The organism is Cryobacterium algoricola, from assembly GCF_004402485.1.
Lineage (GTDB): Bacteria > Actinomycetota > Actinomycetes > Actinomycetales > Microbacteriaceae > Cryobacterium > Cryobacterium algoricola.
In genome coordinates this window covers 1-113700 of record NZ_SOFG01000009.1, presented here as the reverse complement: position 1 = coordinate 113700, position 113700 = coordinate 1, and the positions used below count along the sequence as shown (strand labels likewise).

Annotated in this window: 103 protein-coding genes; 27 read left to right on the top strand and 76 right to left on the bottom strand. The window is 69.0% G+C overall.

The window, feature by feature from the left end:
* Positions 1-97: 97 nt before the first annotated feature.
* The 10 genes from E3O44_RS05800 to hrcA all read right to left on the bottom strand — a co-directional run bounded on the left by E3O44_RS05800 (position 98) and on the right by hrcA (position 11304).
* Positions 98-2671 (bottom strand): bifunctional lysylphosphatidylglycerol flippase/synthetase MprF, encoded by a 2574-nt coding sequence (locus E3O44_RS05800; protein ID WP_134533437.1) that lies wholly within the window; start codon positions 2669-2671, stop codon positions 98-100.
* A gap of 5 nt (positions 2672-2676) precedes the next feature.
* Positions 2677-3951, bottom strand: coding sequence for an alpha/beta hydrolase (locus E3O44_RS05795; protein WP_134533436.1), 1275 nt, complete (start codon positions 3949-3951; stop codon positions 2677-2679).
* Positions 3952-4120: 169 nt separating this feature from the next.
* Complete coding sequence (era, locus tag E3O44_RS05790) at positions 4121-5023, bottom strand: GTPase Era (protein ID WP_134533434.1); 903 nt, start codon at positions 5021-5023, stop codon at positions 4121-4123.
* Entirely contained in the window at positions 5007-6335 is a 1329-nt protein-coding gene (locus tag E3O44_RS05785; RefSeq protein ID WP_134533432.1) for a hemolysin family protein, read from the bottom strand. Before E3O44_RS05785 ends, era begins: the two co-directional genes overlap by 17 nt.
* Positions 6332-6799, bottom strand: coding sequence for an rRNA maturation RNase YbeY (gene ybeY, locus E3O44_RS05780; RefSeq protein WP_134533430.1), 468 nt, complete (start codon positions 6797-6799; stop codon positions 6332-6334). Before ybeY ends, E3O44_RS05785 begins: the two co-directional genes overlap by 4 nt.
* A complete protein-coding gene (locus tag E3O44_RS05775; RefSeq protein WP_134533735.1) occupies positions 6796-7812 on the bottom strand; it encodes a PhoH family protein in 1017 nt (338 codons plus the stop codon). Before E3O44_RS05775 ends, ybeY begins: the two co-directional genes overlap by 4 nt.
* 109 nt (positions 7813-7921) lie before the next feature.
* Positions 7922-8311 (bottom strand): HIT domain-containing protein, encoded by a 390-nt coding sequence (locus E3O44_RS05770; protein WP_134533428.1) that lies wholly within the window; start codon positions 8309-8311, stop codon positions 7922-7924.
* 50 nt (positions 8312-8361) lie between these two features.
* The gene (locus E3O44_RS05765) at positions 8362-9105 is read right to left on the bottom strand and encodes a 16S rRNA (uracil(1498)-N(3))-methyltransferase (protein ID WP_134533426.1); all 744 of its coding nucleotides are present in this window, start codon (positions 9103-9105) and stop codon (positions 8362-8364) included.
* A gap of 4 nt (positions 9106-9109) precedes the next feature.
* Entirely contained in the window at positions 9110-10228 is a 1119-nt protein-coding gene (gene dnaJ, locus E3O44_RS05760) for a molecular chaperone DnaJ (protein WP_134533424.1), read from the bottom strand.
* 62 nt (positions 10229-10290) lie between these two features.
* The gene (gene hrcA / locus E3O44_RS05755) at positions 10291-11304 is read right to left on the bottom strand and encodes a heat-inducible transcriptional repressor HrcA (protein ID WP_134533422.1); all 1014 of its coding nucleotides are present in this window, start codon (positions 11302-11304) and stop codon (positions 10291-10293) included.
* A 166-nt stretch (positions 11305-11470) separates the two neighbouring features.
* Here hrcA and E3O44_RS05750 point away from each other — a divergent pair, with 166 nt between their 5' ends.
* Both E3O44_RS05750 and E3O44_RS05745 read left to right on the top strand, forming a co-directional pair.
* Positions 11471-11899, top strand: coding sequence for a DUF4870 domain-containing protein (locus tag E3O44_RS05750; RefSeq protein WP_134533420.1), 429 nt, complete (start codon positions 11471-11473; stop codon positions 11897-11899).
* Between the two features lie 78 nt (positions 11900-11977).
* On the top strand, positions 11978-12349 hold the full coding sequence (locus E3O44_RS05745; RefSeq protein WP_241976093.1) for a DUF4870 domain-containing protein: 372 nt from the start codon (positions 11978-11980) through the stop codon (positions 12347-12349).
* Between the two features lie 11 nt (positions 12350-12360).
* On the opposite strand, the gene hemW is transcribed toward E3O44_RS05745, so the two are convergent.
* The 3 genes from hemW to lepA are packed head-to-tail and all read right to left on the bottom strand — an operon-like array spanning position 12361 to position 16095.
* A complete protein-coding gene (hemW, locus tag E3O44_RS05740; protein WP_134533418.1) occupies positions 12361-13587 on the bottom strand; it encodes a radical SAM family heme chaperone HemW in 1227 nt (408 codons plus the stop codon).
* A 2-nt stretch (positions 13588-13589) separates the two neighbouring features.
* Complete coding sequence (locus E3O44_RS05735) at positions 13590-14237, bottom strand: DUF1990 family protein (protein ID WP_134533416.1); 648 nt, start codon at positions 14235-14237, stop codon at positions 13590-13592.
* A gap of 4 nt (positions 14238-14241) precedes the next feature.
* Positions 14242-16095 carry a translation elongation factor 4 gene (lepA, locus tag E3O44_RS05730; protein WP_134533414.1) on the bottom strand — a complete coding sequence of 618 codons (1854 nt, stop codon included), beginning with the start codon at positions 16093-16095 and terminating at the stop codon, positions 14242-14244.
* A gap of 118 nt (positions 16096-16213) precedes the next feature.
* Here lepA and E3O44_RS05725 point away from each other — a divergent pair, with 118 nt between their 5' ends.
* Entirely contained in the window at positions 16214-16924 is a 711-nt protein-coding gene (locus tag E3O44_RS05725) for an alpha/beta fold hydrolase (protein ID WP_134533412.1), read from the top strand.
* A 185-nt stretch (positions 16925-17109) separates the two neighbouring features.
* Complete coding sequence (gene rpsT / locus E3O44_RS05720) at positions 17110-17373, top strand: 30S ribosomal protein S20 (RefSeq protein WP_134533410.1); 264 nt, start codon at positions 17110-17112, stop codon at positions 17371-17373.
* A gap of 78 nt (positions 17374-17451) precedes the next feature.
* Here the strand turns inward: rpsT and E3O44_RS05715 are convergent, their stop codons facing one another.
* The 6 genes from E3O44_RS05715 to E3O44_RS05690 form a co-directional block, all read right to left on the bottom strand.
* On the bottom strand, positions 17452-18279 hold the full coding sequence (locus E3O44_RS05715; protein ID WP_134533408.1) for an ABC transporter permease: 828 nt from the start codon (positions 18277-18279) through the stop codon (positions 17452-17454).
* Positions 18276-19268, bottom strand: a complete 993-nt coding sequence (locus E3O44_RS05710) for an ABC transporter ATP-binding protein (RefSeq protein ID WP_134533406.1) — start codon at positions 19266-19268, stop codon at positions 18276-18278. Before E3O44_RS05710 ends, E3O44_RS05715 begins: the two co-directional genes overlap by 4 nt.
* 120 nt (positions 19269-19388) lie before the next feature.
* Entirely contained in the window at positions 19389-20234 is an 846-nt protein-coding gene (locus tag E3O44_RS05705) for a DUF4097 family beta strand repeat-containing protein (RefSeq protein ID WP_134533404.1), read from the bottom strand.
* Positions 20235-20362: 128 nt separating this feature from the next.
* The gene (locus E3O44_RS05700; protein ID WP_134533402.1) at positions 20363-20851 is read right to left on the bottom strand and encodes a histidine kinase; all 489 of its coding nucleotides are present in this window, start codon (positions 20849-20851) and stop codon (positions 20363-20365) included.
* Between the two features lie 108 nt (positions 20852-20959).
* Positions 20960-21997 (bottom strand): DNA polymerase III subunit delta, encoded by a 1038-nt coding sequence (gene holA, locus E3O44_RS05695; protein WP_134533400.1) that lies wholly within the window; start codon positions 21995-21997, stop codon positions 20960-20962.
* Between the two features lie 96 nt (positions 21998-22093).
* Positions 22094-23503 carry an aminotransferase-like domain-containing protein gene (locus E3O44_RS05690; RefSeq protein ID WP_134533398.1) on the bottom strand — a complete coding sequence of 470 codons (1410 nt, stop codon included), beginning with the start codon at positions 23501-23503 and terminating at the stop codon, positions 22094-22096.
* Here E3O44_RS05690 and E3O44_RS05685 point away from each other — a divergent pair.
* Together E3O44_RS05685 and E3O44_RS05680 are read left to right on the top strand one after the other, a co-directional pair.
* Positions 23502-24431: a DMT family transporter gene (locus tag E3O44_RS05685; protein WP_134533397.1), complete on the top strand. Its 930-nt coding sequence runs from the start codon at positions 23502-23504 to the stop codon at positions 24429-24431. The two genes, E3O44_RS05690 and E3O44_RS05685, sit on opposite strands and share 2 nt — an antisense overlap.
* Positions 24432-24453: 22 nt before the next feature.
* Entirely contained in the window at positions 24454-25359 is a 906-nt protein-coding gene (locus tag E3O44_RS05680) for a dihydrodipicolinate synthase family protein (protein ID WP_241976089.1), read from the top strand.
* 110 nt (positions 25360-25469) lie between these two features.
* Here E3O44_RS05680 and E3O44_RS05675 read toward each other — a convergent pair whose 3' ends face one another.
* The 5 genes from E3O44_RS05675 to E3O44_RS05655 form a co-directional block, all read right to left on the bottom strand.
* Positions 25470-25772: a hypothetical protein gene (locus E3O44_RS05675; protein ID WP_134533395.1), complete on the bottom strand. Its 303-nt coding sequence runs from the start codon at positions 25770-25772 to the stop codon at positions 25470-25472.
* Between the two features lie 532 nt (positions 25773-26304).
* Entirely contained in the window at positions 26305-29034 is a 2730-nt protein-coding gene (locus tag E3O44_RS05670; RefSeq protein ID WP_134533393.1) for a ComEC/Rec2 family competence protein, read from the bottom strand.
* A 129-nt stretch (positions 29035-29163) separates the two neighbouring features.
* A complete protein-coding gene (locus tag E3O44_RS05665) occupies positions 29164-30099 on the bottom strand; it encodes a helix-hairpin-helix domain-containing protein (RefSeq protein ID WP_134533391.1) in 936 nt (311 codons plus the stop codon).
* 185 nt (positions 30100-30284) lie between these two features.
* Positions 30285-32879: a leucine--tRNA ligase gene (leuS, locus tag E3O44_RS05660; RefSeq protein WP_134533389.1), complete on the bottom strand. Its 2595-nt coding sequence runs from the start codon at positions 32877-32879 to the stop codon at positions 30285-30287.
* 59 nt (positions 32880-32938) lie between these two features.
* The gene (locus E3O44_RS05655; RefSeq protein WP_134533387.1) at positions 32939-34648 is read right to left on the bottom strand and encodes an anthranilate synthase component I family protein; all 1710 of its coding nucleotides are present in this window, start codon (positions 34646-34648) and stop codon (positions 32939-32941) included.
* An 819-nt stretch (positions 34649-35467) separates the two neighbouring features.
* Here E3O44_RS05655 and E3O44_RS05645 point away from each other — a divergent pair.
* Positions 35468-36349, top strand: coding sequence for an HNH endonuclease signature motif containing protein (locus tag E3O44_RS05645; protein ID WP_166792555.1), 882 nt, complete (start codon positions 35468-35470; stop codon positions 36347-36349).
* Positions 36350-36516: 167 nt separating this feature from the next.
* On the opposite strand, the gene cydC is transcribed toward E3O44_RS05645, so the two are convergent.
* From cydC to E3O44_RS05625, 4 genes are all read right to left on the bottom strand, one after another.
* Positions 36517-38238 carry a thiol reductant ABC exporter subunit CydC gene (gene cydC, locus E3O44_RS05640; RefSeq protein ID WP_134533384.1) on the bottom strand — a complete coding sequence of 574 codons (1722 nt, stop codon included), beginning with the start codon at positions 38236-38238 and terminating at the stop codon, positions 36517-36519.
* On the bottom strand, positions 38231-39976 hold the full coding sequence (gene cydD / locus E3O44_RS05635) for a thiol reductant ABC exporter subunit CydD (protein WP_134533382.1): 1746 nt from the start codon (positions 39974-39976) through the stop codon (positions 38231-38233). Before cydD ends, cydC begins: the two co-directional genes overlap by 8 nt.
* A gap of 119 nt (positions 39977-40095) precedes the next feature.
* The gene (gene cydB, locus E3O44_RS05630) at positions 40096-41100 is read right to left on the bottom strand and encodes a cytochrome d ubiquinol oxidase subunit II (RefSeq protein ID WP_134533380.1); all 1005 of its coding nucleotides are present in this window, start codon (positions 41098-41100) and stop codon (positions 40096-40098) included.
* Between the two features lie 9 nt (positions 41101-41109).
* Entirely contained in the window at positions 41110-42522 is a 1413-nt protein-coding gene (locus E3O44_RS05625) for a cytochrome ubiquinol oxidase subunit I (protein WP_134533378.1), read from the bottom strand.
* 97 nt (positions 42523-42619) lie between these two features.
* Between E3O44_RS05625 and E3O44_RS05620 the strand changes: the two genes are divergently transcribed.
* A complete protein-coding gene (locus E3O44_RS05620) occupies positions 42620-43006 on the top strand; it encodes a BlaI/MecI/CopY family transcriptional regulator (protein ID WP_134533376.1) in 387 nt (128 codons plus the stop codon).
* Positions 43007-43034: 28 nt separating this feature from the next.
* Positions 43035-44024 carry a M56 family metallopeptidase gene (locus E3O44_RS05615; RefSeq protein WP_134533374.1) on the top strand — a complete coding sequence of 330 codons (990 nt, stop codon included), beginning with the start codon at positions 43035-43037 and terminating at the stop codon, positions 44022-44024.
* Between the two features lie 81 nt (positions 44025-44105).
* Here the strand turns inward: E3O44_RS05615 and E3O44_RS05610 are convergent, their stop codons facing one another.
* The 5 genes from E3O44_RS05610 to E3O44_RS05590 form a co-directional block, all read right to left on the bottom strand.
* Positions 44106-45032, bottom strand: a complete 927-nt coding sequence (locus E3O44_RS05610; protein ID WP_134533372.1) for an ABC transporter substrate-binding protein — start codon at positions 45030-45032, stop codon at positions 44106-44108.
* A 2-nt stretch (positions 45033-45034) separates the two neighbouring features.
* Positions 45035-45772, bottom strand: coding sequence for an ABC transporter permease (locus E3O44_RS05605; RefSeq protein WP_134533370.1), 738 nt, complete (start codon positions 45770-45772; stop codon positions 45035-45037).
* On the bottom strand, positions 45769-46467 hold the full coding sequence (locus E3O44_RS05600; protein ID WP_134533368.1) for an ABC transporter permease: 699 nt from the start codon (positions 46465-46467) through the stop codon (positions 45769-45771). Before E3O44_RS05600 ends, E3O44_RS05605 begins: the two co-directional genes overlap by 4 nt.
* Positions 46464-47381, bottom strand: coding sequence for an ABC transporter ATP-binding protein (locus E3O44_RS05595; protein ID WP_134533366.1), 918 nt, complete (start codon positions 47379-47381; stop codon positions 46464-46466). Before E3O44_RS05595 ends, E3O44_RS05600 begins: the two co-directional genes overlap by 4 nt.
* A gap of 86 nt (positions 47382-47467) precedes the next feature.
* A complete protein-coding gene (locus tag E3O44_RS05590) occupies positions 47468-48175 on the bottom strand; it encodes a TetR/AcrR family transcriptional regulator (RefSeq protein WP_134533364.1) in 708 nt (235 codons plus the stop codon).
* A 162-nt stretch (positions 48176-48337) separates the two neighbouring features.
* Here E3O44_RS05590 and E3O44_RS05585 point away from each other — a divergent pair, with 162 nt between their 5' ends.
* Positions 48338-49384 carry an App1 family protein gene (locus E3O44_RS05585; protein ID WP_134533362.1) on the top strand — a complete coding sequence of 349 codons (1047 nt, stop codon included), beginning with the start codon at positions 48338-48340 and terminating at the stop codon, positions 49382-49384.
* Between the two features lie 68 nt (positions 49385-49452).
* On the opposite strand, the gene E3O44_RS05580 is transcribed toward E3O44_RS05585, so the two are convergent.
* The 4 genes from E3O44_RS05580 to hisD all read right to left on the bottom strand — a co-directional run bounded on the left by E3O44_RS05580 (position 49453) and on the right by hisD (position 52962).
* Positions 49453-49842: a hypothetical protein gene (locus E3O44_RS05580; RefSeq protein ID WP_134533360.1), complete on the bottom strand. Its 390-nt coding sequence runs from the start codon at positions 49840-49842 to the stop codon at positions 49453-49455.
* A gap of 176 nt (positions 49843-50018) precedes the next feature.
* Positions 50019-51047, bottom strand: a complete 1029-nt coding sequence (locus E3O44_RS05575; protein ID WP_134533358.1) for a quinone-dependent dihydroorotate dehydrogenase — start codon at positions 51045-51047, stop codon at positions 50019-50021.
* 3 nt (positions 51048-51050) lie between these two features.
* Positions 51051-51569 carry a transcriptional regulator NrdR gene (nrdR, locus tag E3O44_RS05570; protein ID WP_134533356.1) on the bottom strand — a complete coding sequence of 173 codons (519 nt, stop codon included), beginning with the start codon at positions 51567-51569 and terminating at the stop codon, positions 51051-51053.
* 88 nt (positions 51570-51657) lie between these two features.
* Positions 51658-52962, bottom strand: coding sequence for a histidinol dehydrogenase (gene hisD / locus E3O44_RS05565; RefSeq protein WP_134533354.1), 1305 nt, complete (start codon positions 52960-52962; stop codon positions 51658-51660).
* 73 nt (positions 52963-53035) lie between these two features.
* Between hisD and E3O44_RS05560 the strand changes: the two genes are divergently transcribed.
* Entirely contained in the window at positions 53036-53590 is a 555-nt protein-coding gene (locus tag E3O44_RS05560) for a flavin reductase family protein (protein WP_241976088.1), read from the top strand.
* Positions 53591-53616: 26 nt separating this feature from the next.
* Here the strand turns inward: E3O44_RS05560 and E3O44_RS05555 are convergent, their stop codons facing one another.
* The 22 genes from E3O44_RS05555 to E3O44_RS05450 form a co-directional block, all read right to left on the bottom strand.
* Complete coding sequence (locus tag E3O44_RS05555) at positions 53617-54513, bottom strand: lysophospholipid acyltransferase family protein (RefSeq protein WP_134533352.1); 897 nt, start codon at positions 54511-54513, stop codon at positions 53617-53619.
* A 47-nt stretch (positions 54514-54560) separates the two neighbouring features.
* The gene (gene dnaE, locus E3O44_RS05550; protein ID WP_134533727.1) at positions 54561-58028 is read right to left on the bottom strand and encodes a DNA polymerase III subunit alpha; all 3468 of its coding nucleotides are present in this window, start codon (positions 58026-58028) and stop codon (positions 54561-54563) included.
* A gap of 107 nt (positions 58029-58135) precedes the next feature.
* Positions 58136-59056, bottom strand: a complete 921-nt coding sequence (locus E3O44_RS05545) for an RluA family pseudouridine synthase (protein ID WP_134533350.1) — start codon at positions 59054-59056, stop codon at positions 58136-58138.
* Positions 59057-59063: 7 nt separating this feature from the next.
* Positions 59064-59702 (bottom strand): signal peptidase II, encoded by a 639-nt coding sequence (gene lspA, locus E3O44_RS05540; RefSeq protein ID WP_241976087.1) that lies wholly within the window; start codon positions 59700-59702, stop codon positions 59064-59066.
* Positions 59692-60318, bottom strand: a complete 627-nt coding sequence (locus E3O44_RS05535; RefSeq protein WP_134533348.1) for a DivIVA domain-containing protein — start codon at positions 60316-60318, stop codon at positions 59692-59694. The genes lspA and E3O44_RS05535 overlap by 11 nt, the downstream gene beginning before the upstream one ends.
* 134 nt (positions 60319-60452) lie before the next feature.
* Entirely contained in the window at positions 60453-60752 is a 300-nt protein-coding gene (locus E3O44_RS05530; RefSeq protein ID WP_134533346.1) for a YggT family protein, read from the bottom strand.
* Between the two features lie 8 nt (positions 60753-60760).
* Positions 60761-61297, bottom strand: a complete 537-nt coding sequence (locus tag E3O44_RS05525) for a cell division protein SepF (RefSeq protein ID WP_134533344.1) — start codon at positions 61295-61297, stop codon at positions 60761-60763.
* A 35-nt stretch (positions 61298-61332) separates the two neighbouring features.
* A complete protein-coding gene (locus E3O44_RS05520) occupies positions 61333-62025 on the bottom strand; it encodes a YggS family pyridoxal phosphate-dependent enzyme (RefSeq protein WP_241976086.1) in 693 nt (230 codons plus the stop codon).
* A gap of 6 nt (positions 62026-62031) precedes the next feature.
* Entirely contained in the window at positions 62032-63210 is a 1179-nt protein-coding gene (gene ftsZ / locus E3O44_RS05515) for a cell division protein FtsZ (RefSeq protein ID WP_134533342.1), read from the bottom strand.
* A gap of 158 nt (positions 63211-63368) precedes the next feature.
* Complete coding sequence (locus E3O44_RS05510) at positions 63369-64553, bottom strand: cell division protein FtsQ/DivIB (RefSeq protein WP_134533340.1); 1185 nt, start codon at positions 64551-64553, stop codon at positions 63369-63371.
* 9 nt (positions 64554-64562) lie between these two features.
* Positions 64563-65969, bottom strand: a complete 1407-nt coding sequence (gene murC / locus E3O44_RS05505) for a UDP-N-acetylmuramate--L-alanine ligase (RefSeq protein WP_134533338.1) — start codon at positions 65967-65969, stop codon at positions 64563-64565.
* Between the two features lie 76 nt (positions 65970-66045).
* A complete protein-coding gene (locus E3O44_RS05500; protein WP_134533336.1) occupies positions 66046-67161 on the bottom strand; it encodes a UDP-N-acetylglucosamine--N-acetylmuramyl-(pentapeptide) pyrophosphoryl-undecaprenol N-acetylglucosamine transferase in 1116 nt (371 codons plus the stop codon).
* Positions 67158-68441 (bottom strand): putative lipid II flippase FtsW, encoded by a 1284-nt coding sequence (gene ftsW, locus E3O44_RS05495; RefSeq protein WP_134533334.1) that lies wholly within the window; start codon positions 68439-68441, stop codon positions 67158-67160. Before ftsW ends, E3O44_RS05500 begins: the two co-directional genes overlap by 4 nt.
* Positions 68410-69954 (bottom strand): UDP-N-acetylmuramoyl-L-alanine--D-glutamate ligase, encoded by a 1545-nt coding sequence (gene murD, locus E3O44_RS05490; RefSeq protein ID WP_134533721.1) that lies wholly within the window; start codon positions 69952-69954, stop codon positions 68410-68412. The genes ftsW and murD overlap by 32 nt, the downstream gene beginning before the upstream one ends.
* The gene (mraY, locus tag E3O44_RS05485) at positions 69954-71045 is read right to left on the bottom strand and encodes a phospho-N-acetylmuramoyl-pentapeptide-transferase (protein WP_134533332.1); all 1092 of its coding nucleotides are present in this window, start codon (positions 71043-71045) and stop codon (positions 69954-69956) included. The genes murD and mraY overlap by 1 nt, the downstream gene beginning before the upstream one ends.
* Entirely contained in the window at positions 71042-72505 is a 1464-nt protein-coding gene (locus E3O44_RS05480; protein ID WP_134533330.1) for a UDP-N-acetylmuramoyl-tripeptide--D-alanyl-D-alanine ligase, read from the bottom strand. The genes mraY and E3O44_RS05480 overlap by 4 nt, the downstream gene beginning before the upstream one ends.
* The gene (locus E3O44_RS05475) at positions 72506-74050 is read right to left on the bottom strand and encodes a Mur ligase family protein (protein ID WP_134533328.1); all 1545 of its coding nucleotides are present in this window, start codon (positions 74048-74050) and stop codon (positions 72506-72508) included.
* A 13-nt stretch (positions 74051-74063) separates the two neighbouring features.
* A complete protein-coding gene (locus E3O44_RS05470; RefSeq protein WP_241976085.1) occupies positions 74064-75851 on the bottom strand; it encodes a peptidoglycan D,D-transpeptidase FtsI family protein in 1788 nt (595 codons plus the stop codon).
* A 65-nt stretch (positions 75852-75916) separates the two neighbouring features.
* A complete protein-coding gene (gene ftsL, locus E3O44_RS05465) occupies positions 75917-76576 on the bottom strand; it encodes a cell division protein FtsL (protein WP_134533326.1) in 660 nt (219 codons plus the stop codon).
* The gene (gene rsmH / locus E3O44_RS05460) at positions 76573-77526 is read right to left on the bottom strand and encodes a 16S rRNA (cytosine(1402)-N(4))-methyltransferase RsmH (RefSeq protein WP_134533718.1); all 954 of its coding nucleotides are present in this window, start codon (positions 77524-77526) and stop codon (positions 76573-76575) included. Before rsmH ends, ftsL begins: the two co-directional genes overlap by 4 nt.
* Positions 77527-77624: 98 nt before the next feature.
* Positions 77625-78056 carry a division/cell wall cluster transcriptional repressor MraZ gene (mraZ, locus tag E3O44_RS05455; RefSeq protein WP_134446101.1) on the bottom strand — a complete coding sequence of 144 codons (432 nt, stop codon included), beginning with the start codon at positions 78054-78056 and terminating at the stop codon, positions 77625-77627.
* A 250-nt stretch (positions 78057-78306) separates the two neighbouring features.
* The gene (locus E3O44_RS05450) at positions 78307-78717 is read right to left on the bottom strand and encodes a DUF3040 domain-containing protein (RefSeq protein WP_134533324.1); all 411 of its coding nucleotides are present in this window, start codon (positions 78715-78717) and stop codon (positions 78307-78309) included.
* Between the two features lie 70 nt (positions 78718-78787).
* Between E3O44_RS05450 and E3O44_RS05445 the strand changes: the two genes are divergently transcribed.
* Positions 78788-79876: a polyprenyl synthetase family protein gene (locus tag E3O44_RS05445; protein WP_134533322.1), complete on the top strand. Its 1089-nt coding sequence runs from the start codon at positions 78788-78790 to the stop codon at positions 79874-79876.
* An 18-nt stretch (positions 79877-79894) separates the two neighbouring features.
* Here the strand turns inward: E3O44_RS05445 and E3O44_RS05440 are convergent, their stop codons facing one another.
* The gene (locus E3O44_RS05440) at positions 79895-80236 is read right to left on the bottom strand and encodes an Rv2175c family DNA-binding protein (RefSeq protein WP_134533320.1); all 342 of its coding nucleotides are present in this window, start codon (positions 80234-80236) and stop codon (positions 79895-79897) included.
* 237 nt (positions 80237-80473) lie between these two features.
* Between E3O44_RS05440 and E3O44_RS05435 the strand changes: the two genes are divergently transcribed.
* Together E3O44_RS05435 and pknB are read left to right on the top strand one after the other, a co-directional pair.
* On the top strand, positions 80474-81784 hold the full coding sequence (locus tag E3O44_RS05435; protein ID WP_134533318.1) for a muramidase family protein: 1311 nt from the start codon (positions 80474-80476) through the stop codon (positions 81782-81784).
* A gap of 60 nt (positions 81785-81844) precedes the next feature.
* A complete protein-coding gene (pknB, locus tag E3O44_RS05430; protein WP_134533316.1) occupies positions 81845-83794 on the top strand; it encodes a Stk1 family PASTA domain-containing Ser/Thr kinase in 1950 nt (649 codons plus the stop codon).
* 701 nt (positions 83795-84495) lie between these two features.
* Here pknB and E3O44_RS05425 read toward each other — a convergent pair.
* The 3 genes from E3O44_RS05425 to E3O44_RS05415 form a co-directional block, all read right to left on the bottom strand.
* A complete protein-coding gene (locus E3O44_RS05425; RefSeq protein ID WP_420897912.1) occupies positions 84496-85866 on the bottom strand; it encodes a class II 3-deoxy-7-phosphoheptulonate synthase in 1371 nt (456 codons plus the stop codon).
* An 86-nt stretch (positions 85867-85952) separates the two neighbouring features.
* A complete protein-coding gene (locus E3O44_RS05420; RefSeq protein ID WP_134446107.1) occupies positions 85953-86642 on the bottom strand; it encodes a lysophospholipid acyltransferase family protein in 690 nt (229 codons plus the stop codon).
* A gap of 29 nt (positions 86643-86671) precedes the next feature.
* On the bottom strand, positions 86672-87619 hold the full coding sequence (locus E3O44_RS05415; protein ID WP_134533314.1) for an ROK family glucokinase: 948 nt from the start codon (positions 87617-87619) through the stop codon (positions 86672-86674).
* 168 nt (positions 87620-87787) lie between these two features.
* Here E3O44_RS05415 and E3O44_RS05410 point away from each other — a divergent pair, with 168 nt between their 5' ends.
* On the top strand, positions 87788-89623 hold the full coding sequence (locus tag E3O44_RS05410) for an AMP-dependent synthetase/ligase (RefSeq protein ID WP_134533312.1): 1836 nt from the start codon (positions 87788-87790) through the stop codon (positions 89621-89623).
* 7 nt (positions 89624-89630) lie between these two features.
* On the opposite strand, the gene def is transcribed toward E3O44_RS05410, so the two are convergent.
* From def to E3O44_RS05395, 3 genes are all read right to left on the bottom strand, one after another.
* Positions 89631-90122, bottom strand: a complete 492-nt coding sequence (gene def, locus E3O44_RS05405; RefSeq protein ID WP_134533310.1) for a peptide deformylase — start codon at positions 90120-90122, stop codon at positions 89631-89633.
* A gap of 51 nt (positions 90123-90173) precedes the next feature.
* The gene (locus tag E3O44_RS05400) at positions 90174-91538 is read right to left on the bottom strand and encodes a MinD/ParA family ATP-binding protein (protein ID WP_241976084.1); all 1365 of its coding nucleotides are present in this window, start codon (positions 91536-91538) and stop codon (positions 90174-90176) included.
* 89 nt (positions 91539-91627) lie between these two features.
* The gene (locus tag E3O44_RS05395; RefSeq protein ID WP_134533308.1) at positions 91628-95032 is read right to left on the bottom strand and encodes a pyruvate carboxylase; all 3405 of its coding nucleotides are present in this window, start codon (positions 95030-95032) and stop codon (positions 91628-91630) included.
* Between the two features lie 77 nt (positions 95033-95109).
* Between E3O44_RS05395 and E3O44_RS05390 the strand changes: the two genes are divergently transcribed.
* Positions 95110-95916: a ParA family protein gene (locus tag E3O44_RS05390; protein WP_134533306.1), complete on the top strand. Its 807-nt coding sequence runs from the start codon at positions 95110-95112 to the stop codon at positions 95914-95916.
* A 136-nt stretch (positions 95917-96052) separates the two neighbouring features.
* On the opposite strand, the gene E3O44_RS05385 is transcribed toward E3O44_RS05390, so the two are convergent.
* The 5 genes from E3O44_RS05385 to ku form a co-directional block, all read right to left on the bottom strand.
* A complete protein-coding gene (locus tag E3O44_RS05385) occupies positions 96053-96604 on the bottom strand; it encodes a MerR family transcriptional regulator (protein WP_134533305.1) in 552 nt (183 codons plus the stop codon).
* 172 nt (positions 96605-96776) lie between these two features.
* A complete protein-coding gene (gene ftsR, locus E3O44_RS05380) occupies positions 96777-97475 on the bottom strand; it encodes a transcriptional regulator FtsR (protein ID WP_134533303.1) in 699 nt (232 codons plus the stop codon).
* Positions 97475-97888, bottom strand: a complete 414-nt coding sequence (locus E3O44_RS05375; RefSeq protein ID WP_134533712.1) for an FHA domain-containing protein — start codon at positions 97886-97888, stop codon at positions 97475-97477. The genes ftsR and E3O44_RS05375 overlap by 1 nt, the downstream gene beginning before the upstream one ends.
* 86 nt (positions 97889-97974) lie before the next feature.
* On the bottom strand, positions 97975-98592 hold the full coding sequence (locus E3O44_RS05370) for a CDP-alcohol phosphatidyltransferase family protein (protein ID WP_134533301.1): 618 nt from the start codon (positions 98590-98592) through the stop codon (positions 97975-97977).
* 28 nt (positions 98593-98620) lie between these two features.
* A complete protein-coding gene (gene ku, locus E3O44_RS05365; RefSeq protein WP_134533299.1) occupies positions 98621-99484 on the bottom strand; it encodes a non-homologous end joining protein Ku in 864 nt (287 codons plus the stop codon).
* Between the two features lie 115 nt (positions 99485-99599).
* On the opposite strand from ku, the gene E3O44_RS05360 reads away from it, so the two are divergent.
* Positions 99600-102242 (top strand): ATP-dependent DNA ligase, encoded by a 2643-nt coding sequence (locus tag E3O44_RS05360; protein ID WP_134533297.1) that lies wholly within the window; start codon positions 99600-99602, stop codon positions 102240-102242.
* A gap of 64 nt (positions 102243-102306) precedes the next feature.
* On the opposite strand, the gene E3O44_RS05355 is transcribed toward E3O44_RS05360, so the two are convergent.
* Positions 102307-102843 carry a hypothetical protein gene (locus E3O44_RS05355; RefSeq protein WP_134533295.1) on the bottom strand — a complete coding sequence of 179 codons (537 nt, stop codon included), beginning with the start codon at positions 102841-102843 and terminating at the stop codon, positions 102307-102309.
* 83 nt (positions 102844-102926) lie between these two features.
* Here E3O44_RS05355 and E3O44_RS05350 point away from each other — a divergent pair, with 83 nt between their 5' ends.
* Positions 102927-103790, top strand: a complete 864-nt coding sequence (locus tag E3O44_RS05350; protein ID WP_134533293.1) for a DUF1295 domain-containing protein — start codon at positions 102927-102929, stop codon at positions 103788-103790.
* Positions 103790-104257 (top strand): nitroreductase/quinone reductase family protein, encoded by a 468-nt coding sequence (locus E3O44_RS05345; RefSeq protein ID WP_198415875.1) that lies wholly within the window; start codon positions 103790-103792, stop codon positions 104255-104257. The genes E3O44_RS05350 and E3O44_RS05345 overlap by 1 nt, the downstream gene beginning before the upstream one ends.
* A gap of 10 nt (positions 104258-104267) precedes the next feature.
* Here E3O44_RS05345 and E3O44_RS05340 read toward each other — a convergent pair whose 3' ends face one another.
* The 3 genes from E3O44_RS05340 to E3O44_RS05330 all read right to left on the bottom strand — a co-directional run bounded on the left by E3O44_RS05340 (position 104268) and on the right by E3O44_RS05330 (position 106131).
* Positions 104268-104882: an NUDIX domain-containing protein gene (locus E3O44_RS05340; protein WP_241976077.1), complete on the bottom strand. Its 615-nt coding sequence runs from the start codon at positions 104880-104882 to the stop codon at positions 104268-104270.
* 79 nt (positions 104883-104961) lie between these two features.
* Positions 104962-105489, bottom strand: a complete 528-nt coding sequence (locus E3O44_RS05335; RefSeq protein ID WP_134533291.1) for an adenine phosphoribosyltransferase — start codon at positions 105487-105489, stop codon at positions 104962-104964.
* Positions 105490-105498: 9 nt separating this feature from the next.
* Entirely contained in the window at positions 105499-106131 is a 633-nt protein-coding gene (locus tag E3O44_RS05330) for a MarR family winged helix-turn-helix transcriptional regulator (protein WP_134533289.1), read from the bottom strand.
* An 80-nt stretch (positions 106132-106211) separates the two neighbouring features.
* On the opposite strand from E3O44_RS05330, the gene idi reads away from it, so the two are divergent.
* Genes idi through E3O44_RS05290 form a run of 8 tightly spaced genes read left to right on the top strand, consistent with a single transcriptional unit; the run spans position 106212 to position 112743 of the window.
* A complete protein-coding gene (gene idi / locus E3O44_RS05325) occupies positions 106212-106748 on the top strand; it encodes an isopentenyl-diphosphate Delta-isomerase (RefSeq protein WP_134533287.1) in 537 nt (178 codons plus the stop codon).
* Positions 106741-107787 carry a polyprenyl synthetase family protein gene (locus tag E3O44_RS05320; RefSeq protein WP_134533286.1) on the top strand — a complete coding sequence of 349 codons (1047 nt, stop codon included), beginning with the start codon at positions 106741-106743 and terminating at the stop codon, positions 107785-107787. Before idi ends, E3O44_RS05320 begins: the two co-directional genes overlap by 8 nt.
* Positions 107784-108833, top strand: a complete 1050-nt coding sequence (locus tag E3O44_RS05315) for a phytoene/squalene synthase family protein (protein ID WP_134533284.1) — start codon at positions 107784-107786, stop codon at positions 108831-108833. The genes E3O44_RS05320 and E3O44_RS05315 overlap by 4 nt, the downstream gene beginning before the upstream one ends.
* Positions 108830-110572 carry a phytoene desaturase family protein gene (crtI, locus tag E3O44_RS05310; RefSeq protein WP_134533282.1) on the top strand — a complete coding sequence of 581 codons (1743 nt, stop codon included), beginning with the start codon at positions 108830-108832 and terminating at the stop codon, positions 110570-110572. Before E3O44_RS05315 ends, crtI begins: the two co-directional genes overlap by 4 nt.
* Positions 110569-110892, top strand: a complete 324-nt coding sequence (locus E3O44_RS05305; RefSeq protein WP_134533280.1) for a lycopene cyclase domain-containing protein — start codon at positions 110569-110571, stop codon at positions 110890-110892. The genes crtI and E3O44_RS05305 overlap by 4 nt, the downstream gene beginning before the upstream one ends.
* A complete protein-coding gene (locus E3O44_RS19835; protein ID WP_134533279.1) occupies positions 110889-111392 on the top strand; it encodes a lycopene cyclase domain-containing protein in 504 nt (167 codons plus the stop codon). Before E3O44_RS05305 ends, E3O44_RS19835 begins: the two co-directional genes overlap by 4 nt.
* Entirely contained in the window at positions 111389-112282 is an 894-nt protein-coding gene (locus E3O44_RS05295) for a prenyltransferase (RefSeq protein WP_134533277.1), read from the top strand. The genes E3O44_RS19835 and E3O44_RS05295 overlap by 4 nt, the downstream gene beginning before the upstream one ends.
* 53 nt (positions 112283-112335) lie before the next feature.
* Entirely contained in the window at positions 112336-112743 is a 408-nt protein-coding gene (locus E3O44_RS05290; RefSeq protein WP_134533275.1) for an RNA-binding S4 domain-containing protein, read from the top strand.
* Positions 112744-112784: 41 nt separating this feature from the next.
* Here E3O44_RS05290 and E3O44_RS19140 read toward each other — a convergent pair.
* Positions 112785-113700: phytoene desaturase family protein (locus E3O44_RS19140; RefSeq protein WP_166792553.1), on the bottom strand; the 916-nt coding region annotated here is incomplete at its 5' end.

The window sequence follows — 113700 nt, the reverse complement described above, 5'->3', positions numbered from 1 at the left end:
GGGTCAGGGTCTCCCCGAGAACGTCATCCCGGAGAACACCCGAAATCCTCCGTGCGATGTACTCGCGCAGGATCGGATCGGATCTATTCCGATCGGGTCAGGCGAGTCCCCTGGCGAAGGCGAGGGCTTCCCGCACGGAGAGTGCCGGCAGATAGGCCCGTGCGAGTGCGAGTCCGATCGCGGGGAGGGCGACCGGGTCCGGGTAGGCCATGAAGAGCGGATGGAATTCCGGCTGGAACTTCCGTTTGAAGGCGAGGAGCGAGCGGAACCCGTAGACGGGCTCGAGGCTGCGCCCGAGGAAGTCGATGAACCGGGACGCAAGGCTCGACGCCCGGTTCTCTCCGTCGCCGGAACCGGTCTGGGCCAGCGGGGCTGCTGAGAGGCTCAGGAATTCGATCTCCGGCTCCTCGCTCATCCGCTGGGCGGTCTGCGCGATCAGGAACTCCATCACACCGTTCATGCTGTCCGGGCGCCGCCGCATGAAATCGAGCGTCCAGCCGATCACCCGTCCGTCCCGGTAGCTCGGGAGCCAGCTGGTCACGGCGTGAACGACACCGCTCCCGTCAATGGCCAGCATGAGCCGGACCGCCGGGTCGCGGAGCTCGTCGAGGCCGCCGAGGGTGAAGCCCAGCTCGGGGAGTTCCTTCTCCTGCACCCAGAGCTCGGAAATCTCGGAGATCTGCACGCTCTCGAGCACCGGAAGCGCCCGGTAGCTGGTCCATTCCGCGCGCACGCCCGCGCGTTCCGCCCGGTTGATCGACGAGCGGATGTCCTGCCACTTCTTCCCCGTCGTGTCCCAGGTCCGGGGCCTCAGGATGGTCTCTTCGCCGATGCCCATGGTCTGCCAGCCCATCCGGGCGAAGGTCGCCTGCCAGCTGCCGTGCAGGCTGTAGAAGACCGGGATCCAGCCATGGTCGTCGCACATGATCGCGAAGTCGGCGATCGCCCGGGCGGCATCCTCGACGGGGCCGATCGGCTCCGTCGTGGTGATGGCCACGCCGGTCTCCACGCGGTACGCGATCGCGGTGGAGCCCGATGCGTTGAACCAGAGCGAGTTCCCCTCCCACGTGGTCATGTACGCGAGGGAACCGCCGCCTCCCGTGCTGAGGAGAGCCCGCAGCCGCGCAGCATCGTCGCTCCGGCCGCCGGCGACGGTGCTGCGCATGCACTGGATCGCACCGATGATGACGATCACCCAGAACACCGGTCCGACCCACTGGTAAAGCATCGTCGATGCCCAGTCGGTCGGCAGGAACGACAGCCGTTCGAGGCGCAGGAATCCGACGGGAATGAACCGCTCCGGGACATCGCTGACGAGGTCGACCAGGGTCACGGCGGGGGTGAACCGGTCGCTGAGGGCGAGTCCGCCGATGACGTACGCGCTCGCGAGGGCCAGGAACGAGAACACGGTCGTCAGGAAGAAGCGGCGGAGCCTGCCCGGTCTGCTGCGCACGGGAAAGCGCCGCAGGTTGACGGCGATGAGCACTGCGGTCGCGAGCGGTACCAGCACGGACACGACGAGCACGACGGCAACCTCGAAGTACTGGAAGGACCGCCAGTGCCAGACGTACGGCTGGCCGGAGATCGGCAGGAGGCCGTAGTACCAGGCGCCCAGAACGGCCATGCCGGTGTTCACGACGATCGCGAGCCAGGCCGCGAAGCGTCTCCCCCGCAGGATCCCGAACGCGGCCACGAGCAGGGTGAGCAGCGGCAGCAGCGAGACGAGCACCGGGCCGACGCCGGCGACACGCTCCAGGGTCAGCGCGTGCACGCACTGCCGGGTGATGTTGCCGAGGAGACACCGGTCGACGACGTCGGTGACGGAGGGCACGTCCTGGGTGAGCAGGAGCCCGAGCGGCGCGAGCAGGCCGAACCGGGTTCCGGAAAAGATCGTGATCACCGGGCCGACGGCGAGGATCCCGAGTACGGAGGCAAGCAGTGTCCGCGTCTCACGATGTGAACTCCGGCGCCAGGTCAGGTCGATCCGCCGGGGATGGAAGACGGCCCCGAGCGCGAGACCCGCGAGGGCCCCGAGAAGGCGGTAGAAGTCGGAGGGCTGGCCGGAGTAGAGCACGAGCACGAGGGCGACCACGAGGGTGAACACCCGGATGCGTCTGCGCCAGAGCGGACCGGCGAAGCTGCTCGCCGCCATGATCGTGCCGAAGATCGGCGTGAACGGGTCGAGAGCCCAGAGCTCGCTGACGCCCCGTGACCACATCTCGCCGCTCGCGACTCCCGCGTCCTGGAGCAGGAGACCGACCCCGGTGCCGAGGATCGCCGTGGCCAGGAAGGCGATGACCGTGCGGACACTGCCGAGGAGGTGCTCCGCATAGCCGAGGACCACGAGGGTCGTGAGGAGCGCGAGCAGAAGCTCCGCGAGGTTGTCCACGAGGAACACACTCGTGACCGGAGACCACCAGTGCCCGCCGTCGATGACCGACTCGTACCCGGTGCCGAACCAGAGCCTGACCCACCGGGGCGGACCCTGGAGGATGCCCGTCGTGAGTGCGAGGACGAGCAGGATGAGTGCGTAGCCCAGGGATACCGGCTGCTTCTTCAGCCGCCGCCAGACGAGCAGGGCGGTCGCGGCGAAACCGGCTCCGGCGCGGGCGAGCCACCCGGTCCGGACCGATCCGTCCGAGGCACGGGAGCCGTCGGTGGATGTCGGCATCGCGTTCACGGGGTCACCGCGAGTCCGGTTCGGGCGGCGAGGAGGGGCAGGGCGGTCGTCCAGGCGAATTGCACGGTGTGCCAGTCGTGTGCCGTCCCTGGCGAGACGATCAGTTGGGTGTCCGCGCCGGCAGCGGTGGCCGCAGCGTCGAGGGTGTTCGCCCAGGCCAGGAAACGCGCGTCGCCTGCCCCGACCGCGAAGATGATCTTCAGGTTCGAGTACGGTGCGTGTGCGGCGAGGATCGCGGCCGGTGCGGCGGCGGCGTACGCAGCCGCGTTTCCGGCGAATCCGGTCTGGATCGTGTGGGCCGCATCGCCGTTCCGCGGCACGAGCTCCCCGGAGATGTCGAGAATGGTGCCGAAGAGCTCCGGATGCGCGGCGCCGAGCTGGATCGAGCAGGTGCCGCCCTGGGAGAAGCCGGCGATGGCCCATCCGGCCGGGCTCTCGGCGACCGAGAATGTGGACCGGATCCAGGCGGGGACGTCGACCGTGAGGTACGTGGCGCTGTTGCCGAGTGCAGAATCGACGCACATCGGGTTGCGGTCGGCGGCTCCGAGCTGGTCGGGGACGACGACGATGGGTGTCTGGCCGGAGTGAGTGGCGGCGTACGCGTCGAGGATCGCGTCGAGTTTTCCCGCGGTGAAGACGTCGGCCGGTGTTCCCGGCTGGCCGGAGAGCATCACGACGACGGGGAGCACGGGAGGATGCGCGATGCGGGCTGCGGCGGGCAGGTACACGATGGCGGGGCGCGCGTCGAATCCGGACACGGTGGCGGGAATCGTGACGGTGCCGATGCTGCCCGCGGTCTCGCCCACGACGCTCGTCGGCACCGCAGTCCCGTCGAGTGCGCCGTAGAGCGGAAGGCCGAGTGCCGCCCGCACCGTGGTGTACTGCCCGAAGTCGGCGTTGATGCCTGCGGCTGCGGCGAGGAGGCAGAGCGGGATCGCGGCGATCGCGACACCGCGCCGCCAGCCGTTGCCAGTGCCGGTGCCGGTGCCGATCACGGTGTTGATCGCGAGGCCGATTCCGGCGAAGACGACCACGACCCACCCTCGGGTCACCATCGATAACGACACTCCGAACAGGTCCCAGACATCGCTCGTCAGCCAGGCGATGACCCAGCCGAGAAGTGCCCCTGCTGCGAGGCTCGCGGCCGCGCGGAACAAGGCGGTTCCGCTGTACCGGCGGGCGAGCACGAGGACGAGGGCCAGGCCGGCGAGTACGTACAGCACCACCACGACGGGTCCAGCGACGATGCTGGTGTCAAGCAGTGCAGCCATCTCGGTTTCCTCCCTCCCTACCCTCACACTCCGTGGTGCCGCCCGCCCGCCAAAGCACCGCCTTCTGAGCAATGGCTCAGGGAAGGCGGCCGGCAGGCCTGCCCGTCCCAGCAAAGAGTCAGGGCCGGACACCCAGGCAGGGCCGGCACGGCGTCACGGCGGCCGAAGCCTAGAAGCCCAGGCGGCCGAGCTGCTTCGGGTCGCGCTGCCATTCCTTGGCGACCTTGACCCGTAGCGAGAGGAAGACCCTCTTGCCGACCAGGGGTTCGATCTGCTTGCGCGCCCGTACCCCGACGTCCTTGAGCCGGCTGCCCGACTTGCCGATGATGATGCCCTTCTGGCTGTCCCGTTCGACGAAGAGGTTGGCGTAGACCTCGACGAGTTCCTGGTCGTCCCGCTCGATGATGTCGTCGATCGTGACGGCGATCGAGTGCGGGAGTTCGTCGGTGACGCCCTCGAGCGCCGCCTCACGGATGTACTCGGAAATGCGCGATTCGAGACTCTCGTCCGTGACGGCATCCGCCGGATAGAGCGGGGCGTCGGAGAGCGGCAGGAGGCGCAGGAGTTCTGCGGCGAGGATGTCGAGCTGGATGCGGCTCGTGGACGAGATCGGCACGATCGCTTCCCAGTCCCGGAGCGCGGACACCGCGAGGAGCTGGTTCGCGACGCTCGTCTTCGAGGAGAGGTCGATCTTCGTCACGATCGCGACCTTGCGGGCGCGGGGGAAGTTGTCGAGCTGCTCGTTGATGAAGCGGTCCCCCGGGCCGATCGGCTCGTTGGCCGGGATGCACAGGCCGACGACGTCGACGCCGGCGAGGGTGGACTGGACGAGGCTGTTGAGCCGCTCGCCGAGCAGGGTCCGCGGCTTGTGGATGCCGGGGGTGTCGACGAGGATCAGCTGGCCGTCCTTCTGGTGCACGATCCCGCGGATGGCCCGCCGGGTGGTCTGCGGCTTGGAGGAGGTGATGGCGACCTTCTCACCGACGAGCGCATTCGTGAGGGTCGACTTGCCGACGTTGGGCCGACCGACGAACGATACGAACCCCGCCCGGAAATCATTTTCTGTGGTCATGACCGTTTACTCCCTCATCGTCCGTCACTCCGAGGAATGCGGCCTGCGCCTCGATCAGCGCTTCGTCTCGTTGGACCAGCACAGTGCTGATCCGTTTGCGGCGGCCCTCCGTGCGTTCCGCGGTGAGGACCAACCCGCTCGTGCGTGCGACCGACCCGGCAACGGGCAGTCGCCCGAGGGCCTTCGCCAGCAGTCCGCCGACCGAATCGACCTCGTCATCGTCGAGTTCGAGGTCGAACAGTTCGCCGAGTTCGTCGACCGGGAGCCGGGCGCTGACCCGGAACCGGCCGTGGCCGAGGTCTTCGACCTCGACGACGTCACGGTCGTACTCGTCGGAAATGTCTCCGACGAGTTCTTCGATCAGGTCTTCAAGCGTGACCAGGCCCGCTATGCCACCATACTCGTCGACGACCATGGCGAGGTGGTTCGACTCGAGCTGCATCTGCCGGAGCAGCTCGTCGACCTTCTTGGATTCGGGGACGAACACCGCGGGCCGCGCGAGGTCGCCGACGGTGAGACTCTCGATATTCGGCGGTCGTTCGTACACGACGCGGGCGACGTCGCGCAGGTAGACGATGCCCGTGACGTCGTCGACTTCGCCGTCGATCACGGGGACCCGGGAGAAGCCCTTGCTCAGGAACAGCCCCATGGCTTCGCCGAGCGGCGCGCCGGCCTCGATCGTCACCATGTCCGTGCGCGGGATCATCACCTCGCGCACGACGGTGTCGTTGAACTCGAAGATCGAGTGGATGAGTTCCCGGTCGTCCTCTTCGAGCACGTCGAGCTCGGTTGCCTCGTCGACCATGCTGAGCAGCTGGTCCTCAGAGGTGAAGGTGGCGAGCCGGGTGCGCCCGGGGGTGACCCGGTTGCCGAGTGCGACGAGCGCGTTCGCGATCGGGCCGAGCAGCACGCGCAGGAAGTGCACGAGCGGCGCCGTTCCGGTGAGCAACCCGACGGGATGCGCCCGCCCGACGCTGCGCGGGCTGGCGCCGACGAGGACGAAGGAGACCGCCGTCATCAGGGCCGCCGAGAGCACGAGAGCGAGCCAGAGTTGTTCGATGGTCGTCGCGAAGACGAGGGTCACGAGCACCGCGGAGGTCGTCTCGGCGATGATTCGCATGAAGCTGATCGCATTGAGGTGGGCGCCGGTGTCCGCGGAGATCGCGCGGAGAGACCGTTTCGCCCGGTGGGTCTCGGCGAGTTCGTTGATGTCGACGCGGGAGAGGGCGAGGACGGCGGAATCGACGGCGGCCATCAGGCCGCCGAAGGCGACCAGGACGATGGCCGCCACGAGGAACCACCCGATACTCATCGGGTTCGGCGGCGTTCCTGCATGGCGAAGCCGATCAGGATGTCGCGCTGGATGCCGAACATCTCCTTCTCCTCGTCGGGTTCGGCGTGGTCGAAGCCGAGGAGGTGCAGGATCCCGTGCGCGGTCAGAAGGAGGAGCTCGTCGAGCGTCGAATGGCCGGCCGTCTCGGCCTGGCCCTGGGCGACCTGCGGGCAGAGCACGATATCGCCGAGGAGGCCCGCCGGTGTTTCCGCGTCTTCGGTACCGGGGCGGAGTTCGTCCATCGGGAAGCTCAGGACGTCCGTCGGCCCCGGCTCGTCCATCCACTGCACGTGCAGCTGCTCCATCGCGCCCTCATCGACGAGGAGGATCGCGAGGTCGGCGTCCGCGTGCACGTGCATGGTGTCGAGGGCGAAGGCAGCGAGGCGCTGAAGCGCAACCTCGTCGACCGGGATGTTGGATTCGTTGTTGATTTCAATGCTCATGAGGGTCTCCGTTTCGGAAAGCGGTCGCGGATGCCGCCGGGGCGTTCTGGGCCGCGCTTGACGAATTCGTGGGCCTGTTCGCTTTCGATGCGCTGCGCCTGCCGGAGCGCGTCGTATTCGGTCCAAGCGTCGACGATCCTGCCGACGAGGGAATGGCGCACGACATCCGCGCTCGTGAGGCGCACGAAGCGGATGTCGTCGACCGTGTCGAGCACGCGGGTCACGAGTCGCAGGCCGCTCGAACCCGCCGGCAGGTCGATCTGGGTGACGTCACCGGTGACGACCATCTTCGATCCGAAGCCGAGCCGGGTGAGGAACATCTTCATCTGTTCCGGCGTGGTGTTCTGCGCCTCGTCGAGGACGACGAAGGAGTTGTTCAGGGTGCGGCCGCGCATGTACGCGAGCGGGGCGACCTCGATCGTGCCCGCCGCGAGCAGTTTGGGCAGGAGCTCCGGCTCCATCATCTCGCCGAGCGCGTCGTAGAGCGGGCGGAGGTAGGGGTCGATCTTGTCGGTCAGGGTGCCGGGCAGGAAGCCGAGCCGCTCCCCCGCTTCGACGGCCGGGCGGGTGAGGATGATCCGCTCGACCTCCTTGCGCTGCAGCGCCTGCACGGCCTTCGCCATGGCGAGGTAGGTCTTTCCGGTTCCGGCCGGGCCGATCCCGAACACGATCGTGTCGGTGTCGATGGCGTCGACGTATTCCTTCTGGCCGACCGTCTTCGCACGGATGCTCTTGCCTCGTGAGGTCAGGATCGGCGGGCCGAGCCGAACGGAGGGGCTCGAGGTGCTGTCCTCACCGAGCATCCGGGCGCTCGACACGACCTCGGCCGGCGCGAGGTCACGGCCCTCGCGGATCATCACGAGCAGTTCTTCGATCAGGCGGCGCGCGGCGGCGACCTGCGTCGTCTCACCGGAGAGCGTCATCTCGTTGCCGCGGACGTGCACGCTGACCAAGGGGTGTTCCTTCTCGATCGCGCCGAGCAGCCGGTCCTGGGCGCCGAGGAGGCGCACCATGGCGACCCCGTCGATGAGGATCCGGGTCTCGACCGTCGCCTCAGCCGGGAGCGCGCCGGAGGGCAGGGACGGTACGGACTCCTCTGACGGCACGGACTTCCCTGACAGCTCAGACGGAACCAAGTGTTCCCTCCCCGAGCGACCCGGCCGCTGCGTCCCCCGAAGGTTTCAGGGCGAGCACGTGCGCGTGGACGTGGAACACGGTCTGGCCGGCCGCGGCGCCGGTGTTGAAGACCAGCCGGAACTGGCCGTCGGAGAGCTCGGTGGCGACCCGTCCAGCAACCGCGACGAGTTCGGCGAGGAGCCCGGGGTCGCCGGCCGCGAGTTCGACGACGTTGCGGTACTCCTCCGTCTTCGTCGTGACGACGATGTGGACGGGGGCCTGCGGGTTGATGTCCGCGAATGCGATGATGCGGTCGGTCTCCGCGACGATGGTCGCGGGGATTTCGCGCGCGACGATGCGGCTGAAGACGGAGGGTTCTGCGCCGGATGCTGACATGGTTCTATCTTAAGCGGCAGGTCGCCCGGCCGGGGGTCACCACCGGCCGGTCACCACCGGTCGAGGGCGGCGTTGAGCACGGCGAGGGCGGCGGGCCCTGCCGTCGAGGTGCGCAGCACGGTGTCGCCGAGGCGCACCCGGACGGCGCCTGCGGCTTCGAGCAGCTCGAGTTCCGAGGCGGCGATGCCGCCCTCCGGACCGACGACGAGCACGATGTCCCGCGCAGCACCGGCGAGGTCGCCCAACCGGGTCAGCCGGATTTCGGCGGTGGGCTCGAGGAGCAGCATCCGGGTGTCCCGCGCCAGCACGGCGAGTTGTTTCGTGCTCGTGAGTTCGCCGACCTCGGGCAGCCAGGGCCGGATCGACTGCTTGGACGCCTCGCGCACGATGGCGCGCCAGCGATCCCGGCCCTTGGCCACCTTGGGGCCCTCCCAGCGCGTCACCGATCGAGAGGCGGCCCACGGAACGACACCGTCGACACCGAGTTCGGTCGCGGCCTGAACGGCCATCTCGTCGCGGTCGCCCTTGGCGAGTGCCTGCACGAGGCGGATGCGCGGGCTCGGCCTCTCCGCGGTGCGCACGCCGTCGATCCGCAGGGCCAGCCGGCCGGGTTCCGCCTCCTCGACGGTCGCCTCCAGGAGCAGGCCCGACCCGTTCCCGGCGAGCAGGTGCTCCCCCGGCCGGACCCGGCTCACCGTGACCGCATGCCGTGCCTCCGCGCCGGTGATGGTCGCGAGGCCCCCGACGGCGCAGTCCTCCGCGCGGAGGGTCTCGTCGATGAAGAAGTGCGCCATCCGGTTAGACGCGGAACCGGTCGCGGAGCTTGGCGAAGAGTCCCTGCTGCACCGCACTGAGCGCGGGAGCAGGGGACTTGTGCCGCGCGGCGAACTGTTCGATCAGTTCCCGCTCCTTGTGGTCGAGCTTGGTCGGCGTCACGACGTGGATCCCGACCTTGAGATCGCCGCGTCCGTTGCCGCGGAGGCGCGAGACACCGCGGTCCTTGACCGTGATGACCTCTGCACCCTGCACACCGGCACGGATCTCGACGGTGATGTCCCCGTCGAGGGCCTTGACGGTCGTGGTCGTGCCGAGGATCGCATCCGTCATCGGCACGTCGAGCGTGCAGAGCAGGTCGTCACCGTCTCGGCTGAAGACGTCGTGGTGCCGCACCTTCATCTCGAGGTAGAGGTCGCCGTTGGGGCCGCCCGCCGGTCCGGCCTCTCCGCTGCCGGGCATCTGCAGGCGCAGGCCGGTGTCGACGCCGGCGGGGATGTCCACCGGAACGGTGCGCCGGGCGCGAACGCGGCCCTGACCCTGGCAGGTCACGCACGGGGTCGCGATGATCGTGCCGAAACCGCGGCAGGTGCCGCACGGGCTCGAGGTCATGACGTTGCCGAGCAGGGAACGCACGGCCCGCTGGATGTTGCCGGTGCCGTGGCAGATGTCGCAGGTCACAGGCGCGGTCCCCGGCTGGCAGCAGGTTCCGCTGCACGTCGCGCAGACGATGGCCGTGTCGACCTCGAGGTCGCGGTGGGTTCCGAAGATGATCTCGTCGAGGTCGAGTTCGACCCGGATCAGGGCGTCCTGCCCCCGTTCCCGGCGGGATCTCGGTCCGCGGCTGCCGCCACCGCCGCCGCCTCCGAAGAAGGTCTCGAAGATGTCGCCGAAGTTGCCGAAGTTGCCGTCGAAGCCGGCGTTTCCCCCCGTGCGGCCATTGCCGCCGTGGTCGTAGTTATCGCGCTGCTTCGGGTCGCTCAGCACGTCGTAGGCGTGCGTGACGTGCTTGAACCGCTCCGACGCGTCTGCGCCGGGGTTCACGTCGGGGTGGAGCTGCCGAGCCAGACGGCGGTACGCCTTCTTGATCTCATCGGTGGTGGCATCGCGGGCGACGCCGAGTACTTCGTAATGGTCAGCCAAAGCTGGCTCTCCTCGGTCTGTTTTCGTGTGTCTGCGGCGTGGGGCTGGTCGAAGAATCTCGACTATTCGAGCAGGCGGGACAGGTAGCGGGCGACGGCACGGACGGCCGCCATGTTGTTCGAGTAGTCCATCCGGGTCGGGCCGAGCACGCCGAGGCGGGCAAGGTCTCCACCCTGCGAGCTGTAGCCGCTGGTCAGGACGCTCGTCTCGGAGAGGCCGAACGGCGCGTTCTCCCGGCCGATGCTGACGGACACACCGTGCTGGTCTGTGGCCATCTCGCCGAAGAGGCGCAGCAGGACGACCTGCTCCTCGATGGCCTCGAGCACCGGGTAGATGCTCCCGGTGAAGTCTTCCTCCGTGCGGACGAGATTCGCGGCGCCGGCCATCACGAGCCGCTCCTGCCGGTTCGCACCGACCTGGTCGCGCAGGGTCAGCGTGACCAGGGAGACGAGGTCAGGTTGTTCGCCGGCCAGGTCAGCGGCATCCGTGAGCGCGGTCGCGGCTGCGCTCATGGTGAGGCCCACCACGGCGGCGTTGAGGCGGGCGCGGAGGCGCACGAGCAGCTGTTCCTCGAGCGGCCGGGGCAGCTCGATCACGCGCTGCTCGACCCGTCCGGCATCCGTGATCAGAACGGACAGGAGCCGGGTCTCGGAGAGCGGCACGAGCTCGATGTGGCGCACCTTCGCGCGGGACAGCGAGGGGTACTGCACGAGGGCGACCTGGTGGGTGAGCTGGGAGAGGAGCCGGACACTCCGCGCGAGGACCTCGTCGAGGTCGGCGGACTGCCCGAGGAAGGTCTCGATTGCCTGGCGCTGCGCCGCGGACAGCGGCCGCAGGTCGGCGAGGTGATCGACGAAGAGCCGGTACCCCTTGTCGGTCGGGATGCGCCCCGAGGAGGTGTGCGGGGCGACGATGAGCTCCTCCTCCTCGAGAAGGGCCATGTCGTTGCGGATGGTTGCCGCAGACACCCCGAAGGAATGCCGGTCAACGATGGTTTTTGAGCCGACGGGCTCGCGCGAGGCGACGTAGTCTTGAACTATGACCCGCAGAACTTCGAGGCTGCGATCCGAAACCATGACTGAATCGCCTCCTTTCCGGATGACTGGGTGCCGGCGACTTTGGCACTCACAGCGTTTGACTGCCAATCATATCGCGACACACGGGGACACCCCATTGCTAGCGGATGATTGAGCGCAGTACCGTGAGTCTTGTAATGGACCCCCATCCGCATGGAAAGGCACGATGATGAGCAATTCAACCGGTAACAATAGCGAAGATCCGAACCTGGGCCAGCGCCCGCCGCAGCAACCGTACCAGCCCGCTACGCCCGTACCCGCGGCCGCCGCTCCCCTCACCGAGGCCGAGGATCGCCAGTGGGCCTCCTTCGCGCACCTCGGCGGCGTCATCGGCTTCCTGCCGTCGCTGATCATCTGGCTCGTCTTCAAGGACCGCGGCCGTTTCGCGGAGCAGGAAGCGAAGGAGGCCCTGAACTTCCAGATCACGATCACGATCATCTACGTCATCGGCTGGATCCTCACCGCCATCCTGATCGGCGGGCTGATCAACCTCGCAGCCTGGGTGATCGCGATCATCTTCTCCGTCCAGGGCTTCCTGAAGACGAAGGACGGCCAGGCCTACCGCTACCCCTTCGCCCTGCGGCTCATCAAGTAGCACCGGACGACGGCACCAGAACCACCCGGAGTATCTCGCGGGACCCGCACAACCCGACAACGCGCACAAGGAGCTCGAATGTCCACGACACCACCCCCCGCCAATTCCTACCAGCCCGTTACGCCGATGAACCCGTCGGACGAACGCATGTGGGCCACCCTGATCCACGTGGGCGGAATCCTCTTCGAGTTCCTGCCCGCGCTCATCGGCTACCTCGTGCTCAAGGATCGGGGCCCGTTCATCCGCGCGCACGCGGCGACGGCGCTCAATTTCCAGATCACACTGGTCATCGCCTATGTGATCAGCGGAGTGCTGACGCTCGCGCTTGTCGGATTCCTGCTTCTGCCCGCCGTCTGGGTCCTGAGCGTCGTGTTCAGCATCATCGCGGCGCTCGCGGCCAACAAGGGCGAGTATTACACCTACCCGCTCAGCATCAAGTTCGTCAGCTAGTCCGCAGAACCTTAGTCCGCGAGCAGCCGCCGCACGACGGCGTCCGCGAGAAGCCGTCCTCTCCTGGTCAGTTCGACCGTCCCGGAGAGGGCGGCTTTTGCGTTGACGAGCTCGTCCGCGATGAGACCGGCGACTTCGCGGCGACCGAGCAGGGAGAGCGAGTCGATCCGGATGCCCTCCCGGATCCTGGTGAGCAGCAGCACCCGCTCGACCTCGCGGGTGGCCTCGTCGAGGGTCTCGCGCCCGGCGGCGGGTGAGTCGCCGGCGAGGATCCGGTCGGCGTATGCGGACGGGTGCTTGACGTTCCACCAGCGGATGCCGCCGACGTGGCTGTGCGCACCGGGTCCGACCCCCCACCAGTCCTGGCTGCGCCAGTACGCGAGATTGTGCCTGGACCGGTGCGCGGCATCCGTCGCCCAGTTGCTGACCTCGTACCAGCCGTAGCCTGCCGCCTCGAGGAGCTCATCGGCGAGTTCGTAGTATTCGGCCTGGGTGTCCTCGTCGACGGGGGCGAGTTCGCCGCGGCGGATCTGCCGCGCGAGCTTCGTGCCGTCCTCGACGATGAGCGAGTATGCGCTGATGTGGTTCGGGGCGAGCCCGATGGCCTGTTCGAGGCTCGCGCGCCAGTCGGCGCGGGTCTCCCCCGGGGTGCCGTAGATCAGGTCGAGGCTGACATCGAGGCCGGCGTCGCGGGCCCAGGCGGTGACGAGCGGGATCCGCTCCGGGTCGTGGGTGCGCTCGAGCGTCGCGAGCACCCGGGGCACGGCGGACTGCATGCCGAAGGAGACCCGGGTGAAGCCTGCGGCGGCCAGGGCCACGAGGTAGGCGGCGTCGACCGAGTCCGGGTTGGCTTCCGTGGTCACCTCGGCGCCGGCCGCGAGGCCCCAGGTGTCGCGGACGGAGTCGAGCATCCGCACCAGGTCGGCCGCGGGCAGGAGTGTGGGGGTGCCGCCGCCGAAGAACACTGTCGACGCTTCCCGGTCCGCGACCCCGGAGTCGCGGAGGATGCGCCCCGCGGACTCGACCTCGGCGACGGCCTGACCGGCGTAGTCGTGCTGCGAGGCTCCGCGCAGCTCGGTCGCCGTGTAGGTGTTGAAGTCGCAATAGCCGCAGCGCACCCGGCAGAAGGGCACGTGCAGGTACACGCCGAAGTCGCGCTCGAGGGCGCCGACGGCGGCGGATGCCGGGAGCAGGCCGTCGCGCGGGGCCGGGTCGCCGAGAGGGAGGGCGCTGCCCACGATCAGACCGCGCCGACGGGGTGCAGGGCGCGCAGGTACCGGGCGGTGAACTTGGCCTGCTGCAGCCGGACGATCGGCCAGGCGAGGCGGTAGTACCAGGTGCTCGGGCGGGAGAACGCCCGGATCGTCAGCCAGACCGAGTCGTCGGCCTTCCGGTCGACGATGAACGCCTCCTCGCCGCTCGCGGGGTGGCCGGCGAGGGTGCCGTAGCCGAAGCCGATCCGGTCGGACTCGTCGATGACGTAGACGACGCGCACGGGCGAGTCCACGGTAAACGGGCCGACCGCGACCGAGAGCCGGGCGGACATGCCGTTGACGATGTACGGGGTGCCGTCGTCGGCGAAGGTCGCCTCGTCGACGGGGTGCTCCTGGTTCGTCGACGGGGTGCCGTCTGCGTCGAACACGATTCCGGTGTACTGCACGCCGGTGCCCTGCTGCAACTCGGTGACGGTCATGCCGCTGCCGAGCTGAACGCCCCAGGTCATCAGCAGCGCCGCGGCGGTGCGGAAGCGCTCCTCGCCGCTGCCCAGGCGCACGGTGCGCTCGAGCGGCCGGTAGCCGCGCGGCGGGTAGCGAAGCAGGTCAGGGGCGAGGGTGCCGCCGATCGCCGTATAGGTGACGGCGGCGTCGGTGAAGGTGGAACGCCGCATCCGTCTACTTCTTCTCTTTCTTGGCCGGCTCATCCCCCGAGAGCGCGGCGATGAAGGCCTCCTGCGGGACCTCGACACGGCCGACCATCTTCATGCGCTTCTTGCCCTCTTTCTGCTTCTCGAGCAGCTTGCGCTTGCGGGAGATGTCGCCGCCGTAGCACTTGGCGAGGACGTCCTTGCGGATCGCGCTGATCGATTCGCGGGCGATGATGCGGGCGCCGATCGCGGCCTGGATCGGCACGTCGAACTGCTGCCGTGGGATGAGCTTCCGCAGCCGACCGGTCATCAGCACGCCGTAGTCGTAGGCCTTGTCGCGGTGCACGATGGCGCTGAACGCGTCGACCTGCTCGCCCTGGAGCAGGATGTCGACCTTGACGAGGTCGGCCTCCTGCGAGCCGATGGGTTCGTAGTCGAGCGAGGCGTAGCCGGCGGTCTTGCTCTTGAGCTGGTCGAAGAAGTCGAACACGATCTCGCCGAGGGGCATCGTGTAGCGGATCTCGACCCGGTCTTCGCCGAGGTATTCCATGCCGAGCAGGGTGCCGCGGCGGCCCTGGCAGAGTTCCATGATGACGCCGACGTAGTCCTTGGGCGCGAGGATCGCGGCCTTCACGATGGGTTCCTCGACCTTGGCGATCTTGCCGTCCGGGAACTCGCTCGGGTTCGTCACGGTGACGGTCTTCTTGTCGTCCGTCGAGACCTCGTAGATCACGCTCGGGGCCGTCGTGATCAGGTCGAGGTTGAACTCGCGGTCGAGGCGCTCCGTGATGATCTCGAGGTGCAGCAGTCCGAGGAAGCCGCAGCGGAAACCGAAGCCGAGGGCGACGGATGTCTCCGGCTCGTAGACGAGGGAGGCATCGGAGAGCTTGAGCTTGTCCAGGGCTTCGCGGAGGGCCGGGTAGTCGCTGCCGTCGATCGGGTACAGGCCGGAGAACACCATCGGCTTGGGCTCGGTGTAACCGGGCAGGGCCACGGTCGCGGGGCGGAGCGCGGTCGTGACGGTGTCGCCGACCTTGGACTGGCGCACGTCCTTCACGCCGGTGATCAGGTAGCCGACCTCGCCGACGCCGAGGCCCTTGCTCGGGGTCGGTTCGGGGCTCGTGACGCCGATCTCGAGGATCTCGTGCGTCGCCCTGGTCGACATCATCTGGATCTTCTCGCGGGGGCTGAGCTTGCCGTCGATCATGCGCACGTAGGTGACGACGCCGCGGTAGCTGTCGTAGACCGAGTCGAAGATCATCGCGCGGGCGGGGGCGTCCGGGTCGCCGACGGGGGCGGGGATCAGCCGGGTGGCTCGGTCGAGCAATTCGGCGACGCCGACACCGGTCTTGCCGGAGACGCGCAGCACGTCCTCCGGCTTGCCGCCGATCAGGCTCGCGAGTTCCTTCGCGTATTTGTCCGGGTCTGCGGCGGGGAGGTCGATCTTGTTGAGCACCGGGATGATGGTGAGGTCGTTCTCGAGGGCGAGGTACAGGTTCGCGAGGGTCTGGGCTTCGATGCCCTGGGCCGCGTCGACGAGCAGGATGGCGCCCTCGCACGCGGCGAGGCTGCGGGAGACCTCGTAGGTGAAGTCGACGTGACCCGGAGTGTCGATCATGTTGAGCGCGTAGGCCTGGCCGTCCAGCTCCCAGGGCATCCGCACGGCCTGGCTCTTGATGGTGATGCCGCGTTCGCGCTCGATGTCCATGCGGTCGAGGTACTGGGCCCGCATCAGGCGGTCGTCGACGACGCCGGTGATCTGCAGCATCCGGTCGGCGAGGGTGGACTTGCCGTGGTCGATGTGCGCGATGATGCAGAAGTTACGGATGAATGCCGGCGGTGTTGCGGCCGGCAGGAACGCCGTGAGGGGTCTGGGTGACATGATCCGGTAATTCTCCCATAGCTCGGGCCCGCCGCGGATTTCGCCCGCGGAGAGCGCGGGGGGCGCGGGTAGGATCTGCGGTGACCGGCCGGGTCGCTCCGGCACGTCTGGAGGACCGATGACGGGAACCACCCCGGTTCTGTTCGTGCACGGAATCCGGTCCTCGCGCAGCATGTGGCGCCAGCAGGAGGCACTCCTCAGCGAATCCGGCCACCCGTCCCTCGCCGTCGACCTGCCCGGCCACGGTTCGCGCAGCGACGAAAAGTTCACGGTCGCGGCGGCACTCGAGGCGATCGACGAGGGCGCGACCGCGCTGGGCGGCCGGGTGCTGCTCGTCGGACTGTCCCTGGGCGGGTACTACTCGATCGCGTACGCCGCCGCCCATCCCGAGCGGGTGATCGGTCTCGTGGCGGCAGGGTGCAGCTTCATTCCGGCCGGGCCGGGGCTTGCTGCCTATCGGTGGCTGGCCAGGCTGATCCGTCGCCTTCCCGACCAGGGCCTGTGGCTGCACACGACGCTCGTGCGCGTCCTGCTGCCCCGGGAGGGCGCGCTCGCCGCCCTCGCCGGCGGAGTGCCGCTCGGCGTCATGGATGCCGGGCTCCGCGCGACCGCGACCCTCCGGCCCGTGCGGAGCCTGGCCGAATACCCCGGGCCGGTCTGGCTGGTCAACGGCGCCTTCGACCAGTTCCGCCTGCACGAGAAACGGTTCCTCGCCGCGTGCCCGAACGGGCACCTCATCGTCGTCCCCCGGGCCTCGCATCTGGTCAGCCTCGCCCAGCCGAACCGCTTCGCGGCGATCCTCGACCGGATCCTGGCCAGGCTCCCCTGACGTTCGCGGCATCGATCTGACGTTCGCGGCATCGATGTCGGCCCCGATTGTCGGCCGAGGCGATTAACTGGTATCGTTGCCTGTTGGCTTGCGTGTTGGGTCCCACCCCACCACGATTTTGCCGTACGGCGCCCTCTACCGCCACGCGGCCCATCCGAACAAGAACCTAACGAAAGCGTATAAACGTGGCAAATATCAAGTCGCAGATCAAGCGTATTGGCACCAACAAGAAGGCCCAGGAGCGCAACAAGGCGGTCAAGAGCGAGTTCAAGACCGCCGTCCGCGCGGCGCGCCTCGCTGTCACCTCCGGCGACAAGGACAAGGCTGTCGCCAGCCTCGCCGTTGCGTCGAAGAAGCTCGACAAGGCCGTCAGCAAGGGTGTCATTCACCGCAACCAGGCTGCAAACAAGAAGTCCGCGCTCGCCAAGTCCGTCGGCGCGCTCGTCTAGTCTTCGCATCATCCAGCCGGGTTTCCGGCTGTCGAAAAGCCCCCGCCTCTTCGGCGGGGGCTTTTTCGTCGTCAGCGGTCAGCGCACGGACTTGCGCTCGTAGAGCGCCAGCGACCAGACGTAGCCGGCGAGTGCCAGCACGGCGGCCCATCCGATCGCGAGCACCGGGTTCCAGCCGAGCGGGGTGCCGAGGAGCAGCCCGCGCAGGCTCTCGATGAACGGCGTGAACGGCTGGTACTGCGCGAACCACTGCAACCACTCCGGCATCGAGGCCGTCGGCACGAAGCCGCTGCCGAGGAGCGGCAGGAGGGTCAGGAGCAGGGGCAGGTTGCTGGCCGTCTCGACGGTCTTCGACTGCATTCCCATCGCGACGCCGAGCCAGCTCACCGCGAACGAAATGAGTACGATCAGGCCGGTTGCGGCGAGCCATTCGGCGGGGCCCGCCGTCGGCCGGAATCCGATCAGGATGCCGACGCCGAGCACAAGCGCAACGGCGATGACGGCTTGGATGGTGTTCCCGACCACGTGTCCGGCGAGGACCGCCGCCCGCGAGATCGACATCGTGCGGAACCGGGCCGTGATTCCTTCGGTCATGTCCATGGCGACGGTGATCGAGGCGCCGCCCGTGCTGCCGGCGATCGTGATGAGGAGGATTCCGGGCATCACATAGGCCAGGTAGGCGTCGCGGCCGCCGGAGGGGTCGACTCCCGGCAGGCCCGCGCCGAGAGTTCCACCGAAGACGAACACGAGGAGCAGCAGCGCCACGACGGGTCCAAGGATGGTGAACAGGGAGAGGCCGGGATAGCGCACCATGTGCAGCAGGTTGCGCTGCAGCATCGTGACGGTGTCGGCGATCACATGGGAACTCCGGCCAGGGGCCGTCGCGTGCGCAGTGAGGGTGGTCATGACTCTGTTCCCTTCGTTCGTGCCGTCCCGGCCGCACCGGCAGGGCCGGCCGGGCCGGGCCGGGTCGTGGTGGTCGTGGTGAGGGCGAAGAAGACGTCGTCGAGATCGGGCGTGTGGATGCTCAGGTCCTCCATCTCGACGCCCGCGTTGTCGAGGCGGTCCAGGATGCCGCGCAGCGCGCCGACCGTGCCGTCGCCCGGCACGGTGAGTGCGAGCCCCGCCTCATCGCGAGCGGAGTCGCCGAGCAGTCGGGCGGCGGCGTCGAGCGCCGCGGCATCCGTGAATCGCAGCCGGATGTGCCCGCCGGGGACGAGGCGCTTGAGCTCGTCCGGAGTGCCGTTCGCTACGATCCGGCCGCCGTCGAGCACGGCGATGCGGTCGGCGAGTTCATCGGCCTCGTCGAGGTGCTGGGTCGTGAGCAGCACCGTCGTGCCGTCCGTCACAAGGTCGCGCACGATGTCCCACATCGTGTGGCGGCTGCGCGGGTCCAGGCCGGAGGTCGGTTCGTCGAGGAAGAGCACGCTCGGCGCCGCGACGAGCGTCATGGCGAGGTCGAGGCGGCGACGCATCCCTCCGGAGTATGTGGCGAGCGGCTTCCGGGCGGATTCGACGAGGTCGAACCGTTCGAGGAGTTCCGCCACCCGCTGAGCCCCGCGCTTCGGTCCGAGGTGCCGCAGCCTCGCCATCAGGCGGAGGTTCTCCTCGCCGGTGAGCAGGCCGTCGACGGCCGAGAACTGGCCGGTGAGGCCGATTGAGGCGCGGACGCCGTCGTGGTCGCGCACCACGTCGCATCCGTTGACGACGGCGGTCCCGCCGTCGGGTCGCACGAGCGTGGACAGGATGTGCACGGTCGTGGTCTTGCCCGCGCCGTTCGGGCCGAGCAGCGCCGTCACGGTGCCCGCCTCGACGCTGAGGTCGACCCGGTCGAGCACGGTCTTTCCGCCATAGGCCTTGCGGAGCCCCTGGACGTCGATCGCCGGTCTGGTCATGTCTGTCGTTCCCTTCTACTGGTTGGTTGCTCTGCTGTTTCGGTTGCCGTGCTGTTTTGGCTGCCCTGCTGTTTCGGTTGCTCTGCTGTTTCGGTTGTTCAGTGACTGCGCTTCACCCGGTCAGTGGGCGCGTTCGACGGCGATGTCGCCGAAACGGGTGCGTGCACGGACCGAGACGGTGTGCTCCGCTGAGTCGGGAGCCCGGTCGCCGGCCAGGTCATTGCGCACTCGCCCTTCCTTCGTGGCGAGGTCGAGCCAGGCGGGGATGCCCGGCCGGACGCCGACGGTCACCTGGCCGAAGCCGCTCTCGAGCTGGACGGAACCGCTCGACACCTCGTGCAGGTGGATGCTGCCGTATGCGGTCTTCGCCGAGACCGAGGCGAGGGCCGTGGTGATGTCGAGGTCGCCGTAGGAGAGCTTGGCTTCGAGGTCGCCGCCGGCTTCACCGATCAGGATGCTGCCGTGCGACGCCTTGAGGACGGCGTCACCGGTGACGGTGCCGATCCGGATCTGACCGTGGTCCGCCGTGATGTCGATTCCGCCGTCTGCACTGGTCACTGCCGCATTGCCGTGGGAGGCGCGGAGCCACAGGTCGCCCGTCGCATCGAGGTTCACGGCGCCGGTCGACGCCTTGATGCGGGTCGCGCCGAGCCGGCCGACGGTGCGCACCCCGCCGACGCTGATCTCGACGGTCAGCCGTGACCCGGTGGGCAGCTCGACCTTCACGTCGACGGACTCGGTCGGGCCGATCAGGTTGAATCGCGGCTTCGGCCCGGTCAGGGTCAGCCGGTTGCCGTCGAACTCGACCCGGGTCTCCTCCGCTCCCCTGCGGTCGACGGCCTTCGCAGGGTTGGTGGGCGACACCGTCACGATCGTGTCGGTGCGGTCGCCGGCGAGCACCTCGACGATGCCGACGGGCAGGTTGATGGCGAGGTCGATGGGACCGGGGGTACTGTAAGCGGGCATGCTGGCGCGTCCCTTTCTGTGGGCTGGAGTGTGACCGGTGTGCGTGTCTGGTGCGTGTGCCTGTGCCTGTGTCTCGCGCGTGTCTGGCGTGGCGGGGTAGTACTGGTGGATGCCGGGGGCCGGGTCGGTCAGCGCGCCCAGCCCGCGAAGTTGTCCCCGGTGCGGAGCGTGCGTTGCGCGGAGCGGCGCTGCCGGGGCTGGAGGGCGGCCGCGATCGCGCGGACCAGCCAGGTGTTGACGGAGAGCCCGTCGGCCGCCGCCGCCTCGTCCACCCGGGTCTTGAGGGCGTCTGGGAGGCGGAGGGTCGTGCGGGACGTGCTCGTGTCGTCGAGGTCGACGGCGGCGGGCTGCCGGTCCTCGGCGTCGGACTCGGGGTTCGGCTGGGTGACCACGAACTCGATCTCGCGGCCACGGAGTCGCAGGTCGACCGAACCGGGTGCGAGGTCGCGGGTGATCTCGCCGACCGCGGCCGAAAGCACGTCGAGCAGCACGAGCCTCGTCGCGGCGTCGAGTCCGGCGGCGAGCCGTTCGGCGACGGCACGGGTGTCCTCCGCGCCGTTCGCCGCGGTCTCCGCCAACTGGCGCTGCAGGTCGGTGACGTACTGTCCGAGTTCCATATCACCAGAGTGACACCACTGTGGTGTCATGTCAAGCGATTTTGGTGTCACCCTGCGGATGGGACCGTGACGGGAGGGCAGGGGCAGGGGCAGGGGCAGGTCAGCAGGTCAGTCCTCGCCGCGGCGGGCGATGACCCCGATCAGGCGTTCGAGGGCGAAAACGGGATCCCGTTCGGCGCCCTTGACCGCGGCATCCGCTTCGGCGAGGGCGACGATGCAGCGTCCGAGGCCCTCGTCCGTCCAGCCGCGGAGGTCGCGCTGGGCGCGTTCGACCTGCCAGGGCGCCAGGCCGAGCTGGCCGGCGAGCTGGCCGGACCCGCCACGGGCGCCGTAGACCTTGGCCATCGTGCGGATCTTCATGGCGAATGCGGCGACTACGGGTACCGGGTCTGCGCCCGACGTGAGCGCGTGCCGCAGGATGACGAGGGCGTCGCCGTACTTGCCCGCGATCGCGGCGTCGGCGACCTTGAAGGCATTCGCCTCGACGCGACCGCCGTAGTAGCGGTCGACCGTGGCCTCCGTGACCTCGGCGGTCGAGTCCGCGATGAGCTGCTGGCAGGCTGCGGAGAGTTCGGCGAGATCCCCGGAGAAGGCTGCGACGAGGGCGCGCAGGGCGCTGCCGCTGACCCGTTTGCCCGCCGTGCGGAACTCGGCGGCCGCGAAGTCGTGCCGGTCGGTGTCCTTCTTGAGTTCGGCGCAGACGATCTCGATGCCGCCGCCGAGGCCGGACCGGATGGTGTCGAGGAGCTTCTTGCCGCGCACGCCGCCGGCGTGGCGGAGCACGACGTAGGTGTCCTCCGCGGGGTTCTCGAGATAGTCGAGGGCTTCGGCGAGGAAGGTGTCGCTGCACTTCTCCACGTTGGCGACCCGGATCAGACGCGGTTCGCCGAACAGCGACGGGCTCGCCATCGTGAGGAGTTCACCGGGCGCGTAGCTGTCTGCGAGCACATCGCTGATCTCGAGGCTCGGGTCCTCGAGCTTGAGGAAGTCACGCAGCTGCCGGATGGCCCGTTCGGCGAGGAAGGTCTCGGTTCCTGAGACCAGCACGATCGGGGCGGGCCGGACCTCGTGCCAGGCGAGTTGCGGGATCGCGACGGCCTTGCCGGCGCGCGCGGTCTTGGCGGGTGCTGCGCTGCGGACGGCCACGCGAGTCCTCTCCCCGGGCCTGCTCAGGGGCGGGCTCAGGGTTTCCAGCCTAACCGGCACCGGGGACAGTTCTCCCGTCGGCCGGCAGCCGGCCCTTCACACCGCCCGGCGGAGCACGCCCCCCATGATGCGCGCGGCTTCAGGGAAAGCACCTGGATTCACACCGGAGTAGTTGAGTCGGATGAAGTGGCCGGCGGATTCCGCGGGGAACCATTCGGTGCCGGGGGCGACGAGCACACCGCGCTCCTCGCATTCACGAACGAATGCGGACAGGTCGCTGGCGTCGGGCAGCCGGTACCAGAGATTCAACCCGCCGGAGGGAACGCCGGTGAGGTAGGCGGTCGGGGCGTGCTCGGTCATGCTGTCGATCAGGAGGTCTCGGCGGGCGCGGAGCTGCTGGCGCAGGCCGCGCAGGTGGGTGTGCCAGCCAGGTTGGGTGACGACGTCCAGCGCGGCGGCCTGCAGCACACCGCTGACGTACATCGACGCGGCTCCGCGATCCGCGATGATGCGTTCCCGAGCCGGGCCGCGTGCGATCACGGCGGCTATCCGGATGGCCGGGGACACGCTCTTGGTCAAGGTGCGGAGATAGACCACGTGTCCGGCGTCGTCCAGACCGGCCACCGGGAGAGGATCGGTGATGATGCCGAAGTCGTGGGCCCAGTCGTCCTCGATGAGGAACGCACCGTTGGCCCTGACCACGTCGAGGATGCGTCGCGCTCGTTCGCGACTCCACTGTGCGCCGGTTGGGTTGGCATAGTTCGGTTGGGCGTAGAACGCGCGCGCGCCGGTCTCCTGGAAGGCGCGAGCGAGGTCATCGGGATCCGGCCCCGTCGGGCCGGAGGGGACCGGGACGACGCGCACGCCGGCCTGGGCGGCGGCGAGGAACGCGCCCCAGTAGCTCGGCGACTCGACCAGGAGTGCGTGATCGGAGCCGACGAGGGCGCGAAACACGGAACTCAGCCCGCTCTGGCTGCCGGGCAGCACGATCACGTCGTTGGCCGTCGGTGGAGTAATTCCGACCGGGACCGCGGTGGTGATCTCGGCAGCGAACCACGCTTGCAGGTCCGGGAGCCCGGCGACGGGGGCGCGGGAGATCGCGGTGCTGCCGCGTGCGGCGCGCGTCAGTGCTGCGCGGACGAGCCGTTCCGGCAGCAGCTCCCCGTCCGGGTAGCCCGCGTGCAGGGCGATCGCGTCCGGGGGCGCCGGGCGCATCGCTGCGGGACCTGTCGGGATGCGCGTGTGCGGTACTCGCAGGGCCGCGGTCTGCCAGTCGAAGTCCAGGGGTCGCGCCGTCCGCACTGCGCGCACGAACGTTCCCACCCCCGGCCTGCTGTCGATGAGCCCCTGGGCAGTGAGGGTGCGCAAGGCCGCCTGGACGGTCACCGGGCTGGCCGCATGCCGGGCGACGAGCTCCCTGGTCGACGGCAGCCGGGCGCCGGGCAGCGCGCCCGCGATCCACCGACGAAGTTCCTCGACAATTCGATTGCTGCTATCGTTGCCCATGAAAAGCAAGAGTAGCGCTATCGTCTTTCGTCGGCCAGCGATATCCCCTTCCCCGTCCGGGTTGATGTGGGGCCTGATCGGCGTGCTGGCATTCTCGTTCACGGTTCCCTTCACCCGGGTGGCTGTCGGCGGGCTCTCCCCGCTCTTCATCGGCTCCGGACGCGCCGTCATCGCCGCTCTGCTCGCCGCCGCGGCGCTGGCGCTGACCAGGCAACGGCTCCCCCGCGGAATGCACTGGGTTCGCCTGGCCGTTGTGGCCGGCGGGGTCGTCGTGGGCTTCCCGCTCCTCACGTCATATGCGCTGACGACCGCTCCCGCGAGTCACGGTGCCGTGGTGATCGCGGTGCTTCCGGCCGCGACCGCTGTCATGGCCGTGATCCGCGGCCACGAGCGTCCCCCGCTGACGTTTTGGGCCATGGCAATCGTCGGCGCGGTCGCAGCGATCGTATTCGCCTCAGTGCAGGGTGGCGGATTCGGACACCTCACTCTCGCGGACGTGCTCTTGTTCGGGGCCGTGATCGCCGCCGCGATCGGATACGCCGAAGGCGGTCTGCTGGCCCGCGAAATCGGATCCTGGCAAACAGTCTCCTGGGCGCTCGTCGTCGCCGCGCCGCTGATGATCGCGCTGACCGCAGTTGCGTGGGTGCAGCAGCCCCTGTCCGGAACACCGGTCGAGTGGGCTGCGTTCGGCTACCTTGCGCTGGTGAGCATGTTCTTCGGCTTTTTCGCCTGGTATCGCGGACTCGCAATCGGACCGATGGCGCAGGTCAGCCAGGTGCAACTGGTGCAACCCGTGCTCAGCATCCTGTGGGCCGCACTCATTCTGCACGAGGAGCTGGCCTGGTCGACGATCCTCGGCGGCCTCGCCGTGATCCTCTGCGCCGGTATCGCCGTGCGCACCCGCCTGAATCGCATCGCCCCGGCCTGATCCATCTCCACGAAAGGACCTCATGTCCCCGACCCTGTTCTCCGGTCTGAGCGCGTTCCCGTTGACCCCGCTCACTGACGAGATGCTGGACGAAGCGTCATACTCGGCGCTGGTCGCCTCCCTTGCTTCTGCCGGCGTCGACTCCATCGGGGCGCTCGGATCGACGGGAAGCTACGCCTATCTGTCCCGCCCCGAACGCGCCCGCATCGCCGAGCTGGCCGTGGACAGCGCGCAGGCCGTGCCGGTCATCATCGGTGTGGGCGCGCTGCGCACTCGCGACGTCCTCGCTAACGTTGAGGATGCACAGAACGCCGGTGCGTCAGGGGTGCTGCTGGCCCCGCTGGCCTATCAACCACTCTCCGATGATGAGGTCTACCGCCTCTATGCCGAGGTCGCCGCGAGCCTATCCGTCCCGTTGGTGGTGTACGACAATCCCGTGACCACACACTTCGCGTTCTCCGATGAGTTGCATGGCCGCATCGCCCAGCTTCCAGCGGTCGCCTCCATCAAGATCCCGGGTGTTTCCGCGGACCTCGCCACAGCGACTGCCCGCGTCGACCGACTGCGTGCGCTCATTCCTGAGCGGGTCACCATCGGCATCAGCGGCGACGGTTCGGGGGTGACCGGAATGCTGGCCGGCTGCGACGCGTGGTACAGCGTTCTGGCCGGGGTGTTCCCCCACGAGTTCGTCGAAATCGCCCACGCCGCGCACCGGGGAGACGCCGAACTCGCGCGCGCCCGTGCTGACCGATTTGCCCCGCTCTGGGCGCTGTTCGCCAGCCACGGCAGCTACCGGGTGACCGCAGCGGTGGCCGAAGACCTCGGCATCGTCGGACCCGGGATTCTGCCCAGACCAGTCCGTGGTCTCGACCCTGACGGCCGCGCGGCCGTCGCGGCAGCTCTCGATGCCGCGGGACTTCGCCGATGACCGACCCGGTCGGCCACGATTCGGCTCAAAGGTTGTCGAACACACCAGTCCAAGTTGAAATCGCGTCAGCGCCGGGATGCGGAGTATGAATCGGATTGCTGACGCGCGAATCACTGGAAGACCAATTCTTCAGCCGTCGGCCAGCGTGAAGGAGGTTCTGCGGTGAACCACGTTTGTTCGATCCCCACCAACCGGCCGTATTTCACCCACACGAGCAGTTCGCCGACCAGCTCGCCGTTCTGCCGAATCACCGCCGCACGAGGTGGCAAGGGGCCGTCGGAGCAGTCGCACTGCTGGGCGCCGGTAGTGGTCTCGAGATCGATCATCCGTCCACCGACTTCCCGAACCACCACTGCCTGCCGGGCCTGCTGCTCCAACGCCTGGGCGGTGTTTCCACTGAATTCGCGGAGCACGCGCAGGAGTGCAGCGAATGCTGCAGGGTCTGCTTCGACGAGTCTCTTCCCGCCCATGGTGTGAATGCCTTCCCGTGCCCCGAATCTGAGTCGACGACCGCCCTCGACTTGGTCAGGGTCCATGTGGTCGATGTCCCCCATTGTGCGGTCGGCGAAGGTCGATTCAAGCGACGCTTCGTCGGGAACAATATGAACCGTACTCTGCTACCCCTCGGCAAAGTGTTCACGACTTCGTCCATCGACCGCGATGCATCTGTCTCGGCCGCGCCCGTTGTTGCTGGTCCTCGTTGGGCGATGACAGCCTTGGGCGGTGAACGCCCGCTAGAGCACCTCGCCGACGAGTACCAGTGCGCGGTCGTTCCTGCCAGGGTGAAGCGGCCCCGGGACAAGGCGTCAGCTGATCCGATCCGCCGCGCACGGGCCAGAGCACGTCCAGCGCAGGCCGCTTCCGGTCCGACCGGTTCGGGTCTGGGCAGACTCCTGACGCTCGCCAGGCCCTGAACGCTCCGGTCTCGGCCCGGCCTGGGCTGCCTCAGCCGCCCTTCTCTGTCCAGACCGCGAGGGCACCTCCCCCGGTGGAGGCCGGTGCGACGACCGAAAGCCCCTGCCTGTCGGTGCGCACGGCGAGGGTGCCTACCGAGCGGAGCAGGTCGAGCAGGGACGCGGTCGGGTGACCGTATCGATTGCCGGCGCCGACGGAGATGAGCCCCACCGTTGCGTGCAGCTCGGCATAGAACGGCGGGCTCTGGTCCCGGCTGCCGTGGTGGGCGACCTTGACGACGTCGACCCTGCCCGGTGCGGACACCCGGTCGAGCGCGTCCTGGGCGTCCTCGCCGAGGTCGCCCAGAAACACCGAACGGATGCCTCGACCGTCGAATTCGATCGTGACGCTGCCCGGGTTGCCGGTCTGCATCTCCGATCCGCCGCGCACCGGCCAGAGAACGTCCCAGCGGAGACCGCCGAGCGTGCCCGCGTCGCCCTTCGCGGCCTGGCGCACCTCGGCACCGCCCTCCGCCAGCCGGGCGTGCAGCCGTTCATCCTGCGCGTTCTCCGGGATCCCGACGAGCGCGGTGCCGACCCGGCCGATCACGGCCGCGATTCCGCCGATGTGGTCCATGTCGTAGTGGGTCAGCACCAGCAGGTCGATGCGGTCGATCCCGAGCGAGCGCAGGCAGCGCTGCAACGGCTTCGGGTCCGGCCCGACGTCGACGAGGGCGAAACGGTCCCGGTCGGCGCCGTGGTCCCTGACGACGACGGCATCCCCCTGGCCGATGTCGCACGCGGCGATCTGCCAGTCGGCGGGGAAGGTCAGAGCGCGGCCGACGGCCTGTCCGATCAGGGTGCCCGCATACCCACCGACGAACAGCACGAGCACCACGAGCGCGACGGCCGACCAGCCGTCGAGAGTCGATCGGGTCCGGCCCCGGCCACGTGCACGAGGCCGGCGGCGTAGCCAGAGGATGCGCCGGAGCATGCGCTGGGGACCGCGCCGGAGCCCGCTCCCGTCGCCCCGCCGCGATCGAGACGTGCCGTCGCGGCCACGGCCGGGACCGGGGCCGGGGCCCTGCTCCCCTGGTCCGGACCGTTTCCGGGTCCCCGTGCCGTGACGCAGGAACAGCACGAGCACGGCGGCGGTGAGGACCGCGGTCACGGCCACCCCGAACGGCCCGCCGGGCCAGGGCAGGCTGCTGCCCGGCAGCCCGGCCGTGGTCCGGGCGACGGCCGCGATCCAGGCGGACGGAACCCACGCCGTCCAGAGCACGACGCTCGCCAGGCCGGGAAGCCAGCCGAGGAGCAGGCAGGCCGCGAGGCCGAGGACCGTCCCGAGCGGCGCCGCCGGTTCGGCGAGCAGGTTGGCCGGAACTCCGTAGAGCGGAAAGGTGGGGCTCAGCAGCACGAGCACGGGCTGGCAGGCGAGCTGGGCGGCGAGCGGAATCGCGATCAGGGCTGCGAGCCCGGTCGGAAGCCACCGGGCCAGGGACCGGGTGAGCGGGCCGGCGAGCACGAGAAGCCCGCCGGTGGCGAGCACGGAGAGCGCGAACCCGTAGCTGCGGGAGAGCCAGGGGTCCGTCGCGAGCAGCACGATGACGGACAGCGCGAGGAGGGGCACGCCCCGACCGGGCCTTCCAACGCCCACTCCGATGAGGAGCACCGCCGCCATCACTGCGGCGCGCAGCACGCTCGGCTCCGGGGTGACGAGCACGACGAACCCCAGCAGCACCGCGAGCGACAGGGTGATGCGCGCACCACGCCCGAGCCGGAGCCTGCCGAGCCGGAACCGGCCGCCGAGCAGCATGATGATCGCGATCAGGACCGCGCAATTCGCGCCGCTGACCGCGGTCAGGTGGCTGAGCGCGCTGGACTTCATCGCCGCGTCGAGGTCGTCGCCCACGGCGCTCGTGTCCCCGATCGCGAGCCCGGGCAACAACGCTCCGCCGTCACCCGGCAGGGTTGCGGCCGCGGCGGCGAAGCGGGAGCGCAACGCATCCGCCCAGTCGAGCCACCACGGCGCCTCGGAGACGGGCACCGGTCGCCCGAGGGCGAAGACCAGAAGCGCCGCGGCGTCCCCCGGTTCCGTGGCCACGAGTGTCGCGTCCACCCTCACGGTCGCGCCGATCCTCAGGGAATCGCCCGGAGACCCGGAGGCGAACACGAGGACGGGCACCGACCGCCCCTCTCGCGCCGCACCGGTCGCCGCAGCTGCCGCTGCCGCGGTCCTGCCGGTCACCGCGTCTACGGCCACCAGGGTGCCGCTGAACCGGATGCGCCCACTCCCGGTGTCTGCACCGGCGCCGGTATCGGCACCGGTACCGCCGAATCCCGACAGCGCGGGGGCGCCCACCGGAACCGAACGGACCACAATCCGTGCCGTGACCGACGAATGGGTGGCCGCGACAGCCGCGATCTCGGCCGGGAGTCGGGCAGCCGCCGCGACCGCGACGAGCGACGCTAGGAGAGCGGCGGCCGTGACGCAGACCAGGACGGTTCCGGCCAGCGTCGCCCGGGTCACGCGCCACCAGGGTGCGCGTTGCCAGGGTCCGCGTTGCCACGCGGGCAGGTCGGACCCCCGGAAGGGCGACCGGTGAGAAGGAGAGCGGAACGCCGGCCGTGAGTGCTTCCTGCGCGCCGCGGAGGCCGCGAACGCGGCGACGGCGAGGGCGACCACCATCACGACCGCCCAGAGGAGCGCGGCGGCCGGACCGGCGAACGCCGGGGCACCCGTGAGCCACCAGGCCGTCGCCCAGGCCAGTGCCGCAGGCACGATCAGCCGCGCGTCCGTTCCCGCCGGACCTGCCGGGCCCGCCGAACCTGTCCGGCCTGCCGGGCGTACCGGGCCTGACGGAGCTCCCGGGCGTGCCGGGTCTGCCGGGGATCTCATACCGTCACGCCCTCATACCGTCACGAGGTCTTTCAGGGCGTCGAAGGTCTTGTCCCCGATTCCGGTCACGTTCCGCAGGTCGTCGATGGTGGCGAACGGGCCGTTCGCGGACCGGTAGTCGACGATGCGCTGCGCCATGGCCGGGCCGATCCGCGGCAGCGCATCCAGCTCGGCCGCCGTCGCCCGGTTGAGGTTGACCTTCACCGCGGGAAGCCCGGCAGCAGGGCCCGAACCCACCCCGCTTCCGCCGACGCTTCCTCCTCCCGCACCGCCCGGCACGGTCTCGCCGACGGCAGGCAGGTAGACCTGCTCGCCGTCCGCGAGCGGCCTGGCGAGATTGGCCCCTGCCGGATCGGCCGCCGCGGTGAATCCCCCTGCCGCGGACACCGCGTCGACCACGCGGGCGCCGACCGGAAGTTCGAACAGCCCGGGCCGGGCAACGGCGCCGAGGACGTGCACGAGGATCACGGCGGCAGGCGTGGCGCCCGGCGAGGATCGCGCCGTTCCGGAGCCGGATGCTCCGGTGCCCGAGCCGGATCTCCCGGAGCCGGATCCCGTGCCCGATGTAGCCGATGGAGAGGCTTTCTGCGGTCCGTCGGCCGAGGCTCCGCTCCGAGCAGGGACAAGGACCTGCTGCCCTGACTGAGGTCCGAGGGCCGTGACGATCACCGCGATCAGGAGAGCGGCCAGCACGAGCACGACCGCCGCGCCCAGTCCGATCCTCAGCCGCGCCCGGCTCGGCCGACGGGCGGCAGGGACGAGGGTGTCGAGCGGCGGCAACCGGCCAGGGAACGGGTCACGTAACGGATCAGGGAACGAGTCAGGGAACGGGTCGGCCTCGCCGGCGGCACCCCGCTCGAGGCCTCCCGCCTGGCCGGTACGGTGTTCCGGCCCCGTCCCTGCCTCTGGCTCCCGTTCCGGCCAGGCCGAGGGTCCTGCAGTCTCCATCCGGGCAGGCTAAACGCGGCGCTCCCCAGGGCGCCGGTCCTCGGCCGGACCGGTGGACAACCGGACCGACCCCCAACCTGTCGAGGGCCAGCAAGGGCCGGCGAGGCGCCCGGCAGTCCCCGGAGTCCCTCAGGACCCCGGGCCGCCAGAATCTGACGCCGTCAGGACCCGACGGCGCCACTGCCTCAGACGGGCTTGGTGACGATGCTCACGAGCTTCGGCGCCCGGACGATCACGTGGACAATCTCCCGGTCCCCGATCGAGCGGATCACCGAAGCGGATGCCCGGGCGAGGCCCTCGAGGTCGTCAGCGGCGATCTTCGGCGAGACCTCCAGACGGTCACGTACCTTGTTGTCGACCTGCACGATGGCCGTGACGGATTCCTCGACGAGGAGCCGCGGGTCGGCCTTGCGCCACTGAGCGAGCGCGACGCACGGCTCATAGCCAAGGCGCTGCCACATGTCCTCCGCCGTGTACGGCGCGAAAAGGTTGAGCGCCATGGCGGTCGCCTCGGCGGCCTCGCGCACCGCGGCATCCGCCGGGCCTGCGCCCGTGTCGATGACCTTGCGGGTCGCGTTCACGAGCTCCATCAACCGGGCGACGACGACGTTGAACTTGAACGACTCGACGAGGCCGGGCGCGTCGGCGAGGAAGCGGTGGGTGACCCGGCGCAGGGCGGGGTCCCCGGTCTTCCAGAGCACGTCCGGTGCGCTCGTGACGTCCTTGGCCATACGCCAGGCACGGGCGAGGAACTTGGCCGAACCGACCGGGGACACGTCGGCCCAGTCGATGTCGTCCTCGGGCGGGCCGGCGAACGCCATGGTGAGGCGCACGGCGTCGACGCCGAACTGGTCGATCTCCTCGGTGAAGTAGACGAGGTTGCCCTTGCTCTTGGACATCTTGGTGCCGTCGAGGATGACCATGCCCTGGTTGAGCAGGGCGGTGAACGGCTCGGTGAAGGTCACGTAGCCGAGGTCGAAGAGCACCTTGGTGATGAACCGCGCGTAGAGCAGGTGCAGAATGGCGTGCTCGACGCCGCCGACGTACTGGTCGACGGGAGCCCACTTCTCGGCTTCCTTCGGGTCGAACGCCTGGGTGTCGTCGTTCGGGTTCAGGAACCGGAGGAAGTACCACGAGCTGTCGACGAAGGTGTCCATCGTGTCGGCGTCGCGGCGAGCCGGGGTGCCGTCGATCGGATTGGGCACGTTGACCCAGTCCGTTGCGCCGCCGAGCGGCGAGGTGCCCTTCGGCTTGAGGTCGAGACCCTCCGTTGAGGGGAGCAGCACCGGCAGCTGGTCTTCGGGAACCGGGATTTCCGCGCCGTCCTGGCCGTGGATGATCGGGATCGGGGTACCCCAGTAGCGCTGGCGGGAGATCAGCCAGTCGCGCAGCCGGTAGTTCTTGGCGGAACGCCCGGTGCCGTCGGCGGTGAGCTGCTCGACGATGCGCTTGATCGCGTTGTTCTTGCTGAGGCCGGTGAGGGCGCCGGAGTTGATCAGGCGGCCTTCCCCGGCCAGCGCGAGCCCGGTTTCCGTCGGGTCGAGCGGCGCGGGGTCGAGCGGCAGTTCTTCCGTGCCGTCGATCATGCCGGGCGTGATCACGGGCAGGGTGCCGGTCAGGGGAGCCGTCGTGTCGACGACGACCCGGACGGGCAGGCCGAACTTCAGGGCGAAGTCGAGGTCGCGCTGGTCGTGCGCGGGGACGGCCATCACGGCGCCGTGGCCGTAGTCCGCGAAGACGTAGTCCGCTGCCCAGATCGGCAGGCGTTCGCCGTTGACCGGGTTGATCGCGTAACGCTCGAGGAAGACACCGGTCTTGGGCCGGTCGGTGGCCTGGCGCTCGATGTCGGTGCTCTTCTGCATCTGAACGAGGTAGTCCTGGAAGCGCTCGCGCACCTCGGGAGTGGAGTCGGCGACGAGTTCGGCCGCGAGGTCGGAGTCGGGGGCGACGACCATGAAGGTCGCGCCGAAGAGCGTGTCCGGGCGGGTCGTGAAGACGCTGACGACGGCCTCGCGGCCCTCGATGGCGAAGTCGACGTCGGCGCCGATGGAGCGGCCGATCCAGTTGCGCTGCATGTTGAGCACCTTGGCCGGCCAGGTGCCCTCGAGCTGGTTGAGGTCGTCGAGCAGGCGATCCGCGTAGTCGGTGATCTTGAAGTACCACTGGGTGAGCTTCTTCTTGATCACGATCGCGCCGCTGCGGTCGCTCGTGCCGTCCGGCAGGACCTGCTCGTTCGCGAGCACGGTCTGGTCGATCGGGTCCCAGTTGACCCAGCTGTCCTTGCGGTAGGCGAGGCCCTTCTTGTAAAGCTGCAGGAACAGCCACTGGTTCCACTTGTAATACTCGGGGTCGCTCGTGTGCAGTTCGCGGGACCAGTCGAAGGAGGCCGCGTAGAGCTTCATGCTCTTCTTCTGCTGGGCGATGTTGTCGTAGGTCCAGCCGCGCGGGTCGATGCCGCGCTTGATGGCGGCGTTCTCCGCGGGGAGTCCGAAGGAGTCCCAGCCGATCGGGTGCAGCACGTTGAAGCCCTGTTGGCGCCAGTACCGGGCGACGATGTCGCCGAGCGCGTAGACCTCGGCGTGGCCCATGTGCAGGTCGCCGGAGGGATACGGGAACATGTCGAGCACGTACTTGCGCGGACGGGTGTCGTCGGGGTCGCTCGTGCGGAACGGTTCGAGCTCGTCCCAGATGGGTTGCCACTTCGCCTGGATCGCGGCGAAGTCATAGACGTCCTCGTCGATCTCTACGCCGTATGGGGTGCGGTCGTGCTCGTGTGCCACGGGACTCTCATTCTGGTGATTCGGGCGTGAACGCTTCACGGTCCAAGCTTCTAGGTTACTCAACCCTTAGCCGAATCGAGGTCAGAGACGGAATCGAGCGCGGCCAGGAGTGCTGCGGCCTTGATCCGGGTCTCCTCGATCTCCTCCGCAGCGACCGAGAGGGCGGTGATTCCGCCGCCGGTCCCGATCGAGGCGCCTGCCCGGTCGAGCACGATGCTGCGGATCACCATGGCGAGGTCGACGGCGCCGTCGCGGCCGAAATAGCCGAATGCACCGGAGTAGATGCCGCGGGGGCCGTCCTCGAGGCCGCTGAGCAGGCTGACGGCGCTGAGCTTGGGCACCCCGGTCATCGAACCGGCCGGGAAACACGATTCGACGGCATCCGTGCCGGTCAGCCCCGCGGCGAGGCGCGCCTCGACGGTGCTCACGAGCTGGTGGACGTGCGCGTAGCTCTCGATGTCGAGGAGGCGCGTGACGGCGACGGTGCCGAGTTCGGCGACCCGGCCGATGTCGTTGCGCATCAGGTCGACGATCATCAGGTTCTCGGCGCGTTCCTTGTCGCTCGCGGCGAGTTCGGCGCGGAGGCCGGCGTCGGTCGCGGGATCCGCGGACCGCGGCCTGGTGCCCTTGATCGGCTTGCTCGACACGCCGCCGTCCGGGCCGACGGTGAGGAATTGCTCGGGCGAGGCGCTCAGCAGGGCGGTGTGCCCGAAGCGCAGCAGGCCGCCGTGGTGGCTCGGGCTGTCGGCCCGCAGCCGGTGGTACGCCGCGACTGGGTTCGGTCGCGCGTCGACGGTGATCTCGTTGGTGAGGCAGAGCTGGTAGGCGTCTCCCGCGGCGATGGAGGCCTGGCAGCGCCCGATCAGTGCGGCGTAGTGGGTTGCGTCGTGCCGCCACCGGGCGCGGGGCGGCGATGCAGGGTGCTCGAGGGCGGCATCCGCTGCGGCGGTCGGTACAGTCGGTGCGGCAGTCGCTGCAGTCGCTGCGGCAGTCGCTGCAGTCGCTGCGGCGTCTTCCGTCAGCGCATGCCGCATCGCACGAGCACTGTCCCGGCGCGCCCGCACAGCGCTGGCCCAGTCCTCCGCGAGCTGGGGCGACTCCCCCGGCTGCCTGCGGGCGAGCAGGGTGACGGTGCGGTTCGTGTGGTCGAAGACGAGCATCCGGTCGACCTCGAGCAGGGCAGCGTCGGGGTAACGCGACGGAGGAAGTGGCACGCCGAGGGTCTGCGCGCCGAGCTCGTACCCGAGCCAGCCGACCCAGCCGAGGTGGAAGCCGCCGGTTTGCCGGACCCCCGGCTCCGAATCGGCCAGCGCGTCTGGATCGTGAGGCTCGTCAGGATCGCCCAGCGCGTCCGGCGCGTCCGGATCGCGCGGCTCGTCCGGATCGTACGGCTCGTCCGGATCGTACGGCTCGTGCGGTTCGTCCGAAGGGTGCGGCCCGGACGCGTTGATGGGCGCCGCGAGGTCGTCCCGGAGGAAGTCGAAGATCGTGCCGCGGCTCGTGACGGGTGCGGAGAGCGGGTCTCCGGGCACCGTGACCGTCACCGTTCCGTCTGGAACGGAGGCGTTCACGAACCGGGAGCGCTCGGTCGGCCCGGCGAGGTAGCTGAAGCCGGTGTGGGCGCCAGGGCCGGCGTCGAGCCAGATGGCGTGTCTGCTCTCGCGGTAGAGGGCATCGAAGGCGTCTGCCGGGTCCCACCAGCCGTCCAGCTCCCAACGTTGGTGGTCGCCCCGGCCGGGACTGCGGCGAGGGCGGGAGGATGCGGACACGCCCCTAGCCTAGGAGCCTGCTGAATCTTTGCGGCACTACGGGCGTCCCAGACCGCTGTCAGAGGTATTCCGATCGGGTTATCCACAGGTCACCTGTGGGGGCGTGCGGATGCCGGTGGAATGTCGGTGGTGGTCCGTAGAGTGCCCCCATGACAGTTGAAGAACCCTCAGAATCTCACCTGGACAGCCCCGTGGACAACAGTGTGGACAGTCCCGTGGACAGCAATGTCGACAGCACTGCGGAGCCCCCACCCGGGACCCCTCCTGACGTCTCTCCTGACGTCCCTCCCGATACCTACCTCAACGCGCAGCACTTCAACCTGGTGGAGCCGTCCCTGGCCGAGGTGTATGACGCGATCAAGGAGGCGGACCGGGAGCTGAACCGGGCCGCCGCTCGCCGGGCTGATGCGATCTACACCGCGCAGCGGGTACTGGCCGACGTCGGCCGGGCCCGGGACGAGGCCGCCGTGCAGGCCGGCGGGCGACGCCCGCCGTGGTCGCCGGAGGAGGCCACGAAGGAAGAGTTCACCTGCGAGGTCGGCGCCCTGCTCCGACTGCCCCGGCGCACGACGGAAACCCTGATCGAGGCCAGCCGCACTCTCGCCGAGGAACTCCCCGCAACCCGCGAAGCCCTTGCAACCGGGGCGATCAGTTACCGGCACGCGCAAGTGATCATGGATCAGGCGTGGGGCATCACCGTCGACGGTGACCCGGACGCGGCCGCCCGGGCCCGGGCCGTGTTCGAAGACGTCCTCGTGCCCGACGCGGAAGTGCTGACCGTGGCGAAGCTCGCCGACCGGGCCCGCNGAAGTGCTGACCGTGGCGAAGCTCGCCGACCGGGCCCGCAGGGTCCGGGAACGCACCCACCCGGAGACCATCACCGCCCGGCACCAGAAAAGCGTCGAGGACCGACACCTGGTGTTCCAGGCCCTCAACGACAGCATGGCGTCCCTGTATGTGACCGGCGATGCCGAGAAGATCCAGGCCGCGTACCACCGCACCCTCGATACCGCCCTGACCTTGCAACGCCCGGACGAGGAACGCACGCTCACCCAGCTCGCCGCAGACGTACTCACCGATGTCCTGATCGGCGGGGTTACCCCGGACGGGACCGGCACAGGGGTCGCCGCTCAAGTGAATGTGACCGTCCCCGTGCTGACCCTCCTCGGGAAAAGCGAGGAACCCGGGTACCTGGCCGGGTACGGGCCGATCGACCCGGACACCGCGCGGCGCCTCGCGGCGGGGGCGCCGAGTTTCACCCGGCTGCTGACCCACCCCGAGACCGGGGTCGTGCTCTCCATGGGCCGCGACACCTACAAGGTCCCGGCGGCCTTGAAGAAGTGGCTCGAGGTGCGGGATGAAACCTGCACCTTCCCCGGCTGCCGCCGCTCCGCGAAACGCTCCGACGTGGACCACAGCGTCGAATGGCAGCACGGCGGTCAGACGGACGCGATGAATCTCGCCCACCTGTGCCCGTATCACCACTCGGTGAAGAGCTGCACCCGGTGGACACCCCGGCACCTCGGCGACGGTCGCATCGAGTGGACGTCCCCGGCCGGGTACCGCTACATCGTCGAACCCTCCGCCGACATGCGACCACCCAAACATCCCAAACCCGCACCGAAACCACCGGCCCCGGCCGTGGACGTCTGGAACCTCGACCCCGAACCCAACGACCCCGAGGAACCGACACCCTTCTGAACGACGTCTTGGGGGCGTTGTCCGGGACGATCAGGCTGAGCCGGAGGGGGCCGCACCGACAGAGTCAGGCGGGCAGGTTTAGGTGCAGGGTGCACAGCAGGGCGCACCGAGTCAGGCCGGCCGGTTCAAGTGGGCAGGGTCTGGCGGGCAGAGCCACGTGCGCCGGGTCAGGCGGGCAGGGTCACCCGGGCGGTGATGAGCTCGTCGGGCACCGGGGTGTGCGAGATGAGCAGCACGGCCCTGCCGTCCTCCGCCGCCGTCCCGAGGATGTCCCTGACGAGACGGTCGCCCTGCGCTTCATCGACGTTCGCGGTGGGTTCGTCGACGATGAGCACGGGGAAGTCCGCGAGGAGCCCCCTGGCGAGGGCGATCCGCTGGGCCTGACCGCCGGAGACGAGGGCACCGCGTTCGCCGACCCTCGCATCGAGTCCGCCGCGCTGCGCGGTCCAGTCGCCGAGGCCGACCCGGTCGAGAACGGCCAGCAGGTCGTCGTCGCTCGCGGTTTCCCGGGCGAAGAGCAGATTCTGGCGGATACTGTCGTCGAAGAGCCAGGGGTGCTGTTCGCACAGCCCGACGAAGCGGCGCACGGCGGAGGGCTCGAGCGTGTTCGCCTCGACGCCGTCGAGCGTGTACGAACCGGTGTAGTCGAGGAAGCGGACGAGTACCTGCGCGAGAGTGGTCTTGCCCGCCCCACTCGGACCGGCGAGGTGAACACGCTCACCGGGGCCGAGGCGCAGGGTCACGCCGGAAACGCCGGGCTCCGTCGCACCGGGCCAGGAAGCGCCGACCCCGCTCAGTCGCAGCACCGGCTGCGCGGAGACGGCCACGGCAACGCCGTTCCCGTCCACGCCGGCGACTGCCCCGGTGTCGGCTGCCGGCCGGCTGTCGGCGTCGCTCTCGACCGGGATCTCCCGTGGGACCGTGGTCGGCACCGCATCCGCGACACGTTCCGCGCTCGAGCGCACCTGGCGCCAGGCGCCGAGGGCTGCGGGCACGACGGCGAAGATCTCGAAGACGGCCATCGGAACGAGGACGATCACGGCGAAATCCGGACCGGGCAGGCCCCCTCCCGAGAGCCCCCCGAACCCGGCGAGCAACGCGGCGACGGTCGCAGCGCCGGCGAACAGGGAGAGCACGGCACCCTGGATGCCGACTCCCACTGACCGGCGCAGGGTCGCCCGGCGCAACCGGTCGTCGGCGGCAGCCAGACCCTCGAGACGGGATTTGAGAACGCCGAAGGCGGTGAGCACGTCGATGTTCTCGACCAGTTCGAGCACCCGGTCGGCAAGATCCCCGCGGAGCGGAGCGAGCTCGCGCTCGGAGCCAGCGGCGACGATCCCCGACGCGGCCGTGCCGAGCACTCCGGCGAGGACGAGACAGACCGCGAGACCGAGAGCCGCGAGCGGCGAGAGCAGCCACACACCCACGACGCTGAGAATGGCGAGCACCCCGGCCGTCGCCAGCGGTTGCACGACCCGCAACGGGAAGTCCTGCAGGTCGTCGACGTCGCGGACGAGGCGGGTGAGCAGATCACCACGCCGGGTGTTCGCGAGCCCAGCGGGCGCGAGAGGCAGGATGCGTTCGAAGACACCGACGCGGAGCGCGGCGAGCTGGCGGAACGCGGCATCGTGGCTGGAGAGCCGGTCGAGGTAGCGGAACGCGGAGCGGCCGAGCGCGAAGGCGCGCACGCCCACGATCGCCACAGACAGGTAGAGGATCGGCGGCTGCTCGGCGGCGCGGGTGATCAGCCAGGCGCTCGTCGCGAGCAGGGCAACGGCGGACAGGGCGCTCGCGACGCCGGCGGCCAGCCCGGGTACGAAGCGGCGCGCGGACGGCTGGGCGAGCCGCAGGATCGCGCGGACCCGGGTGGGGGGCAGGAACTCAGACATGGGCGTCCTCCCCCAGTGACACGACGGATCCCGGGGCCCCGGCCACCGGGACCACGGACAGCACGAGGTCGGCGGCATCGACCACGGCCGGGCGGTGGCTCACCACGATCACGATCGTTCCTCCCGCCGAGAGCTCGCGGAGGCCCGCGATCAGCCGGCCCTCTGCGTCCTCGTCGAGGGCGGAGCTCGGTTCGTCGAGGACGAGCACCGGGCATCCGTCGGACAGTGTGCGGTAGATGGCCCTCGCCGCGGCAACGCGCTGCGCCTGGCCGCCGGAGAGCCCATCGCCGTTCACCCCGAGGACGATCCCGGGCTCCAGGTCGCCGCCGCCGGCGAGGTCGAGTGCGCGGACCACGAGGGCCTCGTCGATGCCGCGGGCGCCGAGCGCCACGTTGTCGGCGATCGTGCCGGAGAGCAGTCCTGGCCGTTGGCCGGCCCACGCGAGCCACGGTCGCGGCCCGCCGGGATCGAGAGTCGTGTCGCCGAGAGTGATTGAGCCGGTGTACGGCACGAAACCCTGGAGAGCCGCGACGAGCGTGGACTTGCCCGCGCCACTCGGCCCGGCGATGACCGCGAACCGGCCGGGGTCGATCGTCGCGCTGAATGCGGGGAGTGTCACGTCCGTGCCGCGACGCACGGTGACCTGGGCGAAGCGGAGCGAGCCGCCCGGCCCCGCGACGGGTGCTTGCGACGCCGTCGCGCCGGGTGCCTGCGCGGCCGTCGCGGCCGGTGCCTGCCCGGCCGTCGCGGCGGCATCCGTCGTGTCGGTCGCCGTTCCGCCTGCCGGCCCGCCCTCGATGATCAGGAAGACCTCCTCCGCCGCGGCGAGCCCGTCAGCGGCGGCGTGGAACTGAACGCCGATCTGACGCACCGGGAGGAACGCCTCGGGTGCGAGCAGCAGCACGAAGAGGCCAATGCCGAGACCGAGCGACCCGTCGACGAGCCGCAGGCCGATCGACACCGCCACGAGCGCGACCGAGAGGCTCGCGCCGAGCTCAAGCACGAAGCCGCTCAGGAACGACACCCGCAGCACCTTCATGGTGCGCACGCGGTAGTCCTCGGTGATCGCGCGCACCCGATCGGTCTGACGCCGTTCCCTGCCGAAGATCTTGAGGGTGCCGAGGCCGCCGACGAGGTCGAGGAAGCCGACGCCGAGCCGCTGCAGCGATTCCCACTGCTGCTTCTGCACGGCCTGGGTGGCCTGGCCGATCAGGATCATGAACAGCGGAATGAGCGGGAGAACGATGATCACCGTGATGCCGCTCGGGAGGTCCTGCCACAGCATCACGAGCACGAGGATCGGCGTGGCGATCCCGGCGAGGAGGAGCTGCGGGAGGTACCTGGCGAAGTAGTTGTCCAGGGCGTCGAGCCCCTGGGTAGCGACGGTCGACACGCGAGCGCCCTGCTGGCCGGCGAGCCAGTCCGGGCCGTTCTCCGCGACCCGGCGCAGCACGCGGGTGCGCAACTGGCTCTTGACGGATGCCGCGCCACGGCTCGCCGCGACCTCGAGCAGCCAGACCAGCGCGGCACGCAGGACCACGACGGCGGCGAGGCCGCCCACATACGGCGCGAGTTCCGCCTGACCATGGCCGGCCACCGCGAGCGTGATGACCTGGCTGAGCAGCCAGGAGAATGCGATCACGACGAGGGTCTGCGCGAAGCCGAGCACCGCCCCGATGGCCAGGAACCACCGCGCGGCAGAAGCGTAGCGGAGGAGCCGGGGGTCGAGGGGACGCATGTGCTCGTTCTGTTTGGGGGCGGTGCCGGACCGCGGGCGCGCCGGCCGGTAAGACAGGCCGTGCCGCGGGGCGTGCAAATGGATCGGGGCCCGCCGTTTCCGACGGGCCCCGGACGCTCCTAGAGCGCTGCGGCTTCGATGTTACTGCGACTGACCCGCTTGCGCAGGACCCAGTACGTCCAGCCCTGGTAGAGGAAGATCACCGGAGCGGCGATCACCGCGGTCCAGGTCATCACCTGGAGCGTGTACGGCGTCGAGGAGGCGTTGTCGATCGTGAGGCTGTTCGCCGCGTCATTGCTCGCCGGCATCACATCCGGGAACAGCGACGCGAACAGGGTGAGCACGGCGAGGCCGATCGTCGCGGCCATCAGCGTGAACGCCCAGCCCTCGGATCCGCGCAGGTTGAGCAGGAACGACCCGATCAGGGCGACGGCCGCTGCCGCGGCGAAGACCGCGGTGAAGAGACTGCCGAAGGCGAGCACGGTCCAGAGCAGGAACGACGCGGCGACGACGATCGTCACGAGTCCCGCCTGGGTGGCGAGCTTGCGGGCACGCACGCGGATGTCCCCGTCGGTCTTCAGGGAGACGAACACGACCCCGTGGGTGAAGAACAGGAGCAACGTCGTCACCCCGCCAAGCAGCGCGTAGGGGTTCAGCAGGTCGAAGAAGGTTCCCGTGTAGTTGTGTCCGGCGTCGAGCTGGACACCCTGGACGACGTTCGCGAACGCGACGCCCCAGAGCAGGGCCGGGATGGCGCTTCCGACGACGATCATGCCGTCGAACCACTTCTTCCACTCGGATTCCGGACGCTGGTGCCGGTATTCGAACGAGACGCCGCGCACGATGAGGGCGAGGAGGATGACCAGCAGGGCGAGGTAGAAGCCGCTGAACATCGTCGCGTACCACTCCGGGAACGCGGCGAAGAGCGAGGCGCCTGCGACGATCACCCAGGTCTCGTTGAGGTCCCAGACCGGGCCGATCGAGTTGATCAGCACCCGGCGGTCGGTGTCGTCCTTACCGAGGAACGGCAGGGACATGCCGACTCCGAAGTCGAAGCCGTCGAGGATGAAGTAGCCGATGAACATCACGGCGATGATCCAGAACCAGAGAATGTTGAGTTCCATCAGTTGCTCCTAGTAGACCGTGACGCGCTGGGGGGTGACGCCGGTCTCCGGGTCCGGCACCGGGGCATCCTCTGGGCCCTTGCGCACGGCTCGGGTGATCAACCGGAATTCGACGACCGCGAGCACGCCGTAGACGAGGGTGAAGGCGATCAGGGAGATCAGGATGGTCAGGCCGGTGACGTTCGGCGAGACGCCGTCCTGCGTTTTCAGGAGCCCGAACACGAGCCAGGGCTGCCTGCCCATCTCGGTGAAGATCCAGCCGACGCTCATCGCGGCTAGGGAGAACGGGAAGGACCAGATGGCGACCTTCCAGATCCAGGTCGCCTTCGGGCTGCGGCCCTTGCGGGTGAGCCAGAGGCCGACGACGGCGACCAGGATGTGCGCGATGCCGAGGCCGATCATCCAGCGGAAGGCCCAGTAGGTGACCCAGATCATCGGGGTGTAGTCCCCCGGCCCGTAGAGCGTCGTGTACTGGTCCTGCAGGTTGTTGATGCCCTCGACGGTGCCGTCGAGGGTGTGCGTGGAGAGGAACGAGAGCAGGTACGGGATGCGGACCGAGAACAGTTCGCTCACGCCGTCCGGGGTGCCGAGCGTGAAGAGCGAGAAGGACGCGTTGGCGCCCGACGCCGTGTGGTACATCGCCTCGGCAGCCGCCATCTTCATCGGCTGGGCCTTGACCATCGCGAGGCTCAGGGAGTCGCCGAAGAGGGTCGTCAGGGCGCCGGAGATGACCATCATCCACAGGCCGAACTTGAGCGCGGGGCGCATCGTGTCGACGTGCTGCTTGCGGTAGAGGTGGAAGGCGGCGACCGAGATGATCAGGCCGGCGGAGACCATGAAGCACGCGAAGATCGTGTGCGGGAACGAGGCGAGCGAGATCGGGTTGGTCAGCAGGGTGCCGATGTCGGTCAGCTCGGCGCGGCCGCGTTCCTCGTTGATCCGGAAGGCGATCGGGTTCTGCATGAAGGCGTTCGCGGCGAGGATGAAGTACGCGGAGGCGATGGACCCGACCACGGTCAGCCAGATCGTCGCGAGGTGCAGCCCCTTGGGCAGCTTGTCCCAGCCGAAGATCCACAGGCCGATGAAGGTCGCCTCGAGGAAGAACGCGGTGATGCCCTCGAAGGCGAGCGGTGCGCCGAAGACGTCACCGACGAAACGGGAGTACGTCGACCAGTTCATGCCGAACTGGAACTCCTGCACGATGCCCGTCACGACGCCCATGGCGAAGTTGATCAGGAACAGCTTGCCGAAGAAGTGCGTGAGCTGGAGCCACTTGGCCTTGTCGGTGCGCACCCAGGCCGTCTGGAAGATCGCCACGGTCAGCGCGAGGCCGATCGTGAGCGGGACGAACAGGAAATGATACACCGTTGTGAGTCCGAACTGCCATCTCGATAGCAGTAACGGGTCCAGCCACTCGTTCATGCGCCCTCCCGGCGATCGTCATTTCTACGGTACGTAGAAAACATACACTTCTACGGGCCGTAGAAGAAGACGAGGCGGCATACTAAACTCCCTCACTATGGGAAGTCTCGGTGCACTGGAGAGATTGTTGATGGATGTCCTCTGGGACTCCGGGGAATCGTTGCCCGCCAACGAATTGCGTGACCGCCTGCTCACACCGACGACCAGCGCCGCCAAGTCCAAGCCGCTCGCCACCACAACCGTGCTCACGGTTCTGTCCCGACTCGAGACCAAGGGCTTCGTCGCCCGCGACCGGGGCAACCGCCCGCATCGCTACCACGCCGTGACGACGAGGGCGGAACACACCGCCGGCCTGATGCACGAGGTCCTGGGCTCCGCGCCCGACCGTCAGGACGCACTCGCGCGCTTCATCGGAAGCGTCAGTCCCCAGGAAGCGGAGACCCTGCGCCGACTCCTCGAACCGATCACCGTTCACCCGAAGTGACGGGGCCCGGAACGGCACCGCGTTCGCCGTGCTGACCACCGCGCTCTGCCTCGGGCTTCTCGCGATCGTGCTGGCCTGGCCGGTTCCGGTGCTGCTCGCGCGCGCCGCCTGGCCGGCCGGCTCCCCCGGCGTCGCCCTCGTGCTCTGGCAGTCGATCGCACTCGCGGGCGGGCTCGCGATGATCGGGGCGCTCTTCGTCTACGGGCTGATCCCGTTCGGAGCCAACCCGGTCGCCGGCATCCGCTCGCTCGCAGACCACCTCGTGACGGGCTCGATCCCCGCCGGCACCTCCCTCGACCACGTGCTCGCCCTCTGCGGCGCCCTCCTGCTCGGCGGCCACCTCGTACTCAACCTCGCCGTCACGATCGTGCACGCCGAACGGCAGCAACGCAGGCACCTGAACCTCGTGCGGCTGTTGAGCGAACCACTCGAGGGGCGGCCGAGCACGCGGGTCATCGACCACGCCGCTCCCGTCGCATACTGCCTGCCGAGCGTGACGCACTCGGCGACGGTGCTCTCCCGCGGCCTGCTGAGGCTGCTCGACGCGGGTCAGGTGCTCGCCGTCGTCGCCCACGAGGAGGCCCACCTCGCGCAGCGGCACCACCTCGTGCTCGTGGCGTTCAAGTCCTGGCACAACGCCCTGCCCTGGTTCCCGATCGCGAACCGCGCGGAGAACGCCGTCGCCCTGCTCGTCGAGATGCTCGCGGACGACCAGGCCAGGCGGGCCGTCGGCGACCACACCCTGGCGGCGGCGATCGCGCTCGTCGGTTCGGCCGGGCTCGACCGGGCACAGCTCGACCGGGCCCAGATCGACCGAGTGCAGGGCCCCCACTCCCCCACCGAGGCAGCGGATGCCGCAGCCTTCGTTGCCAGGGACCGTCCGGTCGATCTCGTCACGCCCCGGGTGCGCCGCCTGCTGACCCCGCCGCCCCGGCTCTCCGCGGCGGCTTCCGTCGCCGTGATCGGCTCTGCCGCGGCGCTGCTCGTACTGCCGGCCCTGCTCCTCGCCCAGGCCTGAGGGACCCCGAAACGCACATGACCGCCCGGCTGCGAGGGCAGCCGGGCGGTCATGGGTCACTCCTGTGGTGGGAGGGTCAGGCTAGAACAGCTTCGCCTGGGCGAGCCACGCGGAGGCGATCTTGTCCGCCGACTCCTTGTCGTTGACACTCTGGGCGTTGAGGCTCACGAGGTCCGCGGCCGTCATCGCCGCGCTGATCTTGTTCAGGACGCCCGCGGCCTTCTCGTCGACCTTGCTCGAGACGATAGGCACGACGTTGTCCGGGAAGAACAGTCCGTCGGGGTCTGCGAGGGCGACGAGATTGTTCGACTTGATGTTCGGGTCGGCCGTGTAGATGTTGGCGAGCTGGATCTTGTTGTCGACCAGCGCCTTGACGGTGAGCGGGCCAGCGCTGTCCTCCACGGGAACGAAGCCGGCGATCGTGATGCCGTACTTGTCCTTGAGCGCCGTCGGCCCATAGGGACGCGTCTCCAGTTCGGAGTTGCCGCCGACGGTGATGGGCTCGGTAACGTTCTTCAGCGAGGCGAGATCGGTCAGCTTGTACTTGTCAACGAACGCCTGGGTCGCGGTCCACGAGTTCTGGTCGCTCGCGTCGGACCTGTCGAGGGCGGTCAGACCGCTGGGAAGGGCCTTGACGAGCTGATCGTGGACCGCATCGCTCGTCCCGCCGGCAGCGGTCTTGTCGAGCGCCTGCAGCAGGCTGCCGGTGTACTCGGGGAAAACGTCGATCGACCCGGACTTCAGTTCGGGCAGGTAGACCTCGCGCTGTCCGATCCGGAACTGGCGGTCGACGGTGAAGCCGTTGGACTCGAGCGCCTGGGCGTAGATCTCGGCGATGATCTCATTCGAGTAGTAGTCGGCGGAGCCGACGACGAGTGTCGTCGGGGCGCTAGACGCGTTACTTCCGGTGCCCAGTGGGTTACTGGACGCACACCCTGCAAGGGCTACGACGGCCCCAACCGCGACCGCGGCGACCGCCGCGAGCCGGCCTTTTTTCGCTGTGAACATTGTCAGATTCCTTTCGTGATGGCGGATTCCATCCCCGGGCGACGTCGGGTCGACGCCTTCCGGTCGACTGGGGGGCGTCCGACCGCGACGCCGCGGGGCACGACGAGTTTCTGGAGGCCGGCGAAGAGGCCCTCGAGGACGAGGGCGAGCAGGATCACCAGGATCGATCCGCCGAGCATCTGGGCGTAATCGTTGGTCTTGAGCCCGGCGAAGAGGAACCGGCCGAGCCCGAAGTCGGCGATGTACGCGGCGAGTGTGGCCGTTGCGACCACCTGCAGGGTCGCCGACCGAATCCCGCCGATGAGCAGGGGCAGTCCGAGGGGTATCTCCACATGGCGCACGATCTGCCACTCGGTCATGCCGACGGCCCGCGCCGCGTCGATCGTCGCACGGTTGACCGCCTCGAACCCCGTGTAGGCGCCGGCGAGGATGGGCGGGATTGCGAGCACGGTCAGGGCGACGTACGGGGCGCCGAGGCCGATGCCGATCCACAGGGCCACGAGAGTGAGCAGGCCGAGCGTGGGGATGGCGCGCAGCCCGCCGGAGGTCGCAACGGCGATCCCCCGGTCGCGCCCGGTGTGCCCGATCAGGAATCCGATCGGGATGGCGATGACCGAGGCCAACAGGAGGGTCACCGCCGTGAAGAGGAGCTGCTCGCCGATCCGGGTCGGGATCCCGGTCGGGCCGGGGTAGTGCGCCGGGTCAAGCAGCCACGCGACGGCATCCGTGAAGTAGTTCATGCTGTACCCCGGACGGCCGTCATCCGACTGAGTGTCGCGATGCTTTCCGGGCGGATGCGCCGGGTCCGGCGGGTCCACGGCATCAGCACCCGGCCGAGAAACACGACGGCCCCGTCGAGCACGAGGGCGAGCAGGACGGTCGCCACGATTCCGGTGATGATCTCGACCTGGATGCCGCGCTGGAAACCATCGGTGAACAGGCTGCCGAGGCTCTTCGCTCCGATCACGGCGCCGACGGTCGCGAGGCTCACCGTGCTCACAGTGACCACGCGTACCCCGGCGAGGAGCACGGGCCCGGCGAGCGGGAGCTCGACGAGCCAGAACCGGCTCCACGCCGAGAAGCCGACGGCGGTCGCGGACTGGCGCACGTCGGGGTCGACGGATGCGAGACCGTCGGCGACGACCCGCACCATGAGGGCGAGGCCGTAGAGGGTGAGGGCGGCGATCAGGTTCGCGGGCGAACGGAGGCTCGTTCCGATGATCACCGGCAGCATGAGCAGGAGCGGCAGGGACGGGATGGCGTAGAACAGCCCCGCGATCGAGAGGATCGCCCCGCGGGCCGGCCGGTACCGGTTGGCCAGCCATCCGAGCGGGAGCGCCATCACGAAGCTCAGCACGATCGGCGGCAGGCTCAGCACGATGTGGTCGAGGGTGCGGAGCCAGACCAGGTCGAGGTTCGACCAGAGCCAGGTCACAGCGGCAGGCCTTCCGCCGTCACGTCGAGCGCCGCGTCGGACCGTGCCCTGCTGGACAGGTCGGACGAGCCGGACGGGTCGGAGGGGCCGGTGCCGGAGCGCCGGCCGACGAGGACGCCGGCGGGCCTGCCGTCCGCGTCGACGAGCACGTCCGAGCCGTCCTGGCTCTCGACGTGCAGGGCGCGCTTGCCCCGGTCGGCGCCGATGAAGCTCGCAACGAAGTCGTCGGCCGGGTGAGCGAGGATCTCTGCCGGTGTGCCGAGCTGGGCGATCCTGCCGCCCTCCCGCAGGATGGCGATCTGGTCGCCGAGCAGGAAGGCCTCGTCGATGTCGTGGGTCACGAAGACGACGGTCTTACCGAGTTCGTGCTGCAGCCGGATCAGCTCCTGCTGCAACTCCGCGCGCACGATCGGATCGACCGCGCCGAAGGGCTCGTCCATCAGGAGGATGTTGGGATCGACGGCGAGGCCGCGTGCTACGCCGACGCGCTGCTGCTGGCCGCCGGAGAGCTGGCTCGGGTAGCGATCGGCGATGGCGCGGTCGAGGCCGACGGTGTCGAGCAGGTCGAGGGCATCCGCCCTGGCCTTCTTGCGGCGCACGCCGCGCAGGAGAGGCACGGTCGCGACGTTGTCGACCACCGTGCGGTGCGGGAGCAGCCCGGAGTTCTGCATCACGTAGCCGATGCTGCGCCGCAGCTTCACGGGTTCGAGCGACGCGACGGAGACGCCGTCGATCTCGATCGTTCCCCCGGTCGGATCGACCATGCGGTTGATCATCCGCAGCAGGGTGGTCTTGCCGGAGCCGGAGGAACCGACGAGCACGGTGGTGCGATGCGAGGGAATCGTGAGGCTGAAATCGTCGACCGCCAGAGTGCCGTCCGGGAATTCTTTCGTCACCGATCGGAACTCAATCATGGAAATGGCCCATTCCTCGCCTGAAATCGAATCGACACGTGCCAGCGATCTCCTACCCAATCAGGAAAGGCGCCGGATGCCAAGCTCTACTCAGCAGATTCCAAGACTGGGGCGGCCGTGCCGTGCTGCTCGAGTTCCTCGCCATAGTAGCCCGCGAGGTACACCGAGAGGACCCGTCTCGCCTCTGCGATGTACCGTTCGTCCCCCATCACGTCGGACTGGAAGCCTCTCGACAGGACCGCTGCGGCCATCTCGACCATGACCTCGAGCCGGAACAAGAGCTCAGGCCCGTATGAGAGGCCGAACCGCTCGGAGAGAACGACCGCGAGCTGGCCGGCCAGGAAGCCGACCTCGATCCCGTCTGCCGGGCTGACCGCGCTGATCGGGAGCCGCTCCCGGTCGGCGAAGTGCATGATGCGGAAGCCGGGTTCCGTCCGGTACATGTCGACGAATGCCGTGATGGCGCAGTCGATGGTCTCCCACGGCGTCTTCGGGTCTGCCAGCTTGATGTCCCTGGCCACGCGCAGTCGATACCGCTGGATGACCCGCTCCCGCAGGGCATGCAGCACTGCCACCCGGTCAGGGTAATAGCGGTATACCGTTCCGATCGATGCCCCCGCGCGTTCCGCGACCATCGCGGTCGTGATCCGGTCGAAACCGACCTCGTCGACGACGATCGCCGTGGCATCGAGCAGCCCGGACAGGCGTGCCGTACTGCGTTGCTGGATGGGTTCGATCCGGACCTGGGCGCCGGCCTCAACGATGTCCCCCTCGAAAAGGTCACTGAGTGACAATTGTCCTCCTTGAAGTAGGTCCCAATCCTACGGGTGTTGTCCCGTCAGCGGTGCCAGATCGACGCCGGGTGTCGCCCGGTCCACCCGAAAGGGGCTGCACATGACAAACTAGGAGGTGTGCCGAAGCCTTCCAGAACGACGAATGCGGGCCGACCTGCGAAAATGATGCATCGCGCAGCCCGGATCGAAGACTGGATGCACGAACGTCGCGAGCGCAGCGCCCGCAGGCGCGGTTATCTGCCCACGGTCATCCCCTACGCCGGGTACGGCAGCACCGAATGGGTCCGCATCCTCTGCCGGGTGCTGCTGGCGAAGCCGGCCAAGCCCAAGAAGGCCGTGACCCGGAGACGCTGGCGCGCAGAGCGGCGTGAGGCAGGCATCCGCGGCTGGCGCAGTTTCACCGCTGTGCCCGTGCACGACGTCACCGTCACGATCGAGATCAACGGTTTCACCCATCGAGTGAGTGCGGACCGCGGCGGCGTGGTGGACACGGTCATCCGCCTCCCGCTCACCCCTGGCTGGCAGGTCGCCAGGCTCAGCACCGACGCCTCGGCCCCCGTCGATGCGCCGTTGTTCATCGTCGGCCCGCAGGTCGATCGCGGCATCATCTCCGACGTCGACGACACCGTGATGGTCACGACCCTCCCCCGGCCGCTGCTCGCCGCCTGGAACACGTTCGTGCTCGACGAGCACGCGCGGGTACCCACCCCCGGCATGGCCGTGCTCCTCGACCGGCTCACCGTGACCGCTCCGGGGTCCCCGGTGATCTACCTGTCGACGGGCGCCTGGAATGTCGCTCCGACGCTGACCCGGTTCCTCTCCCGCAACCTCTACCCCGCCGGCGCCCTGCTGCTCACGGACTGGGGCCCCACCCACGATCGCTGGTTCCGCAGCGGTATCGACCACAAGCGCGCCAACCTGCGCCGCCTGGCCGAGGAGTTCCCCGGGATCCGTTGGATCCTGGTCGGCGACGACGGCCAGCACGACGAGGACATCTACAGCGAGTTCCAGCGGGAGTTCCCCGGCAGCGTCGAGGCCGTCGCCATTCGGGAGCTCTCACCGAGCGAGGCCGTGCTCGCCGGCCGTCGTGCGAAGGATGCCGCGCTCGAGTCGACGGATCCGCGCTGGGTCTACGGGCCGGACGGCGCGAGCCTCGCCAGGCAGCTCGTGACGCTCGGAATCCTCTCCCCGGGCGCGCCGATTTCCTGAGCCGGGCGGATCCAGCGCGCCCGACCGGTCAGCGGCTCTGCGGCTCAGCAGCTCAGAGACTCAGAAACTCAGCCGCCGACATCCGGAAGGGGCGGTTGGAACGCGGCCGTCGCGAACTCGACGACGAGAACGCCGACCGCGATACTCGCGAGCGGAGCGACCCACGCCCAGCGACGCGTCGCCGGGGACGCGAGCAGGGTCAGGGTGACGATGAAGCCCAGGATCCCGACTCCGGCGATCGACGCGATGCCGAAGGCGGGGCTCGAGCCGAGTTTGACCAGCTCGTCCTTGCTGCTCACCTCCCCGCCTCCCGGAATCGACGCGGCGAAGGCGTAGGCATTGCCCACGAGCTCGAAGACCAGGGCCACGCTGGCCAGGAAGTGGACGAGCACGGCGCCGGCCGCTGCCAGGACCCACTTCACCGTGCTGCGTGGTGCCTGCTGTCGCGTGCCGGTCATGCTCTCGACCCTAGGGGGTCGGCTCACCGGAATGCGAGTGATCCGGCGACATCGCCCGGCGCAGGAGCAGGGTGCAGTGTGCAGGAGCAAGGGTGCCGAAGCAGGGGCGCCGGCAGGGAACCCTCTGCGCCGCGTCACGGGGCAGTGCGCCCGAGCCAGGTGCCGACCGGGACCGACTACGCGCGGAGCCGGTCGAGGCCGCGGTTGACCTGCCGCGCCCACAGCGGTCCGCGGTAGAGGAACGCCGTGTAGCCCTGGACCAGGGTCGCCCCCGCGTCGAGCCGCTCGGCGACGTCGGCGGCGGTCTCGACACCGCCGACGGAGATCACGCAAAGGCCGGCGGGCACGCTCGCCCGGATCAGGCGCAGCACCGCGAGCGAGCGGGCCCGGAGCGGGGCTCCGGAGAGGCCGCCCGCTCCGAGGGCCTCGACCCGCGCGGCATCCGTCGTGAGACCCTCGCGGGAAATGGTCGTGTTGGTCGCGATGATGCCGTCGAGGCCGAGCCGCACCACGAGTTCGGCGATGCGGGTGACTTCCTCGTCGCGGAGGTCCGGTGCGATCTTGACGAGCAGGGGCGTGCTCCCGGATGCCGCGCGGACGGCGGTGAGGAGCGGGGCGAGCTGGTCGAGTTCCTGCAGGCCGCGCAGGCCGGGGGTGTTCGGTGAACTCACGTTGACGACGAGGTAGTCGGCGAGCGGCGCGAGGGCCGTGGCGCTCACGAGGTAGTCTGCCGTGGCGTCTTCCACCGCGGTTGCGCGGCTCTTACCGATGTTGATGCCGAGCACCGGCCGGCCGACGACGGCGCGCACCCGGGCGAGGCGTACGGCAGCGGATGCCGCACCCTGGTTGTTGAAGCCCATCCGGTTGATCACGGCGCGGTCCGGGATCAGCCGGAACAGCCGCGGCTTCGGGTTTCCCGGCTGCGGCAGTGCCGTGATCGTGCCGACCTCGACGTGGCCGAAGCCGAGCCGGCCGAGGCCGATCACGGCGAGGCCGTCCTTGTCGAAGCCGGCGGCGACGCCGAACGGGGAATCGAAGCGCAGGCCGAGGGCGTGCACGGCCTGGTCGGTGCGCGGACGGGTGAAACCGTGGACGAGCCGCCCGATGCCCCGGCTCGGGATGAGCCGGATCACCGTGAAGGCCAGGTGGTGGGCGCGTTCGGGGTCGAGCCGCGCGAGCACGTGCCGGAAGAGGAAGGGGTACACCGGCTACAGTTCGGGTTCGTCGTCGCTGGCGTCGCTCGCGTCGCTCGCGTCGCTCGCGTCGCTGCGCAGGCTCTCCCGGTGTTCGCTGCGGAGCTGGTCGATGGCGCTCTCGAAGTCCTCGAGGGAGTCGAAGGCCCGGTAGACGCTCGCGAAGCGCAGGTAGGCGACCTCGTCGAGTTCCCGCAGCGGCGGGAGGATCGCGAGGCCGACATCGTTCGCGGCGACCTGGGACGCGCCGGTCTGGCGGATGGTCTCCTCGACGCGCTGGGCGAGGAGTGCGAGGTCGGAGTCGGTCACCGGCCGGCCTTGGCAGGCCTTGCGGACGCCGGTGACGACCTTGTCTCTGCTGAACGGTTCGACGACGCCGCTGCGCTTGACGATGTTGAGGCTTGCGGTCTCCGTCGTGCTGAAACGGCGCCCGCACTCGGGGCACTGGCGACGGCGACGGATGGAAAGTCCGTCGTCGCTCGTGCGCGAGTCGATGACTCGGGAGTCCGGGTGGCGGCAGAACGGGCAAAACATTGTGCTGCCAGCCTAGTGCCCCTTTACGGGGGATTCACCGTCGGCCCGGGCGCGTCGCTCCATGCGCGCGCACCGGCTCCCCGACGGGTCAGACGAAGCGGGCGGTCACGGCCGCACCGTGTGCGGGGAGGTCTTCCGCGTCCGAGAGCGCCGCGATGTTGGCGGCGACCCCGCGGAGGGCATCCCTGCTGTACTCGACGACCTGCTGCGGACGGAGGAAGGTGTACGCGCCGAGACCGGACGAGAACCGGGCCTGGCCGCCCGTCGGCAGCACGTGGTTGGAGCCCGCGGAGTAGTCACCGAGGCTCACCGGCGAGTTCGGGCCGAGGAAGATCGCACCCGCGTTCTCGATGAGCGCGAGTTCGACGTGCGGGTCCCTGGTCTGGATCTCGAGGTGCTCCGGACCGAAGGCATTGCTGAACGCCGCTGCGGCGGCGAGGTCGTCGACGAGCACGATCGCGGACTGGGTACCGGACAGCGCGGCGGTCACCCGCTCACCGTGCGGAGTCGTGACCGCGAGCACGGCGAGTCTCGCCGTGACGGCATCCGCGAGCTCCGCCGAATCGGTGACGAGCACGGCCGCCGCGAGTTCGTCGTGTTCGGCCTGGCTGACCAGGTCGGCCGCGACGAGCAGGGGGTCTGCACCGGAGTCCGCGATCACGAGGATGTCGGTGGGGCCGGCTTCCGAGTCGATCCCGGTCACGCCGCGGACGAGGCGCTTGGCGGCGGCGACGTAGACGTTGCCGGGGCCGGTGACGAGCTGGACGGGATCGAGGCCGAGGCTCGGCACCCCGTATGCGAAGGCGCCGACCGCGCCGGCGCCACCCATCGCGTAGATCTCGGTGACGCCGAGGAGCCCGGCGACGGCGAGGATGGTCGGGTGCACCCGCCCATCGAACGCCTGCTGCGGCGGGGAAGCGAGCGCGATCGAGGTGACCCCGGCGACCTGCGCGGGCACGACGTTCATCACGACGCTCGACGGGTAGACGGCCTTGCCGCCCGGCACGTAGAGCCCGACGCGACGGATCGGCTGCCACCGCTGGGTGATCACCGCTCCTTCAGCGATCGTCGTGGTCACGTGCGGCGGCACCTGGGCCTCGCTTGCGAGCCTGACCCGGCGGATGGTCTCCTCGATGGCGGTGCGCACCTCCGGCGGCAGCCCCGCGAGAGCGTCGGCGATGTCGCTCTCGGGCACCCGGAGCGCGTCAGGACGTACCCGGTCGAGCCGTTCGGCCTGGTCGTAGAGCGCCGCCTCGCCGCGCGCGCGGACGTCAGCGATGAGCTCGGCCGCCACGGCACTCGCGGCGGTCACGTCGGTGACGGCGCGCGGAATGGTGGCGAGCAATTCGGCCGGCGTCGGCCGGGTGCCTCGTAGGTCAAGTCTCTGGATCATGTCTGACCAGCCTAGCCACCAACATCCCCCAGACGGGAATAGGGTGGCCTTCAGAGACCTTGAGGCAAGTGACATGAGCGACATGAACGACATCCGAGACGCACCGACCGTTCCCCGGCTCGAAGGAGATCCGAACGCCCCGCTTGATCTTGCGGCGTTCAAGCAGGCATTCCGGCGTCACGCGGCCGGTGTCGCGTGCGTGACGGCCCGCCAGGCCGACGGCACCCCGGTCGGCTTCACGGCGACCTCGCTCGCCTCGCTGTCGTCCGTTCCCCCGCTCGCGACCTTCAATATGGCCCGCACGGCGAGTTCCTGGTCGGCGATCGCCGAAACCGAACGTGTCATCATCCACACCCTCGGCGCGCGCAATCGCTCCCTTGCCGAACGGATGAGCGGACCGAACGCCCTCCGCTTCATCGGCGAGCACTGGCATGAGGGGCCGCACGGCCTTCCGGTCCTGAACGACGTGACGAGCTGGATGGTCGGCCACATCGTCGAGCGGGTCACCGTGCACAACGGTGCCGTGATCGTCGTTCAGATCGAGGAGGGCGGCCTCGGCTACGAGGACGAGGCGTTGCTGTACCACGAGCGGATGTACCGGGTACCGGGGCCGGAAGCGGCGCTCTGAACGGGGCGACCGGCCCGTCGTCCGGGTCAGGCGTCGTCGCGCCGTGACGTCTCGCGCGTCGTCGCGTCGCTCGTCGTCGTCGTCTTGCGCGTCGTCGTCTTGCGCGTCGTCGTCTTGCGCGTCGTCGTCTTGCGCGTCGTCGTTTCCCGGTTCGCCGCTTCACGCTTGAGGGCGCGGAGCCGCTGGCGCTCGGCCTCGACGACCGCCGCCTGCTCGGGAGTCGGCGCCGTACCGCCGAGGTGGCGCGGCTGCCACCATTGCCCGGAGCCGTCGACGGGATACCCGGCCTGGAGTTCGTCGACCATGGCCTGGAGCGTGCCGTGCAGTTGCGCGGTGAGTTCGACGGCGTCCCTCGCCGGGTCGAGCACGACCGAAGTGCCGAACGCGAAGCGGATCGGCACCCGGTAGGCCTCCCTCAGGCTGGGCTTGTGGTTCTTGGTCAGCAGCCGGTGGCCGCCCCAGACCGCGACCGGGATCACCGGGACACCGGCTTCCTTCGCCATCCGGACCGCGCCGGACTTGAGTTCGCGCACGGTGAACGAGGCGTTGACCCCGCCCTCTGGGAAGACCCCGAGGAGTTCACCGGCCCGGAGGGCGGCGACGGCCTCGCCGTATGCCGCGGCGCCGGCCTGCATGTCGACACTGATGTGGTGCATGCCGCGGAGCAGCCAGCCGACGACGGGCTTGTCGAACGCGCCCTTCTTGGCCAGGAAGCGGATGTGGCGACGGTTGTGCAGCCAGGCCTGCCACTCGACGAGCGCGAAGTCGGCATAGCCGAAGTGCGTGATCGCGAGGACGGCTCCCCCGGAATCCGGGAGGTTGTCGAGACCGGTCGCCGCTGCCTTCAGCCGGAAGGCCCCGAAGATGGCCCGGCCGGCCACGATCGCCGGGGTGTAGAACGGTTCGCTCGTACGGCGTGTCATACTCCAAGGCTATGCCCGGGTGCATAACCGACCGGCTATGCGCCGGCTCAGCTGAGGCAGAACGGCCCGAGCAGGCTCTTGAGCTCGCCGAACAGGTCCGCGCTGATCGTCACCTGGTACGGCAGCTCGAACACGCGGGCCGAGTCGTTCTTGATCAGCTTGAGCCGCACCTCGGAGGAGCCGCGGTGCCGGATCAGCACGTCGCCGAGCGCCGTCACGGTGTCCGTCGTCGCACGCGCCTCGCTGAGGGTGATCGCGAGGGTGCCCGAGTCGCCGGTCTGGCCGAGATCGGGCGCGAAGAGGCTGTAGGCGTGGATGTTCATGCCGTCGTCCCGCAGGCTCACCCGGCCGCGCACCACGACGATCGAGTCGCTGATCAGCGCGGGGGCGAACTCCTGGTACGCCTTGCCCATGAACATCACGTCGATGTCGCCGCCGAAGTCCTCGACCTGGATGATGCCGTACTGGTTGCCGCTCTTCTTGGCGATCCGGTGCTGGACGCTCGTGATCAGGCCGGCGATCGTGACGGTGTCGGCATCCTGGGTCTGCTCGGACGCGAGGAGATCGGCGATCGAGGTCGACGCATGCTTCGCGAGCGGGATCTCGAGCCCCGCGAGCGGGTGGTCGGACACATAGAGGCCGAGCATGTCGCGTTCGAAGGCGAGTTTCTCCTTCTTGCTCCATTCCGGCCGGTCGGGCACCTGCTCGGTCTCCTGCGGGTCGTCGAAGAGGCTGTCGAAGTCGAAGCCGACCATGCCGTGTTCCTCGTCGCGCTTGATCTTCACGGCGGATTCGACGGCGCCCTCGTGGATCTCGACCATGGCCCTGCGGGTCGCTCCGAGGGAGTCGAAAGCACCGGCCTTGACGAGGGACTCGACCGTGCGCTTGTTGGCGACCTGGATCGGGACCTTGCGGAGGAAGTCGTGGAAGGACTCGAAGCGCCCCTTCTCGTCGCGGGAGGCGCGGATCGCGTCGACGACGTTGAAGCCGACGTTGCGCACGGCGCCGAGCCCGAAGCGGATGTCGGGGCCGACGGCAGCGAAGTAGCCGATCGACTCGTTGACGTCCGGCGGGAGCACCTGGATGCCCATCCGGCGGCACTCGTTGAGGTAGAGGGCGAGCTTGTCGCGGGAGTCGCCGACGCTCGTGAGCAGGGCCGCCATGTACTCAGCCGGGTAGTGCGCCTTGAGGTAGGCGGTCCAGTAGCTGACCACGCCGTACGCCGCGGAGTGCGCCTTGTTGAACGCGTAGTCGGAGAACGGCAGCAGGATGTCCCAGACGGTCTTCACCGCCTCCATGGAGTAGCCGTTGGTCTTCATCCCGGCGGAGAACCCGGCGAACTGCTTGTCGAGCTCCGACTTCTTCTTCTTGCCCATGGCGCGGCGCAGCAGGTCGGCCTGGCCGAGCGAGAAGCCGGCGAGCTTCTGCGCGATCGACATGACCTGCTCCTGGTAGACGATCAGGCCGTAGGTGGTGCCGATGACGTCCTTGAGGGCTTCCTCGAGTTCGGGGTGGATCGGTACGATCTCCTGCTGGCCGGTCTTCCGCAACGCGTAGTTGGTGTGCGAGTTCGCGCCCATGGGGCCCGGCCGGTAGAGGGCGATGACGGCGGAGATGTCCTCGAAGTTGTCAGGCTTCATCAGGCGGAGCAGCGCACGCATCGGGCCGCCGTCAAGCTGGAAGACGCCGAGGGTGTCCCCGCGGGCGAGCAGTTCGTATGCGATGGGGTCGTCGAGGCCGAGGTCCTCGAGCACGGGCCTGTGGCCGCGGTTGACGGCGATGTTGTCGAGGGCGTCGTCGATGATGGTGAGGTTGCGGAGCCCGAGGAAGTCCATCTTGATCAGGCCGAGCGACTCGCAGGCGGGGTAGTCGAACTGGGTGACGATCTGGCCGTCCGCCTCGCGCTTCATCACGGGCACGATGTCGATCAGCGGGTCGGACGACATGATCACGCCGGCCGCGTGCACGCCCCACTGGCGCTTCAGGTTCTCGAGACCGAGCGCGGTGTCGAAGACCGTGCGGGCCTCGGCATCCGTCTCGATGATCGCGCGGAAGTCGACGGCCTCGCGGTAGCGCGGGTGGTCCTTGTCGAACATGCCGGTGAGCGGCATGTCCTTGCCCATGATCGGCTGCGGCATCGCCTTGGTGAGCTTGTCGCCCATTCCGAACGGGAAGCCGAGCACCCGGCTGGAGTCTTTCAGGGCCTGCTTGGCCTTGATGGTGCCGTAGGTGACGATCTGGGCGACCCGCTCGGAGCCGTACTTCTCGGTGACGTAGTGGATGACCTCGCCGCGGCGACGATCGTCGAAGTCGACGTCGAAGTCAGGCATGGAGACACGGTCTGGGTTGAGGAACCGCTCGAAGATCAGGCCGTGCACGAGCGGGTCGAGGTCGGTGATGCCCATCGCGTACGCGACCATCGACCCGGCGCCCGAGCCACGACCGGGGCCGACGCGGATGCCGTTCGTCTTGGACCACATGATGAAGTCGGCGACGACGAGGAAGTAACCGGGGAAGCCCATCTGGGCGATGATGCCGACCTCGTAGTCGGCCCGGGTGCGCACCTCGGCGGGGATGCCCTTCGGATACCGGCGGGCCAGGCCGAGCTCGGTCTCCTTGATGAACCAACTTTCCTCGTTCTCGCCCTCCGGGGTCGGGAAGCGCGGCATGTAGTTGGCCTGGGTGTCGAACTTCACCTCGCAGCGCTCGGCGATCAGGAGCGTGTTGTCGCACGCCTCCGGGTTGTCCCTGAAGAGGTGCCGCATCTGGGCCGCGGTCTTGAGATAGAACTCGTCGGAGTCGAACTTGAAGCGGTTGGGGTCGTCGAGGGTTGACGCGGACTGCACGCAGAGCAGGGCGGCGTGCGCCGTCGCGTCGTGGGCGTGCGTGTAGTGCAGGTCGTTCGTGGCGACGAGCGGGAGGTTCAGCTCCTTGGCGAGGCGGAGCAGCTCGCTCATGGTGCGGCGCTCGATGTCGATGCCGTGGTCCATGATCTCGCAGAAGTAGTTCTCCGGACCGAAGATGTCCCGCAGCTCCCCCGCCGCCTTCTTCGCTTCGTCGTACTGTCCGAGACGGAGGCGGGTCTGCACCTCGCCGCCGACGCAGCCGGTCGTGCCGATCAGGCCGTTCGAGAACTCGCTCAGCAGTTCCCGGTCCATTCGGGGCTTGAAGTAGTAGCCCTCGAGCGACGCCTTCGTCGAGAGGCGGAACAGGTTGTGCATGCCGGCCGTGTTCTCGGCGAGCAGCGTCATGTGCGTGTATGCGCCGCTGCCGCCGACGTCGTCGCGGTTCTGGCCGCTCGTGCCCCACCTGACCCTGGTCTTGTCGCGCCGGTCGGTGCCGGGGGTGATGTACGCCTCGGTGCCGATGATGGGCTTGATCCCGGCGTCCGTCGCGGACTTCCAGAAGTCGAACGCCCCGAACATGTTGCCGTGGTCGGTGATGGCGACCGCGGGCATTCCCTGTTCGACGGCCTCTTTGATCAGCGGTTTGACGCGCGCGGCTCCGTCGAGCATGGAGTATTCGCTGTGCACGTGCAGGTGCACGAAGGAATCGTTCGATCCGTTCGCGCTAGTGGTATTCGACACGGATGCTCCGGTAGATGGTGTGTGGTGTTCCTAGCCTAGACATCCCTGAGCACGGTCAGGGCGTGCTCGAGGTCCGCGGGGTATTCGGCGGAGAAGGTGACCCATTCCCGGGATTCCGGGTGGAAGAAGGCAAGCTGCTTGGCGATCAGCCACTGCCGGGTGAGTCCCAGCCTGGCCGTGATCGACGGGTCTGCGCCGTACATGGCGTCGCCGACGCACGGATGCCGCTGGGCGGCCATGTGGACCCGGATCTGGTGGGTGCGTCCCGTTTCCAGATGCACTTCGAGCAGGGAGGCAGAGGGGAAGGCCTCGAGGGTCTCGTAGTGCGTCACCGAATCCTTGCCGCCGGCGATGACCGCGAACTTCCAGTCGGAGCGCGGGTGCCTGCCGATGGGCGCGTCGATCGTGCCCGCGCTCGGGTCGGGGTGGCCCTGGACGACGGCGTGGTAGATCTTTTCGACCTCGCGGTCGTGGAAGGCCTTCTTGAGGGCGACGTACGCCGTCTCGGACTTCGCGACGACCATGAGTCCACTCGTGCCCACGTCGAGCCGGTGCACGATACCCGCGCGCTCGGAGGCGCCGGAGGTCGCGATCCGGTAGCCGCCGGCGGAGAGTGCACCGAGGACCGTCGGACCCGTCCAGCCGACGCTCGGGTGCGCCGCGACGCCGGAGGGCTTGTTCACGACGACGATGCTCTCGTCGTCGTAGACGATCGTGAGGTCGGGGACCTCGATCGGAACGATTTCGAGGGCGTCCTTCGGCTGCCAGTTCACCTCGAGCCAGCTGCCCCCGCGCAGTCGGTCGGACTTGCCGACCACGACGCCGTCGATGGCCACACCGCCGGCTTCGGCGACCTCGGCAGCGAAGCTGCGGGAGAAGCCGAGGAGCTTGGCGATGCCGGCGTCGACGCGGACGCCGGCAAGGCCGTCCGGAAGGGGAAGGGAGCGGGTTTCCATGGGGGAATCAGGGTGCTAACTGGGTGGGTGTTGCGGGGGTGCCGTCTGCGGTCTGGGACGGGGCGGGGGTCGGGTCGGACTCGGCCGGATCGGTACCGGCGGCGGCGACACCGGCCGGGACGGCCGGCTCGCGCACGGCCCTGCGGCCGTCGAGGCCGACGCCGCGGATGGTCAGGATCATGAAGATGACCATGCTCGTGACGATCGACGCGTCAGCGACGTTGTAGATGGCGGGGATCAGCCACGGGGTCGTGATGAAGTCGACGACGTGGCCCAGCCCGAAGGACGGCTCCCGGAAGAGGCGGTCGGTGAGGTTACCGAGCACGCCCCCGAGGAGCAGCCCGAAGACGAGTGCCCACGCGAGCGAGCGGATGCGCCCGGCGAAGATCACGATGAACACGACGACCGCCGCGGCGATGATCGTGAAGATCCACGTCATGCCGGTGGCGAGGCTGAACGCCGCGCCCGGGTTCCGGACGTAGTGCCATTGCAGCACATCCCCCAGAACCCGGACGGTACTTCCTTCGGTCAGGTAGCTGACGACGAGGAACTTGGCCGTCTGGTCGAGCGCATAGATGCCCAGCGCGGCGAGGCCCAGAACGATGAGCGCGCTGGATCGCCCTTTCGTTCGGACCTTAGGAGCCAAAGCCCTGGTAGCTCGGCTTCTGCGCGCTCTCGGCGCCGACCGGTGAGGTCGCGTCGAGGTCGTGCAGCTGGCCCTCGATGTAGCTCTTCAGCTTCTGGCGGTATTCGCGCTCGAAGGTGCGGAGCTCGTCGATCTTGTTCTCGAGGACGGAGCGTTCCTTGTCCAGGATCGTGTTCTGTGCGCGCTGCTTGGCTTCGGCCTCTGCAACGAGGCGGGCCGCGGTTGCGTGGCCCTCCGCGATGAGGGCGTCGCGCTTCTCGGCGCCTTCCTTGACGTGCTCCTCGTGCAGGCGGCGTGCCAGCTGCAGCAGGTTCGTGGTACCGGCGGTCTCGTCGATCGGTTCTGCGACGGGTGCCGCCGCGGCGACCACTGCGGGAACGACGACGGGTGCGGGGACGACCTCTGCGGCCTTGACGGCCTCGACGGGGGCGGCGGCGGGCGCGCTGCCGGCCTCGGTGCTGACGCCGGCGCGGAGCTCCTCGTTTTCGGCGGTCAGGCGGCGAAGCTCGACAACGACCTCGTCGAGGAAGTCATCCACCTCGTCCTGATCGTATCCTTCGCGGAACTTGGTCGACTGGAACCGCTTGTTGACTACATCTTCCGGAGTTAGCGCCATGGCTGTCCACCCTTAAAACTCATTGAAAACTTTTTGTCGAACGAATAATTGACGCTACCGGACTGTGCGTGTTCCACGCGTGAACCCGGAAGGCCTCGATCAAGAATACATGCCGCACTCGGGAACGGACGCTCTCAGTAGCGGAGCGCGCCGACGATGCCCATGCCGATGATCGTGCAGAGCATGGTCAGGCTCCAGCCGAAGTCGAACGCGATCGGACCGATCCGCAGGGGCGGCAGGATGCGCCGGAAGAACTTGACCGGCGGATCGGTGACCACGTAGATGAATTCGACGAGAACGAGCGTGACTCCCTGAGGGCGCCACGAACGGTTGACGCTGCGGATGAGGTCGACGATGAAGCGACCCCACATCACGAAGAAATACAGCAGCAGGGCGTAGTAGACGATCCAGGCCAGCGGTTGGACGACGGACACGGCCGAGACTACGACTGCGCGAAGAAGGACGACTCCGTGTCGGACTCCTCGGCGGCGTTGTCGCCGGAGACGACGATGTGGGACGGCGACAGCAGGAACACCTTGGCGGTGACCCGTTCGATCTTGCCGTAGAGGCCCTGGGAGAGGCCGCTCGCGAAGTCGATGAGCCTGCGCGCGTCGGCGTCGCTCATCTGGGAGAGGTTGATGATGACCGGGATGCCCTCACGGAAGGATTCGGCGATCAGCTGGGCGTCGCGGTACTGGCGCGGGTGGACGGTGAGGATTTCATTCATTTCGGAGGCAGCCACATTCTTGGGAGTGGAGGTCTTGCGCAGCGGGGTCACCGGGGCGCGGCCATTGGATCCGTGAGAGCCCTCGACGCGCGTCGCGGACGGACCGGCCTGGTGCGGTGCGGCGGTCTTCGGCACGGCGGAACTCGAGACGGCATTCTGATCGGCCGCGGGTGGGGCGACGGGCGCCTCGTACTCCAGCTCTTCGTCTGCCAGCCCCAGGTAAACCATGGTTTTCTTGAGCGGGTTGGACATCTCGACCTCCGTGTTGGTGATTCTTCGTACTCAGATTAACCGAGAGTCTGGCGATTCCCGGTGATTGCGGTGCCAATTCGAAGGTGTGTCGCCCCTTCGCGGATGGCTTCCGCGTAGTCCTGCGACATGCCCATCGACAGGAACCGCGCCTCGGGCGCGAGCCTGCGGATGCCCTCGCCGAGTGACCGCACCCTCGCGAATTCCGCAGCGGGTTCCGCCCCGAGCGGGGCGACCGCCATGAGGCCGAGCAGGCGCAATCCCGGCGTGCCGAGCACGTGCTCGACGAGGGAATCGAGCCCGGAGGGGGCGACACCCCCGCGGGCGGGGTCGTCCGTGAGGTTCACCTGGATGAAACAGTCGATGGACGACTCGGCGGAGCCGAGGGCCGTCGCGAGGGACTCCCGGTCGACGGAATGCACGACCTGGGCATACGCGCGCACCTGCCGGGCCTTCTTACCCTGGACCTGTCCGACGAAATGCCAGGTGAGGTCGTTCCCGGCCAGCACACTCGCCTTGCCCTGGGCCTCCTGGTGGCGATTCTCGCCGAAGTCGCGCACGCCGAGCGTGAGGAGTTCCTCGATCATCGCGACGGGATGGAACTTGGTCACGACGATCGTCGTCACGTCCGCGGGGTCTCTGCCCGCGTCCCTGGCCGCCGAGGCGACCCGCTCCCGCACGACCTCGAGCCGCCCGGCAAGGCCGGACGGCTCTGGACGCAACTCGGTCACGATGGGTTACTTGAGGAAGTCGGGGATGTCCAGGTCATCGGGGTCTTCTTCGAAGGCAGGGTCGGCGACGGCCGTCCCTGCTTCTCCGGCAGACCAGGACGCGACGCTCGGCTCGTCCGTTCCGAAGACGCTCGCGGAGCCTCCGACCGCATCCGTCGTGGCGGAAACGGCACCGGCGGCGACGCCGGCGGCCACGAGGTCCGCGTGGCGCACCTCGACGGCCTTGACGCCGGGTTCGCCGCCGTCGAAGCCTGCTGCGATGACCGTGACCCGGACCTCGTCACCGAGGGTGTCGTCGATGACGGCACCGAAGATGATGTTGGCTTCGGGGTGCACGGCTTCCTGGACAAGGCGGGCCGCGTCGTTGATCTCGAAGATACCGAGGTTGGAGCCGCCCTGGATCGAAAGGAGCACTCCGTGCGCGCCGTCGATGGACGCCTCGAGCAGGGGCGAGGCGACGGCCAGTTCGGCAGCCTTGATGGCGCGGTCGGCGCCGCGTGAGGAGCCGATGCCCATGAGCGCGGAACCCGCGCCCTGCATGACCGACTTCACGTCGGCGAAGTCGAGGTTGATCAGGCCGGGGGTCGTGATCAGGTCGGTGATGCCCTGCACGCCGGCGAGGAGGACCTGGTCCGCCGTCGCGAAGGCCTCGAGCATACTGATGCCGCGGTCGCTGATTTCCAGCAGGCGGTCGTTCGGCACGACGATGAGCGTGTCGACCTCGTTCTTGAGGGAGGCGACGCCCGCCTCGGCCTGGGCCTGGCGGCGCTTGCCCTCGAAGCCGAACGGCTTCGTGACGACGCCGATGGTGAGGGCGCCGATGGACTTCGCGATGCGGGCGACGACGGGTGCGCCGCCGGTGCCGGTGCCGCCGCCTTCGCCTGCGGTCACGAAGACCATGTCGGCTCCCGCGAGGGCTTCTTCGATTTCTTCGGCGTGGTCCTCGGCGGCGCGACGGCCGACCTCGGGATCCGCGCCGGCGCCGAGGCCACGGGTGAGGTCGCGACCGACGTCAAGCTTGACGTCGGCGTCGCTCATCAGCAGCGCCTGGGCATCGGTGTTGATGGCGATGAACTCGACGCCACGGAGGCCGAGCTCGATCATGCGGTTGACAGCGTTGACGCCGCCGCCACCGATTCCAACAACCTTGATGACAGCGAGGTAGTTCTGGTTTGTTGTTGACACGTCCGGCCTCCGGTGGAACTCTAAACCTCTGGTCGAAGTTTAAAGTTATGCTGAGTATGCAATTCCTGATTTCGAAGGTAAGCGCCACGCATCCCCGTCCGGGGAGGCGCGCCCGCGTGTCGCGAACAACCCGGGTAAATTCCGCCCGAGGTGATGGCTCAGCGCAGGACGGCGCTGTCCGGAGACGAGACGTCGTATTCCTTGACGGTGCCGACGGGGTGGCTGACGATCAGCGCGGCGAGCACGACGGCCTTGTATTCCGATCGCTCTGCGCTCCCCCAGACCACCCGGGCCCCACCGGCCAGGACCAGGGTCACGTCGTCGGTCGTGGCCGCGGTGACCGTGTCGAGCTGCTGGCGGACGGCCTCAGGGACGGCGGCGATGACGGCCGTCGCGGCCTGGAACCCGGCACTGCCGACACCGGCCCGAGCGTCGATCACGGGATAGCCGGGCACGCGCGTCGCGCCGTTCTGGATCACGACTCCTGCGGCATCCACGAGATTGAACCCGCCGGGCACGACGACCGTTCCGACGGGCGTCCGTTCGACGATCCGCACCACGAGGGTGTCCGGCGGCCGGCTCTCCGTCACGTAGCTCTGGATCAGCGGGAAGGTGCCGAGGTCTGCGCGAATCCGCGCGAAGTCGACGAGGGGCAGCGGGGTGCCGAGCTGGTCGCCGAGCGCGGCCTTCACCTGGTCTGCGGAGATCCGGCTGGTGCCGACGACCTCCACCGTGCGCAGCGCCATCAGCGGAGAGAATGCGCCGACGAGCACGAACCCGACGAGGGCGAGAACGGTGCCGAGCGCGACGAGCCAGGCGGTGCGGCGACGGCGTGCGCGCCAGGTGAATCGGCGGACCTCCTCGCGTTCGTAGCGTTTGCGCGCACGGCGGGCGGCGCGGAACTTGCGCCTCGCGGTTGTGGGAGTCAGGGCGGGCTCGGCGCGTTGACCGGCCGGACCGTCGACATGCGGTTCCGCGTCGGATCCGCGCTCGTGTGAGGCGCCTGACGCCGGCGCCGGCGCCGACACCGACACGGTCAGGGTCGTGATCGGCTCGGTGACGGGTGCCGCCTGCCGGGCCCCTGGCGCACGCAGAGGCGAGACAGGGGCGAGGCGCGGCTGCTCGGCCGGGAGTTTCGGGATCGTGATGGGTTCGGTGCGGGTCGCGTCGGTTTTTTCCCGGCTCCGCGAGCGGCCGGAGGGTGCAGCGGTGTCAGCGGTGTCAGCGGAGCGGCGCGACGGGCGCTTCGTGCCGCGGCCGGCGGGTGTGGCTGCGGGACCCGGCGCGGCGCTGTCCGTGCCCGGCGGCTGCTCCGGCCGGTCGAAGCCCTCTGGTCGCCTCATTCCCCGGTGCTATCCCTGGGCCTGGACGCGGTGGCCGAGCGATTCGAGCAGCTGCGGAACGATCCGGTAGACGTCACCGCAGCCGAGGGTCACGACGAAGTCGCCCGGTCGGGCGATGCTCGCAACGTAGTCTGCGGCTTCCTGCCAGTCGGGGACGTACGCGACCTTGGCTGCGTCGTGGAACTTCCCGGATACGAGGGCACCGGTCACGCCGGGTTCGGGATCCTCGCGGGCGCCGTACACGCCGAGCACGACCGTCTGGTCTGCGGTGCGCTCGAGGGTGTCGGCGAACTCCTGCGCGAACAGACGGGTGCGGCTGTACAGGTGCGGCTGGTGCACGGCGATGATGCGCCCGGTCCCGACGACGGTCCGGGCGGCGGTGAGTGCCGCGGCGACCTCGGTCGGGTGATGGGCGTAGTCGTCGTAGACGCTGACGCCGTCGACGGTGCCGTGCAGCTCGAAGCGGCGCTGGGTGCCGCCGAAGCCGGCGATGGCCGCGAGCGAGGCGGCGGGGTCGCAGCCGAGCCCGACGAGCACGGCGAAGGCGCCTGCCGCGTTGATCGCGTTGTGCCTGCCGGGAATCCGCAGGGTCGCGGAGTAGTCCTGACCCGCGTACGAGACTGAGAAGCTCACGGGGCCGTCCGTCACGACGGAGTGCACGCGGACGGTCGCGTCGGCGGCCTCCCCGAAGGTGACGACCTTCTGGCCGGTGAGGCTCCTCGTGACGCGCACCGCGCCGGGGTCGTCGGAGGAGATCACGACGAGCTCGGTCGCGGCGTGGGAGAACTGCACGAAGGCGGCTTCGAAGGCTTCGAGGGATCCGTAGTGGTCGAGGTGGTCAGGATCGACGTTCGTCACGAGCGCGATGGCCGTGTTGTACAGCAGGAACGACCCGTCGGATTCGTCGGCCTCGACGACGAACAGGTCGTCCGTGCCCGCGCCGGCCGAGACGCCGAGCGACTCGATCACACCGCCGTTGACGAAACTCGGGTGCTTGCCGATGCCGAGCAGTCCCGTGACGATCATTCCGGTCGAGGTGGTCTTGCCGTGTGCTCCGGCGACGGAGACGAGGCGGTGCTTCTGGATGAGCCACGCGAGGGCCTGGGCCCGGTGCAGCACCGGGAGGCCGCGCTCGAGGGCGAGGACGTATTCGGGGTTGTCCTGCCAGAGCGCCCCCGTGACGACGAGGCTGTCGGCGTCCCCGACGTTCTCGGCGGCGTGGCCGATGGCGATTCGGGCGCCGAGCTCGCGCAGGGCGAGCACGTTGGCGGACTCGCGCACGTCGGAGCCGGTCACGGTGTGGCCTGCCGCGAGGAAGAGCCGGGCGATGCCGCTCATCCCGGAGCCGCCGATGCCGACGAAATGCACCGTTCCCAGGTCCGCGGGAATGACGAGGTTCAGGTCGGGCTTGATCACGTGGTGCCGCTCTTCTCAGTGTCGAATCTCAGTGTCGAATCCCGGTGTCGAAATCGGGGGTGCTGCGGCCTCTACGTTACGCGTCGGCACCGGGGATTGCCGGATTGACGCCCCCGCGTGCGCGGCCGAGGGCCTCGCCGACGAGGTCCGCCATCCGCTCCGCGCCGTCCCTGCCGCCGACGGATGCCGCGAGCTCGCCCATCGCGCGCACCCGCGGGCGGTCGCGGAGAAGCGGCACGAGCTCGTCAGCGACCCAGGCCGGAAGGAAGGCCGCGTCGTCGATGAGGATGCCGCCCCCTGCGGACACGACGGAGGCCGCGTTGAAGCGTTGTTCCCCGTTTCCGACCGGGTACGGGACGTAGACGGCGGGGATGCCGAGGGCACTGAGCTCACACACGGTTCCTGCCCCGGCCCGGGAGACGGCGAAGTCCGCGCCCGCGAGGGCGAGGTCCATCCGGTCGCAGTATTCGATCATCCGGTAGTGGTCGATGCCCGGGTCGGATACCTCAGACTTCTGCCCCGTGATGTGCAGCACCTGCCAGCCCGCGGCGACGAGGGCGGAGGCGGACTCCACCGCCGTTCCGTTGAGGCGGCGCGCCCCGAGCGAGCCTCCCGTGACGAGGAGGGTCGGCCGGTCGGGGTCGAGGTCGAAGAAGCGCAGCGCCTCCGCCCGGACTCCGGCGCGGTCAAGGTTCTGGATCTCAGGACGCAGCGGCATTCCCACCACCCGGCCGTGGCGGATCCGGGTTCCGGGGAAGACGACGCCGACCCGCGTCGTCAGCCACGCGCCGAGGCGGTTCGCGAGTCCGGCGCGGAAGTTCGCCTCGTGGATGGCGATCGGGATGCCCGCCCGGCGGGCGGCGAGGTACGCGGGTGTCGACACATAGCCGCCGAAGCCCACGACGACGTCGACCTTCCTGGCGCGGAGCACAGCGGCGAGGTCGCTCACGGCACGGTTGAACCGGGGCAGGAAGAGGATGGCGGCGCGGTTCGGGCGACGTGGGAACGGCAGCCGCGGCACGAAGATCAGCTCGTACCCGCGCTCGGGCACGAGGCGTGCCTCGAGGCCTTCCCTCGTGCCGAGGACGATCATGACGGCGTCGGGTTCGCGCGCGCGAATCGCGTCGGCGACCGCGAGCAGGGGGTTGACGTGGCCTGCGGTTCCGCCGCCGGCCAGGAGGTATGTGGTCACTCTGACACCTGTCTCGGTCCGGGCCGTGCCGCCCGCTGCGTGATCACATCGGGGTCGGGCCCGACCGGATCCTGGTGCGCCCTGGCGAAGGACAGCACGATGCCGATCGCGATCAGGGTCGAGAGCAGAGCGGTACCTCCGGCGGAGACGAGGGGAAGCGGGACGCCAAGCACGGGGAAGACGCCGAGGACGACACCGATGTTGACGAGCGCCTGGCCGATGACCCAGACCATCACGGCGGCCGTCGAGACGCGCGCCTGAACGCTCGTGCTCGAGCGCATGATCCGCAGGAAGGCGAACGCGAGCAGGATGAACATGCAGAGCACCACGATGGCGCCGATCAGACCCAGTTCTTCTCCGATGATCGCGAAGATGTAGTCGTTGTCCGCAGCCGGCAGCCACGACCATTTCGCTTTGGAATTGCCGAGCCCGACGCCGAAGATCCCGCCGTTGGCAAGTGCCCAGGTGCCGTGCAGCGGCTGCCAGCACGCCGCGGAGATCGTTCCGGTGTGGTCGTCACAGCCGGTGTTGAGGAAGGAGAGGATCCGGGTCATCCGGTTGGAGCTCGAGATGGCGACGAGGAGCCCGAGCACGGTCCCGATCAGGAGCGGAAGCGCGAGCATCCGCAGCCGGACGCCCGCGAAGAAGAGCGCGCCAAAGAGGATTCCGGCCATGATGATGACGGTTCCGAGGTCGCCGCCGATCAGCACGAGCATGATCGATCCGCCGCCAACGCCGAACACCGGAATGTAGACGTGGCGCCAGTCGTCAAGGAGATCCTGCTTCTGGGAGAGGATCATGCCGAGCCAGATCACGAGCGCGAGCTTGATCGCTTCGGACGGCTGGAACTGGACGCCGCCGAGGGACAGCCAGTTCGTGTTGCCCGCGACCTCGATGCCGAGCGGGGTGAAGACGACGAGGCACTGCAACAGGCACGCGACGATCAGGGCGGGCCAGGCCACCCGCTGCCAGAATTTCATCGGAAACCTGCTGACGAACAGCATCAGCGGCACGCCGACGGCCGCGAAGCCGCCCTGCCGGAGCACGGCGCCGAAGAAGCCCGCGTTCTCGAGGTAGGAGTCGACCGACGACGAGGACAGCACCATCACGAGACCGAAGGCGACGAGGAACAGGGTCGTGCCGAGCAGCAGGAAGTAACTCGTCGATTCCGCCTTGAACACGCGTCCGAGGTGGATGCGGGTGGCGGGGCCGTGCTCCTCTGGCGCAGGCTGGTGGGGGGCTGCGGTCCTAGGCTTTCGCCCCTGGGGCAGTCTCGCCATCCGCCTCACCTCCCAGATAATCGTGAACGGCCTCCGCGAAGAGGCGGCCGCGTGCTGCGTAGTCGGAGAACTGGTCCATCGATGCCGCCGCGGGCGCGAGCAGCACGACGTCACCGGATTGTGCGAGGCCTGCCGCGGCAGCGACGGCGTTCGGCATCACCTGTCCAGTGTCAGCGGCATCGATCTCGAACACGGGCAACCCGGGGGCGTGTCGCAGGAATGCCGCCCGCAGCGCCTGCCGGTCGGCTCCGATGATGACGGCGCCGCGGAGCCGGGGCACGTGGGTCTTGACGAGGTGATCGATGTCGACGCCCTTGAGCAGGCCGCCGACGAGCCAGACCACGGACTCGAATGCGGCGAGTGAGGCATCCGCGGCGTGCGGGTTGGTGGCCTTCGAGTCGTCGATCCAGCGGATGCCCGCGGCATCGGCCACGATCTCGATCCGGTGTTCGTCGAGCTGGAAGGTCTCGAGCACGTCGTGGACGATGAGCGGGTCGACGTCGAAGGAGCGTGCGAGGGCGCTCGCGGCGAGGATATCTGCGACGAGGTGGGCGGCTCCGAGGCCGCGGGCCCGGAGTTCCGGCACGGTGGTCAGTTCGATCGCCGTGTCGAGACGGTCCTCGAGGAAGGCTCGGTCGCACAGGATGCCGTCGACGACGCCGAGGTCGCTCGGGCCGGGGACGCTGAGTCCGAAGCCGATGGCGCGGGCGCCCTCGCTGACCTCGGCGTCCTCGACCATGGTGCGGGTGGCCGCGTCGTCCTTGTTGTAGACACAGGCGATCTTGGTGTTGGCGTAGACGGTCGCCTTGGCCTCGCGATAGGCGGCAGCGGAGCCGTGCCAGTCGAGGTGGTCGTCCGCGATGTTCAGGCAGACGCTCGCCCACGGCACGAGGGCGCCTGGCCCGGTGCGCGGCAGGTGGTGCAGCTGGTAGCTCGAGAGTTCGACGACGAGCACGTCCCAGCCGACCGGGTCACGGACGGCGTCGAGGACGGGCACGCCGATGTTGCCGCAGGGAGCGACCCGGTGGCCGGCGGCCGCGAGGATCGTCGCGGTGAGCTGCACGGTCGTGGTCTTGCCGTTCGTGCCGGTGACGAGGATCCACTCGGCCGGGGCTCCGACCTTGTCGCGCAGGCGCCAGGCCAGTTCGATGTCGCCCCAGACCGGGATGCCTGACGCGGCGGCCCAGAGCAGGAGCGGGTGGTCGGGGTGGAAGCCCGGACTCACGACGAGCAGTTCCGGACGGTGCGCGGCGAGCTCTGCGGGAACCTCGCTGAGGTCGGCCTGGACGAGTCCTGCGCCGATCACGCCGAGGAGCCTGGCCCGGTCGTCCGGGGCGCTGCCCGCGACAACGAGGACGTCGGCGCCGAGTTCGGCGAGGGTGTCCGCCGCCGCGAAGCCCGTGACGCCGAGGCCGAGCACCGCGACCCGGAGCCCGGTCCAGTCGGCGTGCCAGCTGACCAGCCCGTCGAGGCGGCGATGGCCCGAGTGGGTGTCGTATGCGTCGTTGCTCATCATGAGGTCAGCCATTCGAGGTAGAACGAGCCGACGCCCGCAGCGACGAGGAGTCCGCCGACGATCCAGAACCTCACGACGACGGTCACCTCGGCCCAGCCCTTGAGCTCGAAGTGATGGTGGATGGGGCTCATCAGGAAGATCCGTTTGCCCCGGGTGACCTTGAAGTACGCCCTCTGGACGATCACGGAGCCTGCCTCGATCACGAAGAGCCCGCCGAGGAGCACGAGCAGGAGCTCGGTGCGGCTGAGGATCGCGAGTGCAGCCAACGCCCCGCCGATGGCGAGGGACCCGGTGTCGCCGAGGAAGATCTTGGCGGGTGAGGTGTTCCACCACAGGAAGCCGATGAGACCGCCGACGATCGCCGCGGCGACGATGGCGAGGTCGAGCGGGTCGCGCACGTTGTACGAACGGTAGATGTCCCCGATGTCCGCTCCCCCGTACCTGGCCTGGTTGGACTGCCAGAAGCCGATCACGATGTACGCCCCGATGGCGAGGATCGACGAGCCCGTCGCGAGGCCGTCGAGGCCGTCCGTGACGTTCACGCCGTTGGAGGTCGCCGCCACCAGGAAGCAGATCCAGAGGATGAACAGGGCGATCCCGACGATGGTCCCGAGCTTCATGAAGTCGAGGGGCAGGTCGCGCAGCAGCGAGATCTTCGTGGATGCCGGAGTGAGGCCGTTCTTGTTCGGGAACTGCAGCGCGAGTACGGCGAAGATCCCGGCGACCAGCACCTGTCCGCTGATCTTCTGCCAGCCGCCGAGGCCGAGGCTGCGCTGGTTGCGCGTCTTGATGAAGTCGTCCAGGAATCCGACGAGCCCGAGGCCGACCATCATGAACAGCACGAGCAACGGCGACGCCGGGATCGGGGTTCCGGTGAGCCACATCGCGAGGAAGTAGCTGACCAGGGTGCCCAGGATGATGACGATGCCGCCCATGGTCGCGGTACCGCGCTTGGCGTGGTGGCTCTTCGGGCCGTCGTCCCGGATGAACTGGCCCCAGCCGAGCTTGTGGAACAGCCGGATGAACAGCGGGGTCAGGGACAGGGTGAAGACGAGCGACATCGCGCCGGCCATGAGCAGGGCCCTCATGAGAAGTACTCCCCGAGGCGGTCGCCGAGGAACCGGAGGCCCGCCGAGTTCGAGGACTTCACCAGCACGGTGTCACCGGGGCGGATGGTCGCGGTGAGGAGGGCGAAGGCGTCGTCCTGATCGTCGACGAAAAGGGACTCCCCGTCCCAGGACCCCTCGTTGATCGTGCTGATGTGCATCCGTCTGGCGGCGCGTCCCACGACGATGAGCTGGGAGATGTTCAGCCGCACGGCGAGGAGCCCGATGCGGTCGTGCTCGTCCCCGGAGAATTCGCCGAGTTCGCTCATCTCGCCGAGGACGGCGACGGTGCGCTGTCCCGGCTCCCGGATCTGGGCGAGCGTCTTGAGGGCCGCCGTCATCGAATCGGGGCTCGCGTTGTACGCGTCGTTGATGATCGTGACCCCGTCGCGCCCGCCGAGCACCTGCATCCGCCAGCGTTCCGCCGTGACCACGGACTCGAGTGCTGCGACGATGTCGTCGATGCCGACCCCGAGCACCTCCGCGGTGGCGGCTGCTGCGAGGGCGTTCATCACGTGGTGCTCTCCGAGCACCTGGAAGGACACCGGGCGGGTGTCGCCACCCGCGAGGTGCAGGGTGAACGTGGTTCCGCTGCTCGAGACCCCGATGCCGGTCGCGTGCACGCCGGAGAAGTCCGTTCCGTCCGGTGCGCGCGAGGTTCCGGTGGCGTCCTGGCCGAACCAGACCACCCGGGCGCGGGTGTGTGCCCGCATTCCGGCGACCCGGGGGTCGTCGGCGTTCAGCACCGCGACATCCGTTGCGAGGAGGTCGGTGACCATCTCGGTCTTGGCGGCGAGGGTTGCTTCGATGCCGCCGAATTCGCCGGCGTGCGCGAGGCCGACCTTGAGGACGACTCCCACGTCAGGGCGGACCATGCGGATCAGCCGGGCGATCTCGCCGATGCCGCTCGCGCCCATTTCGGCGACGAGGAACCGGGTGTCCATATCGACGGCGAGCATGGTGATCGGCGCGCCCACCTCGTTGTTGAAGGAGGCGCGGGCGGCGACGGTCGGGCCGACCCGTTCGAGGATCGCGCGGAGCAGGTTCTTGGTGGTGGTCTTGCCGTTGGAGCCGGTCACACCGATGACCTTGAGCCGGCCTTCCGCGCGAACGCGGGCGACAACCAGGGTGGCGAGGTCGCCGAGGGCGACGACGGCGTCCGGGACGAGGATCTGGGCGACGGGAAGGTCGAGCGCCCGCTCGACGATGAGAAGCGCGGCGCCGTTGGCGATCGCGGCGGGAGCGAAGAGGTGACCGTCGGTCGTCTCCCCCGGCTTGGCGACGAAGATGCCGCCGGGGCCGATCTCGCGGGAGTCCGTGTCCACGGCCCCCGAAACGATGGTTGCCGGCGTGATGGGCGAACCGTCGGCGTCCACGACGCCATCGAGGCGCAGCACGCCGTTGACGGCGCCGGCGATCTCGGAGAGGGAGAGGGCGATCATCTACTGCCACCCCGCTTCGCGCAGTGCGAGCCGGGAATCCTCGCGGGCGGAATAGGGAATCTTGACGCCGTTCACTTCGTGGTAGTTCTCATGTCCTGGGCCGGCGTAGAGGATGGAGTCGCCCTCGACGGCGAGGCCGAGCGCGGTGCGGAATGCGGCGTGCGGGTCCGCGACCTCGTAGAGCTCGACGTCGGGTACCGCTTCGCGGGCACCGGCGATGAGGGCGGCCCTGATCGAGGCCGGGTCCTCGTAGCGGGGGTGGAAGTCGGTGATGACGACGATGTCGGCGCCCCTGGCCGCGATGGCGCCCATGGCAGCACGCTTGGTGGTGTCGCGGTCCCCGTCTGCGCCGAAGACCATGAAGAGCCGGCCGGGCGTGAAGGCGCGGATCGCCGCGAGGGTGTTGAGGAAGGCGTCTGGACTGTGGCCGTAGTCGATGTAGACGAGCGGTCCGCTGTCGCCGGAGATGCGTTCGGTGCGTCCGGGGATGTAGACGTCGATGCCGCCGTCACGGTCGAGGGTGTGATTGATGGCCTCGAGGTCGTAGCCGGACTCGACGAGCATCAGGATGGCCAGTGCCGCGTTCGCGGCCATGAACCAGCCGATCAGTGGAACGCGGGTCTGCAGTCGGCGGCCCTCCGGCCCCTCGAGCAGGAACTCGGTGTACAGGGCGTCCTCTGAGACGATCGAGAGGTGCCAGTCGGCGTCGACCTCCGGGTGGATGCTGAGGGTCGTGACCGGGATGCGGCACTCTGCGACGATGCGCTGGCCCCACTCGGAGTCCACGGTGATGACGCCGCGGCGCGACCGGTCCGGCTGGAAGAGTTCGAGCTTGGCCTGGAAGTACTCGTCGAGACTGGAATAGTCGTCGAGGTGGTCGTGGCTGAGGTTCGTGAAGCCGGCGACGTCGAAGACGAGCCCGTCGACGCGGTGCCTGCTGAGCGCCTGCGCGGAGACCTCGATCGCGACGGCGCGCACCTCGGCTTCGCGCATCCTGGCGAGCAGGGCGTGCAGTTCGGTGGCCTCCGGAGTGGTGAGCGAGCTCACGACGGCGAGGTCGCCGATGCGGCGCTCGGCCGTCGACGTGAGGCCCGTGACGACGCCGAGCTGGTTGAGGATGGCGACCAGAAGGTAGACGACGCTGGTCTTGCCGTTCGTTCCGGTCACGGCGAAGAGTGTTGCCGGGTTTTCGTCGGTGCGGTAGATCCAGGCGGCGACCGCTCCGAGTGCGGCGCGGGCGTCGGGGGTGACCAGGATCGGCAGGCCGCTTCCGGCCGCAAGGAGCGCGCCGGCCTCATCGGTCAGGATGGCGACGGCTCCGGCCTCCCTGGCGCCTTCGGCGAAGCTCGCGCCGTGGAACGCACGCCCGGGCACGCCGACGTAGAGGTCGCCCGGCTGCACCGTGCGGGAGGAAATGCTCACGCCGGAGACTTCGAGACCCTCGATGTCGCCGCGCAGGAAAAGTTCGAATTCATCAACCATGCCCGACAACGACCGCGGAACCGGGTGCTGAGGACGGAGAGCCGATGGTGCCAATTCGGTCACGGGGCTCGCTTTCTTACCAGGTACCGGGAAGGGCAGGCGCTGGAGCGCCCGATGGAACTGCCCGGTACTTCTTCAGCACCTGGCTCATGACCTCCTGGAAGATCGGAGCGGGCGCTGCAGACGTGTTCAGTTTAACAGGATCGGCGAGACTGACCGAAACGACGTACTCGGGGTCGTCCGCCGGCGCGAAGCCGGAGACCGACACGAGATACCCATGGGTGTACCCGCCGTGGCCGTCGGGCATCTGTGCCGTTCCGGTCTTCGTGGCGACGCGGTAGCCGGGGATGTTCCAGACCTTGGAGAGCCAGGCCTTCTGGTACACCATCTCGAGCATGTCCGAGGTGTCGTGCGCTGCGGAGGCCGAAACCACCTGGGTTCCCGCGGCTGCCGGGACATTCGTCATGGTCCCGTCGGCCTGGCGGCAGCCGGCCACGAGCTGGACGGGCATCCGGACGCCCTTGTTGGCGATGGTCTGGTAGATGCTCGAGACCTGTAGCGCCGTCGTGGTCAGGCCCTGCCCGAACATCGTGGCGTACTTGGTCTGCGGGTCCCATTCGTCGTAGGGGTGCAGGATTCCGGTGTCCTCGGCCGGGAAGCCCGCCTCTGTCTCGGTGCCGAGGCCGAACTTGGTCATGTAGTCGTAGCGCTGCTTGTCGGTCAGCAGCTCGCCGAACTTGGACATGCCGGTGTTCGAGGACTCGATCAGAACGCCCGTGAGGGTGAGGTGCAGGTCGGCGTGCCCCGAGCTGTCGTTGATGTTCGCGCCATTGCCCGGCAGGTACCGGTATGGCGCGACGACCTGGGTGCCGACGGTCGCCTTGCCTGCGTCGAGCACGGATGCCGCGGTGAGAGCCTTGAAGGTCGACCCCGGTTCGAAGGAGGCCGTGAACGCGCGCGAACCGCGGTCGTCCGGGTTGGCGGTTCCGTTGACGTTGTTCGGGTCGACACTGGGATAGTCGGCGACCGCGACGAGCTTCCCGGTCTTGACCTCCTGCACCACGACCGTTCCCCACGCCGCGCCGGTGGCCTGGGCCTGCTTGGCCAGTGCCTGCTGAACGAACCACTCCAGGTCGGAGTCGATCGTCGTCACGACGTCTCCCCCGTCGACCGCCGCCTTCTCGGTGACGGTACTCTGCGGCAGCCGGACGCCGTCTGCGCCCTTTTCGTAGGTTTCCGTGCCGTTGGTGCTCGCGAGGCAGGAATCCTGGCCAAGTTCGAGGCCGGCCTGGGCCTCCCCCTCCGACGACGTGAATCCGACGAGGTTGCCGGCGACCGCACCGTCCGGGTACACCCGGCCCGGTTTCTTCTCGAAGTAGATCCATGGAATCTCGAGCGCGTCGACGGCCCGGAACACCGAGACATCCACCGCCTTGGTCACAATGGCATAGTCGGAGGCCGGATCGGCGGCGAGCGACGAGGAGATGATCGCGAGGATCGCGTCTCCGGTCTGACCGGTGATGGCTCCGACCTCCGCAGCGGCCTGGGCGACGGTGACCGTCTGGTCCCCCGCTGCCGTCTTGCGGGTGAACTCGACGGCATTGCGGGGCGACAGTGTGATGTTGTAGCGCATGACCGTTCCGGCGAGCACGACGCCGTTGGCGTCGACGATGTCCCCGCGGGAGCCGTAGATGGGTTGCTCGACCGATCGGTTGCCAAGCGAGTCGGCGCTGAGGGTGTCGGCGCGAACAACCTGGATGTCGACGAGCCGGACCACGAAGAGTGCGACGATCGCGAAGAGGAGAACGACCGTGATCGCGATGCGGCGCTTACCGCTGCGCGTCGACCTGGCACTGACACCCACAGTTCACGTTCCTTACTGCGGACGGGGCCGCGGTTGTGGCACCCCGGCGCTGGCGGGAATGCGAGTTAGCGAGTCGTGGGCGTCGGGAGTCCGGCGCCGGGGGCTGGTACTGGGGCGGTCGGCGTCGTCGGCGTCGTCGGCGCCGTCTCGGTGGCTGAAGTCGTCGCGGCGCCGGCGACGCTCGCGCCCTGCCCGGTGGACTGGGCCGGCTGTGTCACCAAAGGTACGCCGGTGAGCAGTGCGTTCGGCACGAGACTCGCCGCACCGGCCTGACTGCCAGTTGCGGAACTCGGGGCGCCGAGCACGGCGGAATCGGAGAGGCGAAGGTAGACCGGGTTGGAGTTGCTGATCATGCCGATGGCCTCTGCGTTGGCCGCGAGACTCTGCGGGGACGAGACCCGGACGAGGTCTTCCGTCACGCTCTCGGCCGTGCGGGAGAGTTCCGTCTGGCTGGCCTGCAAGCGGGACACCTCGTATGCGCCCTGGGAGATTCCGACGCTCAGCAGGAGCTGCGCGACGATGATCACCGCGAGGCCGGCGACAGCGGACAGGGCGAAGGCGATCTTGGGACGCGCGCGGCGCTGGCTGCGCGTCGCGACGATCTCGATGTGGCGGAGCCGCGAGCCCGGCTGAGCCGGAGCGTCCAGGGGTTTCTGGTCGGGGGTGTCGTGCCGGGGGGCACTCTCCCAGTTCGGTCGCAGCACGCGTGCGAGATTGTCGCTCATCCGGCTCTCCTCAGTCGCTCAGCGGCGCGAAGTCTGACCGACGTCGCACGGGGGTTTCTCGCCTTTTCTTCTTCCGAGGCGAGTTCGGCGCCCCGGATCAACTGTGTGAACAGTGGCTTGTGTTCCGGCAGCTCGATCGGGAGGCCGGCGGGGGCGCTCGAGGTGGATACCCTCGCGAGCGCCTTCTTGACGATCCGGTCCTCGAGCGACTGGTAGGCCTCGACGACGATCCGGCCGTGGACGGCGACGGCGTCGAGCGCGGCGGGGATCGCGCGTTCCAGCACGGAGAGTTCCTGGTTGACCTCGATGCGCAGGGCCTGGAAGACCCGCTTGGCCGGGTGGCCGGTGCGCTGCACGACGACGGGCGTGACCTTGGTGAGGATTGCGACGAGTTCGGCGGAACGAAGGAGCGGTGCGGTGGCTCTCGCCTCGACGATCGCCTTGGCGTAGCGCGCCGCGAGCTTCTCTTCGCCGTACTCGTGGAAGATGCGGCGCAGCTCGGACTCGCTGTACGTGGCCAGGATGTGCTCCGCGGTCAGGTCGCTCGTGTTGTCCATCCGCATGTCGAGCGGAGCGTCCTTGGAGTACGAGAACCCGCGTTCGACCCGGTCGAGCTGGAGCGAGGAGACACCGAGGTCGAAGAACACGCCCTGCACCTCGTCGATGCCGAGCGAGTCGAGAGCCTCCCGGATGCCGTCGTAGACGGTGTGCACGAGGTGGATCCGGTCGCGGAACGGCTTGAGGCGTTCCTCGGCGATCGAGAGCGCCTCGAGGTCGCGGTCGAGGCCGACGAGGGTGAGCCCGGGGAAGCGGGTCAGGAAGGCCTCCGAGTGGCCGGCCATGCCGAGGGTCGCGTCGACGAGCACGGCGCCGGGCTGGTTCAGAGCCGGCGCGAGGAGCTCGACGCAGCGTTCGAGCAGTACAGGGGTATGGATTTCGTCGATGTTCATGGTCCCGGGGAGTAGTTCCTGGATCCTGATCCCCATCCGGCAGTCCTGCCACCGGGGAAGTGTGTCAGGGCGTACGGCTGGGAGTCAGGCGCCAGGTTCTAGAAGAGTCCCGGAATCACCTCCTCCGTGGTGTTGGCGAACGAGGTCTCTTGTTCGGCGAGGTAGAGGTCCCAGGCCTCGGTGTCCCAGATCTCGACACGGTCGCCCGCGCCGATCACGGTGAGCTCACGGTCGAGGCCGGCATAGCTGCGGAGGTTGGCGGGGATGGTGACGCGGTTCTGGCTGTCGGGAGTCTCCGCACTGGCTCCGGAGGTGAACACCCGGAGGAAGTCGCGGCCCTGCTTGCTCGTAATCGGTGCCTGCTTGATCTTTTCGTGCAGTTCCTCGAACGCCCGGGTCGTGAAGACGTAGAGGCAGTGTTCCTGGCCGCGGGTCATCACGATGCCGGTGGACAGCTGCTCGCGGAACTTCGCAGGAAGGATGACGCGTCCCTTGTCGTCGAGCTTGGGGGCATAGGTCCCGAGGAACATTCATCACCCCTTCTCTTCCGGCCAAGTTCAGGTGTTACTCCACTTTACTCCACTTTGAACCACGAATACCGAAAATTACACGATCAACGTGCTATTTCTTAGAAAAATACCAGATGAACAGGCCAACTCTCGGGTGGAGGAAAATTGGCTGTATATCGCGATTCGCGGGCGATTTTGGGCACAAAAAAAGGGCCGATCAGTGATCGGCCCTGCTTTTGTTGAATTCAGGTCGTGCGGTGGAGGGTGTGGGTCAGTTGCCGTCCTGGCGTCGGTCCCAGCGGTCATTGAGGCGGTCCATGAACCCGCGCCCGGACTTGCCGGACCCCGAGGTGCGCGACCGGTTGGTTCCGGATGACGACTTGCCCGTGGACGAGAATCCGGAGGAGGACAATCTGCGTGCGGCCTTGCCCGGTGATGTCGCGAGCAGGACTCCGGCGAACATGACCACGAAGCCGAGGATTCCGATCCAGAGCTGCTGCACCGCAACCCCGGCGATCAGTCCCCCGATACCGGCGACCACCGCGAGCACCCCGAGGGCGATCGAGCGGTAGTTCGGGCGGAGCGATGAACCGCCAACGGTCGCGACGAAGTCGGAGTCGTTGTGGTAGAGCCCGCGCTCCATTTCTTCAAGGAGTCGCTGCTCTTGTTCCGAAAGCGGCATCTTATTCCTCCTCTGTAGGATCACCGGTGAATCCCAATTCTAGCCCCGCCGCGATAGCTAGGCTAGGCGGGTGGCTGAAAGCAATCAACTGGTCGATCTGGTTCAAACTCGCATCGACGAATTCCTGAAAACCCGTCAACTCATTGTGACTACTGTCAGCCCGGATCTTAGCGCGCTGGTGAACTTCTCACGGCAGTTTCTCAGCGGTGGTAAGCGCTTCCGGGCGCAGTTCTGTCAGCGAGGCTGGCAGAGCGTCCCCGGCTCGGCCGCGCTGGATTCATCGCCGGTCATCGCGGCGGCTGCTGCCCTCGAAATATTCCATGCCGCAGCCCTCGTCCACGACGACATCATCGACAATTCGGACACCCGCAGGGGCTCGGCATCCGCGCACAAACTCTTCGAATCCCTGCATGCCGCAGGAGGCTGGGCCGGCGCTCCCGTCGAGTTCGGCAGGGCGTCCGCAATCCTGCTCGGGGACTTGCTCCTCGGGTGGAGCGACGAGCTCCTCGACGAGGGCCTCCAGGCCTCGGCCGATCCCGTCGCGGCCAGGCTCGGGCGCCACGAATTCAATCAGATGCGCACGGAGGTGACCGCCGGTCAGTACCTCGACATCCTCGAGGAACGAGCCTGGCTCGTGCAGCCCGAAGAAGAGCTGCTCGAACGTGCCATGCGGGTCATCGTCTTCAAGTCCGCGAAGTACAGCGTCCAGGCTCCACTCGTCATCGGCGCAGCCCTCGCGGGCGCCGACACGGCCCATCTCGACGCGCTGCGCGCCTTCGGGCTTCCCCTCGGCATCGCGTACCAGCTGAGGGACGACCTGCTCGGAGTGTTCGGCGACGCGTCTGTCACCGGGAAGCCGAGCGGTGACGACCTGCGGGAGGGCAAGCGCACCGTGCTCATCGCGCTCACCAGAACCGCGCTCGAACCGGCCGCGCGGGACTACCTCGACGGACTCCTGGGAGACCCGGGACTCGATGCGGCCCAGATCCTGTCCCTGCAGGAACTCATCCGGGCCAGCGGAGCCGTCGAGAGTGTCGAGACCCTGATCACGGACCAGGTGGCGGATGCGCGCATTGCGCTGCACGCCTCTCCGATCGCCCCCGAGGTGCGGCAGCAGCTCGAGACGCTCGCCGAAACGGTGACGCGCCGATCGTTCTGAGCGTCAGGACGCGGAAAGCTACGCGAGTGCCTGCGCGACGCGGCGGACCTCGGCCTTGCGACCGGCGAGGAGCGCCTGGATCGGCGGGACGCCGAGGCTGTCATCGACCTCGAGCAGCCACTGCATGGCCTGCTCGTCGGTGAAGCCGTCGTCGGCCAGCACGATCAGGGTGCCGCGAAGTTCGGGCAGTGGGGTGCCGTCCTTGATGAATGCGGCCGGAACCGCGATCACGCCGTTGCGGCGGATCGCGAGGAGCTGCTTGTCATCGATGAGTTGGCGCACCCGGCTTTGACTGGTCCCGAGCAGGGTAACGAGGTCGGGAATGGTCAGCCAGGGTTGATCTGAAAACGAATCGGTCACGCTCCAAGCCTCCCATGATTCCCGGGCGACGACAAACACCGAATGCCCCGACGCAGGTTCGATGAGGCCCGGATGGGGGTCATTCCGATTGACTCCGGCGGTCATGTATGCCAGCGTTGAAGGTCGTGGACAAGTTAACGCTCGTGGACACGTTGAAGGTTGTAGCCAGTCTCAAGCTCGAACGGCAGTTTTCGGCTCGACAGCATCTGAGTGTCAGATCAATCTGAATGGAGCGTCATGACAGCACAGTCCAGCAGAATCGTCCGACCACCGACCGGGAGTGAGCCCGCCCCCGCCCGGCGCCACAAGTCCACCGGTGTCCGATCCCGCGCACTCGGCCTCTTCGCGGCCCTGCCGCTCGCCGTGGTCTGCTCGGTCGCCATCAGCCTCAACCTCGCCTCTCCCGCCCAGGCCGCAACCCTGAGCCGGAAGCCGCTCAAGGTCCCCGCCCAGCTGCCGGCATCCGCTCCCACCGGCGTCCCTGCGCAACGCGTTCAGTCCGAGGCGGCCCCGAGCCAGTACACGGTCGTCTCCGGTGACACCGTGAGCGGGATCGCAAGCCGGTTCGGCCTCTCGACCGCTGCCGTGCTCGCACGCAACGGCCTGAGCTGGTCGACGAAGATCTTCCCCGGCCAGCAGCTCACCCTCGCTGACGGCGCCGCCCCCGCGGCGGCCCCCGCGCCCACCCCGGTTGCCAGCGAGCTCACGCGCTACTCGATCGTGACGGGAGACACCATCAGCGGCATCGCCGCCGCACACGGCATCTCGGTCGCGGCCGTGCTGAGCGCCAACGGCCTCGACAGGGCCAGCATCATCTTCCCCGGTCAGTCCCTCGTGATTCCCTCCGGTTCCGCCCCTGCGGCGGCGGCCCCTGCGGTTGCGCTCGCCAGTGCGACGACGGCGGCCCCCGGCGCCCGGCACACGATCGCAACGGGAGAAACCGTGTCCATGATCGCAGCGGCCACCGGAGTCTCCATTCGTGCGATCCTGCAGGCGAACAACCTCGGCTGGTCGAGCATCATCTACCCCGGCCAGGAGCTCTCGATCCCGGCGGCCGTCGCGGAATCGGTCGCGGTCGCATCTGTCACCCCACTGCCCGCGCCGACACCGGCACCGACCGCCGCTCTCGGCCAGGTGACCCCTCTCTCCGACGAGATGCGAGCCAACGCCCGGATCATCGTGGCGACCGGGCGTGCGGCCGGCGTGAGCGACCAGGGCCTCGTCGTCGCCCTCGTCGCCGCCGCCCAGGAATCGGGGCTGCGGAACGTCAACTACGGGGACAGGGATTCGCTCGGTCTCTTCCAGCAGCGACCGGGCAAGGGCTGGGGGTCGCCGGACCAGGTGATGGACCCCGTCCGCGCGAGCCTGGCGTTCTTCGGCGGCGCAGGGAACCCGAACCCCGGGGTCACCCGCGGACTCCTTGACATCGTCGGCTGGGAGGGGTTGACCGTCACCCAGGCGGCGCAGGCCGTTCAGCTCTCCGCCTTCCCCGACTATTACGCGAAGTGGGAGACCTCTGCCCGATCCTGGCTGGCAGAGCTCGGCTGATCAGCCGTGCTTTGCGAGTGTCCGGCAGCAGATCCGCCCGCTTCTCCCTAGACTCGACTGGTGAGCGATAGTCCTGCCGATCCGATGATCGGCCGTCTGATAGACGGCCGATATCAGGTGCGCTCGCGAATCGCGCGCGGCGGAATGGCGACCGTTTACCTCGCTACCGACCTGCGCCTCGAACGCCGGGTGGCACTCAAGGTGATGCACGGTCACCTCGCAGACGACAACGCCTTCAAGGCGCGATTCGTCCAGGAGGCCCGCTCGGCCGCACGCCTGGCGCACCCGAACGTCGTCAACGTCTACGACCAGGGCCAGGACGCCGACATGGCGTACCTCGTCATGGAGTACCTGCCCGGCATCACCCTGCGCGACCTGCTCAAGGACTACGGGCGCCTCACGAGCGAACAGACCATCGACATTCTCGAGGCGGTGCTGTCCGGCCTCGCCGCAGCCCACAAGGCCGGCATCGTGCACCGCGACCTCAAGCCGGAGAACGTTCTGCTCGCGGACGACGGACGGATCAAGATCGGCGACTTCGGGCTCGCCCGTGCCGCCAACAACAACACCGCGACCGGGCAGGCACTGCTCGGCACGATCGCCTACCTCTCCCCCGAACTCGTCACGCGCGGCATCGCCGATGCCCGCAGCGACATATACGCCCTCGGCATCATGACCTACGAGATGCTCACCGGCGAACAGCCCTACGTCGGCGAGGCGCCGATGCAGATCGCGTACCAGCACGCCAATGACACGGTGCCGATGCCGAGCCTGCGCGTCACGAACGTTCCGCACGAGCTCGACGAGCTCGTCAGCTGGGCGACCGCCCGTGACCCCGAACAGCGTCCGCGGGACGCGAAGGTCATGCTCGACCAGCTTCTCGACGTCGAGAAGCAGATGCGCCCATTCGAAGGTGAAACCGGCGTGCAGCAGACCCTGCTGATGCCGAGCGCTGCGGCCGGGGCCCTCGCCGACGCGGACACCATGATCTTCGGCACCGCGGCGCCCGTAGCCGGCGCGACGGCACTGCTCCCCGCACCCGTCGTGAAGCCGCCGGCCGACGCCGAGCTGCTCAGCACAAAGACACGCCGCCGCAAGGTCCGCGGGTACTGGCTGTTCACGCTGGTACTCCTGCTCGCCGGCCTCGCCGGCGGCACCGGCTGGTACTTCGGCAGCGGGCCGGGGTCGCAGGTCGAGGTGCCCGCCCTGATCTCGGTCGCCCCGGACGCGGCCGCCGCGCAGCTCGCCGAGCTCGGCCTCCAGTCCGCTCTCGCCCAGCAATACAGCGGCACGGTTGCGGCAGGACTCGTCGCGAGTACCGACCCCGGAGAGGGCGGCCACGTCAAGAAGGGCAACGCGGTCACGCTCTACGTCTCGCAAGGGCCGCAGCCGATCACGGTTCCCCCGCTCGCCGGCCTCAGCACGGATGCCGCGAGTTCCACGATCACCGGGCTCAATGCCCTGGTCGGCACGGTCGACCAGGTCTTCTCCGGCGACGTCGCCTCCGGCATCGTGATCTCGGCGTTCCGGGAGAGCGACGGCTCGGAGGTCTCCCAAGGCGGCCCGTACTTCGAGGGTATGAAGGTCAACCTCGTCGCCTCGCTCGGTCCGGTTCCGGATGTCTCGGGCAAGTCGGTCAACACCGCGACCTCGCTCCTGAAAGACAAGGGGCTCGTCGCCACGACCGGCGACTCCGTCTACAGCGACACGATCGACGAGGGCAATGTTGTCAGCGCCGCCCCCCAGAAGGATGGCCCGGTCCGCGCGGGCGACACCTACGTGCTCACGACGTCGAAGGGTCCCGCGCCGATTCCGATCCCCAACGTCGTGGGCAAGCCGTGGAACGAGGGCAAGAAGATCCTCACCGATCTCGGTTTCAAGCTCAGCTACAACCTCGGTGCCGATGCTATCGCGCCGCTGCTCAACATCCTCTCCACGGACCCTGCAGCGGGAGCGGCGGCTCCCAAGGGCAGCACGATCGCCCTCAAGCCGACGAACCCGTTCGGCTAGGGTCCCCCGCCGCCGCCGCCACTCGGCGCTGCGCGCCAGAACCGCCGCTCCGCGCCAGGCATGCCTGGCGCGGAGCGGCGAAACTGGCGCGCCCGGGTGTGACGCAACCGGCAGCACCCGCTCACGGGGCGAGTGTCGCCGCTCACGCCGGGTGTCGCAGCTCCGCCTGGTAGTTTCGGCGTGAACGGCGACACCCGGCGAGTAGCCGTGCACGCCCGACGGCCCAGGCCGAGCGCGGGCGCGCGGCCAGCACAGGTGCGCGCGAGCGTCCGTGTGGCATGCCCGCAGCATCCGCTCGCGCGGCGAGAGTCGCCGGATACTCCGAGTGTCGCCGCTCTGCCGGGTACTCTCGGCGACAACAGCGACACTGAACGAGTGGCCGCGCACGCCCCACGGCCCAGACCGACCTCAGGCGCACACGAGCGTCCGGGTGCCTAGCCCGCAGCATCCGCCCGTGTGACGAGTGTCGCCGGCGGTACACCGACAATCGGCAACAACGGCGACACTCGGCGACCAGCCGCGCACGCCGGACGGCGCTGGCCGAGCGCGGGCGCACGGCCAGCGCAGGCGCGGGCGAGCGTCGGTGTGTTTCGCGCACCCCGCATCCGCTCGCCTCGGGAGAATCGCCGGATACGCCGAGTGCCGCCGTTCTGCCGGGTACTTTCGGCGGGAACGGCGGCACTCGGGGAGACCGCTGCGGGTCAGCGGGCGGCGAGCTCCTCGGCGACGAGGAAGGCGAGCTCGAGGGACTGCATGTGGTTGAGCCGCGGGTCGCAGAGCGACTCGTAGCGGGTGGCGAGGTCGGCTTCGTCGATGTGCTCCGAGCCGCCGAGGCACTCGGTGACGTCGTCGCCGGTGAGCTCGACGTGCACGCCGCCCGGGTGGGTTCCGACGGCGCGGTGGGCCTCGAAGAAGCCGCGCACCTCGTCGACGACGTCGTCGAAACGACGCGTCTTGTACCCGGTCGGCGTGGTGACGCCATTGCCGTGCATCGGGTCCGTGATCCAGAGCGGAACGGCCTCGCTCGCCTTGATCGCCTCGAGGAGCGGCGGGAGCGCGTCGCGCACCTTGCCTGCTCCCATCCGGGTGATGAAGGTGAGGCGGCCGGGTTCGCGGTTCGGGTCGAGCTTGTCGACGAGACGCAGCATGTCGTCCGCCGAGGTGCTCGGGCCGAGCTTGACGCCGATCGGGTTGCGTACCCGGGAGAGGAAGTCCACGTGGGCGCCGTCGAGGTCACGGGTGCGCTCGCCGATCCAGATGAAGTGCGCCGAGGTGTTGTACGGGGTGCCGGTGCGGGAGTCGATCCGGGTCATCGGGCGCTCGTAGTCCATCAGCAGGCCCTCGTGGCTCGTGTAGAACTCGGTGCGACGCATCGCCTCGAAGTCCGCACCGCACGCGATCATGAACTTGATGGCCCGGTCGATCTCCTTGGCCACCTTCTCGTAGCGCTGGTTGGCCGGGTTCGCGGCGAAGCCCTGGTTCCAGCTGTGCACCTGGCGCAGGTCGGCGAAACCGCCCTGGGTGAACGCGCGGATCAGGTTGAGCGTCGACGCGGCCGTGTGGTACCCCTTGACCAGCCGGGCCGGGTCGGCCTCGCGGGACTCCGGGGTGAAGTCGTAGCCGTTGACGATGTCGCCGCGGTAGGCGGGCAGGGTGACGTCGCCGCGAGTCTCGAAGTCGCTCGAGCGCGGCTTGGCGAACTGGCCGGCCATCCGGCCCATCTTGATCACGGGCATCGAGGCGCCGTAGGTGAGCACGACGGCCATCTGCAGCACGGTCTTGACCCGGTTGCGGATCTGCTCCGCGGTCGCGCCGCTGAAGGTCTCCGCACAGTCGCCGCCCTGGAGCAGGAAGGCGTGGCCGGCAGCGGCCTGCGCGAGCCGGTCGCGCAGGATGTCGACCTCGCCGGCGAAGACGAGGGGCGGCTGCGTCGACAGTTCTGCGGATGCCGCAGCGACGGCTTCGGAGTCCGGCCAGGTCGGCTGCTGCTTGATGGGAAGCGTGCGCCAATAGTCCAGACCGGCGATCACAGCTTCATCGGCCACAATGACGGGTTCGGTAGTGTCGACCACAGGACTATCTCTGTTTTCTCTTTGTTGGCGCGCGGAGTGCGCACCAGGGGACTGGGCTGGTTCGAGCCGGGGTGGGATACGCGATCTTATCGCGAAAGACTGGCGCGCTTTTCCTTGACGCTCGTGGCGTACACGTCGACGTACTCCTGCTTGCTGAGCGCCTGGAGCTCGTACATCAGCTCGTCGGTCACGCTGCGGAGCACGAACCGGTCCCCCTCCAGCCCCTCGAAGCGGCTGAAATCGAGCGGCTTGCCGATGACGATCCCGATCCGACGGATCTTCGGGATCCTCGTACCGGTCGGCATCGCCTTCTCGGTGTCGATCATCGCGACGGGGACGACGGGCACCCCGGCCTCGAGGAGCATCCGGGCGACGCCGGTGCGGCCGCGGTACATCTTCGCGTCCGGGCTGCGGGTGCCCTCGGGGTAGATGCCGAGCACCCCGCCGCCGGAGAGGACCCGCAGGCCCGTGTTGAGCGAGTCCTCCGAGGCCTTGCCGCCGGAGCGGTCGATCGGAAGCTGGCCGGTGGCCTTGAAGAACTGCTTCGTCGCCCAGCCCTTGAGCCCGGTTCCGGTGAAATATTCGCTCTTGGCGAGGAAGATCACCCGGCGCGGCACCACGAGCGGCAGGAACACGGAGTCGATGAACGACAGGTGATTGCTCGCGAGGATGACTCCCCCGGTCTTGGGGATATTCTCGAGGCCGACCACCCACGGCCGGAAGAGCCCCAGAAGGAGGGGTCCGACGACAATGTTTTTCATGATCCAGTAGAACATCGGTCGCTCTTTTCTTGCGTCGGCACAGCCTAGACCGGGAAGACGTGCTTCCGCGCGAGGTCTGCGGCACCGACAACTCCGGCATCGTTGACGAGTTGGGCAATCGCGAATTCCGCCTCGGGGTGGTAGCCCCGCGCGGGAAGGTTTTCGAGGTACGCGGTACGGATCGGTTCGAGGAGCAGCTCGCCGGCGTCGGCGACTCCCCCGCCGAAGACGAAGATCTGCGGGTCGAGCACGGCCGCGAGGGAGGCGCAGGCCTGGCCGAGCGCGTCGCCGAGCTGGCGGAGGGCCGCGAGGGCCCCCGGGTCGCCGTCCTGGATCAGGCGGCCGACGTCCTTGCCGCTGAGCTTGCCCTTGCGGGCACGGGCGGATGCGAGGCCGAGGCCGATGCCACCGGCATCCGCCAGGGAGTTGGCGATGCGGAGCAGGGCCCTGCCGGAGCCGTACTGCTCGATGCAGCCCTGGGCGCCGCAGCCGCACGGGAGGCCGTCCGGGACGATGCGCACGTGGCCGAGCTCGGCGCCGCAGCCGAAGCCGCCGCGGAACAGGCGATCGTTGGAGACGATGGCGCCGCCGACGCCGGTGCCGATCGTGAGGGTGACCATGTCGCTGTAGACCTGGCCGGCGCCGAAGCAGAATTCGGCCCAGCCGGCCGCGTTCGCGTCGTTCTCGATCAGGATCGGGAGGTTGAGCCGCTCTTCGAGGGTCGCCCGGAGCGGTTCGTTGCGCCAGTTGATGTTGGGGGCGTAGTAGACCGTGGACTGCGCGGAGTCGATGAAGCCGGCCGCCGCGACGCCTGCCGCGATGACGTCCTCCCCGACGGCGAGCTTCTGGATCATCTCGACGACGGCGTCTTCGATGGCCCGCGGGTCCCCTGCGGTTGTGGGCGTGCGCTCGGAACGGAGGATGGTGCCGAACTCGTCGACGAGGGCTCCCGCAATCTTCGTGCCGCCGATGTCGATTCCAATGGCGTGCACAGCCGGCCTCTTTCGTCCATAGTCTCGGGCATCCGCCCAGCTCAGCACACAATTATGCTGAGGCGTCCCTCTAGAGTGTACTGAGCCGCGGCGCTGCGAGTCGAAACGACTGCTCCGCATGTCGCCCGGCTAGAGTGTGCACATCCGCCCGGTACCAGAGGAGTTGCCGTGAAACAGTTCGATATGCCCGCAGTCGTCCCAGCCGACCCAGGGGCGAACATCACCGATCTCCTCGTGGATCGCCTCGCCGCCACCCCGGATTCCGTGCTGTTCTCGGTTCCCCGCGGTGCCGGTTGGGCCCCCGTGACGACCTCCGAATTCCACCGTCAGGTCGTGAGCCTCGCCAAGGGGCTCGTCGCAGCAGGCATCGAGCCCGGCGACAAGATCGGCCTGATGTGCAAGACCCGCTACGAGTGGACCCTCATCGACTTCGCGACCTGGTTCGCCGGCGCCGTCCTGGTCCCGGTCTACGAGACCAGCTCTCCGACCCAGATGCAGTGGATCCTCGGCGATTCCGGCGCCTCCGCCGTGATCCTCGAGACCGCGGACCACTTCGCCAAGTTCGACGAGGTGCACCCCGACCTCCCGGACATCGGAACCGTCTGGCAGATCGACCTCGGCGACCTCGCGAAGATCGTCGCGGGAGGCGTGGACGTTCCGGATGCCGAGATCGAGCGCCGTCGTCGCCTCGCGACCGGCGCCGACATCGCGACCCTGATCTACACGGCGGGGACCACCGGCCGGCCCAAGGGTTGCGTGCTCACGCACTCGAACTTCGTCGAGACCTCGCGAAACGCGGGGATCGCCCTCTCGGGCGTCCTCAACCACGAGGACGGCGCATCCACCCTGCTGTTCATCACGACCGCGCACGTCTTCGCCCGGTTCATCGCGGTGCTGTGCGTGCACGGGAACGTGCGGGTCGGGCACCAGCCGGACACCCGGCAGCTGCTGCCCGCGCTCGCGTCGTTCAAGCCCACGTTCCTGCTCGCGGTGCCGCGGGTGTTCGAGAAGGTCTACAACTCAGCGGAGCAGAAGGCGGAGGCCGCCGGTCGCGGCAAGATCTTCGAGGCCGCCGCGCACCTCGCGGTCAAGCACTCGAAGGCCCTCGCAGAGGGAACCCCGGTGAGCCTCTCGATGAAGATCCGGTTCGCGATCTTCGACCGGCTCGTCTACAGCAAGCTCCGCACGGCCATGGGCGGCAAGGTGCGCTACGCCGTCTCCGGCTCCGCCCCGCTCGGCGAGTTCCTCGGCCACTTCTACCACAGCCTCGGCATCAAGATCCTCGAGGGCTACGGCCTCACCGAGACCACGGCACCCGCCACGGTCGGCCGCACCGACCAGTTCAAGGTCGGCACCGTCGGCCCGCCCCTTCCCGGTGTTTCGATCCGCATCATGGACGACGGCGAGATCGAGGTCAAGGGCGTCAACGTCTTCAAGGAGTACTGGCACAACCCCGAGGCGACCCAGGCCGCCTTCGACGACGGCTGGTTCCGCACCGGCGACATCGGCGACTTCGACGCCGACGGTTTCGTCACGATCACGGCCCGCAAGAAGGAGATCATCGTGACCGCGGGCGGCAAGAACGTCGCGCCGGCCGCGCTCGAGGACCCGATCCGCTCCAACCCCCTCGTCGGCCAGGTCATCGTCGTCGGCGACCGCAAGCCGTTCATCGCGGCGCTCGTCACGCTCGACCCCGACATGCTCGCGGTCTGGCTGCACAACAACGGCGAGGATGCCTCGATGTCGATCGCCGAGGCGGCGCTCAACCCGGCGGTGCTCGCCGAGGTGCAGCGCGCCATCGACCACGCCAACTCGCACGTGTCGCGGGCGGAGTCCATCCGCAAATTCGTGATCCTCACCGTCGAGCTCACCGAGGACAACGGCTATCTCACGCCCAAACTCAGCATCAAGCGCGACGTGATCCTGCGGGACTTCGCCGCGACGATCGAGGGCATGTACCAGGGCGTGCCCGTCGTCACCGAGCAGAACCCGGTGGTGCGCTGACGGTCGGTCAGAACCAGTCGGACTCGCGGATCTCCTTCATGGCCGCCCGGCGGTTCTCCTTGTCGAGTTTGTCGATGTAGAGGAAACCGTCGAGGTGGTCGGTCTCGTGCTGCAGGGCCTGGGCCATCAGCCCGTCTCCGGCGAGCTCGACGGGTTCACCGGCGAGGTCTATCCCGGTGACCCGGGCGAACGGGTAGCGCTTGGTCGGGTACCACAGGCCGGGGACGGACAGGCAGCCCTCCTCGACGAGGGCGGGTTCCCCGGAGACCTCGACGACGACGGGGTTCAGGATGTACCCGATCACGCCGTCGACGTTGTAGCTGAACGCGCGCAGGTTCACGCCGATCTGGGCTGCGGCGACCCCGGCGCGGCCCGGCAGGCGCACGCTGTCGAGAAGGTCGACGACGAGCCGGGTGACCCGGTCGTCGATGGTCTCGATCGGCGCGGACACGGTCTTCAGCACGGGATCTCCGAAGAGACGGATCTGGCGCTCAGGCACAGGAAAACTCCAAGTCAGTTGGTGCGGGCAAGTCGGTTGGTCTATGGTGTGTCACGCGCCGCGGTGCGCGGGAAGGCCCTCGACCACGAGAGCGGCGAGGGTGCGCGCGGCGAGCCGGGTGATCGGCTTGAGGTCCGCCCACGAGATGACGCTCCCCGCCGCGAGCTGCGGGTCGTAGGGGATGCGCACGATCTCGCGGACCCTCGACCGGAAGTGCGACTCGATCTCCTCGAGCTTCACGAGGTTGGTGCCCTGGGTGGCGGTGTTGAGCGCGACGATCGAGTTGCGGACGAGGTCGCCGTAGCCGTTGGCGTCGAGCCAAGTCAGGGTCTCGGACGCGAGGCGGGCTTCGTCGACGCTGCCGCCGGAGACCACCACGATCGAGTCTGCACGCTGCAGCGTCGCCCGCATCACGGAGTGCACGATCCCGGTGCCGCAATCGGTGAGCATGATCGAGTAGTACCGGGCCGCGAGGTCGGCGACGACGTTGTAGTCGTCCTCGTCGAAGGCTTCGGACAGCAGCGGGTCGGTGTCGGAGGCGAGGATGTCGAGCCGGGTCGCGTCACGGGACACGAGCGAGGAGAAGTCGGTGAAGCCGCCGATGGACGCGGCCTTCGTGACGACGTCCCGCACGGTCGACCTGGTCTGCTTGCTGACCCGTTCGGAGAGGGTGCCGCGGTCGGGGTTGGCGTCGACGGCGATGATGCGGTCTTCGCGCGCGTCGGCGAGGGCCATCCCGAGCAGGGCGGTGACCGTGGTCTTGCCGACCCCGCCCTTGCGGGTGAGGATCGGCACGAACCGGGTGCCGCCGTCGAACTCCTTGCGGATCAGGGCGTCCATGTCCTTGTGCGCGCGGATCTTCGCCGAGTCGCCGAGGTTGACGAGGTGCAGGGTCACGGCGTAGACGAAGGCGTTCCAGCCGCCGTGGGGCGGCGGCTGGGTGCGGCGATTGACCGCGAGCAGGCGTTCGGACGTGAGCATGGACGCCGATTCGGGGAGGACGGCGCCATCCGGGCGCAGGCGTTCCCTGCGGGACTGCGCCGCGGCATCCGCCGGAGCGGCCTGGGCGGGGCCGGAGAGCGACTGCACGGCCCCGGCCGCGGCGGCGCCGAGGCGCTCGCCCCTGTCGGCGCGGTCGTTCCGGGTGGCACGGTCTCCCGCCGCCACGCGGATGCCCGGCCCGGTGTTGATCTCGACGGTGTGGGTCGCGGGGCGGGCGGCGTCGCTCCCGCCTGCGGGGCTGCCGCTCCCGATCGCCGTCGTCGCGAGGGGTGCCGCAGCGAGCCCCGCGGGGAGCGCGGCGGCCAGGTTGTCGATCGTGTGCGGCGGCAGCTCGCTGTTGTACTCGTCACCGGGCTGCGCGTCTCCGCCGCCCGTCGAAGAGATCCCGGTGTCCGTGCGCTTTTCCGGCACCACAGTCCGTCCCTTCGTCGTGAAAAAATCGGCCCGGCCTGGGCCCCCGACCGGGCGGCGCCACTGTGGGTGCCGACCGATCGACCTTCAGCCTAGCGCGGGCGCACAACCACGAGCAGGTCGCCCGCGTCCACCTGCTGCGTCTTGGGGATCGCCACGCGCTCGACGACACCGGCGATCGGAGAGGTGATGGCCGCCTCCATCTTCATCGCCTCGATGGATGCGACGGTCTGGCCGGCCTCGACGGTCGCGCCCTCCTCGACCTGCAGAGTGACCACCCCGGAGAAGGGAGCCGCCACCTGGCCCGGCCGGTTCGCATCCGCTTTCTCTGCGGCCTTCGTGCTCACGGTGATGCCGCGGTCGCGTACGAACACGGGGCGCAGCTGGCCGTTGAGCGTGGTCATGACGGTGCGCATGCCCTTGTCGTCTGCCTCGCCGATGGCCTCGAGGCCGACGTAGAGGCGAACGCCCTTGTCGATCTCGACCGAGTGTTCGATGCCCTGCTGCAGCCCGTTGAGGTAGTCGACGGTGTCAACGACGGAGAGGTCGCCGAACAGCTCGCGAATCTGCTCGAACTGGCGGGTCGGGCCGGGGAAGAGCAACTGGTTGAGCATCGAGCGCCGGGTCAGGCTGTCACCGTCGAGCGCTTCGCGTTCCGGCGCGGTCAGCTCGGTGACGCCGATGTGGATGCTGCGCCCGGCGAGCACCTTGCTGCGGAAGGGCTCCGGCCAGCCGCCGGGCAGGTCGCCCAGTTCGCCGGCCATGAAGCCGATCACGGAGTCCGGCACGTCGTAGTTTCCGGGGTTCGCCGCGAAGTCGGCCGGGTCGGCCCGGACGGCGGCGAGGTAGAGGGCGAGGTCGCCGACGACCTTGGACGAGGGTGTGACCTTGGGAACGCGGCCCAGGATCTGGTTCGCGGCGGCGTACATGTCCTCGATGAGCTCGAAGTCGTCGGCGAGGCCGAGGGCGACGGCCTGGGTGCGGAGGTTGGAGAGCTGGCCTCCGGGGATCTCGTGGCTGTAGACCCGGCCGGTCGGGGCGCGGAGTCCCGATTCGAAGGGGTGGTAGACGCGGCGCACGTCTTCCCAGTACGGTTCGAGGTCGCAGACGGCCTTGAGCGAGATGCCGGTGTCGCGCTCGGTGTGGGCCAGCGCCGCGACGAGCGAGGACGCCGACGGCTGGCTCGTGGTGCCGGCCATCGGTGCGCTCGCGACGTCGACGGCGTCGGCTCCGGCGCGCGCGGCGGCGAGCAGGGTCGCGAGCTGGCCGCCGGGAGTGTCGTGGGTGTGGACGTGCACGGGGAGGGGGAAACGTTCGCGGAGCGCGCCGACGAGCTTCTCGGCGGCGGCGGGGCGGAGCAGCCCCGCCATGTCCTTGATCGCGATGATGTGCGCGCCGCTGTCGACGATCTGCTCCGCGAGGCGCAGGTAGTAGTCGAGCGTGTAGAGGTCTTCCGCGGGGTCGAGCAGGTCGCCGGTGTAGCAGAGTGCCACCTCGGCGATGCTCGTGCCGGTGCCGAGGACGGCGTCGATCGCCGGGCGCATCTGGGTGACGTCGTTGAGGGCGTCGAAGATCCGGAAGATGTCGACGCCCGTGTCGGACGCCTCACGCACGAAGGCGTCGGTGACCTCGGTCGGGTACGGCGTGTAGCCGACCGTGTTCCGGCCGCGAAGCAGCATCTGCACGTTGATGTTGGGGAGCGCGGCACGCAGGGCCGCGAGCCGCTCCCACGGGTCCTCGCCGAGGAAGCGCAGCGCGACGTCGTAGGTCGCGCCGCCCCAGGCCTCGATCGAGAGGAGCTCCGGCGTCATCCGGGCGACGTACGGCGCGACGGCGACGAGGTCCCGCGTGCGCACCCGGGTCGCCAGGAGCGACTGGTGGGCGTCGCGGAACGTGGTGTCCGTCACGGCGAGTGCGGTCTGGGCGCGGAGTTCCGCGGCGAAACCGGCCGGGCCGAGCAGCTGCAGCCGCTGGCGGGAGCCGGCGGGGGCCGGGATCGCGAGGTCGAGCTTCGGAAGCTTCTCCGCCGGGTTCAGCAGCGTGATCGGGACCCCATTGGGCTTGTTGACGGTGACGTCGGCGAGCCAGTTCAGGATCTTCGTTCCGCGGTCCTTGGAGACGCGGGCGCGGAGCAGTTCCGGGCGCTCGTCGATGAAGGAGGTGCTGAGGTCGCCGGCAGCGAAGCCCGGGTCTTCCAGCACGGCCTGGAGGAAGGCGACGTTCGTGGAGACGCCGCGGATGCGGAACTCGGCCAGTGCCCGCTTCGAGCGCGTGACGGCCGCGGTGAAGTCGCGACCGCGGCAGGTGAGCTTCGCGAGCATCGAGTCGAAGTGCGGGCTGATCTGCGCGCCGGGGTTGATCGTTCCGCCGTCGAGGCGGATGCCTGCCCCACCGGGTGAGCGATAGGTCGTGATCTTCCCGGTGTCCGGCCGGAATCCCATGGTCGGGTCTTCCGTGGTGATGCGGCACTGGAGCGCCGCGCCGCGCAGGTGGATCTGGTCCTGGAGCAGTCCGAGTTCCGCGAGGGTCTCCCCCGCGGCAATACGGATCTGGGCGACGACGAGGTCGACGTCTGTGACCTCTTCCGTCACGGTGTGCTCGACCTGGATCCGCGGGTTCATCTCGATGAAGACGTGCTGGCCCGCGCGCTCCCCGACGGTGTCGAGCAGGAACTCGACGGTGCCCGCGTTGACGTAACCGATGGAGCGGGCGAATGCGACGGCATCCGCGTAAAGACGGGTCCGGATCTTGTCGCTGAGGTTCGGCGCTGGCGCGATCTCGATGACCTTCTGGTGGCGGCGCTGCACGGAGCAGTCCCGCTCGAAGAGGTGCACGGTCTCGCCGGTCGAGTCGGCGAGGATCTGGACCTCGATGTGCCGGGGACGGAGCACGGCCTGCTCGAGGAACATGGTCGAGTCGCCGAAGGCACTGTTGGCCTCGCGCATGGCCTCCTCGAGGGAGCCGCGCAGGTCGTCCATGCTTGCGACGCGGCGCATGCCGCGCCCGCCTCCGCCGGCGACGGCCTTCGCGAAGATCGGGAAGCCGATGTCCGCAGCGGCGGCCATGAGTTCGTCGAGGTCCTTCGAGGGGGCGCTCGACTTGAGCACGGGGACGCCGGCGGCGATCGCGTGTTCCTTGGCGGTGACCTTGTTGCCGGCCATTTCGAGCACGTGCTCGCCGGGGCCGATGAAGGTGATACCGGCCTCACGGGCGGCGAGTGCGAGCTCCGGGTTCTCGGAAAGGAAGCCGTAGCCGGGGTAAATGGCGTCGGCGCCGCTCTCGACGGCGACCCGGATGATCTCGCTCACGGTCAGGTAGGCGCGGACCGGGTGCCCGGGTTCGCCGATCTGGTACGCCTCGTCTGCCTTCAGGCGGTGCAGGGAATTCCGGTCTTCGAACGGATAGACGGCGACGGTCTTCGCGCCGAGCTCATACGCTGCACGAAACGCGCGAATCGCGATTTCTCCGCGGTTGGCAACAAGAATTTTCGTGAACATGCAGACCTTTCAGGAGGCGACGGGCACACAGCTGGCGGTTAGGTTCTCTAAGACTAGTGAAGGTAACGTATCTACTTGTGCACGTACTAAGCGTTAGCTCCCTCAAGGGAGGAGTAGGCAAGACCACAGTGACCCTGGGTCTGGCTTCTGCTGCCTTCGCCCGCGGCGTACGGACCCTGGTCGTCGATATCGACCCGCAATCGGACGTGTCGACCGGCATGGACATCGAGGTCGCCGGCCACCTGAACATCGCCGACGTCCTCGCCTCCCCCAAGGAGAAGATAGTCCGCGCCGCCATCGTTCCGAGCGGTTGGACCCGCGGCCAGCAGGGCACGATCGACGTCATGATCGGCAGCCCGTCCGCCATCAACTTCGACGGGCCGCACCCGAGCATCCGGGACATCTGGAAGCTCGAAGAGGCCCTCTCCACGGTCGAGAAGGACTACGACCTGGTCCTCATCGACTGCGCTCCCTCCCTCAACGCCCTGACCAGGACCGCGTGGGCGGCGAGCGACCGCGTCGCCGTCGTCACCGAGCCCGGTCTGTTCTCCGTCGCCGCCGCCGACCGCGCCCTGCGCGCGATCGAGGAGATCCGCCGCGGCCTCAGCCCGCGCCTGCAGCCGCTCGGCATCATCGTGAACCGGGCCAGGATCGCCTCCCTCGAGCACCAGTTCCGGATCAAGGAACTGCGGGACATGTTCGGCCCGCTCGTGCTGAGCCCCCAGCTGCCGGAGCGCACGTCGCTGCAGCAGGCGCAGGGCGCCGCGAAGCCGCTGCACACCTGGCCGGGCGACAGCGCGCAGGAAATGGCCCGCTACTTCGACCAGCTGCTCGAACGCATCCTCCGCACCGCGCGCATCGGCGAGTACGCGGAGCAGCGCTAGCCTCCTCAGGCCCTCTCGGCTCCCCCAGTCCGGGGCGTTGTCCGACGCTCGAGGGCGGACGAAACACCGTCCCAGGCAACACGAAGGCGCTTCTTCCGCGCCTCAACGCGAACGAGCGGATGCTCCGGCTCGGGAGCTAGGAGACCTTGCGGGACAGCCGACGCACGGCCAGCTCGTCCGAGGGATCGGAGGGCTGCGAGTCGAGCTCGACGAGGGTCGTCTCCACCTCGCGCAGGACCTTGCCGACGGCGATTCCGAAGACGCCCTGGCCACGGCTGACAAGATCGATGACTTCGTCGTTGGAGGTGCAGAGATAGACGCTCGCGCCGTCGCTCATCAGCGTGGTCTGGGCGAGGTCGCTGACCCCGGACTCGCGCAGCTGGTTGACGGCCGTACGGATCTGCTGGAGGGAGATGCCGGTGTCGAGAAGGCGTTTGACGAGCTTGAGCACGAGGATGTCGCGGAAGCCGTAGAGCCGCTGGGTGCCGGAGCCGGTCGCGCCGCGCACCGTCGGTTCGACGAGTTCGGTACGGGCCCAGTAGTCCAGCTGGCGGTAGGTGATGCCGGCGGCTCTGGCAGCAACGGCGCCCCGGTACCCGGAATTCTCATCGAGGTCGGGCATGCCGTCGGTGAACAGGAGTCCGTCACCGTAGCGGGAGGCGTCGTCACGCTTGCTGAGCTCGCTCATACGATCGCCTCTCGGAATGGGGTGCGGTACGAACCGCAGGTGCAACGCTACCGAGCCAAGTGGGCCTCGGTGCGGACATCCGCTCGAACACGTCGGCGTGTCGTCAGGGACGATATCGGTGAGGCGCGATCGGATCAGATTCGGTCCGGCGGCACCTCCAGCAGTCTACGGCTTAACTGGTGAGGCGGCCGAGCGCCGAACGGATCAGGCTGCCCCGGATCACCTCGAAATTGCCGGCGATTTCGACGGCCATTTCCGCGGCCTTCGCCCGGCTCGACGCGTCCCTGCGTCGGGACAGCGGCACCAGGGCGCTCTCGATCAGCCCCAGTTCCCGTTCTGCCGCGCCGCGGAAGCCGCGCAGGTGCCTCGGTTCGATCCCGCTGTGCTGAAGCTCGACAAGGGCACGCAGCACTCCGAGCGCCTCGTCACCGTAGACATCCGCGGGAAGAATGATCGAGGCGGACACGGCGTCGTGCAACAGGGCGGCGGATGCCCCGGCCTCGCGGATGAGTTCGTCGCGGCTGAGGCGCCGTTCGGTCGACAGCATCGACGGACCCGGGGTGACTCCCCCGGGCAGCGTCGGCGAGTTGCCGGCGTCGAGGTCGTCGAGGTAGCCGCGGATGACCTTGAGCGGAAGGTACAGGTCGCGCTGCATCGAGAGGATGAGGCGGAGCCGGTCGAGGTCGCTCGCGCAGAACTTGCGGTAGCCGGATTCGGTGCGCGCGGGAGAGACGAGCCGCTGCTCCTCGAGGAAGCGCAGCTTCGACGGGGTGAGGTCGGGGAAATCCGGGGTCAGGCGAGCGAGCACCTGTCCGATGCTCAACAGCGACGTCGCACCCGGCTGCCTGGCCTGGGCGGAGGACGCTGCCACTACTCGCTCGCCTGTGGCGCCAGATCGAGTCGCGAGGCGTAGAACGTGAGCCGGAACTTGCCGACCTGAACTTCATCCCTGTCGTGGAGCGCGGCGGTTTCGATGCGCACTCCCTCGAAATAGGTGCCGTTCAGGGAGACGAGGTCCTTGACCTCGAACGAGGTTCCGTGGCGGAGGAACTCGGCGTGCCTGCGGGACACGGTCACGTCGTCGAGGAAGATGTCCGCGTGCGGGTGCCGGCCGACGGTCGTCACGTCGGCGTCGAGCAGGAACCGGGCGCCCGAATTCGGACCACGGCGGACAACGAGCAGAGCGGACCCGGAGGGCAGGGCAGAGATCGCTTCCAGCTCCTCTGCCGTCACGTCGTTGTCGACCGCCGCCAGCTGGGCCGCGAAGCCCTGACTGAACGTCATCGTCGTGTCGGTACCGGAGTATTCTTCGGGCGCGGTCTTACGCTGGCTCTCATCTGGCTTTTTGGAATCAATCACCGGTGCACCTCCTACCCGTCAATCGTATCCGATCGAATGGGCGCAATAACCCGCGGAAGCCGAATCACCCGGGCAGTCTCGAAAGCGTAGATGATTCCGGCCCACCAATAGAGGAACGCACCCCAGATTCCGAAGGCCCAGCCGATCGGAAGAGACCACCAGCCGAGCATGGGGAACGCCTGGCCGAGCATGATCAACGGCAGGGCGTAGAAGAGACAGAACGTCGCGGCCTTGCCGAGCAGGTTGACCGGGAGCGGCCCGTAGCCGTGGTTCGCGAGGACGATGCCGAGGCCGAGGAGAAAGACGTCCCTGCCGATCACGATGAGCACGATCCACCACGGCACGAGGTCACGCCAGGCCAGGCCGAGGAGGGCCGCGAAGATGTAGAGCCGGTCGGCAGCGGGATCGAGCAGCTGGCCGAGCCGGGTGATCTGATTGAAGCGCCGCGCGATCACGCCGTCGAGGTAGTCAGTGAGACTCGCCACGAGGAGCACCAGCAGGGCCCAGGCGTCCGCACCGCGGACGAGCAGGACGAGGAAGACCGGAACGAGGGCGAGCCGGAGGGCGCTCAAGACGTTCGGCAGGGTCAGAACCCTGGAACTGACGATCGGTACTTCGGCCGCTGCCATTGTGCGAGTCTATCGAGGTGCCCGGCCGCTAAGGAATGCGGCGTTTCGCCGGCCGCGCCGTGTCCTCGCCGTCTGCCGCGGTCTCGCCCTTCCCCCCGGCCCGGCTGCGCTCGACACTGCGTTTCAGTGCCTCCATCAGGTCGAGGACCTCCCCGCCTGCGGACTCCTCCTCCGCGGACTCCCCCGCCTCCCCGGCCTCGGCCGCCTCGACGGTCTCGCCGGCGGCCAGTTTGGCCTCGATCAGGTCCCTGAGCTGGTCCTGGTAGTCGTCTCGGTAGTCCTGCGGGGTGAAATCGGAGGCAAAGGACTCGACGAGCGCCGCCGAGAGTTCGAGCTCCTGCCGCGAGATCTTCGTCGTCTCGGCCAGGGCGGGAAAGTCGACCTCTCGCACCTCGTCGCTCCAGAGCAGCGCCTGCAGGAGCAGCACGTCACCGTGCACCCGGAGCGCGCCGAGGCGGGTCTTCTGGCGGAGGGCGAACCGCACGATCGCGGTGCGGTCGCTCGCCTCGAGCGCCCGCCGCAGCAGGACGTACGCCTTGGGCGATGCACCGTCCGGCTCGAGGTAGTAGCTCTTCTCGAACAGCATCGGGTCGAGCTGCTCGCTCGGCACGAACTCGACGACGTCGATCTCCCTGCTCTTCTCCGCCGGCAGTCTGCGGAGCTCCTCCTCGGTGAGGACGACCGTGTTCTCCCCGTCGTCGTACGCCTTGTCGATGTGGGCGTAGTCGACGATCCGGCCGCACCGGGAGCACCGCCGCTGGTAGCGGATGCGCCCGCCGTCTGCGTCGTGGACCTGGTGCAGCGGAGTGTCATGGTCCTCTGTCGCGCTGTAGACCTTGACGGGCACGTTGACGAGGCCGAAGGTGATGGAGCCCTTCCAGATCGATCTCATGCGAAACAGTAGACACCGCATCCGCCGCCCGTACTAGCCGGACGGGGACTGGACGGGCATGCTGGAAGAACGGCAGCGGGAGGACCTGGCGCGAATCGATCGGAACGGAGACCGGATGAACGAGGCGACGAGCCAGATCGTGTCCGTCGACGGGCACCGGATCACGCTCACGCACCTCGACAAGGTGCTCTACCCCGAGACCGGCACCACCAAGGCGGATGTCCTCGGCTATTACGCCGCGATCGCCGAGGTGCTCGTTCCGCACGCCGCGAACCGTGCGGCGACGCGGAAACGCTGGGTGCACGGGGTCGGCACGCCGGAGAAGCCGGAGAAGCCGGAGAAGATGTTCTTCCAGAAGAACCTCGAGGACTCGGCGCCGAGCTGGGTGCAGCGCCACTCGATCGAGCACACCGACCACACGAACGTGTACCCGCTCGTGAACGACGTGGCGACCCTGACCTGGCTCGGGCAGATGTCGGCGCTCGAGCTCCACGTTCCGCAGTGGCAGTTCGGACGGGACGGCAGCCGGCGCAATCCCGACCGGCTCGTGCTCGACCTCGACCCCGGCGAGGGCGTCACGCTTCCGGACTGCGCCGAGGTGGCCCGGCTCGCCCGCGCCATCCTGCGCGACATGGGACTCGACCCGTTCCCGGTCACGAGCGGGAGCAAGGGCATCCACCTCTATGCGGCCCTCGACCTGACCCACACCTCCGACGAGATCTCCCAGGTCGCGCACGAACTCGCGCGGGCGCTCGAAGCCGACCACCCCGACCTCGTCGTGAGCGACATGAAGAAGTCGATCAGGGGCGGCAAGGTCCTGGTGGACTGGAGCCAGAACAACGCCGCGAAGACCACGATCACGCCGTATTCCCTGCGCGGCACGTTCCGGCCGATGGTCGCGATGCCCCGCACCTGGCGTGAGCTCGCCGAACCTGGTCTCGCCCACCTCGACTACAGGCAGGCGTTGAGCCGGGTCGAGCACAGCGGCGATCCGCTCGCCCCGCTGCTCGGGGCGCACGGTGCGGAGGCACACGGTTCGGGGGCACACGGGACGACGCACGCCGGCGCGGGCGACGCGGACGCGGGCGCCGCCTACCCTGACCCCGGCGACCGGCTGGCCGTCTATCGCAGCAAACGCAGCGCGGCACGCACCCCGGAGCCGGTGCCGGACGCCGGCGCCGCACCCGCGACTGCGCAGACGGACCGGCAGAGCTTCGTGATCCAGGAACACCACGCCAGGAACCTGCACTATGACTTCCGTCTCGAGCACGAGGGCGTGCTCGCATCCTGGGCGCTCCCGCGCGGGGTGCCCACGGACGTGGCGAAGAACCACCTCGCCGTGCGCACCGAGGACCATCCCCTCGAGTACGGCGGGTTCGAAGGCGAGATTCCGGCCGGGGAATACGGTGCGGGCACGGTGTCGATCTGGGATCGTGGCCACTACGACCTAGAGAAGTGGCGGGAGGACGAAGTCATCGCGACACTGCACGGGGAACCGGGCGGGGGCCTCGATGGCTCGCGGCGGTTCGCGCTCATCCGCACGAATGCCCAGGGCCAGGGCTCTCACGACCGCTCGGCCCAGAACTGGCTCATCCACCTGATGAAACCGAAGGCGGGGGCAGGGGCTCGCCGGCGGACCGAGTCCGCCGCGGCGGCCGTGACGGGCGCTCCGACCGCACCGGCGGACGACGGGGCGGCTGCACGTTCTGGTGCGGATTCCGGGCCGGGTGCCGGGGCGGGTGCCGGTACCGGCGGTGCGCCGACAGACCGGCCGGATGCGAGCCCGCGCGGGCGGTACGCACCCATGCTCGCGACGCTCGGGTCTGCCGCCGACCTGGTCGCGGACATCCGCTGGGCGTTCGAACCGAAGTGGGACGGCATCCGTGCACTCGCCTACCTGGCGACGACGGGCACCGAGCGGCCGGTGCACCTCTTCACCCGGGCGGGCAACGAGGTGACGGATGCCTACCCCGAGTTGCTCACGGCCATTCCGGCCGCCGTCCATGCGGCCAGCGCGGTGCTGGACGGGGAGATCGTCGCGCTCGACCGCTCGGGCAGGCCGAACTTCGGCCTGCTGCAGAGCCGGATGCACCTGACCCGTCGCACGGTGGCCGCAGCGGCAGCCGCGACCCCCGTGCAATACCTCGTGTTCGACGTGCTCGAACGCGAGGGGGTCGACCTCAGCCGCACGCCGTACTCGGAACGGCGGGCGATCCTCGAGTCGATCGTTGCGGGCGACGGGGCGGTGCAGCTCTCGCCGGACCTGCCCGGCGACGCGCAGGCGGCCGTGCGGGTGAGCCGCGAGCTCGGTCTCGAGGGCATCGTCGCGAAGGACGCCGACGGTGGATACGAGGGCGGGCGCCGGTCCCGGTCGTGGATCAAGATCAAGCACCACCGGTCGCAGGAGGTGGTGATCGGCGGCTGGCGCACCGGAAACGGCAACCGGTCGCGGTCGCTCGGTTCGCTGCTGCTCGGAATCCCGTCGGCGACGGGCCTCGAGTATGTCGGCAGGGTCGGCACCGGTTTCCGCGACCGGGACCTCGTGGCGTTGCGCGGCCGGCTCGACCGGCTCGCCCAGGCGAAGAACCCGTTCACCGCGGTGCCCGCGGCCGATGTGCGCGATGCGCACTGGGTGCGGCCGGTCCTGGTCGGAGAGGTCGACTACCTCGAGTGGACCGCGGACGGCCGGTTGCGGCATCCGTCGTGGCGGGGCCGGCGCCCGGACAAGACGGCGGCCGAGGTCGTGCGGGAGGCATGACCCGGAGGCGGCGGGCAGCGCCAGAGCGCAGCGCGACCGCCGGGCGGGGTCCGGCTGCCCCGGACTAGAGCGACGTGGTGGGGCGCGGCGGCTTCGGTGCGCGCTGCAGCTTCGGCGTGCGGTGCGGCTTCGGGAATGCCTCGCGCATGTGGTCGGACGAGAGGTAGTCGCCGACGCCGATCATGATGAGGCTGAACAGGATCTGCTCGCTGACCATCCACAAGGGATACAGGCCAGGGATCGCGGCGAGGACGAGCGTGATCACCGGGAAGATCTTGCTGAACAGCCGCAGCCGCAGGTAGGCCCAGTAGAAGCCCTTCTGCGCGCGCCAGGCGAAGTAGAGCAGCGTGAGCGTCATCGCGAGCACGACGAAGGTGCGCATCCAGACCGAGGACGGAATCGCGGTGCCGCCGAGGAACAACACGACCGCGATCACGACCGCGGCAGCGCCGAGGACCAGTTCCGCGGCGAGGAGCCACAGGATCGCGACGAACGCACGGCGCGTCTTGGGGTGCCGGCGCATCTCGGGCGCGATGGTGTATTCGACCGAGCGACCACCGGCGACCCGGTCGAGCCTCAGGAACAACGGCTCCAGTTTCATGATTCCTCCGGGTGTCAACGGTAGCGGGTCGCACGGTCCTGGTCGCACGGGCCGGGCGGCCGCACCGGGCGTACGCTTCGGACATGGACCCGTTCGTCGTCTGCCTCTGGATCATGCTCACCTCCTGCGCCACGGCCTGGATTCTCTCGCTGCTCACCGGCGAATACTCCTGGGTGGACCGGTCCTGGTCTCTGGTGCCGCCGGTCTACGCGTGGGTCTTCGCAGCGGGGTCCGGTTTCGACGACGCGCGCCTCGTGACGATCGCCGTTCTCGTGACCCTGTGGGGTGCGCGGCTGACGTTCAACTTCGCCCGCAAGGGCGGTTACGCCCCCGGCGGGGAGGACTATCGGTGGGCCGTTCTGCGCGGGCGGATGTCGCCGGCCGGGTTCGGACTCTTCAACCTGTTCTTCATCACGATCTACCAGAACGCGATCCTGCTCCTGATCGTGCTGCCCGCCGCGACCGCAGCACTGCACGCCGCGAACCCCTTCGGCCCCGCCGATCTGGGCCTGACCCTCGCCTTCCTGCTGCTGCTCGTCGGCGAAGGGGTCGCCGACCAGCAGCAGTGGGACTTCCACCGGGCGCGGGGACCGCGCGGGGCCGACACGGGCGGTTCTCCGGCAGAGAGTGGGGCCGCGAGACCGGACGTGCTCCGCACCGGGCTGTTCCGCTACTCGCGGCACCCGAACTATTTCTGCGAGCTCGGCCAGTGGTGGGTCGTGTTCCTGTTCGGCGCGGTCGCCGCCGGGAGTCTCCTCCAGTGGTCCGTGCTCGGCGCGGTACTCCTCACCGGGCTGTTCATCGGGTCGACGGTGTTCACCGAGCGGATCTCGGTGTCCCGGCACCCCGGGTACCCGGCCTACCAGCGCGTGACGAGCGCGATCGTGCCGTGGTTCCCGCGCGCGGTCCCCCGGCCGGAGTCCGTCCCCGTGCGGAGGGCGCTGTGATGGGCGCGCAGGCCGACCGGCTTCGCGCGATGTACGCCGGCAGGCGCGGGAACGCCACGGCGAAGCGCTATGCGCGGCTGTGGAACCGGGCGCTGCGCCTCGGGGTGCTGCCGCGGCGCTGGGTCTCCCTCGAGGTCGTCGGCCGCCGCAGCGGGCAGATCACCCGGTTCCCGATCGGGATGGCCGATGTCGCCGGCCGGTGGTACCTCGTCTCGATGCTCGGCGAGTGCAACTGGGTGCGGAACGTGCGCGCGGCGGGCGGCCGTGCGACCCTCCGCCGGAGGACGGCGCGCCCGGTCTGGCTCGTCGAGGTGCCTGCGGAGGAACGCGCGCCGATCCTGAAGCGCTTCGTGAAGAAGGCCCCCGGCGGCCGCCCGCACCTGTCCGTGGACAGGCACGAACCCGTTGCCGCGTTCGAGGCGATCGCCGCGGACCACCCGGTCTTCCGGGTGCTGCCCGCCGTCTGACGCCAGCGGGTCAGGCGCGCGACTGGGGCGAGCGGATGTCCGTGGCCGGGTCGCCGGCATCCGCCCCGTCGAGGCGGGCGCGCAGGGCGGGCCAGCTTTGCGCGAAGCCGGGGTGCAGCGGCAGCTCGTCGACGAGCTCGGTGGGCACCCAGCGGAGCGCGATGCTCTCCCGGTCGCTGATCACGGGCTCGAAGCGTTCGAGGGCGAGCACGACGACCGTGGTGTACGACCAGAAGCCGAGGTCGAGCACCGAGCTGAACTGCACGCTGACGAGCTCGGCGGGCACGCCGGCCTCCTCGTTCGCCTCGCGGAGGGCGGCCTCGAGGGCGGTCTCGTGTTCGTGGCGGGCACCGCCGGGAAGCCCCCAGGTGTCGCCGTTGTGGCTCCACGCGGCGCGGTGCTGCATGAGCACGCCGAGCTCCTCGTGGTGTACGAGCAGCCCCGCGGCGCCGAACCGTCCCCAGAACCTGCGGCCGTCTGGCGCGAAGACCCACTCGTCGCCGTTTCCCGTCATGCTCCAAGCATGCTGCATCGGGTCGCGGATCGCCTCACGGCGTCCAGATTTCGCACCGTGCGGGGCGGAGCGGCGGATGCCGGCGGTCGCGGAGAGTGGTGCGTCCGGCATCCGCTGCCGCCGCTGCGGTTTCGGCAGGGCGCGCCCGCCGTTTCGGGAGCGGCCTGCCGAAACAGGCGCGGCGACGGTCCTAGAGGGCGACGATGGTGTGCAGCGGGGTGGTGCCGAGGCGGTCGCGGCCGAGGAGCTCGGTGAGCTCGAGCACGACGCCGACGCCGGTCAGCCGATAGCCGGCTCGCCGGACGAGCCGGGACGTCGCCGCGATCGTTCCGCCGGTCGCGAGCACGTCGTCGAGGACGAGCACGCGGGATCCCTCGGGCAGCTGGCCGATCTCGAGTTCGAGGCACGCCGAACCGTATTCGAGGTCGTAGTTCTCCGAGAGAACGGAGCCGGGCAGCTTGCCGCCCTTGCGCACGGCGAGCACGGATGCCCCCGCCGCGTACCCGACCGCCGCTGCGAGCAGGAAACCCCGCGCTTCGATTCCCGCGACCGCGTCGAACTGACCGTGGAATCGCTCGGCGAGTTCGTCGATGATCGTACGGAAGGCCACGGCGTCGGCGAACACGGGATTGAGGTCACGGAAGAGAATGCCCGTCTCCGGGAAGTCCTGATAGGACGCGAGGAGGGCGGTCACATGGTCGGCTGCTGGTGTTGGCACCGGTCAAGCCTAGGCGGTCCCGTGCCGCCGAGCCGCTTCCGCCCCCCGGTCCGGGGCGGCATCGTTCGCGAGCTCCGGATTCGATGCCGGGACCGATGCCGGGAACCGCTCGACAACGGACATCGCGTCTGCGACGTTGACGAGGAAGCGGATCACGGCGCGGCGCTCGGCGGGATCGAGTTCTTCCGCTGCCGCGAACATGCGCCCGTGCACCGCGCCGAGCGCCCTGCGCACCTCGCTGCGGGCGGACGGAGTGGCATAGATGAGTTGCACGCGCCCGTCGACGGCGTGCGCCTCGCGCCGGATGTGCCCGGTCCGGGACAGGCGCGCGAGCAGTTTCGCCGTCGCTGCGGTCGAGATGCCCAGATAGGCGCTGAGGTCCTTCGGGCTCACGGGGGTATGCCGGGCCTCCCCCTGGATCAGGTGCCGGATGGCGAGGAGGTCTGTCTCGTTGACGGCGAGCTGCGCCTGGGCGCGCTGGCGCATCGCGGCATCCGCCGCGCGGAACTCCCGGAGCGCGGCGAGAACGTCGCGCGGACTGGTCTCGCCCGGTGCGCTCGACGCACCGCGTGACGCGGGCACCGGCCAGAAGGTCGGCTCCGGCGACGGCGACAGCGACGGAGAAGTGGCTCGTTCGGGCATTGCTCCATGCTAGCCTCACATTTAGCTAACTTGGTTAGCGACTTTTACGGGTAAGGTGACGGGAAGATCAGGAGGCGGCGATGCAGGATGTGGACCAGAGGGTCGAACTCGTCGTGCTGGTCGACGAAGCGGGGCGCTCGATCGGAACGGCGCCCAAGCTCACGATGCACGACGCGGATACCGCGCTGCACCTCGCCTTCTCCGTGTATGTCTTCAACGCGCGCGGCGAGGTGCTCATCACCCGGCGTGCCCTGAGCAAGCGCACCTGGCCGGGCGTCTGGACGAACTCGTTCTGTGGGCACCCGCTTCCCGGTGAGTCGCAGCGGGACGCCATCGACCGGCGCGGCCGGTTCGAGCTCGGCCTCGACCTCGATGACCTCTTCGTGACCCTGCCGCTGTTCCGCTACCGGGCGACGGATGCGAGTGGCGTCGTCGAAAACGAAATCTGCCCGGTCTACCGGGCGACAGCACACACCGACCCCAGCCCCAACCCGGACGAGGTCGCCGAATACGTCTGGACCGACCCCGCAACCCTGCGCGCGAGCGCACTCTCCAGTCCCTGGGCGTTCAGCCCGTGGATGGTGCTCCAACTGAAGGAGTTGAGATTCGATGCCTGAGATCGCACACGTCGAGGTAGAGACCGAACTGCAGCGCTTCTTCGCCGCGGCCCGACTGCGGGCGAGCGACTACGGACATCACTACGTGGCCCTCTGGGACGCTCTCGAGCATGCGAGCAGCGGCGGCAAGCGGGTGCGACCCGCGCTCGTGCTTGCCGCGTACTCCGGTCTCGGCGGGAAAGACATGTCCCTCGCGGTCCCCCTCGCCGTGAGCTTCGAGCTGCTGCACACCGCCTTCGTGATCCACGACGACGTCATCGACCGCGACCTGCACCGACGCGGCGTCGCGAATGTCGCCGGACGCTTCACCGAACGCGCTCTCGCACACGGAGCAGACGACACCCAGACCGGCGCCTGGGCGACCACCGCCGCCATCCTCGCCGGCGATCTCGCATTGAGCGAGGCCCACCGCGCACTCGCCCTGCTGCCGCTCGATCGCGAGCAGCGCGGTCGGCTGCTCGACCTGCTCGACCGGGCGGTCTTCGTGTCGGCCGCGGGCGAACTGGCGGATGTGACCAATACCGTCTCGAAGCATCCGTTGTCGGTCGAGGACGTGACGTCGACCCTCGAACAGAAGACCGCCGTCTACTCGTTCGAGGCTCCCCTGATGGCCGGCGCCGTGCTCGCGGAGGCGAGCGCAGAGGCGATCGACGTGCTCGGACGCTTCGGCCGGCTCGTCGGCGTCGCCTTCCAGCTGACCGATGACATCCTCGGCGTGTTCGGCGACCCGGGCCGCACCGGGAAGAGCGTGCTCACCGACCTGCGTGAGGGCAAGCAGACCGCACTGATCTCATACGCAGGCGCCACGAGCCTCTGGCCCGCGATCGCCCCCTTCGTCGGCAAGAACGACCTCACCGAGGACGAGGCCGGGGAGGCACGCGCGCTCCTCCGTGAGTGCGGCGCGCTGCAGTCCACGGACGAACTCGCTATCGACCATGCCCGCCGGGCCGTCGAGGCCCTCGACACTCCCGCGATCCCGGACGTCCTCCGGAACACCCTGACCCAGCTCGCCGACACGTCTGTGAACCGCACCCGATGACCGACACCCGGCGCGCAGCGCCCACATCGCCCAAATCGCCCACACCGCCCGCACGTCCGGACGCGTCCCGCACACAGGCCACGTCCGGTACCACTGGCGCAGCCGGCAGCGCCGACGCCGCCAGCAGCGCCAGCGCCAGCAGCGCCGGCGCGTCCGGCCGTCCGACCGCGGCGACCGGTGCCCAGCTCGAGAAGTACACCGCGGCGGCCCTCGCGAGTGCCGCGCAGGTCATCGGCGTCTACTCGACGTCGTTCGGCCTCGCCTGCCGCCTGCTCGGGCCCAGGGAACGCAGCCAGGTCACCTCGATCTACGCGCTCGTGCGCGTCGCGGACGAGATCGTCGACGGCGCCGCCAGCCAGGCGGGACTCCCGACGGCCGCCCAGCGCACGGCACTCGACGAGCTCGAGGCGGAGACCCTGCGGGCCATCGACACCGGATTCAGCACCAACCTCATCGTGCACGCCTTCGCAGACACCGCTCGAGCGACCGGCATCGACGCCCGGCTCACGGCGCCGTTCTTCGCCTCGATGCGGCGCGACCTCGACTCGGCCCCCTTCGACGCCGCCGGCATCGCCGAGTACATCTACGGTTCTGCCGAGGTCGTCGGGCTGATGTGCCTACGCTCGTTCCTGCAGCAAACCGAACGTTCCGACGCCGAACTGCGGATGCTGTCGGCCGGCTCCCGCAGCCTCGGCGCGGCCTTCCAGAAGGTCAACTTCCTCCGCGACATCGCGGCGGACCGGGACGACCTCGGACGCAACTACTTCCCGGGGGTCAACCTGCTCACCATGACCGATGCTGAAAAGAACCTCCTCCTCGACGACATGGACGCTGACCTCGACGCCGCAGCGCGGGCGCTGCCGCTGCTCCCGCTCGGGAGCCGGCGCGCCGTCGCGACTGCGCACGGCCTGTTCGCGAGCCTCGCGGTCAAACTCCGTGAGACCCCCGCGCGTGCGCTCCTGTCCACCCGGGTGCGGGTGTCGAATCCGGAGAAAGTCATGATCGCCCTCGGTGCGGCACTCGGACCAGGAGCGTGGAAGAAATGACCCCGCACTCCGCAGGACAGGCCCCCGGCCACACCGGTGGCCACACGATCGTGATCGGGGGCGGCATCGCCGGCCTCGCAAGCGCAGCGCTCCTCGCCCGCGACGGCCACCGGGTCACCCTGCTCGAGGCCGGCGACACGCTCGGCGGGCGGGCGGGCACGTGGACGGAACAGGGCTTCCGGTTCGAGACCGGGCCGTCCTGGTACCTGATGCCGGGCGTCTTCGACCATTTCTTCCGACTGTTCGGCACGAGCTCGGCCGAGCAGTTCGGGCTTCGCCGCCTTGACCCCGGCTACCGGGTCTACTTCGAGGACACTCCGGACCCGATCGACATCCGTGCGGAACGCGCAGACAACATCGCCCTCTTCGAGAGCATCGAACCCGGGGCGGGGGCCGCTCTCGACCGGTATCTGGACTCCGCGGAGGACACCTACCGGATGGCCGTGAGCCGCTTCCTCTACACGAGCTTCCAGTCCTTCCGGCCGCTGCTCGTGCGCGACGTGCTCACCCGGCTCGGCAGGCTGGCCCGGTTGCTCCTGCAACCGCTCGACCGGTTCGTCGCCGGCTACGTGAAAGACCCCCGGCTGCGGCAGGTGCTCGGCTACCCCGCCGTGTTCCTCGGCTCCTCACCGGACCAGACACCGTCGATGTACCACTTGATGAGCCACCTCGACCTCGCCGACGGCGTGCTCTATCCCCAGGGCGGCTTCACCCGATTGATCGAGAGCATCGCGGACCTGGCCAGGGCCGAGGGCGTCGAGGTCATCACGGGTGCGCGGGTCACGTCCATCACGACCACGCCGGGGACCGGGCCGGGCGCGGCCCGGCGACTGCGGGCATCCGTCGCCGGCGTCAGCTACGTCGACCGGGCCGGAACCACCGTTCGGCTCGCCGCCGACCGGGTGGTCTCGGCCGCAGACCTGCACCACACCGAGACCGAGCTTCTTCCCGAGACGCTGCAGAGCTACCCGGAGTCCTGGTGGCAGCGCCGGGTGTCCGGGCCGGGCGCCGTGCTCGTTCTGCTCGGCGTGCGCGGCGAACTGCCGAAACTGGAGCACCACACCCTCCTGTTCACCCGGGACTGGGGCGAGAACTTCGGCCGCATCTTCGGGAAGAACCCGAGCGTCGCCTCGCCGGCGTCCTTCTACGTCTGCATGCCGAGCGCGACCGACCCCGGCGTCGCTCCGGAGGGCTCCTCGAACCTGTTCCTGCTCGTCCCGATCCCGGCAGACCCCGGCCTCGGCCACGGCGGCGTCGACGGCGCGGGCTCCCCCGCCATCGAGGCGATCGCCGACGACGCGATCGGCCAACTCGCGGACTGGGCGGGCATCCCCGACCTCGCCGACCGGATCGTCGTCCGACGCACGATCGGGCCCGGCGACTTCGCCGACGACCTCAATTCCTGGCGCGGCGGGGCACTCGGCCCCGCGCACACCCTCAAGCAGAGCGCGTTCTTCCGCGGCTCGAACGCCTCCTCGAAGGTCGACGGCCTCTACTACGCCGGCGGAACAACGATTCCCGGGATCGGGCTGCCGATGTGCCTGATCAGCGCCGAGATCCTCCTGAAGAGGATGCGCTCGGACACGAGCACCGGACCGCTCGCGGAGCCCCTGCCCCGGCGCGGGACGGTGCCGGTTCCGGTGCGGGTGACGGTGCCGTTGCACCCGGCGAACGAACGGGGCGCCGGGACCGCCGGGACATCCGGTGCCGCCGGGACCGGCGCGCCGAGCGAGCCATGAGCCTCGCGTACCTCCTGATCCTGATCGTCTCGCTCGGCGCCATGGTTCTGCTCGACCGGCGGTTCCGGCTGTTCTTCTGGCTCGATGCCCGCAGGGCCACGGCCGTTCTCGCGATCGGCGTGGTCTTCCTGCTGCTCTGGGACCTGAGCGGAATCGGCCTGGGCATCTTCTACCGGGGCGAGACCGAGCTGATGACCGGCGTGCAACTCGCGCCGGAGCTGCCGCTCGAGGAACTCCTCTTCCTCACCTTCCTCTGCTACCTCACGATGAACGCGGTGCACGGCACCGAGCGGATGCTGCACCGTGGGCGGCGCACATGAGTTACGTCCTGCTCGACCTGATGTTCCTCGGCTGCGCCCTCCTCGTCACGTTCGCGGCCGTGCTGCTGCGGCGGCAGCAGCTGTCGCGCCAGAACGTCTGGGCGGTCGCCGTCGCCCTGCTCTGCGTCCTGATCCTCACCGCGGTCTTCGACAACGTCATGATCGGGGTCGGCCTCGTCGCCTATGACCCCGGACGCATCACGGGATTCCGGGTCGGCCTCGCGCCGATCGAGGACTTCGCCTATCCCATCGCCGTCGCGCTGCTCCTCCCGGCGCTCTGGACGCTCCTCCCCGCCCGGAGGGCCCCCGGCTGGAACCCCGACGGGCACCCGCAGCACACCGGCAGCGCCTCGGGCGTCGGCTCCGGAGAGAATGGCTCCGCAGAGAATATGGACGTCGACACAGGCACGAGCCCGGGCAGCGGCCCTAACCTGAATACGACCACGACCACGAGCCCAGGCTCGCACCCGCGCTCGGCGACGTCCGGAGGGAACCGATGAGCAGCATCCGCACGACGACGCTCTGGAAGACCAGGCAGGTGCTGCTGTCGTCGCGGCCGCTCAGCTGGATCAACACCGCGTACCCGTTCGCCGCTGCCTACATCGTGACGACCGGGCGGGTGGACGCGCTGCTCGTCGTCGGCACGCTGTTCTTCCTGATCCCGTACAACCTGCTGATGTACGGCATCAACGACGTGTTCGACTACGAGTCCGACCTGCGCAACCCGCGGAAGGGCGGCGTCGAGGGCGCGATGCTCGACCCGGCCCTGCACCGCACGGTGCTGCTGTCCGGGATCGTGACGGCGGTGCCCGTGCTCGGCGCGATGCTCGTGCTCGCCGGAACCGGGCATCCGCTGTCGTGGCTGGTGCTCGCGGTGAGCCTCTTCGCCGTTGCCGCATACTCCGTGCCGGTACTCCGGTTCAAGGAACGCCCGGTCGTCGACTCCGTGACCTCGAGCACGCACTTCGTGAGCCCGGCGGTCTACGGGCTCGTCGTGGCCGGCGCGGTTTGGACGCCGGGCCTGGTCGCGGTGCTCGCCGCCTTCTTCCTCTGGGGCATGGCCAGCCACGCCTTCGGCGCCGTGCAGGACGTCGTGCCGGACCGGGAGGGCGGGATCTCCTCGATCGCGACCGCACTCGGCGCAGCCAGGACGGTGCGCCTCGCGATCGGCTGCTGGGCCGCGGCCGGGCTGCTGATGCTCGCGACCGGCTGGCCCGGACTGCTCGGAGCCGTGCTCGCTGTGCCGTACGTCGCGGCCGCGTGGCCGTTCCGGTCGGTGAGCGACGCACGCGCCGAAACCGCCAACGCCGGCTGGAAGCGCTTCCTCTGGCTGAACTTCTTCTCGGGCTTCTGCGTCACGATGCTGCTGATCGCCTGGGTCCTGATCTGAGGCAGGCGCGGCACCGGCATCCGCTCGCCCGCGCGTGGTCGTAGAGTCTAGGGATGGACCCCCTGACGACGGCGCGCGTGGACAGCTGGGCGTGGGCCGTGCGGATGTTCAAGACCCGGTCGCTCGCGACGGCCGCGTGCCGGGCCGGACACGTCAGGGTGAACGGCGAACGGGCGAAGTCGGCGCAGCCGGTGCACATCGGCGACGAGGTGCGCGTGCGGTCGAGCGGGTTCGACCGGGTGCTCGTGGTCTCGAAGATCGTGAACAAGCGGGTCGGCGCGCTCGTCGCCGCCGAATGCTACGTGGATAAGACCCCGCCGCCCCCGCCGCGGGAGGAGGTCGCGCTCGTCCCGATGCGGGACCGCGGCGCCGGACGCCCGACCAAGCGGGAACGCCGCGACATCGACAAGCTGCGTGCGACCGAACGGCTCGACCCCGCGGACTGGCCGGAGAACGACTGAGCCTCCCCCGTGTCGGAAGCCCAAGAACTCCGTCGAATTCGTCAGGGGGCGAGGTCGGGGAGCTCGCGGATTCCGAAGTGCTCGCGCAGGGCGAGGGTGGCGGCGAACCACCCGTTCATGCCGTGCACGGCGGGGCCGGGCGGCGTCGACGCCGAGCAGAGGTAGAGCCCGGGCACGGGCGTGCGCCACGGCCGGGTCGACACCACCGGCCGCCTGACGAGCTGGCCCAGGGTGACCGCGCCGCCGAGGATGTCGCCGCCGATCAGGTTCGGATTTCCCGCGGCGAGCTCGGCGGGCGAGTGGCTCGCGGTGGCGAGGATCGTGTCGCGGAATCCCGGCGCGAAGCGTTCGATCTCGCGCACGATCGCGAGGACCGGGTCGGCGCCCCAACCGGCCGGAACGTGGGTGTACGCCCACAGCACGGCCTTCCCGGCCGGTGCCCGGCTGGCGTCGAGCACGCTCGGCTGGGCGAGCAGCAGAAACGGATGCCGTGGCGGGCGTCCCCGGGACACCAGCCGTTCGGCGCGTTCGACCTCGACCCTGCTGCCGCCGAGGTGCACGGTCGGCGCGAGGTGGAGGCTCGGGTTCGTCCAGGGCACCGGGCCGGAGAGCGCGAAGTCGACCTTGGCGATGCCGGTGCCGTAGCGGTAGCGGCGGAGCGCACGGCGGTACCCGTCCGGTAGCGCGGGACCGGCGAAACGGTCGAGGAAGACGGTCGAGGTGTCGAGCAGGGTGACCCTGGCCGGGTCGAGGTCGCCGGGCCCGCGCACCTCGGCGTTCAGGCGCAGCGTGCCGCCGTGGGCGAGCAGGTCGGCGACGAGCGCGTCGGCGATCGCCTGTGCGCCTCCGACCGGGTAGCCCCAGCCGGCGGCGTGTGCCTCCGCCGCGAGGAGCAGCCCGGCGCCCGCCTGCGCGAGTGCGGGCTGGCGGCCGGGAGCGTGCGCCGCCACCCCGGAG

What these genes read in the sequence shown, in the direction of transcription:
- E3O44_RS05800 (WP_134533437.1), bottom strand. Translation starts at nt 2,671, where the DNA reads ATGCCGACATCCACCGACGGCTCCCGTGCCTCGGACGGATCGGTCCGG.
- E3O44_RS05795 (WP_134533436.1), bottom strand. Translation starts at nt 3,951, where the DNA reads ATGGCTGCACTGCTTGACACCAGCATCGTCGCTGGACCCGTCGTGGTG.
- era (WP_134533434.1), bottom strand. Translation starts at nt 5,023, where the DNA reads ATGACCACAGAAAATGATTTCCGGGCGGGGTTCGTATCGTTCGTCGGT.
- E3O44_RS05785 (WP_134533432.1), bottom strand. Translation starts at nt 6,335, where the DNA reads ATGAGTATCGGGTGGTTCCTCGTGGCGGCCATCGTCCTGGTCGCCTTC.
- ybeY (WP_134533430.1), bottom strand. Translation starts at nt 6,799, where the DNA reads ATGAGCATTGAAATCAACAACGAATCCAACATCCCGGTCGACGAGGTT.
- E3O44_RS05775 (WP_134533735.1), bottom strand. Translation starts at nt 7,812, where the DNA reads ATGGTGCGCCTCCTCGGCGCCCAGGACCGGCTGCTCGGCGCGATCGAG.
- E3O44_RS05770 (WP_134533428.1), bottom strand. Translation starts at nt 8,311, where the DNA reads ATGTCAGCATCCGGCGCAGAACCCTCCGTCTTCAGCCGCATCGTCGCG.
- E3O44_RS05765 (WP_134533426.1), bottom strand. Translation starts at nt 9,105, where the DNA reads ATGGCGCACTTCTTCATCGACGAGACCCTCCGCGCGGAGGACTGCGCC.
- hrcA (WP_134533422.1), bottom strand. Translation starts at nt 11,304, where the DNA reads ATGGTTTCGGATCGCAGCCTCGAAGTTCTGCGGGTCATAGTTCAAGAC.
- E3O44_RS05750 (WP_134533420.1), top strand. Translation starts at nt 11,471, where the DNA reads ATGATGAGCAATTCAACCGGTAACAATAGCGAAGATCCGAACCTGGGC.
- E3O44_RS05745 (WP_241976093.1), top strand. Translation starts at nt 11,978, where the DNA reads ATGTCCACGACACCACCCCCCGCCAATTCCTACCAGCCCGTTACGCCG.
- E3O44_RS05735 (WP_134533416.1), bottom strand. Translation starts at nt 14,237, where the DNA reads ATGCGGCGTTCCACCTTCACCGACGCCGCCGTCACCTATACGGCGATC.
- lepA (WP_134533414.1), bottom strand. Translation starts at nt 16,095, where the DNA reads ATGTCACCCAGACCCCTCACGGCGTTCCTGCCGGCCGCAACACCGCCG.
- E3O44_RS05725 (WP_134533412.1), top strand. Translation starts at nt 16,214, where the DNA reads ATGACGGGAACCACCCCGGTTCTGTTCGTGCACGGAATCCGGTCCTCG.
- E3O44_RS05715 (WP_134533408.1), bottom strand. Translation starts at nt 18,279, where the DNA reads ATGACCACCCTCACTGCGCACGCGACGGCCCCTGGCCGGAGTTCCCAT.
- E3O44_RS05710 (WP_134533406.1), bottom strand. Translation starts at nt 19,268, where the DNA reads ATGACCAGACCGGCGATCGACGTCCAGGGGCTCCGCAAGGCCTATGGC.
- E3O44_RS05705 (WP_134533404.1), bottom strand. Translation starts at nt 20,234, where the DNA reads ATGCCCGCTTACAGTACCCCCGGTCCCATCGACCTCGCCATCAACCTG.
- E3O44_RS05700 (WP_134533402.1), bottom strand. Translation starts at nt 20,851, where the DNA reads ATGGAACTCGGACAGTACGTCACCGACCTGCAGCGCCAGTTGGCGGAG.
- E3O44_RS05685 (WP_134533397.1), top strand. Translation starts at nt 23,502, where the DNA reads ATGAAAAGCAAGAGTAGCGCTATCGTCTTTCGTCGGCCAGCGATATCC.
- E3O44_RS05690 (WP_134533398.1), bottom strand. Translation starts at nt 23,503, where the DNA reads ATGGGCAACGATAGCAGCAATCGAATTGTCGAGGAACTTCGTCGGTGG.
- E3O44_RS05680 (WP_241976089.1), top strand. Translation starts at nt 24,454, where the DNA reads ATGTCCCCGACCCTGTTCTCCGGTCTGAGCGCGTTCCCGTTGACCCCG.
- E3O44_RS05665 (WP_134533391.1), bottom strand. Translation starts at nt 30,099, where the DNA reads ATGGAGACTGCAGGACCCTCGGCCTGGCCGGAACGGGAGCCAGAGGCA.
- cydC (WP_134533384.1), bottom strand. Translation starts at nt 38,238, where the DNA reads ATGTCTGAGTTCCTGCCCCCCACCCGGGTCCGCGCGATCCTGCGGCTC.
- cydD (WP_134533382.1), bottom strand. Translation starts at nt 39,976, where the DNA reads ATGCGTCCCCTCGACCCCCGGCTCCTCCGCTACGCTTCTGCCGCGCGG.
- cydB (WP_134533380.1), bottom strand. Translation starts at nt 41,100, where the DNA reads ATGGAACTCAACATTCTCTGGTTCTGGATCATCGCCGTGATGTTCATC.
- E3O44_RS05625 (WP_134533378.1), bottom strand. Translation starts at nt 42,522, where the DNA reads ATGAACGAGTGGCTGGACCCGTTACTGCTATCGAGATGGCAGTTCGGA.
- E3O44_RS05620 (WP_134533376.1), top strand. Translation starts at nt 42,620, where the DNA reads ATGGGAAGTCTCGGTGCACTGGAGAGATTGTTGATGGATGTCCTCTGG.
- E3O44_RS05610 (WP_134533372.1), bottom strand. Translation starts at nt 45,032, where the DNA reads ATGTTCACAGCGAAAAAAGGCCGGCTCGCGGCGGTCGCCGCGGTCGCG.
- E3O44_RS05605 (WP_134533370.1), bottom strand. Translation starts at nt 45,772, where the DNA reads ATGAACTACTTCACGGATGCCGTCGCGTGGCTGCTTGACCCGGCGCAC.
- E3O44_RS05595 (WP_134533366.1), bottom strand. Translation starts at nt 47,381, where the DNA reads ATGATTGAGTTCCGATCGGTGACGAAAGAATTCCCGGACGGCACTCTG.
- E3O44_RS05585 (WP_134533362.1), top strand. Translation starts at nt 48,338, where the DNA reads ATGATGCATCGCGCAGCCCGGATCGAAGACTGGATGCACGAACGTCGC.
- E3O44_RS05580 (WP_134533360.1), bottom strand. Translation starts at nt 49,842, where the DNA reads ATGACCGGCACGCGACAGCAGGCACCACGCAGCACGGTGAAGTGGGTC.
- nrdR (WP_134533356.1), bottom strand. Translation starts at nt 51,569, where the DNA reads ATGTTTTGCCCGTTCTGCCGCCACCCGGACTCCCGAGTCATCGACTCG.
- hisD (WP_134533354.1), bottom strand. Translation starts at nt 52,962, where the DNA reads ATGATCCAGAGACTTGACCTACGAGGCACCCGGCCGACGCCGGCCGAA.
- E3O44_RS05560 (WP_241976088.1), top strand. Translation starts at nt 53,036, where the DNA reads ATGAGCGACATGAACGACATCCGAGACGCACCGACCGTTCCCCGGCTC.
- E3O44_RS05555 (WP_134533352.1), bottom strand. Translation starts at nt 54,513, where the DNA reads ATGACACGCCGTACGAGCGAACCGTTCTACACCCCGGCGATCGTGGCC.
- dnaE (WP_134533727.1), bottom strand. Translation starts at nt 58,028, where the DNA reads ATGCTCGACGGAGCCGCGCGCGTCAAACCGCTGATCAAAGAGGCCGTC.
- E3O44_RS05545 (WP_134533350.1), bottom strand. Translation starts at nt 59,056, where the DNA reads ATGGAAACCCGCTCCCTTCCCCTTCCGGACGGCCTTGCCGGCGTCCGC.
- E3O44_RS05535 (WP_134533348.1), bottom strand. Translation starts at nt 60,318, where the DNA reads ATGGCGCTAACTCCGGAAGATGTAGTCAACAAGCGGTTCCAGTCGACC.
- E3O44_RS05525 (WP_134533344.1), bottom strand. Translation starts at nt 61,297, where the DNA reads ATGTCCAACCCGCTCAAGAAAACCATGGTTTACCTGGGGCTGGCAGAC.
- E3O44_RS05510 (WP_134533340.1), bottom strand. Translation starts at nt 64,553, where the DNA reads ATGAGGCGACCAGAGGGCTTCGACCGGCCGGAGCAGCCGCCGGGCACG.
- ftsW (WP_134533334.1), bottom strand. Translation starts at nt 68,441, where the DNA reads ATGGCGAGACTGCCCCAGGGGCGAAAGCCTAGGACCGCAGCCCCCCAC.
- murD (WP_134533721.1), bottom strand. Translation starts at nt 69,954, where the DNA reads ATGAGCAACGACGCATACGACACCCACTCGGGCCATCGCCGCCTCGAC.
- mraY (WP_134533332.1), bottom strand. Translation starts at nt 71,045, where the DNA reads ATGAGGGCCCTGCTCATGGCCGGCGCGATGTCGCTCGTCTTCACCCTG.
- E3O44_RS05480 (WP_134533330.1), bottom strand. Translation starts at nt 72,505, where the DNA reads ATGATCGCCCTCTCCCTCTCCGAGATCGCCGGCGCCGTCAACGGCGTG.
- ftsL (WP_134533326.1), bottom strand. Translation starts at nt 76,576, where the DNA reads ATGAGCGACAATCTCGCACGCGTGCTGCGACCGAACTGGGAGAGTGCC.
- rsmH (WP_134533718.1), bottom strand. Translation starts at nt 77,526, where the DNA reads ATGAACATCGACGAAATCCATACCCCTGTACTGCTCGAACGCTGCGTC.
- mraZ (WP_134446101.1), bottom strand. Translation starts at nt 78,056, where the DNA reads ATGTTCCTCGGGACCTATGCCCCCAAGCTCGACGACAAGGGACGCGTC.
- E3O44_RS05450 (WP_134533324.1), bottom strand. Translation starts at nt 78,717, where the DNA reads ATGCCGCTTTCGGAACAAGAGCAGCGACTCCTTGAAGAAATGGAGCGC.
- E3O44_RS05435 (WP_134533318.1), top strand. Translation starts at nt 80,474, where the DNA reads ATGACAGCACAGTCCAGCAGAATCGTCCGACCACCGACCGGGAGTGAG.
- E3O44_RS05420 (WP_134446107.1), bottom strand. Translation starts at nt 86,642, where the DNA reads ATGTTCTACTGGATCATGAAAAACATTGTCGTCGGACCCCTCCTTCTG.
- E3O44_RS05395 (WP_134533308.1), bottom strand. Translation starts at nt 95,032, where the DNA reads ATGTTCACGAAAATTCTTGTTGCCAACCGCGGAGAAATCGCGATTCGC.
- E3O44_RS05385 (WP_134533305.1), bottom strand. Translation starts at nt 96,604, where the DNA reads ATGAGCGAGCTCAGCAAGCGTGACGACGCCTCCCGCTACGGTGACGGA.
- E3O44_RS05375 (WP_134533712.1), bottom strand. Translation starts at nt 97,888, where the DNA reads ATGACGTTCAGTCAGGGCTTCGCGGCCCAGCTGGCGGCGGTCGACAAC.
- E3O44_RS05370 (WP_134533301.1), bottom strand. Translation starts at nt 98,592, where the DNA reads ATGGCAGCGGCCGAAGTACCGATCGTCAGTTCCAGGGTTCTGACCCTG.
- ku (WP_134533299.1), bottom strand. Translation starts at nt 99,484, where the DNA reads ATGAGATCGATCTGGAAGGGCTCCATCACCTTCGGCCTCGTCAACGTG.
- E3O44_RS05360 (WP_134533297.1), top strand. Translation starts at nt 99,600, where the DNA reads ATGAACGAGGCGACGAGCCAGATCGTGTCCGTCGACGGGCACCGGATC.
- E3O44_RS05355 (WP_134533295.1), bottom strand. Translation starts at nt 102,843, where the DNA reads ATGAAACTGGAGCCGTTGTTCCTGAGGCTCGACCGGGTCGCCGGTGGT.
- E3O44_RS05350 (WP_134533293.1), top strand. Translation starts at nt 102,927, where the DNA reads ATGGACCCGTTCGTCGTCTGCCTCTGGATCATGCTCACCTCCTGCGCC.
- E3O44_RS05345 (WP_198415875.1), top strand. Translation starts at nt 103,790, where the DNA reads ATGGGCGCGCAGGCCGACCGGCTTCGCGCGATGTACGCCGGCAGGCGC.
- E3O44_RS05340 (WP_241976077.1), bottom strand. Translation starts at nt 104,882, where the DNA reads ATGCCGGACGCACCACTCTCCGCGACCGCCGGCATCCGCCGCTCCGCC.
- E3O44_RS05330 (WP_134533289.1), bottom strand. Translation starts at nt 106,131, where the DNA reads ATGCCCGAACGAGCCACTTCTCCGTCGCTGTCGCCGTCGCCGGAGCCG.
- idi (WP_134533287.1), top strand. Translation starts at nt 106,212, where the DNA reads ATGCAGGATGTGGACCAGAGGGTCGAACTCGTCGTGCTGGTCGACGAA.
- E3O44_RS05320 (WP_134533286.1), top strand. Translation starts at nt 106,741, where the DNA reads ATGCCTGAGATCGCACACGTCGAGGTAGAGACCGAACTGCAGCGCTTC.
- E3O44_RS05315 (WP_134533284.1), top strand. Translation starts at nt 107,784, where the DNA reads ATGACCGACACCCGGCGCGCAGCGCCCACATCGCCCAAATCGCCCACA.
- crtI (WP_134533282.1), top strand. Translation starts at nt 108,830, where the DNA reads ATGACCCCGCACTCCGCAGGACAGGCCCCCGGCCACACCGGTGGCCAC.
- E3O44_RS05305 (WP_134533280.1), top strand. Translation starts at nt 110,569, where the DNA reads ATGAGCCTCGCGTACCTCCTGATCCTGATCGTCTCGCTCGGCGCCATG.
- E3O44_RS19835 (WP_134533279.1), top strand. Translation starts at nt 110,889, where the DNA reads ATGAGTTACGTCCTGCTCGACCTGATGTTCCTCGGCTGCGCCCTCCTC.
- E3O44_RS05295 (WP_134533277.1), top strand. Translation starts at nt 111,389, where the DNA reads ATGAGCAGCATCCGCACGACGACGCTCTGGAAGACCAGGCAGGTGCTG.
- E3O44_RS05290 (WP_134533275.1), top strand. Translation starts at nt 112,336, where the DNA reads ATGGACCCCCTGACGACGGCGCGCGTGGACAGCTGGGCGTGGGCCGTG.